General features: G+C 72.8%; 96 protein-coding genes, 1 tRNA gene and 6 pseudogenes. 57 read left to right on the top strand and 46 right to left on the bottom strand.

Going from position 1 to position 110,869, the window contains the following annotated elements; all coding sequences use genetic code 11:
- On the top strand, window positions 1-471 hold a 471-nt coding region (locus tag ACFC02_RS05020), incomplete at its 5' end, for an acetyl-CoA carboxylase biotin carboxyl carrier protein subunit (RefSeq protein ID WP_376352292.1).
- A 60-nt stretch (window positions 472-531) separates the two neighbouring features.
- Here ACFC02_RS05020 and ACFC02_RS05015 read toward each other — a convergent pair.
- Window positions 532-1,791, bottom strand: coding sequence for an MFS transporter (locus ACFC02_RS05015; RefSeq protein WP_376352290.1), 1,260 nt, complete (start codon window positions 1,789-1,791; stop codon window positions 532-534).
- Between the two features lie 56 nt (window positions 1,792-1,847).
- On the opposite strand from ACFC02_RS05015, the gene ACFC02_RS05010 reads away from it, so the two are divergent.
- Entirely contained in the window at window positions 1,848-2,732 is an 885-nt protein-coding gene (locus tag ACFC02_RS05010; protein WP_376352288.1) for a winged helix-turn-helix transcriptional regulator, read from the top strand.
- An 80-nt stretch (window positions 2,733-2,812) separates the two neighbouring features.
- On the top strand, window positions 2,813-3,469 hold the full coding sequence (locus ACFC02_RS05005) for a TOPRIM nucleotidyl transferase/hydrolase domain-containing protein (protein WP_376352286.1): 657 nt from the start codon (window positions 2,813-2,815) through the stop codon (window positions 3,467-3,469).
- A gap of 137 nt (window positions 3,470-3,606) precedes the next feature.
- Here the strand turns inward: ACFC02_RS05005 and ACFC02_RS05000 are convergent, their stop codons facing one another.
- Window positions 3,607-5,058, bottom strand: a complete 1,452-nt coding sequence (locus ACFC02_RS05000; RefSeq protein WP_376352283.1) for an amidase — start codon at window positions 5,056-5,058, stop codon at window positions 3,607-3,609.
- A gap of 128 nt (window positions 5,059-5,186) precedes the next feature.
- Between ACFC02_RS05000 and ACFC02_RS04995 the strand changes: the two genes are divergently transcribed.
- On the top strand, window positions 5,187-5,813 hold the full coding sequence (locus ACFC02_RS04995; RefSeq protein WP_376352280.1) for a TetR/AcrR family transcriptional regulator: 627 nt from the start codon (window positions 5,187-5,189) through the stop codon (window positions 5,811-5,813).
- 24 nt (window positions 5,814-5,837) lie between these two features.
- Here ACFC02_RS04995 and ACFC02_RS04990 read toward each other — a convergent pair whose 3' ends face one another.
- Window positions 5,838-6,191 (bottom strand): hypothetical protein, encoded by a 354-nt coding sequence (locus tag ACFC02_RS04990; RefSeq protein WP_376352278.1) that lies wholly within the window; start codon window positions 6,189-6,191, stop codon window positions 5,838-5,840.
- Between the two features lie 73 nt (window positions 6,192-6,264).
- Here ACFC02_RS04990 and ACFC02_RS04985 point away from each other — a divergent pair, with 73 nt between their 5' ends.
- The gene (locus ACFC02_RS04985; protein WP_376352275.1) at window positions 6,265-6,849 is read left to right on the top strand and encodes a helix-turn-helix domain-containing protein; all 585 of its coding nucleotides are present in this window, start codon (window positions 6,265-6,267) and stop codon (window positions 6,847-6,849) included.
- A 132-nt stretch (window positions 6,850-6,981) separates the two neighbouring features.
- Here ACFC02_RS04985 and ACFC02_RS04980 read toward each other — a convergent pair whose 3' ends face one another.
- On the bottom strand, window positions 6,982-7,263 hold the full coding sequence (locus tag ACFC02_RS04980; RefSeq protein WP_376352272.1) for an Lrp/AsnC family transcriptional regulator: 282 nt from the start codon (window positions 7,261-7,263) through the stop codon (window positions 6,982-6,984).
- On the opposite strand from ACFC02_RS04980, the gene ACFC02_RS04975 reads away from it, so the two are divergent.
- Window positions 7,144-8,376 carry an amidohydrolase family protein gene (locus ACFC02_RS04975; RefSeq protein WP_376352269.1) on the top strand — a complete coding sequence of 411 codons (1,233 nt, stop codon included), beginning with the start codon at window positions 7,144-7,146 and terminating at the stop codon, window positions 8,374-8,376. The two genes, ACFC02_RS04980 and ACFC02_RS04975, sit on opposite strands and share 120 nt — an antisense overlap.
- 72 nt (window positions 8,377-8,448) lie before the next feature.
- Here ACFC02_RS04975 and ACFC02_RS04970 read toward each other — a convergent pair whose 3' ends face one another.
- Window positions 8,449-8,676 (bottom strand): DUF5133 domain-containing protein, encoded by a 228-nt coding sequence (locus tag ACFC02_RS04970; protein ID WP_376352266.1) that lies wholly within the window; start codon window positions 8,674-8,676, stop codon window positions 8,449-8,451.
- A 437-nt stretch (window positions 8,677-9,113) separates the two neighbouring features.
- Between ACFC02_RS04970 and ACFC02_RS04965 the strand changes: the two genes are divergently transcribed.
- From ACFC02_RS04965 to ACFC02_RS04955, 3 genes are all read left to right on the top strand, one after another.
- Complete coding sequence (locus tag ACFC02_RS04965; RefSeq protein WP_376352304.1) at window positions 9,114-10,430, top strand: phosphatase PAP2 family protein; 1,317 nt, start codon at window positions 9,114-9,116, stop codon at window positions 10,428-10,430.
- Window positions 10,431-10,505: 75 nt separating this feature from the next.
- Window positions 10,506-10,579, top strand: a tRNA-Met gene (locus ACFC02_RS04960).
- A 105-nt stretch (window positions 10,580-10,684) separates the two neighbouring features.
- On the top strand, window positions 10,685-11,353 hold the full coding sequence (locus ACFC02_RS04955) for a response regulator (protein ID WP_376352263.1): 669 nt from the start codon (window positions 10,685-10,687) through the stop codon (window positions 11,351-11,353).
- A gap of 9 nt (window positions 11,354-11,362) precedes the next feature.
- Here ACFC02_RS04955 and ACFC02_RS04950 read toward each other — a convergent pair whose 3' ends face one another.
- The 5 genes from ACFC02_RS04950 to ACFC02_RS04930 form a co-directional block, all read right to left on the bottom strand.
- Entirely contained in the window at window positions 11,363-12,586 is a 1,224-nt protein-coding gene (locus ACFC02_RS04950; protein ID WP_376352261.1) for a sensor domain-containing protein, read from the bottom strand.
- A 170-nt stretch (window positions 12,587-12,756) separates the two neighbouring features.
- On the bottom strand, window positions 12,757-14,145 hold the full coding sequence (locus ACFC02_RS04945) for an FtsX-like permease family protein (protein WP_376352258.1): 1,389 nt from the start codon (window positions 14,143-14,145) through the stop codon (window positions 12,757-12,759).
- Window positions 14,145-14,903, bottom strand: a complete 759-nt coding sequence (locus tag ACFC02_RS04940; protein WP_376352255.1) for an ABC transporter ATP-binding protein — start codon at window positions 14,901-14,903, stop codon at window positions 14,145-14,147. Before ACFC02_RS04940 ends, ACFC02_RS04945 begins: the two co-directional genes overlap by 1 nt.
- A gap of 134 nt (window positions 14,904-15,037) precedes the next feature.
- The gene (locus ACFC02_RS04935) at window positions 15,038-15,397 is read right to left on the bottom strand and encodes a hypothetical protein (protein ID WP_376352252.1); all 360 of its coding nucleotides are present in this window, start codon (window positions 15,395-15,397) and stop codon (window positions 15,038-15,040) included.
- A 256-nt stretch (window positions 15,398-15,653) separates the two neighbouring features.
- Window positions 15,654-17,246: an FAD-dependent monooxygenase gene (locus ACFC02_RS04930; protein WP_376352249.1), complete on the bottom strand. Its 1,593-nt coding sequence runs from the start codon at window positions 17,244-17,246 to the stop codon at window positions 15,654-15,656.
- Between the two features lie 6 nt (window positions 17,247-17,252).
- On the opposite strand from ACFC02_RS04930, the pseudogene ACFC02_RS04925 reads away from it, so the two are divergent.
- Together ACFC02_RS04925 and ACFC02_RS04920 are read left to right on the top strand one after the other, a co-directional pair.
- A pseudogene (locus tag ACFC02_RS04925) lies at window positions 17,253-17,665 on the top strand (UbiX family flavin prenyltransferase); the annotation flags it as partial.
- A 377-nt stretch (window positions 17,666-18,042) separates the two neighbouring features.
- The gene (locus tag ACFC02_RS04920; RefSeq protein ID WP_376352246.1) at window positions 18,043-18,480 is read left to right on the top strand and encodes a hypothetical protein; all 438 of its coding nucleotides are present in this window, start codon (window positions 18,043-18,045) and stop codon (window positions 18,478-18,480) included.
- Window positions 18,481-18,544: 64 nt separating this feature from the next.
- Here ACFC02_RS04920 and ACFC02_RS04915 read toward each other — a convergent pair whose 3' ends face one another.
- On the bottom strand, window positions 18,545-19,207 hold the full coding sequence (locus ACFC02_RS04915) for a hypothetical protein (protein ID WP_376352243.1): 663 nt from the start codon (window positions 19,205-19,207) through the stop codon (window positions 18,545-18,547).
- A 355-nt stretch (window positions 19,208-19,562) separates the two neighbouring features.
- Between ACFC02_RS04915 and ACFC02_RS04910 the strand changes: the two genes are divergently transcribed.
- Window positions 19,563-22,157, top strand: a complete 2,595-nt coding sequence (locus tag ACFC02_RS04910; protein ID WP_376352240.1) for an AAA family ATPase — start codon at window positions 19,563-19,565, stop codon at window positions 22,155-22,157.
- A 124-nt stretch (window positions 22,158-22,281) separates the two neighbouring features.
- Here ACFC02_RS04910 and ACFC02_RS04905 read toward each other — a convergent pair whose 3' ends face one another.
- The gene (locus tag ACFC02_RS04905; RefSeq protein ID WP_376352237.1) at window positions 22,282-23,307 is read right to left on the bottom strand and encodes a helix-turn-helix transcriptional regulator; all 1,026 of its coding nucleotides are present in this window, start codon (window positions 23,305-23,307) and stop codon (window positions 22,282-22,284) included.
- Window positions 23,308-23,425: 118 nt separating this feature from the next.
- Here ACFC02_RS04905 and ACFC02_RS04900 point away from each other — a divergent pair, with 118 nt between their 5' ends.
- Window positions 23,426-23,836: a VOC family protein gene (locus ACFC02_RS04900; protein ID WP_376352234.1), complete on the top strand. Its 411-nt coding sequence runs from the start codon at window positions 23,426-23,428 to the stop codon at window positions 23,834-23,836.
- Window positions 23,837-23,849: 13 nt separating this feature from the next.
- Here ACFC02_RS04900 and ACFC02_RS04895 read toward each other — a convergent pair whose 3' ends face one another.
- Window positions 23,850-24,293: a MarR family winged helix-turn-helix transcriptional regulator gene (locus ACFC02_RS04895; protein ID WP_376352231.1), complete on the bottom strand. Its 444-nt coding sequence runs from the start codon at window positions 24,291-24,293 to the stop codon at window positions 23,850-23,852.
- 96 nt (window positions 24,294-24,389) lie between these two features.
- Between ACFC02_RS04895 and ACFC02_RS04890 the strand changes: the two genes are divergently transcribed.
- Window positions 24,390-25,304 carry an alpha/beta hydrolase gene (locus ACFC02_RS04890; RefSeq protein ID WP_376352228.1) on the top strand — a complete coding sequence of 305 codons (915 nt, stop codon included), beginning with the start codon at window positions 24,390-24,392 and terminating at the stop codon, window positions 25,302-25,304.
- Between the two features lie 88 nt (window positions 25,305-25,392).
- Here the strand turns inward: ACFC02_RS04890 and ACFC02_RS04885 are convergent, their stop codons facing one another.
- Window positions 25,393-25,755: a DoxX family protein gene (locus ACFC02_RS04885; RefSeq protein WP_376352226.1), complete on the bottom strand. Its 363-nt coding sequence runs from the start codon at window positions 25,753-25,755 to the stop codon at window positions 25,393-25,395.
- Between the two features lie 174 nt (window positions 25,756-25,929).
- Window positions 25,930-26,418 (bottom strand): annotated as a pseudogene (locus ACFC02_RS04880) (cupin domain-containing protein); the annotation flags it as partial.
- Window positions 26,419-26,498: 80 nt separating this feature from the next.
- Between ACFC02_RS04880 and ACFC02_RS04875 the strand changes: the two are divergent.
- From ACFC02_RS04875 to ACFC02_RS04865, 3 genes and pseudogenes are all read left to right on the top strand, one after another.
- Complete coding sequence (locus ACFC02_RS04875; protein WP_376352224.1) at window positions 26,499-27,350, top strand: LysR family transcriptional regulator; 852 nt, start codon at window positions 26,499-26,501, stop codon at window positions 27,348-27,350.
- A gap of 95 nt (window positions 27,351-27,445) precedes the next feature.
- A pseudogene (locus ACFC02_RS04870) lies at window positions 27,446-27,778 on the top strand (MFS transporter); the annotation flags it as partial.
- Between the two features lie 61 nt (window positions 27,779-27,839).
- Entirely contained in the window at window positions 27,840-28,133 is a 294-nt protein-coding gene (locus tag ACFC02_RS04865) for a hypothetical protein (RefSeq protein WP_376352310.1), read from the top strand.
- A gap of 69 nt (window positions 28,134-28,202) precedes the next feature.
- Here the strand turns inward: ACFC02_RS04865 and ACFC02_RS04860 are convergent, their stop codons facing one another.
- A complete protein-coding gene (locus tag ACFC02_RS04860; RefSeq protein ID WP_376352222.1) occupies window positions 28,203-28,835 on the bottom strand; it encodes an SRPBCC family protein in 633 nt (210 codons plus the stop codon).
- 145 nt (window positions 28,836-28,980) lie between these two features.
- Between ACFC02_RS04860 and ACFC02_RS04855 the strand changes: the two genes are divergently transcribed.
- The 3 genes from ACFC02_RS04855 (at window position 28,981) to ACFC02_RS04845 (ending at window position 30,453) form a co-directional block, all read left to right on the top strand.
- On the top strand, window positions 28,981-29,634 hold the full coding sequence (locus tag ACFC02_RS04855; protein ID WP_376352219.1) for a TetR/AcrR family transcriptional regulator: 654 nt from the start codon (window positions 28,981-28,983) through the stop codon (window positions 29,632-29,634).
- 142 nt (window positions 29,635-29,776) lie between these two features.
- A complete protein-coding gene (locus ACFC02_RS04850; RefSeq protein ID WP_376352217.1) occupies window positions 29,777-30,070 on the top strand; it encodes an ArsR/SmtB family transcription factor in 294 nt (97 codons plus the stop codon).
- Window positions 30,067-30,453, top strand: coding sequence for a VOC family protein (locus tag ACFC02_RS04845; RefSeq protein ID WP_376352214.1), 387 nt, complete (start codon window positions 30,067-30,069; stop codon window positions 30,451-30,453). Before ACFC02_RS04850 ends, ACFC02_RS04845 begins: the two co-directional genes overlap by 4 nt.
- 34 nt (window positions 30,454-30,487) lie before the next feature.
- Here the strand turns inward: ACFC02_RS04845 and ACFC02_RS04840 are convergent, their stop codons facing one another.
- The 7 genes from ACFC02_RS04840 to ACFC02_RS04810 all read right to left on the bottom strand — a co-directional run bounded on the left by ACFC02_RS04840 (window position 30,488) and on the right by ACFC02_RS04810 (window position 38,366).
- Complete coding sequence (locus ACFC02_RS04840; protein WP_376352212.1) at window positions 30,488-31,447, bottom strand: DMT family transporter; 960 nt, start codon at window positions 31,445-31,447, stop codon at window positions 30,488-30,490.
- On the bottom strand, window positions 31,444-32,052 hold the full coding sequence (locus ACFC02_RS04835; protein ID WP_376352209.1) for a TetR/AcrR family transcriptional regulator: 609 nt from the start codon (window positions 32,050-32,052) through the stop codon (window positions 31,444-31,446). The genes ACFC02_RS04840 and ACFC02_RS04835 overlap by 4 nt, the downstream gene beginning before the upstream one ends.
- A gap of 69 nt (window positions 32,053-32,121) precedes the next feature.
- Complete coding sequence (locus ACFC02_RS04830; protein WP_376352206.1) at window positions 32,122-33,522, bottom strand: FAD-dependent oxidoreductase; 1,401 nt, start codon at window positions 33,520-33,522, stop codon at window positions 32,122-32,124.
- Between the two features lie 687 nt (window positions 33,523-34,209).
- Window positions 34,210-35,739: a DUF4157 domain-containing protein gene (locus ACFC02_RS04825; protein ID WP_376352203.1), complete on the bottom strand. Its 1,530-nt coding sequence runs from the start codon at window positions 35,737-35,739 to the stop codon at window positions 34,210-34,212.
- 406 nt (window positions 35,740-36,145) lie between these two features.
- Window positions 36,146-37,588 carry an argininosuccinate synthase gene (gene argG / locus ACFC02_RS04820; protein WP_376352202.1) on the bottom strand — a complete coding sequence of 481 codons (1,443 nt, stop codon included), beginning with the start codon at window positions 37,586-37,588 and terminating at the stop codon, window positions 36,146-36,148.
- A 146-nt stretch (window positions 37,589-37,734) separates the two neighbouring features.
- Window positions 37,735-38,076, bottom strand: coding sequence for a hypothetical protein (locus ACFC02_RS04815; RefSeq protein ID WP_376352201.1), 342 nt, complete (start codon window positions 38,074-38,076; stop codon window positions 37,735-37,737).
- On the bottom strand, window positions 38,013-38,366 hold the full coding sequence (locus ACFC02_RS04810; RefSeq protein ID WP_376352200.1) for a TetR family transcriptional regulator: 354 nt from the start codon (window positions 38,364-38,366) through the stop codon (window positions 38,013-38,015). The genes ACFC02_RS04815 and ACFC02_RS04810 overlap by 64 nt, the downstream gene beginning before the upstream one ends.
- A gap of 88 nt (window positions 38,367-38,454) precedes the next feature.
- Between ACFC02_RS04810 and ACFC02_RS04805 the strand changes: the two genes are divergently transcribed.
- Genes ACFC02_RS04805 through ACFC02_RS04795 form a run of 3 tightly spaced genes read left to right on the top strand, consistent with a single transcriptional unit; the run spans window position 38,455 to window position 42,797 of the window.
- The gene (locus ACFC02_RS04805) at window positions 38,455-39,888 is read left to right on the top strand and encodes a purine-cytosine permease family protein (RefSeq protein ID WP_376352199.1); all 1,434 of its coding nucleotides are present in this window, start codon (window positions 38,455-38,457) and stop codon (window positions 39,886-39,888) included.
- A gap of 27 nt (window positions 39,889-39,915) precedes the next feature.
- Window positions 39,916-41,694, top strand: coding sequence for an amidohydrolase (locus ACFC02_RS04800; RefSeq protein ID WP_376352196.1), 1,779 nt, complete (start codon window positions 39,916-39,918; stop codon window positions 41,692-41,694).
- Window positions 41,691-42,797 (top strand): C45 family autoproteolytic acyltransferase/hydolase, encoded by a 1,107-nt coding sequence (locus tag ACFC02_RS04795; protein ID WP_376352193.1) that lies wholly within the window; start codon window positions 41,691-41,693, stop codon window positions 42,795-42,797. The genes ACFC02_RS04800 and ACFC02_RS04795 overlap by 4 nt, the downstream gene beginning before the upstream one ends.
- Window positions 42,798-43,017: 220 nt before the next feature.
- Here the strand turns inward: ACFC02_RS04795 and ACFC02_RS04790 are convergent, their stop codons facing one another.
- Window positions 43,018-43,662: a S1 family peptidase gene (locus tag ACFC02_RS04790; RefSeq protein WP_376352190.1), complete on the bottom strand. Its 645-nt coding sequence runs from the start codon at window positions 43,660-43,662 to the stop codon at window positions 43,018-43,020.
- On the opposite strand from ACFC02_RS04790, the pseudogene ACFC02_RS04785 reads away from it, so the two are divergent.
- From ACFC02_RS04785 to ACFC02_RS04770, 4 genes and pseudogenes are all read left to right on the top strand, one after another.
- Window positions 43,662-43,958 (top strand): annotated as a pseudogene (locus ACFC02_RS04785) (DUF4232 domain-containing protein); the annotation flags it as partial. The gene ACFC02_RS04790 and the pseudogene ACFC02_RS04785 sit on opposite strands and share 1 nt — an antisense overlap.
- Window positions 43,959-44,364: 406 nt before the next feature.
- On the top strand, window positions 44,365-45,807 hold the full coding sequence (locus ACFC02_RS04780) for a family 2B encapsulin nanocompartment shell protein (protein ID WP_376352187.1): 1,443 nt from the start codon (window positions 44,365-44,367) through the stop codon (window positions 45,805-45,807).
- Window positions 45,808-45,826: 19 nt separating this feature from the next.
- Window positions 45,827-46,882, top strand: coding sequence for a family 2 encapsulin nanocompartment cargo protein terpene cyclase (locus tag ACFC02_RS04775; protein ID WP_376352184.1), 1,056 nt, complete (start codon window positions 45,827-45,829; stop codon window positions 46,880-46,882).
- 49 nt (window positions 46,883-46,931) lie between these two features.
- Window positions 46,932-47,807: a geranyl diphosphate 2-C-methyltransferase gene (locus ACFC02_RS04770; protein ID WP_376352181.1), complete on the top strand. Its 876-nt coding sequence runs from the start codon at window positions 46,932-46,934 to the stop codon at window positions 47,805-47,807.
- A gap of 35 nt (window positions 47,808-47,842) precedes the next feature.
- On the opposite strand, the gene ACFC02_RS04765 is transcribed toward ACFC02_RS04770, so the two are convergent.
- Entirely contained in the window at window positions 47,843-48,205 is a 363-nt protein-coding gene (locus ACFC02_RS04765; RefSeq protein WP_376352178.1) for a hypothetical protein, read from the bottom strand.
- Between the two features lie 100 nt (window positions 48,206-48,305).
- Here ACFC02_RS04765 and sigJ point away from each other — a divergent pair, with 100 nt between their 5' ends.
- Complete coding sequence (gene sigJ / locus ACFC02_RS04760) at window positions 48,306-49,223, top strand: RNA polymerase sigma factor SigJ (protein ID WP_376352175.1); 918 nt, start codon at window positions 48,306-48,308, stop codon at window positions 49,221-49,223.
- 9 nt (window positions 49,224-49,232) lie between these two features.
- Here the strand turns inward: sigJ and ACFC02_RS04755 are convergent, their stop codons facing one another.
- A complete protein-coding gene (locus tag ACFC02_RS04755; RefSeq protein ID WP_376352173.1) occupies window positions 49,233-49,829 on the bottom strand; it encodes an HD domain-containing protein in 597 nt (198 codons plus the stop codon).
- A 376-nt stretch (window positions 49,830-50,205) separates the two neighbouring features.
- On the opposite strand from ACFC02_RS04755, the gene ACFC02_RS04750 reads away from it, so the two are divergent.
- The 8 genes from ACFC02_RS04750 to ACFC02_RS04715 all read left to right on the top strand — a co-directional run bounded on the left by ACFC02_RS04750 (window position 50,206) and on the right by ACFC02_RS04715 (window position 57,340).
- Complete coding sequence (locus tag ACFC02_RS04750; protein ID WP_376352171.1) at window positions 50,206-51,156, top strand: urea transporter; 951 nt, start codon at window positions 50,206-50,208, stop codon at window positions 51,154-51,156.
- Window positions 51,157-51,160: 4 nt separating this feature from the next.
- Window positions 51,161-51,466 (top strand): urease subunit gamma, encoded by a 306-nt coding sequence (locus ACFC02_RS04745; protein WP_360973015.1) that lies wholly within the window; start codon window positions 51,161-51,163, stop codon window positions 51,464-51,466.
- 38 nt (window positions 51,467-51,504) lie between these two features.
- Window positions 51,505-51,945, top strand: coding sequence for an urease subunit beta (locus ACFC02_RS04740; protein WP_376352168.1), 441 nt, complete (start codon window positions 51,505-51,507; stop codon window positions 51,943-51,945).
- Window positions 51,945-53,669: an urease subunit alpha gene (ureC, locus tag ACFC02_RS04735; RefSeq protein WP_360973011.1), complete on the top strand. Its 1,725-nt coding sequence runs from the start codon at window positions 51,945-51,947 to the stop codon at window positions 53,667-53,669. Before ACFC02_RS04740 ends, ureC begins: the two co-directional genes overlap by 1 nt.
- A 107-nt stretch (window positions 53,670-53,776) precedes the next feature.
- Entirely contained in the window at window positions 53,777-54,463 is a 687-nt protein-coding gene (locus tag ACFC02_RS04730; RefSeq protein ID WP_376352301.1) for an urease accessory protein UreF, read from the top strand.
- A 57-nt stretch (window positions 54,464-54,520) separates the two neighbouring features.
- The gene (ureG, locus tag ACFC02_RS04725) at window positions 54,521-55,228 is read left to right on the top strand and encodes an urease accessory protein UreG (protein WP_376352164.1); all 708 of its coding nucleotides are present in this window, start codon (window positions 54,521-54,523) and stop codon (window positions 55,226-55,228) included.
- On the top strand, window positions 55,225-56,166 hold the full coding sequence (locus ACFC02_RS04720) for an urease accessory protein UreD (protein ID WP_376352161.1): 942 nt from the start codon (window positions 55,225-55,227) through the stop codon (window positions 56,164-56,166). Before ureG ends, ACFC02_RS04720 begins: the two co-directional genes overlap by 4 nt.
- Window positions 56,167-56,410: 244 nt before the next feature.
- Complete coding sequence (locus ACFC02_RS04715; RefSeq protein ID WP_376352158.1) at window positions 56,411-57,340, top strand: hypothetical protein; 930 nt, start codon at window positions 56,411-56,413, stop codon at window positions 57,338-57,340.
- Window positions 57,341-57,390: 50 nt separating this feature from the next.
- Here ACFC02_RS04715 and ACFC02_RS04710 read toward each other — a convergent pair whose 3' ends face one another.
- From ACFC02_RS04710 to ACFC02_RS04665, 10 genes are all read right to left on the bottom strand, one after another.
- Window positions 57,391-58,131 (bottom strand): GntR family transcriptional regulator, encoded by a 741-nt coding sequence (locus ACFC02_RS04710; protein WP_376352155.1) that lies wholly within the window; start codon window positions 58,129-58,131, stop codon window positions 57,391-57,393.
- Window positions 58,132-58,279: 148 nt separating this feature from the next.
- The gene (locus ACFC02_RS04705; RefSeq protein WP_376352152.1) at window positions 58,280-59,005 is read right to left on the bottom strand and encodes an aspartate/glutamate racemase family protein; all 726 of its coding nucleotides are present in this window, start codon (window positions 59,003-59,005) and stop codon (window positions 58,280-58,282) included.
- Between the two features lie 33 nt (window positions 59,006-59,038).
- Complete coding sequence (locus ACFC02_RS04700; RefSeq protein WP_376352149.1) at window positions 59,039-60,523, bottom strand: NCS1 family nucleobase:cation symporter-1; 1,485 nt, start codon at window positions 60,521-60,523, stop codon at window positions 59,039-59,041.
- A gap of 323 nt (window positions 60,524-60,846) precedes the next feature.
- Window positions 60,847-61,998 (bottom strand): zinc-binding dehydrogenase, encoded by a 1,152-nt coding sequence (locus ACFC02_RS04695; protein WP_376352146.1) that lies wholly within the window; start codon window positions 61,996-61,998, stop codon window positions 60,847-60,849.
- On the bottom strand, window positions 61,995-62,297 hold the full coding sequence (locus tag ACFC02_RS04690) for a putative quinol monooxygenase (protein ID WP_376352143.1): 303 nt from the start codon (window positions 62,295-62,297) through the stop codon (window positions 61,995-61,997). Before ACFC02_RS04690 ends, ACFC02_RS04695 begins: the two co-directional genes overlap by 4 nt.
- A gap of 7 nt (window positions 62,298-62,304) precedes the next feature.
- Window positions 62,305-62,931, bottom strand: a complete 627-nt coding sequence (locus tag ACFC02_RS04685; protein WP_376352140.1) for a glycerol-3-phosphate responsive antiterminator — start codon at window positions 62,929-62,931, stop codon at window positions 62,305-62,307.
- Between the two features lie 36 nt (window positions 62,932-62,967).
- Entirely contained in the window at window positions 62,968-64,521 is a 1,554-nt protein-coding gene (locus ACFC02_RS04680; protein WP_376352137.1) for an FAD-binding oxidoreductase, read from the bottom strand.
- Entirely contained in the window at window positions 64,518-66,191 is a 1,674-nt protein-coding gene (locus tag ACFC02_RS04675; RefSeq protein ID WP_376352134.1) for an FAD-dependent oxidoreductase, read from the bottom strand. Before ACFC02_RS04675 ends, ACFC02_RS04680 begins: the two co-directional genes overlap by 4 nt.
- A gap of 70 nt (window positions 66,192-66,261) precedes the next feature.
- Window positions 66,262-67,806, bottom strand: coding sequence for an FGGY family carbohydrate kinase (locus ACFC02_RS04670; RefSeq protein ID WP_376352131.1), 1,545 nt, complete (start codon window positions 67,804-67,806; stop codon window positions 66,262-66,264).
- Window positions 67,807-67,922: 116 nt separating this feature from the next.
- A complete protein-coding gene (locus ACFC02_RS04665; protein WP_376352129.1) occupies window positions 67,923-69,407 on the bottom strand; it encodes an MFS transporter in 1,485 nt (494 codons plus the stop codon).
- Between the two features lie 227 nt (window positions 69,408-69,634).
- Here ACFC02_RS04665 and ACFC02_RS04660 point away from each other — a divergent pair, with 227 nt between their 5' ends.
- Both ACFC02_RS04660 and ACFC02_RS04655 read left to right on the top strand, forming a co-directional pair.
- Window positions 69,635-70,324 carry a TetR/AcrR family transcriptional regulator gene (locus tag ACFC02_RS04660; protein WP_376352126.1) on the top strand — a complete coding sequence of 230 codons (690 nt, stop codon included), beginning with the start codon at window positions 69,635-69,637 and terminating at the stop codon, window positions 70,322-70,324.
- Window positions 70,325-70,510: 186 nt separating this feature from the next.
- Window positions 70,511-72,061 carry an MDR family MFS transporter gene (locus tag ACFC02_RS04655; RefSeq protein ID WP_376352123.1) on the top strand — a complete coding sequence of 517 codons (1,551 nt, stop codon included), beginning with the start codon at window positions 70,511-70,513 and terminating at the stop codon, window positions 72,059-72,061.
- A 148-nt stretch (window positions 72,062-72,209) separates the two neighbouring features.
- Here the strand turns inward: ACFC02_RS04655 and ACFC02_RS04650 are convergent, their stop codons facing one another.
- From ACFC02_RS04650 to ACFC02_RS04630, 5 genes are all read right to left on the bottom strand, one after another.
- Window positions 72,210-74,168, bottom strand: coding sequence for a bifunctional metallophosphatase/5'-nucleotidase (locus ACFC02_RS04650; protein WP_376352120.1), 1,959 nt, complete (start codon window positions 74,166-74,168; stop codon window positions 72,210-72,212).
- A gap of 104 nt (window positions 74,169-74,272) precedes the next feature.
- Complete coding sequence (locus ACFC02_RS04645; protein WP_376352117.1) at window positions 74,273-75,607, bottom strand: MFS transporter; 1,335 nt, start codon at window positions 75,605-75,607, stop codon at window positions 74,273-74,275.
- A 379-nt stretch (window positions 75,608-75,986) separates the two neighbouring features.
- A complete protein-coding gene (locus tag ACFC02_RS04640; RefSeq protein ID WP_376352115.1) occupies window positions 75,987-76,403 on the bottom strand; it encodes a hypothetical protein in 417 nt (138 codons plus the stop codon).
- A 263-nt stretch (window positions 76,404-76,666) separates the two neighbouring features.
- Window positions 76,667-78,052 carry an AAA family ATPase gene (locus ACFC02_RS04635; protein ID WP_376352112.1) on the bottom strand — a complete coding sequence of 462 codons (1,386 nt, stop codon included), beginning with the start codon at window positions 78,050-78,052 and terminating at the stop codon, window positions 76,667-76,669.
- 112 nt (window positions 78,053-78,164) lie between these two features.
- Entirely contained in the window at window positions 78,165-78,929 is a 765-nt protein-coding gene (locus ACFC02_RS04630) for a GntR family transcriptional regulator (RefSeq protein WP_376352109.1), read from the bottom strand.
- Window positions 78,930-79,461: 532 nt separating this feature from the next.
- Here ACFC02_RS04630 and ACFC02_RS04625 point away from each other — a divergent pair.
- The 6 genes and pseudogenes from ACFC02_RS04625 (at window position 79,462) to ACFC02_RS04600 (ending at window position 86,685) form a co-directional block, all read left to right on the top strand.
- Window positions 79,462-80,946: a glycoside hydrolase family 3 protein gene (locus ACFC02_RS04625; RefSeq protein ID WP_376352106.1), complete on the top strand. Its 1,485-nt coding sequence runs from the start codon at window positions 79,462-79,464 to the stop codon at window positions 80,944-80,946.
- A gap of 307 nt (window positions 80,947-81,253) precedes the next feature.
- The gene (locus tag ACFC02_RS04620; RefSeq protein ID WP_376352103.1) at window positions 81,254-82,285 is read left to right on the top strand and encodes a phytanoyl-CoA dioxygenase family protein; all 1,032 of its coding nucleotides are present in this window, start codon (window positions 81,254-81,256) and stop codon (window positions 82,283-82,285) included.
- Entirely contained in the window at window positions 82,282-83,613 is a 1,332-nt protein-coding gene (locus tag ACFC02_RS04615; RefSeq protein WP_376352100.1) for a DUF6271 family protein, read from the top strand. The genes ACFC02_RS04620 and ACFC02_RS04615 overlap by 4 nt, the downstream gene beginning before the upstream one ends.
- A pseudogene (locus ACFC02_RS04610) lies at window positions 83,610-84,819 on the top strand (type III PLP-dependent enzyme). The gene ACFC02_RS04615 and the pseudogene ACFC02_RS04610 overlap by 4 nt, the downstream one beginning before the upstream one ends.
- A gap of 1 nt (window position 84,820) precedes the next feature.
- Entirely contained in the window at window positions 84,821-85,354 is a 534-nt protein-coding gene (locus tag ACFC02_RS04605) for a GNAT family N-acetyltransferase (protein WP_376352097.1), read from the top strand.
- On the top strand, window positions 85,351-86,685 hold the full coding sequence (locus ACFC02_RS04600; protein ID WP_376352094.1) for an MFS transporter: 1,335 nt from the start codon (window positions 85,351-85,353) through the stop codon (window positions 86,683-86,685). Before ACFC02_RS04605 ends, ACFC02_RS04600 begins: the two co-directional genes overlap by 4 nt.
- Before the next feature lie 32 nt (window positions 86,686-86,717).
- Here ACFC02_RS04600 and ACFC02_RS04595 read toward each other — a convergent pair whose 3' ends face one another.
- Entirely contained in the window at window positions 86,718-90,680 is a 3,963-nt protein-coding gene (locus ACFC02_RS04595) for a glycoside hydrolase family 2 TIM barrel-domain containing protein (RefSeq protein ID WP_376352092.1), read from the bottom strand.
- Window positions 90,681-91,312: 632 nt separating this feature from the next.
- Between ACFC02_RS04595 and ACFC02_RS04590 the strand changes: the two genes are divergently transcribed.
- The 4 genes from ACFC02_RS04590 (at window position 91,313) to ACFC02_RS04575 (ending at window position 94,876) form a co-directional block, all read left to right on the top strand.
- A complete protein-coding gene (locus ACFC02_RS04590) occupies window positions 91,313-91,822 on the top strand; it encodes a hypothetical protein (protein WP_376352090.1) in 510 nt (169 codons plus the stop codon).
- Window positions 91,823-92,023: 201 nt separating this feature from the next.
- Window positions 92,024-93,040, top strand: coding sequence for a bile acid:sodium symporter family protein (locus ACFC02_RS04585; protein ID WP_376352087.1), 1,017 nt, complete (start codon window positions 92,024-92,026; stop codon window positions 93,038-93,040).
- 184 nt (window positions 93,041-93,224) lie between these two features.
- A complete protein-coding gene (locus ACFC02_RS04580; protein ID WP_376352085.1) occupies window positions 93,225-93,596 on the top strand; it encodes a DUF6355 family natural product biosynthesis protein in 372 nt (123 codons plus the stop codon).
- Window positions 93,597-93,736: 140 nt separating this feature from the next.
- On the top strand, window positions 93,737-94,876 hold the full coding sequence (locus ACFC02_RS04575; protein ID WP_376352082.1) for a Ku protein: 1,140 nt from the start codon (window positions 93,737-93,739) through the stop codon (window positions 94,874-94,876).
- A gap of 61 nt (window positions 94,877-94,937) precedes the next feature.
- Here the strand turns inward: ACFC02_RS04575 and ACFC02_RS04570 are convergent, their stop codons facing one another.
- The 3 genes and pseudogenes from ACFC02_RS04570 to ACFC02_RS04560 all read right to left on the bottom strand — a co-directional run.
- Window positions 94,938-96,380, bottom strand: coding sequence for an oxygenase MpaB family protein (locus ACFC02_RS04570; protein WP_376352298.1), 1,443 nt, complete (start codon window positions 96,378-96,380; stop codon window positions 94,938-94,940).
- A gap of 65 nt (window positions 96,381-96,445) precedes the next feature.
- Entirely contained in the window at window positions 96,446-97,174 is a 729-nt protein-coding gene (gene uppS / locus ACFC02_RS04565) for a polyprenyl diphosphate synthase (RefSeq protein ID WP_376352079.1), read from the bottom strand.
- Between the two features lie 170 nt (window positions 97,175-97,344).
- Window positions 97,345-97,689 (bottom strand): annotated as a pseudogene (locus ACFC02_RS04560) (aminoglycoside phosphotransferase family protein); the annotation flags it as partial.
- 213 nt (window positions 97,690-97,902) lie between these two features.
- Here ACFC02_RS04560 and ACFC02_RS04555 point away from each other — a divergent pair.
- Window positions 97,903-100,989 carry an NPCBM/NEW2 domain-containing protein gene (locus ACFC02_RS04555; protein ID WP_376352076.1) on the top strand — a complete coding sequence of 1,029 codons (3,087 nt, stop codon included), beginning with the start codon at window positions 97,903-97,905 and terminating at the stop codon, window positions 100,987-100,989.
- Window positions 100,990-101,001: 12 nt separating this feature from the next.
- Here the strand turns inward: ACFC02_RS04555 and ACFC02_RS04550 are convergent, their stop codons facing one another.
- Entirely contained in the window at window positions 101,002-102,051 is a 1,050-nt protein-coding gene (locus tag ACFC02_RS04550) for a LacI family DNA-binding transcriptional regulator (RefSeq protein WP_376352073.1), read from the bottom strand.
- Window positions 102,052-102,278: 227 nt separating this feature from the next.
- Here ACFC02_RS04550 and ACFC02_RS04545 point away from each other — a divergent pair, with 227 nt between their 5' ends.
- The 8 genes from ACFC02_RS04545 (at window position 102,279) to ACFC02_RS04510 (ending at window position 110,862) form a co-directional block, all read left to right on the top strand.
- Window positions 102,279-103,577 (top strand): ABC transporter substrate-binding protein, encoded by a 1,299-nt coding sequence (locus ACFC02_RS04545; protein WP_376352070.1) that lies wholly within the window; start codon window positions 102,279-102,281, stop codon window positions 103,575-103,577.
- Window positions 103,574-104,590 (top strand): carbohydrate ABC transporter permease, encoded by a 1,017-nt coding sequence (locus ACFC02_RS04540; protein ID WP_376352068.1) that lies wholly within the window; start codon window positions 103,574-103,576, stop codon window positions 104,588-104,590. The genes ACFC02_RS04545 and ACFC02_RS04540 overlap by 4 nt, the downstream gene beginning before the upstream one ends.
- On the top strand, window positions 104,587-105,462 hold the full coding sequence (locus ACFC02_RS04535; protein WP_376352066.1) for a carbohydrate ABC transporter permease: 876 nt from the start codon (window positions 104,587-104,589) through the stop codon (window positions 105,460-105,462). Before ACFC02_RS04540 ends, ACFC02_RS04535 begins: the two co-directional genes overlap by 4 nt.
- Window positions 105,463-105,569: 107 nt before the next feature.
- Window positions 105,570-107,345, top strand: coding sequence for a beta-galactosidase family protein (locus ACFC02_RS04530; protein WP_376352295.1), 1,776 nt, complete (start codon window positions 105,570-105,572; stop codon window positions 107,343-107,345).
- Between the two features lie 152 nt (window positions 107,346-107,497).
- Entirely contained in the window at window positions 107,498-109,738 is a 2,241-nt protein-coding gene (locus tag ACFC02_RS04525; protein WP_376352063.1) for an RICIN domain-containing protein, read from the top strand.
- Window positions 109,739-109,852: 114 nt separating this feature from the next.
- Window positions 109,853-110,209 (top strand): PRC-barrel domain-containing protein, encoded by a 357-nt coding sequence (locus tag ACFC02_RS04520; protein ID WP_360972944.1) that lies wholly within the window; start codon window positions 109,853-109,855, stop codon window positions 110,207-110,209.
- A gap of 37 nt (window positions 110,210-110,246) precedes the next feature.
- Entirely contained in the window at window positions 110,247-110,474 is a 228-nt protein-coding gene (locus ACFC02_RS04515; protein WP_376352061.1) for a hypothetical protein, read from the top strand.
- 163 nt (window positions 110,475-110,637) lie between these two features.
- Window positions 110,638-110,862: a hypothetical protein gene (locus ACFC02_RS04510; protein WP_376352059.1), complete on the top strand. Its 225-nt coding sequence runs from the start codon at window positions 110,638-110,640 to the stop codon at window positions 110,860-110,862.
- Window positions 110,863-110,869: the final 7 nt, after the last annotated feature.

Genomic DNA, 110,869 nt, shown 5'->3' with positions numbered 1-110,869 from the left:
TCCAGCGACCCGTTCACGGTCCACACCCGCTGGATCGAGACCGAGTTCACCAACGACATCAAACCCTTCACCGCCCCCGCCGACACCGACACCGACGAGGACACCGGCCGCGAGACGGTCGTCGTCGAGGTCGGCGGCAAACGCCTGGAAGTCTCCCTGCCCTCCTCCCTGGGCATGTCCCTGGCCCGCACCGGCCTCGCGGCCGGCGCCAAACCCAAGCGCCGCGCCGCCAAGAAGTCCGGCCCCGTCGCCTCCGGCGACACCCTCGCCTCCCCCATGCAGGGCACCATCGTCAAGATCGCCGTCGAGGAAGGCCAGGAGGTCAAGGAAGGCGACCTCATCGTCGTCCTCGAAGCCATGAAGATGGAACAACCCCTCAACGCCCACAAGAACGGCACCGTCAAGGGCCTCACCGCCGAAGTCGGCGCCTCCCTCACCTCCGGCGCCCCCATCTGCGAGATCAAGGACTGAGGGCCCGTAGAGATCAAGGACTGAGGTCCCGTACGACCCCAGGCACGCGCAGGCGCCTGCTCAGGCCAGTTCGCGCATCCGGCGGACCGGGCTCGCCAGGAGGACCGCCGGGCTGACCGTCGAGAGCACGGCCAGGAGTGCGAGGGAGGCGCGGGTGCCCCACAGGGCGGCAGCGCCTCCCGCGGCCAGGGCGCCGAACGGGATCGCGCCCCAGGAGATGAAGCGGACCGTCGCCATCACGCGCGGCAGCAACTCCGGGGGCGTGGCGGTCTGCCGATAGGTACGGGTCACGATGCTCGTCACCACCACGGCCCCGGCGAAACCGCCGTTGCCCAGGGCGAACAGGCCGAGCGCGCCGGAGTGGCCGGCCAGGGGCAGCAGCGCCGCGAAGCACGGTGAGGCGAGCGCGGCCCAGCGCAGTGCCCGGCCGCTGCCCAGCCGGGCGACGATCCGGGGTGTCAGCGCCGCACCGATCAGGGTGCCGACGCCCTCGGTCGCGATGAGCGCACCGACCAGGGCGGGCGGGGCGCCGAGCGTGTCGACCAGGAAGACCGGGGTGAGCGCCATCAGGCCGCCGCAGACGAAGTTGACGGCGGTCGCGTCCGCCGCGCAGGGGCCGATGACGGGGTGGCGGGTGACGTAGCGCCAGCCCTCGCGGATCATCTCGCCCATGCCCCGGCGCGGCCCCTCCTGCGCGGGGTGCGCGACCTGGGGCAACGTGCCCATGAGCACGGCCGAGACGACGTAGCTCACCGCGTCGACCACGACCGAGGCCGCCGCGCCGAGCACCTGGACCAGCACGCCACCGAGGGAGGGGCCGCCGAGCTGGGTCGCCGCCCTGGTGCCCGAGGTGAGGCTGTTGCGCGCGGTGAGTTCGTCCTTGCTGACCAGGGAGGGCAGGAACGTCGAGTTGCCGACGTCGAAGACGACGGACGCCAGTCCGACCACGAGGGCCACCACGATCAGCTGCGTCAGGCCCAGGACGCCGAGCGCTGCAGCCGCCGGAACGGAGGCGACGGCGACGGCGCGGACCAGGTCCATCGCCACCTGCGTCCCGCGCAGCGGCAGACGGTGCACGAGGACCCCGGCCGGCAGGCCGATCAGCAGCCACGAGGCGAACGAGGCGGCCGTGATCAGGCTGACCTCGAACGCCGAGGCGTGCAGCACCAGGACCGCGAGCAGCGGCAGAGCCACCGACGTCACGGCGTCACCGACCCCGCTCACCGTGGAGGCGCCCCAGTACCGCCAGAAGACCGTCGCGCGTGCCGCACCGTCGTGCCGTTCTTGCTCCTCGTCCCGCTCCTGCGTCACCGTCGTCATGCCTGCCCCCTGCGAGCGAGTGAGTCTCTTTAGGGAACTGACTATACTCATGGATCATGCGATACACAGAGCTGGGCGACCCGGACTGCGCGATCGCGCAGGCGCTGACGGTGGTCGGTGACCCGTGGACGCTGCTGCTCATCCGCGACGTCGCGGGCGGGACCCACCAGTTCGACGCGCTCCGCGACGGGCTCGGCATCAGCCGCAAAGTGCTGGCGGAACGCCTGAAGGGCCTGGTCGCCGACGGGGTCCTGGAAAAGCGCCTCTACAGACCGCACCCTCCGCGCTACGAGTACCACCTGACGCCGGCCGGCCGCGGGCTGCTCCCGGTACTCGTCGCCCTCCAGGACTGGGGTGCCCGCCACGTCATGGGCGACGGCGTCCTCTCGGCCACCAGCACGACCGACTCCGCCGAGACCCGGCGCGTGCACGCCCTGGTGGGCCGCAGTCTGCCCCCACTCGAACTCGCCGGCCCCGGTGGCGTGCCGGTCGACCCGGTCTCCGCGGAGCGGGCCTGGACGGTCCTGTACTGCTTCCCGGGGGCGTACGCACCCGGCGGGCACGACTACCCGCCGGGCTGGGGCGGGATCCCGGGCACCCGCGGATGCACCCTGGAGTCGTGCACGTATCGCGACCGGATGGCGGACTTCGCGGAGCGCGACGCGAGGGTGCACGGAGTCAGCACCCAGCGCCCCGACCAGCTCGCCGCCTTCGCGGAGCACGAGCGGATCGCGTTCCCTCTGCTGTCCGACGCCGACCTCCGGCTGGCCGCGGCACTGCGGCTGCCCACCTTCCGCGCGGCGGGCGTGGACCGGCTCAAGCGACTCACCCTCGTCCTCGACTCCTCCCGCACGGTGCGCGGCGTGCTGTACCCGCTCGACGATCCGGCGGGTTCCGTCGACGACGCCCTGGCGCTCGTGGACTCACTGGCCGGTACGTGACGGTCCCGCCGGGCGCCGGGGAAACACGCGTGCGTGCGGGGTCGCGGCCGTGCCACGATGGCGGCGGGAAGCGAGGTCTCGTGGACGAGTCGGGACGACGGTTCAGTGCGGCGGCAGTCGCATGGGCGGCCGGCGGGGCGGAGGCGGACGCGGCGGCGGCCAGGGCACGGGAACTGGCCGACGGCGTGCGGACGGTCGTGCTCGTCGAGGGGGACAGTGACCGAACGGCGCTGGAGGCACTGGCCGGGCGGTCCGGCCGCGACCTCGGCGCGGAGGGCGTCGCGGTGGTTCCGCTCGGCGGTGCGACGAACATCGGCCGCTTCCTGGACGTGTGCGGCCCTTCGGGCCTCGGCCTGCCGCTGGCCGGTCTCTGCGACATCGGCGAGGAGCGGCATTTCCGGCGCCATCTGGAGCGGGTGGGGCTGGGCACCGGGCTCGGACGCGCCGGACTGGAGGAACTCGGGTTCCACGTGTGCGTGGCCGACCTGGAGGACGAACTGATCCGGGCACTCGGGGCCGACGGGGTGCGGCAGGTCATCGAGGCGCAGGGCGAGACGCGCCCCTTCCGCACCTTCCAGGGCCAGCCCGCCCAGCGGGAACGGCCCGTGGAACACCAACTGAGACGCTTCATGGGCACACACAGCGGCCGCAAGGCGCTGTACGCGCGTGCCCTGGTCGAGCACCTGCCCCCGGAACGCGTCCCCCGGCCGCTGGAACGCCTCCTCACACACGTATGAGCCGGTCCACCGGCCACCGCCGGCCACACCTCGTCACCCGCCCGCCCCACCGGGCCTCGGCCCGCCGCTCGTTCCGCGTCGGGCCGGGCACCTGAGCGTCAACGCACCCGCGGTCCGGGGGAGTTCTGAGGTGGTCCTCAGTCATCCGCCTGATGTCCCGCCCACACCACAGGGGTGCGTTCCCGCCACGGGCTTGCCTGTTCGAGTTGGGCGGCGAGACGGAAGAGACGGTCTTCGCGCCCGTAGCCGGCGGCGAACTGCATGCCGACCGGGAGTCCCGTCCCGGTGTCGGCCGTGACCGGTACGGACATGGCGGGCGTGCCCGCGACATTGAAGACCGTGGTGAACGGGGAGAGGTCGAAGAGGCGGCGCAGCCAGCCGAGGCCGTCCAGTGCCTCGGCGCCCTCGGCATGGGTGCCCAGGGGCACGGGCAGGTCCGGCAGGGTCGGGGTGAGCAGCAGGTCGTAGGCGTCGAAGTACTGTGCCAGGCTCCGGGCGACGCGGTTGCGGACCGCGAGCGCGCTGACGAACTGGGCGCCGCCGACCCGCTGCCCGTAGTGGTAGCTCGCCAGGACGGGCGGTTCGAGGGTCGTGGAGTCGACCGGCCGGCCGAGGGCGGCGGCCAGCTCGTCGACCTGGGCCGTGAGGTTGGCCGTCCACTGACGCGCGCCGGCCAGGACGAACTCCTCCCAGTCGACCCCGAGGCCGGCCTCGGTCTCCTGCACCCGGTGACCGAGGGATTCGAGCAGCCGTACGGTGCGGGAGAGCGCGTCGGTCACGGGCACTGTCGTGCGGTGTCCTCCCCACGCCTGGCCGAGGACACCGATGCGCAGCGAGCCGGGGTGGCGGGTGACTTCCTCCGCGTACGGCCTCGCGGGTTCCTGGGCGAAGTAGGGGTCCCCGGGCTCCGGACCACGGATCTGGTCGAGCAGTGCCGCACTGTCGCGTACGGTGCGGCTGACGCAGCCCTGGACGGCCAGGCCGTTGAAGACCTCGTCGAAGTCGGGGCCCGCGGAGATGCGGCCACGGGTCGGTTTCAGCCCGAAGAGCCCGTTGCAGGCCGCGGGTATGCGGATCGAACCGGCGGCGTCGGTGGCATGTGCCAGCGGGACCACCCCGGCGGCGACGGCCGCGCCCGCGCCCCCGCTGGACCCGCCCGCGCTCCGCTCCGGGTCCCACGGGTTGCGGGTCGCGCCGTACAGCGCCGGTTCCGTCGTGTTGCTGTAGGCCATCTCCGGTGTCGCGGTGCGCCCGAACGTCACGAGGCCGGCCCGGCGCAAGCGCCGCATCAGGAAGGAGTCGGCGCGGGCGACGAGTCCGGCCGCGAGGCGGCTGCCCAGCTCCATGCGCCGGCCGGCCATGGTGACCCCGATGTCCTTGATCAGGAAGGGCACCCCGGCCAGCGGTGCGCTGCCGGGGGCGGGCTCGTCGTCGGTCGGCCAGGTCTCCACGACGGCGTTGATCCGCGGATCGACCGCCCGTGTGGCCTCGCGTGCGGCCGCCTCCAGTTCGGCGGGGGTCACCTCGCCCCGGGCCACGAGATCCGCGAGCCCCACCGCGTCGAACTTCACGTACTCGGTCACTTTCACTGCCACTCCCGGTGGGCCAGACGATACCAAGGAGTCCTGCACGATACCGAGCGGTATCGTACGGAACGGACTGGTACCGTAGCAGGGCACGTCAGGCCCCACAACCGACCGGATTCCACGGAGCAGTCATGCCAGCGACCGCCAGAAGACCGAGCAGGGTGGCGAAACTGCCGCCGCGTGAACGCATCCTCGACGCGGCGGAGGAGCTATTCCAGAGCGAGGGGATCCGGCGGGTGAGCGTGCAGGCGATCGCCGAGAAGGCCGAAACCACCAAGATGGCGATCTACCGGCACTTCGACACGAAGGACGCGCTGGTCGCGGAGTGGCTGCGGATCGTCGCCGCCGACTACCAGGCCGCCTTCGACCGGGCCGAGGCCGAACACCCCGGACGGCCCGCGGAGCAGATCCTGGCCCTGGCCCGCTTCATCGCCGACGGACTGCCGGCGCTCTCGCACCGGGGCTGCCCGTTCATCAACTCCCTCGCCGAGCTGCCCGACCGCGCCCACCCCGCACGGCAGGTGATCGAGCAGCACAAGGCCCGGCAGACCCGCAGGCTGGTCGGCCTGTGCACCGACGCGGGGCTGACCGACCCGGAGCAGGCCGCGGCCGAGATCACCTTCGTCCTCGAAGGCGCGCAGGTCAGCATGCAGAACGGGAGCATCGACCAGGTGGGGGACCGGCTGATGAGGATCGTGGCGGCGGTCGTGGACCAGCACCGCTCCCCCGCCACCACGCCCCGGGCGGCCACCGGCTGACCCCGGCGGCGCAAGGGAGTCGGGTCAGGAATTCCAGGGGCCGACGCGGTCCGGGCGGCGCAGTCGCTCCCCTGCGGTGGGCACGCCGAAGCCCCGGCCGCGTTCGGTGAGACGGCCGGCGACTGCGGCGCGGTGCTCGACGGGCTTGCGGTCGTCGTAGGTGAACCTGGCCCGTACGTCGCCGACTTCCAGGCGCAGGCCGCGGATCCCGGACAGCATGCGGCCGTAGGGCGGCCGGCCGGCCTCGACGGGTGCGTGGTCCCCCTCGGGCTGGAAGTGCGCCAGCCGGTGACGCAGCAGCGCGGCCTTGGCCTCGGTGCCGTGGGGCGGCAGCCTGTGGTCGCGCGGTATCGATGGAACGACCGTATGATACGCCAAACTGACCGCATTGCCCTCATCTGAACGACCGCGCGGTACATTGCACCGGTCCACTGACCGAGGAGGGGACCGGATGCCGGAGACCGATGCGGCCCTGCGCACGCTCGCGCACAACGTCCGGACGGCGCGCACCCGCGCGGGCCTGTCCCTGGACGAGCTGGGGCGGCGCGCCCAGGTCAGCAAGGGCGCCCTCGTGGCGCTGGAGAAGGCGCAGGGAAACCCGAACTTCGCCACCCTGGTGCGGCTGGCCGACACCCTCGGGATCTCCGTCTCCGCCCTGCTGGAGGGCCGGACCGAGAGACGCGTACGCGTCGTGGCCGCCGACGCGCTGACCCCGCTGTGGAGCGGACCGCGAGGCGGCGAGGCGCGGCTCATGCTGACCACCTCGGGACCCGCCCCGGTCGAGGTCTGGCGCTGGCGGCTGGAGCCGGGCGAGGAGTACCCGAGCCATCCTCACCAGGCCGGAGTCGTGGAGACCGTCAGCGTCACCTCCGGCCGGATGACGCTGGTCGTCGACGGCACCGAGCACCCGGTGGAAGCCGGCCAGACCGCCACCTTCGACGGCGACACGTCCCACACCTACCGCGGCGCGGGCACCGGGACCTGCCACCTGATCATGACGGTGCACCTGCCGCCCGGCCCCGGCGGCACGGTCTGACGTCCGCCGCGGCCGTGCTTGGAGTGCCGGAAGAGCCCGAACGGCTGCCCCGGCGCCCCCTCGCACCCCGCAGGGCCGCACATGACCAGATGACCGCATGAGCCCATGACCGGGCAGCGACGGGTCGCGGCCTCAGCAACGGGTGCCCGCGCTCGGCGGCTCGCTCAGGCGATCGCCGTCCACCCGGGTTCCGGCCTGTTTGACGTGGCGCAGGACGGGGCTGATCTCCATCGCCTCGACGCCGGGCAGGGTCCCGAGGCGGTCGCTGGTGAACTCGAAGAGCCCGTCGAGGTCGTGGCAGTGGACGGCGGCGTGGAGGTTGTGCGGTCCGGACACCGCCGCGGCGAACGCCACCTCGGGCATCCGCGCCATCGCCCGTCCGACGGCCTTGACCCTGGCCGGGTGGACGCGCATCCACAGGTTCGCCCGGGCCCGGTACCCCAGGGCCTGCGGTGCGATCTCCGCGTCGATGTAGGCCACACCACCGGAGAGCAGCGCGTGCAGCCGTCGCGACGCGCGGCCCGGGGTGAGGCCGGCCGCGGCCGCGAGGTCGGCGAGGTCGGCGAGGGCAGCCCGGGCGTCAGCGGCCAGGGCCGCGAGCAGTTGCTCGTCCTGGGCGCGCGGCCGCGCGGACTGCTCACGCACCACCGGCTGTTCGGTGAACGGTACGTCGCCGCCCCCGAGGGCCGACTCCTCCTGCGGAGTCAGGGTCCCGGCGAGGGCGGCCCAGTAGTGCCCCCGTCCGCCGATGAACTGACGGAGGATCACCGACATCTGGAGGTCGAGCACGGCGGCGGTGCGGGGAAGCCGGCGGCCGAGCAGATCGTCGCGCTGCTCCTGCGACCGGGAGCGCACCGCGCAGGTGACCTCGGACCCGGCGGCGCCCAGGGCGACCCAGCCGGCCGCTGCGGCGAGCGCCCGCTGGACGACCCGGCCTACGACGAGGTGCTGGCGACCGCCGCCGCGCTGCGAAGGCCGGTCTTCATCCACCCGCAGATCCCGCCGAAGGCGGTCCGCGAGGCGTCCTACAGCGGTTTCGGTCCGGCCCTCGACCTGGGGCTGGCCACCTTCGGCTGGGGCTGGCACGTCGAGGCGGGGGTGGCGGCGCTCCGGCTCGTCCTGCGCGGCACGTTCGACCGCCACCCGGACCTGCAGATCGTCCTGGGTCACCGGGGGGAGCTGCTTCTGTTCTGGCTCGACCGGGCCGACCGGCTCTCCGACCTCGCACCCCGCCTCCAGCGCCGGGTCTGCGAGTACTTCGCGACGAACATCCACGTGGCGACCAGCGGCATCCTGACCCCGCGGCTGCTGCGCCACGCGCTGGACCACACGAGCGCCGACCGCATCGTGCTGTCCGGGGACTACCCGTTCCACCGGATCGAAGCCGCGGCGGTCGCCGACCTCCTGCACACACTGCCCGAGGAGGACCAGCACAAGATCGCCCACGCCAACGCAGAGAAGCTCTACCGCCTCGCACCGGCTCCCTCGGTCAGCGACCTCCAGCGAGCGGGGACACGGCAGCGGTGACGTGAACGCCGCCCGTCGGCGGGGCGCGGCCCACGAGGGTACGGACGCGCCCCTCCCCCGGTCCCTCCCCCCTCAGACGGACAGGAGGGAGTCGTCCTGCGGGCGGGCGCCGGGGAGCTGGTGTCGGGCCGCGACGAGGGCGGCGTCGATGTCACGGGTCCCGGTGGACACGCACAGCGTGTACGCGAGGTCCTCCATACGCCGACGCACCTCCGGACTGCCGTCCTCGGCGTGCAGGATCCGCATCGTGTCGTACTGCTCGAGCAGGTTCCTCAGCACGGTGGGGTGTGCCATGAGCATCGGGATTCTCCCTCGTCGCGGTGATCCACAGGGGTCGTACGACGACCCGTGTGCCCCGGCCCCCCGGCTCCATTCCCCTCCGGCGACAGCACCCCGGGTGGACTCCTGACAGCACCTCTCATGGACTCCTGACAGCGCCCCATCGGGCTGGTCCACCGCCCGCGACGTCGAGGTCCCTCATCAAGCGCGGCAGCGCACGGCCCGGCGGCCTCCGGCAGCGGCGAAACCCGCCCACACCTGCCGTTAGCATGTTCGAACTCGCGGCGATCGCCCCGATCGCCCGGTCTTCACCGCAGAAGCGTACCGACCAGCACGATGAGCGACCTCTTTGTCCGACGTCTACCAAATGGGCCAAACAATTGAAGAACATACCGACACTGATATCCCCGCGGACCGACGGTGACCCCGACTCCGCGGCGTGGCGTCGGCCGCGGGTGATCCTGTGGGCCACGGCGAGTGTGGTGACCCTCGGATTCCTCGTCGCGCTGGAATGCGCCGCGCGCCACTACGGCCTGCGGGGGCCTCTCACCAACCAGGCGCGGGAGGTGATCTTCAATCCCAGTTCGGGCCCGCTGCTGTACGCGGGTCTGGCGCTGCTGATGGTGGTGCTCACCTGGCGGCAGCGGCTCATCGCGGCCGGTACGGCGGTCGGCATCGACCTCGTCTTCCTGCTGGTGCGGTGGGCAGCCGGCGCCCCACTGGAGTTCGGCAACGGCGCCCTGTGGGTGGTCCTCGGCTGTGCGATCCTCGCCGTCACCCGCCGCAGCGGCCGGGAGCGCGCACTGCTGCTGAAGGGCGTCGGGCTGGCCCTGCTGCTGGTGGCCGGGCACAAGACGGGCGACACCTGGCTGCTCATCACGTCGAAGACGCGTCCGCAGGTGCTCGACCAGTACGTGGCGACCGCCGATCACGCGCTGGGCAACCCGTCCTGGCTGGTGGGCCGGCTCGTCGAGGCCAGCGGATCGATCGGCTACCACGGTCTCCACCTCGTGTACGGCCAGCTCCCCCTGGCAGCGGCCATCGTCGGGCTGTACCAACTGCGTCACGTGGCCACCGAGCGCCGTTTCCCGGCCCACCACCTGGTCCGCACCTTCCTGGTCATCGGCTTGCTCGGGCCGGCCATATACATGATCTTCCCGGTGGTCGGACCGGTCTTCGCCTACGGCACCGACGGCGGTCACTGGGCGACGGCCGACCTGTGGCCCGGCACGATGCCGCCGATCGGCGCCCCGCACGCGATGCCGTTCGACGGGATCACCCCGCGCAACTGCATGCCGAGCCTGCACACGGCGTGGGCCACGACGCTCTTCATCCACTCCCGCAAGGGTTCACGGACGATGCGCTACGCCGGTGCGTTCTGGCTGGTGGCCACCCTCACCGCGACGCTGGGCTTCGGCTACCACTACGGCTGCGACCTGGTCGCCGGCGTCGTGTTCGCGCTCACCGTCGAGGCGGCGATGCGCGCGTTCGCCCGCGGCTGGGACCGCTCGGCCGTCCAGCTCATCTCCTACGGCGCCACGGTCTTCACCGCGCTCCTGCTGGCGTACCGCTGGCTCCCCCTGCAGATGGCCGACCTCCCGTGGCTCTACGGGCCGCTCCTGCTCCTGGCGATGGCCTCGGTGGTCCTCTTCTACCTGCGGACCACCAAGCGGTGGGATGCGCAGGAGACGCCGGTGCCGCTCCCGGGACAGCGATCCGCGCCGCCCCGGTCCCCGGAATCCCAGGCCGGCGAACCGCAACCCGAACTAGCGTGAGTCGTGCCGCCCCAGAGCGTGGACTGGACCCGGTTCGCCCTGGGCGGCCCGATGCCGTACAGTTCACCGTGTCGACGCGGGGTGGAGCAGCTCGGTAGCTCGCTGGGCTCATAACCCAGAGGTCGCAGGTTCAAATCCTGTCCCCGCTACGAAAGTGAAGGCCCGGTGTCCACCGGGCCTTCACTGTTGTGCGCGGCCGGGTCTTCTCCGCACACACCGGGCACCGAAGGCGGGACGCGTCCCATAATGGCGTCGTGATCGACAGCCGCCTGCGCGTAGTACTGGCCGAGGACTCCGTCGTGCTCCGCGACGGGATGGTGGAGCTGCTCGGCACCCGTGGATGCGAGGTGGTGGGCACCGCCGGCACCGCGCCCGACCTGCTCGCCGCCGTGTCCGAGCAGCGGCCCGACGTGGCCGTGGTGGACATCCGGATGCCGCCCACCCACACCGACGAGGGCATCCGGGCGGCCGTCGAGATCCGGGCGAGGACGCCCGAAGTCGGCATCCTGGTCTTCTCCCAGCACGTCGAAACCGCCTGGGCCTCCCGGCTCCTCGCGGACGGCGCGGCGGGCATCGGTTACCTGCTGAAGGAACGGGTCGCCCGTACCTCCGAGTTCGTGAGCGCGCTGCACCGGGTGGCCGCCGGGGGCACCGCCCTCGACCCCGAGATCGTCACCCGGCTGATGCGCGGCGGACGGCACCACGGGGTGGGCTCCCTGACGCCACGCGAACGCGAGGTGCTGGAGCTGATGGCGCAGGGCCACTCCAACCGGTCCATCGCCACCGTGCTGATGGTGTCGGAGCGTGCGGTGGAGAAGCATGCCGCCGCCGTCTTCACCAAGTTCGGCCTGCGCGCCTGCGACACCGACAACCGGAGGGTGAAGGCCGTCCTGGCGTATCTCGCGGAGAGCGGCGGGCGCTGAGACCCGCGGTCACAGGCGGGCCGGCAGCTCGGCGGTGACCACGGTGGGACCACCGTGCGGGCTGTCGACCCGCAGGACACCGTCGACCGCTGCGAGCCGCTGGGCCAGCCCGGTCAGACCGGTCCCGCCTCCGGGCGCCGCTCCACCGCGGCCATCGTCGCGTACGGTGAGCCGGACGCGGCCGCCGACCGCGCTCGCCGTGAGTTCGGCCGAGTGGGCGCCGCTGTGCTTGGCGACGTTGGTGAGCAGCTCGGCGGCGCAGAAGTAGACGGCGCTTTCGATCACGCGGTCCGGGCGCTCCCGGAGGTCCACCCGGACCGTGACCGGTACCGGCGAGGTCGCGGTGAGGCCGGGCAGCGCCTCGTCGAGGCCACCGTCCAGTGCCACCGGATGAATGCCCCGGGTGAGCTGGCGCAGTTCCGCGATGGTTTCGTCGGTCTGGCCGCGGGCGCGGTCCACCAGGCCGCGCAGGCGCCCGACATCCGGTCCGGCGGTGGGAGCGAGCGCGTCCCCGGCCAGTGACAAGGTGATGGCGAGGGCGACCAGCCGGGCCTGGGTCCCGTCGTGCAGGTCGCGTTCCAGTCTGCGGAGCCGGTCGGTGTTCTCCGTGAGAAGGGTGGCACGGGCGCTCTCCAGCTCCCTGACGCGCCGCTGGGCCCGGGCCGGGCCGAGCAGCAGCCGGGCCAGCCCCCGGTTTGCGTCGCTCAGCGCCCGGAGCGCGCCGGGCACCGCGGCCAGAAGCACCAGGCCCAGCAGGACGGAGGCGGCCTCCAGCCCGATTCCCGGGCGCGGGCCGGCTTGCAGCAGGCGGCCCCAGAGCGGGAAGCCGGTCAGCCAGAGGGAACCCGCGGGCAGCGCGACGGCCACGGCGAATCCGAGCACGCCGAGCGGCAGCCGGAGCACCAGGTAGAGCAACGTCCGCCAGGCGACCGGGTCGGTCAGCACCACACGGCACCGGGCGACCGCCCCCCGCGGACGAGGCAGTCCACCCGGTGCCTCGACGTACGAGCCGAGCAACCGGCCGACCAGCCTGCGGTGCAGCATGCCGAGCCCTCGTGCGCCGTGCAACGCGGCTGCCACGAACGGCAGGCCCAGCACGGTGAGCAAGAGCAGCGCACCCGCGTAGACGACGGCCAGCGCGTACGCACCCCCCAGCACCGCGAGCGGCAGCCCGGCGACGGCGAAGACCCACTCCCCGCCCCGCACGGACAGGCTTGGCCACCGCTCAGCCATGCCGAAGCCCCTCCGCCCCGGCCGGTCCGCCCGGGGCGGGCGGGCGTGTTCCTGCGACGGGCGACGGCAGGACCACGCGGACGGGGGACGTGCGTGATCTGGTGCCCCGCGCTACGGGCAGGGGTGTACGCGCGCGAGCCGCTTCCCCGTCCGCCGGCGCTCGGCGGCCCTCAGTCACGGCTGTCGCCCACCAGTTCGACGGCCGGGCCTCGTACCGCTCGCACCCCCGTGGCCAGGATGCCCGGCACGGTCAGGACGGCCGCGCCCGCCAGGGTCCACCCGCAGGCGGCCGACGGGACGGACGGCACCGCGGAGCCGGTCAGCGCCGTGCTGAACGCCGCCGCCGCGGCGCCCGCGACCCCGGCACCGAGCAGGATGCCCACCGCCGCGGTCAGCACCGCCTCCACGGCCAGCATGCGCATCAACTGCGGCCGGGTCGCGCCGACCAGCCGCAGCAGCGCGAACTCCCTGCGCCGCTCGGCGGTCACGGCGATCAGGGTGTTGACGGTGGAGACTGCGGCGAAGCACAGCAGCAGGCCCAACTCGGCCTGGCGCAGCCAGGCATCCGTGGCAGAGGTGACACTGGTCGTCGTCGCGGTCATGGCCGTATTCGTGTGCGCCACGTGCCCGGCAGTGCTTGTCATGAGCGACATCGTGCCCGAGAGTCCCACGAGCAGCGCGACCGGCACCACGGCGGACGACAGCCGCCGTGCGTACCCGCGCAGGTTGGCGTCGGCCAGCCACCCGGCTCCGGGTGCCAGCACGCGCACCGGTGCGCCCAGCACCGCCGCGAGGACGCGCCCCGCGAGCGGGCCGGCCAGGGCGACCGCGATCAGGAGCACCAGGGAAGCGAGCAGCGCCGCCTGCCCGGCCTTGTCCACCTGGTCCGCCGGACGGGTCGCGGCCAGTCGCAGCAGCAGGCCGCCGGCTGCCGCCGTGGCGACTGCGGCGAGCAGGCGCGGTACGCCGGTCCGCGCGTGCTCGGTCGAGTCAGCGGCGAGGGCGGCTGCGGGCGCCATCCGGGACACCCGCCGGACCGCCACGGCCGAGGCCACCAGGCCCACGGCGAGTGCCGCAACCGACGCCGCCAGCGCCGGTAGCGGAGTCCACGGCACCCGCACGTCCGGGGGCGCCATTCCCCGGTGCTGCAGCTCCGCGAGGAAACGACGGGCCGTGACCGTACCGGCGCACCAGCCCGGCACGGTCACCAGCAGCGTGGTCGCCACGACCTGGCCACGCACCAGCCGCCGGGTCTGGCGGGGTGTTGCCGCGACGGTGCGCAGCAGGGCCAGTTCGCGGTGCTGCCGGCGCAGAGCGAAGCCCAGCGCGTTGACCACGACGAAGAACGCGACGAGTACCGCGATCTCGCCGAAGGCACCGGCGATCACCTTCAGGCCCGGTCCCTCGGTCGGCCGCCGGGCAGCGGCCGGCGCCACGAGGTCGGCGGCCAGCAGCGAGCCGAAGAGCGTGACGGTGGCGACGGCGAGGAAGAGCGCGGTCGACAGGCCCACGAAGGCCGCCGGCCGCCGGCGCATCTGACCGAGGGCGATCGAGGCCATCACGGGCGACCGCCGAGCCGGCCCAGGCGCTCGGCGACCCGGTCGACGGTGGGCCGGTCCAGTTCGTCCACCACCAGGCCGTCCGCGAGCAGGAGGACCCGGTCCGCGTACGCGGCGGCGACGGGGTCGTGGGTGACCATCACGCAGGTCTGTCCGTCACGGTCCACACCGGCGCGCAGCAGGGCGAGGATCTCGTGGCCGGTGGCCCGGTCCAGGGCGCCGGTCGGCTCGTCGGCGAAGAGCACATGGGGCCGGGAGAGGAGGGCGCGGGCGATCGCGACCCGCTGCTGCTGGCCGCCGGACAACTGCCCGGGCCGGTGCCCCTCGCGCCCGGTCAGCCCGACCCGGGCGATCGCGTCCCGCACCCGGCTCCGGTCGGGCCGCTCACCTGCCAGCCGCCCCGGGAGCTCGACGTTCTGCGCGACCGTCATCGCCGGCATCAGGTTGAACGACTGGAACACGAACCCGACCCGGCTGCGCCGCAGTTCGGCGAGCCGCCGCTCGGGGAGCCGGGACACCTCCGTGCCGCCCCACCACACGGCTCCCCGGGTGGGACGGTCCATTCCAGCAAGGCAGTGCAGCAGCGTGGTCTTGCCGGACCCCGAGGGACCCATCACCGCCGTGTACGTCCCGGCCGCGAGGGTCAGCGACACCCCGCGCAACGCCCGCACGACGGCCGTTCCTCTCCCGTGGTCGCGGTGCAGGTCCTCGGCACGGGCGGCGACCGCCGGCCCGATGTCCGTCTCCGTATGAGCCATGCCCTCATCCTCGGCGGGCGGAACACGGCGGTCGATCGTGCGGTCCCCCGGATCCGGGGTTCGGGAAACCGCACCCCGGGCCCGGGGGACCACGCCGCGGGCCCGCCTGCGGCGCGAGGGCCGGTCCTACGGCGTCATGGACGGTCGGTGCCCGCCGCCGTTCGCGGACCGTCCTGCGGGAGGCGGGAGGCGATCGTCCCGTCCCTCCCGCAACCCGCGCGGGCTCCCTCCGGCCCGGGCTGCTCGCCGGTGGGCCGTTTGCCGCCCAGTGCCTTGCGCACCTGTGCCTTGCTCAGCCCGACCGCACGTGTGATGACTCGTGGGTCGATGCCGCGGGCGTGGGCGCCACGCATGGCCCAGTTGCGCAGGGCGACGTCCAGCCGCGTGCGTCGGCCGGCCAGGAGGCGTTGTATCAGTCGGGCGAGGCAGAGAAGGATGTGACCCTGCCACAGCTCGATGCGGTTCTGCGGTCCGGGGGCGGCGGGTGCGGCCAAGTGGAATCCCTTCCATCGACAAGAACACATGTCGACGGTGAGGGGACACTTGGCGTTGCTGCAAGAGCGCGGACCGGCCGTGGCCGGCGTGGCCGGAGGTGAACCGGTCGGCGTGGAACGGCACATGAGGCGGGGTAAGCGGCCACGTGGCCCGGGCGTGCCGGCCGGAACACGACGTGCCCAGCCGTGCGGCCGGAACTCGGGCAGCTGTCAGCGGGCGGTTCGCGCCCTTCGGCGTGCCCTCGTGTGACAGGAATCAGCTCACCGGCCGCTGCCCGGCCGCGGTTGCCGGTGTGCCGGCCCATCGGTGCAAGGTCTCTTCGAGGGTGGGGCCCGCGGGGGTGTCAGGGGTGTCGCAGGCCCAGGCCACCACACCGTCCGGCCGTACCAGCATCGCGGCCGGCGTCGCGTGGTCGCCGGTGTCGGTCACGACGCCCACGCGCCCCGTCCAGTCCTCGGCGAGGCGTGCGAACCTGCCGTCCGGTGTGCGGTCGAGCAGCAGGAACCCTCCGCCGTGGCCGTGGTCGGCCAGACGGGAGCCGTCCCGCAGCCACACGTCGGGGACGAACCGCCCGACCAACGGGTGGTCACCGGGCAGGTGGACGCGCTGGGTGACGCCGGAGATCCGTTTGACCGTGTGGGTCGCGCCCGCCTGGGTGCCCAGCAGGTCCGCGACGACCTTCCGGAGGGCGGCCGACTTGGCGTCCCCGCGCATGACCCCGGTCTGGGCCCGCGTCCAGTCCAGCACCCGGGCGCCGAGGGGGCGCCGCTCGGTGTCGTAGGTGTCGAGCAGCCCTTCGGGCGCCCACCCGGCGGTCACGGCGCCGAGCTTCCAGCCGAGGTTCATCGCGTCGCCGACCCCGAGGTTGAGCCCCTGGCCGCCGAACGGCGAGTGCACGTGCGCGGCGTCGCCGGCCAGGAGCACGCGCCCCGACCGATAGGTCGCGGCCTGGCGGGCGTTGTCGGTCCAACGGGTCGCGGTGCCGTGCAGCGCGGTGAGGGTGACGTCGGTGCCCGAGACCCGGCGCAGGCTGGCCTGCATCTCCTGGAGGGTGACGGGCGCCGCACGGTCGGCGGGAGTGACCTCGAACTCGACGGTGACCACTCGCCCCGGCTGCGGCCCGCAGCGGTAGGCCCCCTGGGTCGACCACGTCCATCCGTCGGCGAGTTTCTCCGGGTCGGCGATGTCGGCGACCGCGACGCGCCCTGTCAGTTCGGGCTCGGTGCCGGGGAAGGCGAAGCCCGCGAGGCGGCGTACGGTGCTGCGGCCGCCGTCGCACCCGACCAGCCAGCCCGTGCGCATCGTGCCGGCGGTGGTGTCGACCAGTACGCCGTCGCCGGTGTCTTCGAGCGCGGTGGCCTCCACCCCGCGCCGCAGCGGTACGCCGAGCCGTGTGACGTGATCGGTCAGGATCGACTCCAGCTCACGCTGGGGCACCATCCTCGCGCCGGCGACGGCGGTGTGCGCGGCGAGGTCGGGATCGGACCAGTCGACGAGGCCGGCGTCGAGGACGAGGCCGGCGAAATGCCCGGTGAACCGCGGCACACCCGCCCTGCGACCGTCCTCCGGCTGCCGGTCGGCGCGCGGGCGGGCCAGCGGGCCCACCCGTTCGAGGAACTCTCGCTGCGCCTGTTCGGCGGCGGGCAGCAGGCCGCGGCGGTCGAGAGCCTCGGCCGTCGGCACGTTGATCCCGCCCGCCTTCATCGCCGGGTCCGGCTCGGCCCGTCGTTCGATTATCTGCACCCGCGCTCCGCAGAGCGCCAGTTCCGCGGCGAGCACGAGCCCCACCGGCCCGGCACCCACCACGGTCACGTCCATGTCCTGGCTCACATTCCTGTTCACGAACATCGTTCTATGCACGAACGTCGTTCGTGTCAACTCGACGACGATCCGGCCGGCGCGGTCGGCGCCGGTCCGCGCACCGGGGCGATCCTCGGGATCCGGCTGCTGGAGGCGCTGCGTGCGCTGGCCGGGCTGGAGACACACCTCATCCTCAGCCGGTGGCCCGCACCACGATCGAGCTGGAGACGGACCGCACGGTACGGGACGTGCGCGACCTCGCCGATGTCGTGCACCGTCCGGGGGACCAGGCCGCCGCCGTGTCGTCGGGCTCGTTCCGGACCGATGCCATGGTCGTCGTTCCGTGCAGCATGAGGACGCTCACCGGCTTCCGGGCCGGGTACGCGGACGGACTCGTCGGCCGGCCCGCCGACGACGCCCTCAAGGAACGCCGCCCGCTCGTCCTGGCGCCCCACGGGACCCCGCTGCATAGAAGCGGTCGAACAGCTCGTCGATGATCGCCCGCAACCTCTTGGCCGTGTCCTGCGCGCTCCACGCGTCGTGCGCTCGCATGCCCAGCTCCATGCTCTGAGCTACGCCGCAATGGCCGTCAACTGCCTCTGGAGGCAGGGGCGTTGCTCTGCCGTTCCTGCGCCGTCGAGGCCCTGCGCCCGGCCGGACCTCCCGTGTCGTCGAGCACGCTCGGACGAAGACCGCCCGCCGCGCCCGATTCGCGCCGCGGAGCGGCTGTACGGGGGAAAAGGCTGACGTCACAGCGTGCCACGTGATCGTCCGGGGCCTGCCGTCGCCATCCTTGCCACGGAAAGTCAGGACGCGGCACCAGGGACGACGAAAGGTCGGTCGAATGAAGCTCACGAGGCGATGTGCCACGATCAGCATCGCCGCGGCGGCAGCGGTGCTTTTCAGCAGCGCCGGTGCCCAGGCGCAGGGCGACGGAGGACTTCTCTCGCTTCTGGGCGGCAGGTCGCTCATCGAAGCCTGCTCCCCGAAGGGGCAGCTCCGGGTGGGAGACGACTGCCTCGCCGCACGGAACAACAACAATAACAATAACAACAACGGAGCTGGAGCGAACAACAACAATAACAACAACAACGGCGACGGCAATGTGAACAACAATAACAATAACAATGCCGGCACCCAGGCCCAGGGTGACAGAGGACTCCTCTCGATTCTGAGCGGCATCTCACTCATTCAGGTCTGCTACCCGATGGGGCAGGTCGGACAGGGGAACACCTTCACCGGAACCCAGAACGTCAACTGTAGCCAGAACGCGGGATCGTAAGCCTGGCGGAGCCGCACAAACGCAAGTCCGGCCGGGTGCCACCACCCGGTCGGACCGCTGAAGTTCAGCCGTTGTTGTTGTTATTGTTGTTGTTCCCGCCTCCGCCGTTGTTGTTGTTATTGTTGTTGTTGTTCCCGCCTCCGCCGTTGTTGTTGTTATTGTTGTTGTTGTTCCCGCCTCCGCCGTTGTTGTTGTTATTGTTGTTGTTCGCGCCTCCGCCGCCGTTGTTGTTATTGTTGTTGTTGTTCGCGCCCCTCCCTCCGTTGTTGTTGTTATTGTTGTTGTTGTTGTTTCCGCCTCCGCCGTTGTTGTTGTTATTGTTGTTGTTCCCGCCCCTGCCTCCGTTGTTGTTGTTGTTGTTATTGTTGTTGTTCCCGCCCCTGCCTCCGTTGTTGTTGTTGTTGTTGTTGTTCGCCCGCCTGCCGCCGTTGTTGTTGTTATTGTTGTTGTTGTTGTTGTTGTTGTTCGCCCGCCTGCCGCCGTTGTTGTTGTTGTTGTTGTTGTTGTTGTTGTTCGCCCGCCTGCCTCCGTTGTTGTTGTTATTGTTGTTGTTGTTCGCCCGCTGGCCATTTCCACGTCCGTGGTTACCGTTGTCGTACGGCACCGACGCGTGAGTACCTGTGGGCTCCGGGGAGGCGAAGGCGGCGGAAGGGGCCAGAGCGCCACCCGCGGCAATGGCTGCCGAGACGGTCAGCACGGCCGTACGCTTTGCGATGCGCTTGATCATGACGTTTTTCTCCGGTGAGTGCGATTGATTTCTGCCGGTCGGCCAGAATGTTTCGAATACGGAAAGTCTTTTCCGTATTGGTTCCAGCGGCGCGCGGCGGCCGACTCGCCGGGCGGCCCGGTACACGCTGGGCACACCCCGGTTCGATGCGCAATCCGCGAGGCCCGGGTTCTGGAACTCTTCCGTCAGCCTTCCACGCGCTGAACGGTGTCGCATCGGGTGGACGCCCCATGTTCCGCCCGGGCACACCCCACCTTTCGCCCCGCCGGTCCGTGGCTCCACCCGACCGGTCGGTGTGCCGTCCCCGGTCTGGATCTTTTGCGCGGCTCCGGCCCCGGGGGCAGACTGGCTGGTAATGGACCTGTTAGAGCGAGAGGCTGTGCTCCAGGACCTCGCCGGTCACCTGCAGGCGGCCGTAACCGGCCCTGGCGGCTTTGCCCTTGTGCGCGGCGAGGCCGGCATCGGCAAGTCCACCGTCGTGCACCGGCTGGCCCGGTCGGCGGATCCCCGCGTCAGGGTCCTGGTCGGCGCCTGCGACCTGCTGGCCACGCCCCGTCCCCTGGGCCCGTTGATGGACTTCGCTCCGCGCCTGGGGCGGCCCGTGCGCACCGCCCTGACCGGAGCGCTGGCCGGGACCTGCCGGTCCGACGAGGTCTTCGACCACCTCCTCGCCGACCTGAGCGGCTGCCCCAGCCTGCTGGTCGTGGAGGACATCCACTGGGCCGACGAGGCCACGATGGACCTGCTGCGCTACCTGGCCCGGCGCCTGCCGGGCGTCCCCGCGCTCGTGGTGGCCACCTACCGCGACGACGAGATCGGTCGAACCCCTCACCTGACCGCGCTGCTGGGCACCCTGGCCCGCTATCCGTGGGTGTACCGGCACGACCTGGCCCCACTGAGCCGCCGGGCCGTGGCCCGGCTCGCCGCGGGACACACCGTGGACGCCGAGCAGTTGTACCGCGTCTCCGGGGGCAACCCGTTCCTCGTCGCCGAGATCCTGGCCGCGCCCACCGAGACGATCCCGGCCACCGTGCGCGAGGCCGTCGCCGGTCGTCTCGTGGGCCTGTCGGCCCCGACACGCACGGTCGTCGACGTGTTGGCCGTCCTGGGGCACCGTGTGTCGCTGCCGCTGCTGACCGGCATCCTTCCCGGCGCGGAGAAGGGGCTCGAGGAGGCCGTGACCTGCGGCATCGTGCGCACCGAGGGACAGATCACCGAGTTCCGCCATGAACTCACCCGGCTGGCCGTGCTGGAGGCCGTACCCGCCGCCCGCCGGCTGCACGTGCACCGGCAGGTGCTGGCGGCCATGCGCTCGGGCGCCACCGCCGCGGACGACCTGGCGCTGCTGGCCGATCACGCCGAGGCCGCGCGGGATCCGGCCGCCGTGCTGGAGTACGCGCCCGCCGCCGCCGCGCGTGCCGCCGCGCTGGGCGCCCACCGGGAAGCAGCCGCCCAGTACGCCCGCGCCCTGCGCTACGCCGACGGTCTGCCGCCTGATCGACGAGCCTCCTTGCTGGAGGGACATTCACGGGCCTGTCTCCTCTCCAGCCAGCTGGACGACGGGGTCGCTTCTCGCCGCACGGCGGTGCGGCTGCGCCACGGGCTCGGCGACCGGCTGCGCGAAGGGGAGGACCTGCGCTGGCTGTCGAACTGGCTGTGGCCGGCCGGGCAGGCCGTCGAGGCCAGGCGGATCGGCCGGGACGCGGTGCGGGTGCTCGAAGGGCTGCCCCCGAGCCGGGAGCTGGCCTGCGCCTACCTGAACCTGTGTCAGCTGGCCTGCTACGGGCACGCTCCGGTGCCCGTGGCCGCCTCGTACGCCGAGAAGGCGATCGCGCTGGGGGAGCGCTTCGGCGACGCGGGCACGGTCGTCCAGGCGCGTTTCCACGCTGCGGCGGCACGGGTGCTGGGCGAGGGGGACGACTGGGAGGAGTGCGAGCGGGCCGTGTCGGACGCGATCGCGCAGGAGCTGCCGGTGGACGCGGCCCAGTCGGCGGTCGTGATGTCCTGGTTCACCGCACTGCGGCGTGATGTCGCCCGGAACAGCGAAGCGGTGAGCCGGGCGGAGGCCTACTGCCTCGACCGCGAGCTGCCGACCTACCTGCTGTGCACGCATGCCTGGGCCGGATGGGGACTGCTGAACCAGGGCTCCTGGCCTGAGGCCGCCGGTGCCGCGCAGAAGGTGCTGTGCCATCCCGGCTCCCCGCCGGTGGCCCGGGCGGTGGCGCTGGCCGTGCTGGCCCTCGTGCGGGCCCGCCGGGGCAGGGGTCAGGTGTGGCCGCTGCTGGAGCAGGCGGCGGGCCTGGTCGACTCGGACTGCCTGCTGGACACGGGTCTGGAGTGGGAGGCCCGGGTGGAGGCGGCCTGGCTGGCCGGTGACCACGAGCGGGTGCAGGCCGAGGCACGCCGCGGCCTGGCCGCACTGGAGGAGCGCGACCACCCTTGGCTGTCCGGCCCGCTGGCCTGCTGGATCCGCCGCGCGGGGGGAACGCCGCCGCCGGTCCCGGCGGCGGAACCCTACGCGCTGGAGCTGGCCGGTGACGTGGCCGGCGCCGCGGAGCGCTGGGACGGACTCGGCTGCCCGTACGACGCCGCGCTGGCCCGGTTGTCCGGCGGCGACGCTCCCGCACTGCACCAGGCCCTGGCGGCCTTCGAGGTACTCGGCGCCCGGCCGGCCGTGGCGCGCACCCGCGCCCTGATGCGCGCCCGCGGTGTCCGCCCGGTCCGCCGTGGCCCGCGGGCGGCCACCCGGGCCAATCCCTACGGGCTGACCAACCGTGAGCTGGACGTCCTGAAGCTGCTGAACGAGGGCCTGTCGGACGCCGAGATCGCCGCCCGCCTCTACATCACCCCCAAGACGGCCGGACATCACGTGGGCGCGGTCCTGAACAAACTCGGTGTCCACACCCGCCACGAGGCCGCCCGCAAGCTGCACCACTCCGAGCGCCGGTAGGAGGCCGACCGGGGTCGGTCCGGCAGGACAGTGGACATCCCGGCGACGGAACCTCGGCCCTCCCCTCCCCCGGTCGCCGCCGGCGTCGGGCCCGTCCCTCCGCCTGCCGACCGGCACCGTGGCTTCAGGTGCGGCGGGCACCGGCCGCCAGGCGGTCGGCGAGCGCGGTGACTAGGTCGCGCAGTTCGTCCGGGCGTTCGATGACGAACGGCCGGTCGAGTGCGGCCAGCACCCCGGGCAGCCAGTCCAGCCGTTCCGCCCGCAATTCGACACGGAACCAGCGGGCGGCCGCCGGGTCCGCGTCCGTCGCCGGCTCCTGCTCCTGCTCCTGCTCCTGCTCCTGCTCCTGCTCCTGCTCCTGCACTGTGGCGATGTGGGCGGGGAGCCGGGCGCGGATCTCCTCGATCGTCCCGTGGACGCGCAAGGTCACCTCGTGCCGGTATACCGCGGTGGCGAAACCGGTCAGGACACGCCGTGCCGGGTCGGCGCCGTCGGGCGCCTCGAACGATCCGGGCAGGATCCGCGCGTCGGTGATGCCGTCGAGGCGGAAGGTCCGGTCCTCCCCGATGCCGGGATCGGCACCGGTGACGTACCAGCGTCCCGAGTGGGCCACGAGCCCGTACGGGTGCAGCGTGCGCTCGCTGCGCCGGCCCCGGCGGTCGGTGTACCTGATCGAGAGGGGCCGGCGGTGGCGAACCGCGTCGGCGACGGCCAGCAGGACCGCGGCGTCGGGCGCGGCGAAGTCGCCGGGCGGTGCCGTGAAGGCGAGGGATTCCAGCACCGCGTCGAGGCGGCGGGCGAGGCGCTCGGGCAGCACCCGCCGGATCTTCGCCGCCGCAGTCTCACTGGCGGTCGCGGTCGTCACCGCCGGTCCGGACCGGCGGGCGACGGCCAGGCCGAGCGACACGGCGAGCGCCTCGTCGTCGCTGAGCATGAGCGGGGGCAGGCGGTAGCCGGGCGCGAGGCGGTAACCGCCGTAGCGGCCGCGCACCGCCTCGACCGGCACATCCAGGTCGATCAGGTGGTCGACGTACCGGCGCACGGTGCGCGGGTCGACGCCGAGCCGGTCGGCTAGTTCGGTCATGGTCCGGGTGCCGCCCGACTGCAGCAGTTCCAGAAGGGTGAGCACACGGCCGGTGGGTCGGGACATGAGGCGGAGTCTACGGACAATACTGGACCGATTCTGTCCTCTATCTGTTCTACCTTCGACTACGTCACCGACCACCGGTCGCTCAGGACGGGCTTCCGGTCATGCAAGGGAGAACACCATGGACTTCGTCTCGGTTCGCATCATCAGCGGCGACGTCGCCGCCCTCGTCGCCTTCTACGAGAAGGCCACCGGAACTGCGGCGGTCTGGTCCACCGAGGACTTCGCCGAACTCAAGACCCCCACGGCGACCCTCGCCGTCGCCGGCACCCGGACCGTCCCGCTCTTCGCGCCGGGCTCCGCCCGCCCGGCCGACAACCACAGCGTGATCATCGAGTTCCTGGTCGACGACGTCGACCAGGTGCACCGGAACCTGACCGGCCTCGTCAGCGACTTCGTCGCCGGCCCCACCACCATGCCCTGGGGGAACCGGTCGCTGCTGCTGCGGGACCCGGACGGCAACCTCGTCAACTTCTTCACGCCGGTCACCCCGGAAGCCGTCGCGAAGTTCAGGCGGGGGCGCCGGGCGTAGCGGCGCCCCCGGATCAGCCTGTCGGCATGCCGATCCGGTCGCGTTCGAGCGCGGAACGAAGCTCCGAGAGCGCCTGGGCCACGAGGGCCGTGCGGGCGCTTCCGAAGGTGTCCCGGACCAGTTCGGCCAGCCGCTCGGTGAAGGTTCGCTGCGCCGCCTCGACCAGCCCCGCGCCGTCGTCGGTCAGGGCCAGCAGCGATGAGCGGCGGTCCGCCGGGTTCGGCTGCCGGACGACCCAGCCCCGTTTCTCCAGGCGGTCGACGCTCTTGCTGGTCGCCCCGATGCCGATGGCGAACACGGTGGCGAGGTCGGCCACCCGGCACCCCGGGTGGTCCCGGATGTGGCGCAGGAACTCGTACTGCGAGGTGACGATGCCGTGCTGCTCGCGGAGCCGGTCGTTCAGGGCGTTGTAGAGCCGCGTCTCACAGCGGACGAGGTCGTCGAAGAAGCCCGCCATGCCGTCAGGGTCATCGCATCGATCAGAACCGTCAACAGATTTATATGCCATGGCATATAGTGTAGTGGCATCTACTGGCAGACGGAGGCTATGACGATGAGCAAGGAACAGCGGGCGAAGATCGACGCGATGGTGCGGCGGCTCCGGCCACAGGGCCCCCGGTCGATCGAGGAGATCCGGGCCGGGTTCAGCGCGCTGATGGCCGAGATGATCGTGCCGCCCGGGATCCGCACCACCGCCGCGACACTCGGCGAGCGGCCCGCGCTCCTCGTCGAGCCGGTCACCGGCGCGCGCCCCGGGACGATCCTGTACTTCCACGGCGGCAGCTACGTGTCGGGGTCTCCCGAGACGGCGCTGTCACTGACCGGAAACCTCGTGGCCAGGACCGGCTTCAGTGCCCTCTCGCTGGACTACCGGCTCGCTCCCGAGCACCCGTTCCCGGCGGCGATCGAGGACGCGTTGAGCGCCTACCGCGCGCTCCTCGACAGCGGTGCGGAACCGGGGGCGATCGCGTTCGCGGGCGACTCCGCCGGGGGAGGACTCACCGTGACCACCTGCCTCGCCGCCCGCGACGCGGGGCTGCCCCTGCCCGCCGCGATCGTGGCGTTCTCCCCCGGGCTCGACGCCACCCGGACGGGAGAGAGCATGCGCACCAAAGCGGGCGTCGATCCGTTCCTCACACGTGAGGGCCTGCGGCCGACCGAAGACATGTATCTCGCCGGGCGGGACCCGCACCACCCGCTGCTCAGCCCGGCCGTCCTCGCCGACCTGACCGGTTTCCCGCCCATGCTGTTGCAGGCCGGCACCAACGAGATACTCCTGGACGACTCCACGCGCACGGCCGCGCGGGCCATGGCGGCCGGAGTGGACGTCGTCCTGGACGTCACGGCCGACGTGCCCCACGTGTTCCAGGCCTTCGCCGGTGTCCTCGACGAGGCCGACGAGGCCTTGGACCGCGCCGCCCTCTTCCTCGGCCAGCGCCTTGGCACCCCGGACGCGGCGGCCCGGTAGAACCGGCCCAGGGCCCGGGGGGGCAACCGCGAACCCGACCGCGACCGGACGTCAGTGGACGTCGCCGGCCCTGACGAGGGAACAGATGTCACAGCCATGTCGTCGCCGGCCAGACCGTCACGGCCGCGCCGGACAGGAGCGTGAGGTTGAGGGCGATACGGCGGTCTCCTCGGCTCAGGTGGACCCTCACCGCCCCGATCTGCAGGGCCGTGAACCCCACGGCCGCGGCCAGAGCCAGCCAGGGTGCGATCCCGGTCAGCGGAGGCAGGACCAGTCCGCACGCGCCGAGCATTTCGGTCAGCCCGAGGGCTCTGACGGCCGGCATCGGCATGCTGTCGACCCAGGCCATCATCGGCCGGAGCCGGTCGCGGCTCCGCAGGACTTTCAGGGTGCCCCCGTAGAGATAGAAGAGGGCCAGCAGGCCGGCGAGGACCCAATATGCGGCGTTCATGGTTCCGTTCGTTGCCGTCGGTTGCGGGGGAACACGTGGGTATCAGGGCCGAGCACACACGTGTCACGGGTTCGGAAGGCTTCGGCCGTGCTGGTCCCCGTCGGCGGCAGGCCCGTTGTGTCCTTCCGCCCGGGGGCGCCCTTCCGCCCGGCGGCGCCCTTCCGGCCGGGGCATGAAGTCGGTGGCGGGCTCGGTGGCGTAGCGGCTCATCGTCCGGATGCTCGCCTGCGGGGTCGGTGGCGCGCCGCCGGCGAACATGTCCTGCAGATCGCGGAAGTACTGCACGTAGAGGTCCGGCGTGAAGGTGCTGAGCATGACGGCCGGCCGGTCGGTGGTGTTGGCGAAGGTGTGCGGCGCTCCGGGCGGGACCATCACGAGGGTGCCCGCGCTCGCGTCGTGCTCCTCGTCCCCGACGGTGAAGCGGACCGTGCCGGAGATGACGTAGAAACCCTCGTCGTGCTGGGCGTGGCGGTGCTGCGGCGGGCCGGGGGTGTGCGGGGCGAGGACCGACTCGGCGATCCCGAGGCGGTGACCGGTGTTGCTGCCGTCCTCCAGGATCCGCATGCGTGTGGTGCCGAGGGAGATCGTCTCGCCGTCGTCCGGGCCGACCACCGACACGGCGGGGTCGGTGGTGGGCCGGCTGGTGCTCGGTGTGTGGGTCATGTTCCGATTCCACTGCCGGGGGCGCGGGCCTGTCCAAGACCCGTTCCAGAACCTCGATACCGAACGGGTATCGTCGCACCATGGAGCTACGTACGCTGCGTTACTTCGTGGCGGTCGCCGAGGAACTCCACTTCGGCCGGGCGGCCGCCCGACTGCACATGAGCCAGCCTCCGCTGAGCCGGGCGATCAAGCGTCTGGAGGCCGAAACCGGCGCCGCACTGTTCGAGCGTTCGTCAGCCGGAGTCGCGCTCACCGCGGTGGGAGCGGTTCTGCTGGAAGAGGCGCGTGCGCTGCTGGAGCAGGCCGACCGGGCGGCGGTGCGCGTGGCCGCGGCGGCCGGTGCCGCCACCGTCACGATCGGCATCCTGGGCGACAGCACCGACCCGGCGGCGGCGCGGCTGGCCGACACGTACCGCCGACGCCACCCGGACGTCGAGGTCCGGGTCCGTGACACCGATCTGACCGACCCCACCTGCGGGTTGCACGCCGGTCTCGTCGATGTCGCCCTGACCCGGGGGCCGTTCGACGGGACCGGCCTGAGCGTGCGGGAGTTGCGTGCCGATCCGGTGGGCGCACTGCTGCGCGCCGACGATCCGCTGGCCCGCCGTGGCAGCCTGGAGCCGGCCGAACTGGCGGACCGCCGCTGGTTCCTGTTCCCCGAGGGCACCGACCCGCTCTGGCAGTCGTACTGGAACGGGGACGGACGCCGCGAGGGACCCGTGGTGCGCACCGTCCAGGAATGCCGGCAGGCGGTCCTGTGGAACGGCACGGTCGGCATGACCCCTGTCGGACACGAGGTGCCGGAGGGGTTGGCCGTGGTGCCGCTGGCGGGCATGGCGCCGAGTCCGGTGGTGGTCGCATGGAGCGAGGGCGACGTGAACCCGTTGGTCCGTTCGTTCGTGCGGCTCGCGATCGCCGCCTACCGGGGCTGAGGTCCGCGCGCAGGGGCGGCGCCCGGCCTGGGGCCGGCCGTGGGGAAGGCTCTTGTAGGGGGTGAGGACCCCGCCATCATGTTTACGTGAACATCATGGAGGCGGGCGGGGATGCGCGAAGGGTGCCCGCGGGTCTTGCCGCGCTCGGGCTCGGGGGTTTCGGGATCGGCCTGACCGAGTTCGTGATCGCGGGCCTGCTCCCCCAGGTGAGCCGTGACCTGGGTGTGTCCGCCGCCGTGGCCGGGTGGCTCGTCTCGGGGTACGCCCTGAGCATGGCGGTGGGGGCGATCGTGCTGACCGCCGCCACCACCCGTGTGCACCGCAAGACCGTCCTCGTCGCCCTGATGGCCCTGTTCGTCGCCGGCAACCCGCTGACCGCCGTGGCCCCCGCCTACGCCGCGGCGCTGCTCGGCCGCGTCATCGCCGCCCCGTGCCACGGCTCCTTCTTCGGCATCGGCTCGCTCGTCGCCCGCCGCCGGTGTGCCCGGCATGATCACCCGTGTCACCGACGCCGCCGGCGGCACCCCGCTCGCCGCCGCCAACGTGTCGGCCTCCAACGTCGGCAACGCCCTGGGTGCCTGGCCGGGCGGGCTCGTGATCAGTTCCGGCCTGGGCTACACCGCGCCGCTGTACGCGGGCGCCGCGGTCGTCTCGCTCCGGCCGGCGGTGATGGTGGTCACCGCGCGCACCGGGTGCGCCGCGGGACCCGCGCCGGCCGGCTCCCGCCAAGAGGCCGGCGGTGTACCGCGGGAAGCCGAACGGCAGGCCGGCGGGCGGCGGTAGCCGCTGCCCGGCGGCGGTGGCGGTAGGCCGTTGCGCGGAGCAGCGGCCGGGGACGAGGGGCCGGGCGGTTCAGTGCGCCTCGCGGTGCGCGCGGGCCTCGGCCGCCGTCCGCAGGTCGCTCAGCCACGCTTCGAGGCCCTGCCGGAGGATCTCGGTCGCGGCGGGGACGTTCGCGTCGACCTGGGGACCGGTGTGGGTCTCCTCGGTGCTCACCCGGACACCACCCCTGACCTTCGTGAAGTTCCATACGTGGACGCCGTCGATGTGCAGGCCCTCACCGTCCGCGGGGCCGGTCCAGCGGACGCAGGAGCCGTGCCTGAGCTGGCGGACGGTCGACGTGATGTCCAGACGGGTGGCGGGGGTCGCGGGGTTGGGAGGCACCGGGGTGGTCCAGTGGAACGCCGAGCCCGTCCTCAGCGGGCCGTGGTCGAGGCGTTCCGCGCTCGTGACGGGGGCCTGCCAGGTCGGCCAGCGCTCCACGTCGGTCTGCAGTTTCCAGATGGTGCGCAGCGGGGCGTGGATCACGGTCTCGGTGCGGTAACGGATCCGGGCCCGGGGATCGACGCCCTCTCCGCGGCAGGTGAGGGAGTGGGCGGCGCGGGGGGTGGCCCCGGCGGGCGCGGCGGCGCCGAGGAGGCCGGCGACCAGCGGGAGGGTGAGCAGGACGGCGGGGACAGCGGTGCCGCGCAGACGGGAGGACATGACACAACCCCTTGTGAGCTAGAAGCTTGAACTTTCGTTAGAGGTTATAACCACCTGGAGCGGGCGGTCAACCGGTTGCGTGATAGCTTCTAACCAGCACTTGAGGCCGTAGCCCGAGAACGGCGGAGGAGGCGGGAGCCGGGCCATGACGACGCCGGACGCACAGAACCCGCGGGAGCGCTACCGCGCCCAGGTCCGTACGGAGATCAAGGGACACGCCTGGGAGCAGATCGCCACGGCGGGGGCGTCCGCACTCTCCCTCAACGCGATCGCCAAGCGGATGGGCATGAGCGGTCCCGCGCTCTACCGCTACTTCGCCAGCCGCGACGACCTGATCACCGAACTCGTCCGGGAGGCGTACCGCAGCCTGGCCGACACGCTCGCCACCGCCTCGGCCGCCGGAGCCGACCCGGCCGGGCTGGCGCACGCGCTGCGCGACTGGGCCCTGACGGACCCGCAGCGGTACCTCCTCATCTACGGCACCCCCGTGCCCGGTTACCACGCCCCCGCGGACATCACCGGCATCTCCGAGCGGATCATGACGCTGCTGCTCGACGCCTGGGCGGGGCAGACCCCGTACAGTGTGGCGACGCCGTTCGACGCCCACCTCGCGGACCACCGGGAGTGGGCCGGTGCCCACCCCGGGCCACCCCTCGTTCTCCACCGGGCCCTGACGTTCTGGACCCGGCTGCACGGTGTCCTGTCCCTGGAACTGGCCGGCCACTTCACCGGCATGGGCTTCGACCCCGCCCTGCTCTTCGCGGCCGAAGTGGACGACCTGCTGGCACCCGGGTCCTGACCCCTGCCCTGCCCCCCGACGGCCCCGTCCCCGGCGACTGAGCACCGCCCGCGCGCAGGAGCGTCCGGCCGCGAAGCCGCGGCACGCCGCCGCCCGTGAGGGGCGATTGTCAGGCAAGCGGCGACTTGCCTATGGTGGGGTCGTGCCGGAAGATGTCTTCAAGGCGCTGGCCGACCCCACCCGCCGGCGCATCCTCGATGAGCTGGCGGAGCGGGACGGACAGTCCCTGTTCGAGATATGTGCGCGCCTGACCACCAGACACGGCCTGGGCCTGTCCCGCCAGGCGGTCAGCCAGCACCTCGCCGTCCTGGAAGCCGCGGGCCTGGTCCGGGTGCGCCGCGAGGGCCGCTACAAGTTCCACGACCTGAACACCGCACCGCTTGAGCACATCGTGACCCGATGGCTCAGGCCCGATGCGCCGGAGAACACCCCATGAAGATCCACCTGTCCAGCGTCTTCGTCGACGACCAGGACAAAGCCCTGCGCTTCTACACCGAGGTCCTGGGCTTCGCGAAGAAGACCGAGGTCCCGCTCGGCGAGCACCGGTGGCTGACCGTGGTGTCGCCGGAGGACCCCGACGGCACCGAACTGGTGCTGGAACCCGACCGCCACCCCGCCGTGAAGCCGTATCAGACGGCGCTGGTCGCGGACGGCATCCCGCTCACATCCTTCGCCGTCGACGACGTGCACGCGGAGTTCCGCCGGCTGCGCGGACTCGGGGTGCGTTTCACCCAGGAGCCGGTGGAGATGGGCCCGGTGGTCACCGCCGTACTGGACGACACGTGCGGCAACCTGATCCAGATCGCCCAGTACAAGTGACGTCGGCCCGGCAGGGCGGCGCGGCGGGGCCTGCTCAGGGGGCGGCCTGCCGGGCGGGGCGGGGCCCACGGGCGAGGCGGGGCGGCGTGGTGAGTACAGCGAGGCAGGCTACGACCGCGGCGACGCCGGCCCAGCCCGGCAGAGGCAGGCGTTCACCGACGACCACGACGGCCAGGACCGCCGCCACGGCCGGTTCCAGCAGCGAGAGCGTGGTCGCCGTGCTCGCGGGAACATGCGCCAGGCCCCAGCCGAACAGCACGTAGCCGGTGAACATGGGCACCAGCGCCATGTACGCGCCGACAGCCGCGTTGGACGACGAGTCGAGGAGCGGCGCCCCGGTGGCCGTCAGCACCGGCAGGAGCAGCAGTCCGCCCAGGCCGAAGACGGTGCCCATGGCCGCGCCGGCCGAGACACCGCCGCCGATCAGGCGGTGGGCCGCCCAGGAGTACAGGGCGTAGGTGAGGCCGGCCACCAGCCCCAGCCCCACCCCCAGCACGGTCGTCCCCGTGGAGTGACCGCCGGGCCCGGCGTGTCCCCCGGCCGCCTCGGCCACGCACAGCAGGGCCGTCCCGGACAGACCCAGGGCGGCGCCGGCCGTCCAGCGGCGCGTCAGCCTGCGCCCGTCCACGACCCGCTCGATCAGTGCCGAGGCGAGCGGTGCCGAACCGATCGAGACCACCGTCCCCGCCGCGACCCCCGCCAGGTGCATCGAGGTGTAGAAGGCCTGCGGATAGGCCGCCACCGCCAGGGCGCCGAGCAGCACCACACCGCCCCGGGCCCGCAACCGGGGCGCCTCCCGGGCGATGCGCGGCGCGGCCACGAGTGCCTGGAGCAGACCGCCCAGCCCCATGGCCACCGCCCCGATCGCGAGGGGCCCCACGTCCGGGGCGAAGGTCGCGACCGTACCGGTCGTCCCCCACAGCGCCGACGCCACGAGTACGCACACCGATCCCGTGCGCACCGAGCCGGCCGCGGGTCCTGCGGACCGGGTCACAGCCCGCCCACCAGGTCCGCGGCCATCGCGCGGGCGCGCTCCAGGGGCGCACCCGCGCCCTCCAGGCCGGCGCGTGCCATCGCGCCCTCCAGCAGGAACGCCAGGTGCTCCGCCGTCGCGCGGGCCTCCTCGGGCCGCCCCGGCAGCAGTTCCCCGACGTGCCCGGCGAGCAGGGCCTCGACCTCCTCCTTGTGCCGGCGTACGACGGCCCGGCCCTCGTCCCCCGCCGGCAGTTCGGCAGCCGCGTTCAGCAGGCCGCAGCCGCGGAACCCGCGCTCGTAGGCGAACGCGGCGTGATCGGCGTAGGCGTCGAAGACGGCCAGCACGCCGGCGCGTGCGTCCTCGGCCCGCTCCAGTCGCCGCCGGTACAGGCCGAGCCATTCCTCGTGCCGGGCGTCCAGGTAGGCCCGGACCAGATCGGCCTTGGAGGAGAAGTTGTTGTACAGGCTCATCTTGGCCACACCCGCCTCGGCGGTGATCGTGTCGATCCCCGTCGCCGACACGCCGTCCGCGTAGAAGCGGCGCGCCGCGGCGGCGAGCAGCTTCTCCCGCGCGGTTCCCCGCCGCGTCGCGGGCTGCGGGGCCGCAGCACCGGATTCACTCATCGCACTCCCCTGTCTCACTAGGTAGGTCAGTCTACCTAGTGAGGAGCGGGATGTGCGAAGTGACGTGGGCTACGGCAGGGCCGCCTCCCACTCCGCCTCGGTCAGCGGGGGGCCGGGAAGGTGCTTCTTCTTCGGGCCCAGGAGCATGGGCAGGAGCATGTCGGGTGCGAACAGACGGGTGGCCGGCTTCTCCAGGCTCATGACATCCAGCAGGGCGCCCAGGGCACGCGGGCTGCGGGCTCCCGTGGCCACCGCGCGGTCGACGTAGCGCGCGAGGAGCCGCTGCGGAAGGCTCGGCGGGGTGTCGGTGGCGTCCGGGTAGAAGGCGTCCTGTCCGACCGCGAGGTTCCAGGCGGCCGAGACGGGGCGGGCGGCGGCACGCTGGAGGAGACGCCCGCTGCCCGGGGTGGTCATGCCGGTCGTCCGCAGCAGGTCGCGGACGGCGACGGCGCTCTGTGCGGCGACGGTCAGTCCGTGTCCGTAGACGGGGTTGTACCCGGCGACCGCGTCCCCGAGGACGAGGAACCCGTCGGGCCAGCGCCTGATCTTCTCGTAGTGGCGGCGCTGGTTGGCGGTGCCGCGTGTCACGGTGACGCCGCCGACAGCATCGGCGTTCTCGATGAGCGCGCCGATGACCGGGTCCGCCAGGCGCCTGGCGAACTCCGCGAAGGCACCGGGGTCGCCCGTCGGTTCCCCGCCGCGAGTTCCGGCGAGGGTGACGATCCAGCGGCCGCCCTCGACGGGCAGGACGATGCCTCCCCGCCCCGGCGCCCTCGACGGGTTGGCCTGCACGTTGACGAGCGGGAACCCGGTGGCCGCGGTGGTACCGGGAGCCCGGTAGACGCGGGTCGCGTAGGTGATGCCGGCGTCGACCCTGCGCTCGGTGACGCGCGGGAGTCCGAGGGCTCGGAGCCAGTGGGGGGTGCGCGAGCCGCGCCCCGAGGCATCGACGACGAGGTCGGCGGTCAGGATGCGTTCGCCGGTGTCGTCTCGGACGCGGAGGCCGGTGACGCGGCGGGCGTCGCCTTCCAGCCCGAGGGCGGTGGTCCCCTGCCGGAGCGCTGTCCGCGGGTGGGCGAGGACACGGTCGCGCAGGACGGCGTCGAGCAGGTCACGGGAGCTGGCGAGGTTGCGGTGGTGGGTGGCGAGGAAGCGGCGGAACCAGACCTCGTTGGGGGCCCGCGAGACCATGTCGCCCATGATGCGGACGAGGCGACCGCCCCGCGCCACGACGTCGTCGACGACACCGGGCAGCAGCGCGTCGAAGGCGAGCACCCCGCCGCTCCACACCAGGTGCGCGTGCCGGGCCTGCGGCACACCGCGGCGCGGCGCCGCACCGGCGGGCAGGACGTCCCGTTCGACGATCGTGACGTCGGCGGACCCGGCCAGCGCCGCCGCGGTGAACAGCCCCGCGGCGCTCGCGCCGATCACCAGGGCCGTGGGCCGGCGGGTGGGTGTCCGGTCGGGCATGGCGTCGAGGCTCCCCGGTCTCAGGCACTGCCGCCGCGCGGCCGCGGCGCGGGGCGAGCTGATCTTCACGGCTCGCCGGCGGGCCGTCAACTGTGCCGTTTCGGCCGGGCAGTGGGACGCCGGCGGTGCGACCGGTGTGTCGGAGGGCTACGGACCGGCGGTCGATCGGAGGGCTAAGGACCGGCGGTCGATCGGAGGCCAACGGGTCGGGGACCGGCCGGAATTCGACGATCCGGGCAGTCGGCCAGGGCCGGCCCGGTCCGTCGGAGCACGACGAACCGACGGGCTGGCCGAAAGCCAACGGACCGGAGATCAGCGGGAAATCGACAGTCCGGGCAGTCAGGCTGGGCCGGTCAGGAGGAGTGTGGCGATCCGGTGGCCGCTCGTGGCCCGGCGGAACGACCGGTCGGCTGGGGCCCCACGGCCCCCGCGGTCGGCCGGGCTCCCCCGGTCCGGCCGGTCCGGCCGGTCCGCCGGAGTCCCCGCGATCCGTTCCGGCAGCCGGAGGCCCCTGGCCCGGCCGACCCCGCCAGAAGCCCACGGTCCGTTCCGCCGGCTGCAGCCCCCTGGCCCGGCCGACCCCGCCGGAAGCCCGCGGTCCGTCCCCGCAGCCGGTGACCCGCGAGCCGTGCTGTAGGCCGGAGACGGGTGGTTCCTGCTGTCGGCCGTGAGTCGGAGGTTTGGTGCTCAGCCGGAGTCCGACGCGTATTCCGACGCCGAATCCGCCGGGTCGTGGGTGAAGTCACCGTGGGCCATCTCGCCGTCGACCACCCAGTCGGACGTCAGTGTGGCGCCGACCCCCTGCGCTCTGCGGCGGATCTCGTCGACCACGGCGGTCTCCCCGCGCATCCACGGCGGCATGGACCAGTTGGGGAAGAACTGACCGTGGGCCCCGGCGGCGACCACCTCGTAGCCGAGCGGCCTGCCGATGTGCTCGTTGACCGCCTCGAACGCCCACTGGCATGCGACACAGGCCAGCTTGACGCCGCCCATGTGCACCGTCCTGGGCGCGTTCGGGTCGCCGGGGTCCTTCTTCCAGGCCGCGACCTGCTGGCCCAGGAGCGTCATCTCGCCGTGCTGGGCGGGCACGCCTTTCTTGACCGGCCTGGTGACCTCGAACCAGGTGAGGGGCTTGTGCAACGCCTCGCGGATGGCGCCCAGTTCGATGGACTCGGGGTGGGCCGTCTCGTACGAACCGGAGTCCAGGGCGCGGAGCTTGCTGCGGTCCTGCCGTTCCCGCTGCCGATCGTGCGACGACGAGCCCCACCCGTGGTGGCCGGCCCGCGGGGCGCTGCCGTCGGCGAACCCCCTGACCTCCGCGTCGATCTTCTGGCGCTGTTCCTCGGTGACCACCCGCTTGCCGGTGTTGCCGGCGATACCGAGGGTGCCGTCGGGCAGCAGATTGACGGCGAGATGCGGGGTGAACTTGTTCTTGGCCTTCGGGTCCGAGGTGAGGATGACGCGCTCGGCGGTGCGCGCGACGCGGTCCAGCATGCGCAGCGCGGCGTCCCGGTCGGACTCGGCGGGGGCCTCGGTCTGGTGGAAGGCGGGAGCCCGCTGGACGGCGGGTGCGGCCGGCGCGTGCTGCCGGCCGTGGTCACCGCCCTCCTGCGTCACCGCCCGCTGCACGGCGGGGGCCGGGGCGGCCAGGGCGCGGTGGGCGTTGGCCTCCGCCTCGCGTTCGAACCGGTCGCTGGGGTCGCTCACCCGCAGGCCGTCGCCGTGGTCGGTGCCGGCGACCGGTCCGCTCCGCTGCTGGACCACGTGCGTCAGCTCGTGCGCCAGCGTGTGCCGGTCGGAGCCGCCCTCGCCCACGACCACGTGACTGCCGGACGTGTACGCGCGAGCGCCCACCTCGGCGGCCGAACGCCGTGCGGCCTGATCGGTGTGCATGCGCACGTCCGAGAAGTCCGCGCCGAGCCGGGCCTCCATCTCCGCCCGCAGCACCGGCTCCAGGGGCGTGCCGGGCGTGCGCAGCACGTCGTGCACGGTGGAGCGTTGGACCGGCGTCGCCTCGTCCTGCGCCGTATCGTGTCCGCAGCCCGGACCGTGACTGTGGCGTTCGAGGTCGAGCATCCGGGCCACGGCCGTGTTGCCCGCCGTGCGTTGCAGGTGGAGCAGGGAGGCGGCCTGCGAGCTGGTGGGAGCAGGCGCACGGCTCCCCGCGGGCTTGGCGCCCGGCTCTCGTTCCGAGTTCTCCTGCGGACGCGCACGCATGACGGTCAGTCCACCCCTCCGGTAGTCCTCCCTCCATGGGACGGGCCGCCGGGTGGCCGGGGCAAGGAACTTTCGGGCAGAGCAGGGGGCAGGGTGCGCGGTCGCGCTCGTCCCGGTCGCGACCCGGGCAGGCCGGGACGACGACCGGGCCGGCCCCGGGGGCCGGGCGAGCGCGACGGCGGCGCTGCCGAGGTTTCCGGTCGCGCCGCCGAACAGCAGCGTCTGCCGGGGTTCGAGCCCGGCCACCTTGCACTGCGACTGGCCGTGAGCACACCTGCGTGACGGCCGCTCGGCACGCGTGTGTGAGCGTCGGCCCCTCGGCGGGCGTGTGCGTACGTGACTCCGGGTACGGACCGGCCCGGCGCCACCCAAGCGGTACCGGGCCTGCCCTGCGGAGCGCTGCGGGTCAGTCCGTGCCGGACTCCATCGCGGCACGGTCCAGCATCTCGTCGTCGGAGCCCTCGCCGCGGGAGGCGATGGCCTCGGCCCCGCCCTCGGGCATGCTGCCGATCAGACCGGTCGCGGCGGCCTGGGCGGCGCCGATGGCCGGTGTGCCCGCGCCGATGAGGCCGATCGCGGCGTACTGCTCCAGCTTGGCGCGGGAGTCGGCGATGTCCAGGTTGCGCATGGTGAGCTGGCCGATCCGGTCGACCGGGCCGAAGGCCGAGTCCTCGGTGCGCTCCATGGACAGCTTGTCCGGGTGGTAGCTGAACGCGGGGCCGGTGGTGTCCAGGATCGAGTAGTCCTCGCCGCGCCGCAGCCGCAGGGTCACCTCGCCGGTGACGGCCGCGCCGACCCAGCGCTGCAGCGACTCGCGGACCATCAGGGCCTGCGGGTCCAGCCAGCGGCCCTCGTACATGAGCCGGCCCAGGCGCCGTCCCTCGGTGTGGTACTGGGCGAGGGTGTCCTCGTTGTGGATGGCGTTGACCAGGCGTTCGTAAGCGGCGTGCAGCAGGGCCATGCCGGGGGCCTCGTAGATGCCGCGGCTCTTGGCCTCGATGATGCGGTTCTCGATCTGGTCCGACATGCCCATGCCGTGCCGGCCGCCGATGGCGTTGGCCTCCATCACCAGGTCGACCGCGGAGGCGAACTCCTTGCCGTTGACCGTCACCGGGCGGCCCTGGTCGAAGCCGATCGTCACGTCCTCGGTGGGGATCTCGACCTCGGGGTCCCAGAACCGCACACCCATGATCGGCTCGACGGTCTCCACCCCGGTGTCCAGGTGTTCCAGCGTCTTGGCCTCGTGGGTGGCGCCCCAGATGTTGGCGTCGGTGGAGTACGCCTTCTCCGTGCTGTCGCGGTAGGGCAGGTCGTGGGCGAGGAGCCACTCCGACATCTCCTTGCGACCGCCCAGCTCGGTCACGAAGTGCGCGTCCAGCCAGGGCTTGTAGATCCTCAGCTGCGGGTTGGCGAGCAGGCCGTAGCGGTAGAACCGCTCGATGTCGTTGCCCTTGAAGGTCGAGCCGTCGCCCCAGATCTGGACGTCGTCCTCCAGCATCGCCCGGACCAGCAGGGTGCCGGTGACGGCACGGCCGAGCGGCGTGGTGTTGAAGTAGGCGCGCCCGCCCGAGCGGATGTGGAACGCCCCGCAGGTGAGCGCGGCCAGGCCCTCCTCGACCAGCGCCGCGCGGCAGTCGACCAGGCGCGCGATCTCGGCGCCGTAGGTCTTCGCGCGGTCGGGCACCGAGGCGATGTCGGGCTCGTCGTACTGGCCGATGTCGGCGGTGTACGTGCACGGGACGGCGCCCTTGTCGCGCATCCACGCGACGGCGACCGAGGTGTCGAGGCCGCCGGAGAAGGCGATGCCGACACGCTCGCCGGCCGGAAGGGAGGTGAGGACCTTGGACATGGGAAGAGTATGCACCCTCACGCATGGTCATGCAAAACCCTTCGCGCCGGCCGGGGCGCGTGAGGTCGCGCGCGGACCGGGGACGCACCGGCAAAGCCCTGCCGGGCCGGCCCGGAACCGGAGCGCGCCGGCCGGGTCCCGGCAGGTCAGGCACGGGCGCGGAGCGTGCCGGGGGCCAGGCCCAGCAGGCGTTCGGCCACGGCGATCACCATGTCGTCGAGGGCCGGATGCGCGACCTGCTCGTCGTCGTTGGCGTACGCGCCGAGGCCGTCGACCGTGACGAGGATGTGCAGCGCCGCCCCGAGCGCGTCGTCGACCTCGAAGTCCCCCGCGCGGGCGCCCTCTTCGATGAGGTCCGCGAGGGCGCCGCGCGTGACGGACTCCTGTGCGGCCACGGCCGAGCGCAGCCCGGCACCGAACCGGCTCAGGTGGCGGGCGTTGAGCCACAGCCTGCCGAGGTCGCGGTACTCGCCGTCGGTGAGCCGCACGAGGAAGCGGGCCAGCCGCTCGACGGGGGCAGCGCCCGTTCGCCCTCCGGCAGGAGTGCGGCGCGCTCACCGGTCGCGGCATGGGTGAACGCCTCGCTCACGAGGTCGCCCGCCGCCGGGAAGTAGTGGCCGACGAGTCCGGGGCGCACGCCCAGCTCGTCGGCGACGCGCCGCAGGGTGACGCGTTCGAGCGCCTCCTCCAGCGCGATCCGCGCGGCGGTCCGCACGATCTCCGCGCGGCGCTCGCCGGGCTGCTTGCGGATCCTTGCCGGCCGAGGTCTTGACGTCATGGGAGACACGTTATTGGATGTGCGACCAATACACAGTTGGCCACGCGCCCAATAAGTGGGACGCGGTCCGCGGACCCGAGAGGCCTCGATGACGACGACGAACCCCACTTCCTCCCCCGGCCCCCTGGAGGGGCAGGGACCCGAGCGCGCGGGGCACATGGAGACCCGGGGCATCGACCAGGTACCCGCGGACGAACGCAGCGGGCGGCCACGCCAGTTGTTCGCGGTCTGGGCGGCACCGAACGTCAGTTACCTGAGCTTCGTCGTCGGGGCCACCCTGGTCCTGACGGGGCTCACGCTCCCGCAGGTCTTCGGCGTGATCCTCGTCGGGAACCTGCTGTGGATCTGTACCGGCATCGTCGCGGCCAGCGGTCCGGCGGCCGGCACGAGCGGGTCGGTCATCTCGCGCGCCATGTACGGCGTGGTGGGCAACAAGGTCGTGCTGGTCCTGACCGGTTGGCTCATCGCCGCGGCCTACCTGGCCCTGAACTGGTCCGCCGCGTCCGTCGCGGGCATCGGCCTGGCGGGCAGGACCGGCCTGCCGGACAACCCGTCCGTCGACGCGGCCGTCATCTGTCTGATCGCCGGCGGCACCCTGCTGATCGCGATCTTCGGGTACGCGACGATCGTCCGTCTCTACACCGCGCTGAGCGTGGTGCTGACCGTCGTCTTCGTCGTCGTGACGGGGTACGTGCTCGCGCACGCGGACTGGTCGTACGCCCCGGCCGCCCCGCTCGGGGGCACCGCGCTCGCCGCCACCCTGGGCGCCGGTTTCACGATCATCGCCTCCACGCCGCTGTCGTACAGCAACAGTCCGGACCTCGCCCGCTACCTCCCCCGGGACAGCAGCCCGGCCGCCATCGCCGGATGGACCGCCTTCGGTGCGTACCTGCCGAGCGTCGTGTTCACCGGCGTCGGCGCGCTCGCCGCGACCAGCCTCGACATGAGCGACCCGGAAGGCGCGTTGGAGAGCATCCTGCCGGGCTGGTTCATCCCCGTGTTCGTCATCGCGGTCGTCGTCAACACGATGACGAACAACGGCATGACCGCCTACAGCGCGAGCCTGTCCATCCAGTCGGTCGGCGTCCGCCTCGCCCGGATCCCCGCGGTGCTGATCATCGGCGTCCTCGGCACCGCCATGACGCTGTACGCGATCCTCGTCTTCGACTTCCTGACCAGTGTCAACACCATGCTGCAGCTGGTGGTCGTGGTGACGGGCCCGGCGATGGCGGTGGCAGTGACCGACCTCGTCATGCGCCGCAACCGCTACAACGGCGCCGCCCTGCTCGGGCAGGAGCGCGGCGGCCCGTTCTGGTACCGGCGCGGCGTCCACTGGGCGGGCGTCCTCGCGCTGGCCGTCGGCGGCCTGGTGTCCGCGATGTGGGTGAACACAACCTTCTGGACCGGTCCGATCGCCCGCGTCACGGAGTCCGTGGACCTGTCGATCCCGTCCGGCATGATCACGGCCGCCGCCGTCTACTGGGGGACGGCCCGCGCCCTCCGGACCATCCCGCGCGCCTGACCGGCGCCTCACCTCCTGGAGGAACCAGTGCACTGCGACGTCATCCTGCTCGCCCGGCACGTCGTGGCGGACCTGGCCGAGGAACCGGCGCAGGACACGGCCGACGAACCGGCCGACGAAGCGGTCGACGGTCCGCCCGGCGGACCGGCCGCCGTACCCATCGGCACCTCGGCCGGCGCACCGGCCGAGGCCGCCGTCGGGCCCCGCGGGCCGGCCGGCCCGGGGGGCGACGCGCTCGCCGTCGGGGTCGCGATCAGCGACGGCCGAGTCGTCGCCGTGGGCGACGCGTCCGCCCTCGCTCCCCTGCGCGGCCCCCGCACCGCCGTCCACGAGTTCCCGGGCGCCACGATCCTGCCCGGCCTGGTGGACGCGCACGCCCACCCCGTGTGGGGGTCGATCTCGATCGGCAGCGGCGTGGACCTGTCCGGCGCGGCCACCCTGGACGAGGTGTGCGCCCGTCTCGCCGAGGCCGCGCGGGGACGGACGACCGACGAGTGGATCACCGGCTACGACCTCGATGTGAACGTGTTCGACGGACCCCCCACCGGCCGGCTGTTCGAGAAATGCCTCCCCGGCCGGCCGATCTCGCTGATGACGCGCGACGCGCACGCGCTCGTCGTCAGTCCCCGCGCCGCCGGGATCGCCGGACTGACCGGCCGGGAGACGTTCACCGACGCCTCCTGCGTCGAGGCCGGCCCGGACGGTCTGCCGACCGGACACGTCGTCGAACTCCAGGCCATGGACCTGGTCTTGGCGCACTACCCCGACGTACCGCTGGACACCGCCGCCGGATACGTGCGCCACCAGCTCGCGCTCCTCGCGCGCGGCGGCCTCACCGGTCTGCACGCGCTCGACTTCTCCGAGCCCTCCGAAGCGGTGTACCGGCACATCGAGGAACACGGGGAGCTGCCCCTGCGCATCCGCTGCTCCCCGCTGGTGCCGGCCGACTCGCCCCCGGACGAGTGGCAGCGCGTCGCCGGCCTCCAGGGGCTGCGGGGGCGGCGCTGGCACGTCGAGGGCGCCAAGTTCATGCTGGACGGGACGGCGGACAACGGCACCGCGTGGTTCGACCGCCCGGACAGCCACGGTGAGAACCGCGAGCCGCTGTGGCGCGACGTCGAGGCCTACCGCGCCGCCGTGCGCTTCTTCGCCGAGCGGGGCATCCCGACCGCCACGCACGCCATCGGCGACCGGGCCGTACGGTTCGCCCTCGACGTCATCGAGGAGGCCGGGCCGGTGGCCCGCGCCCCGCACCGTGTCGAGCACGTCGAGTCCATCCCCGACGACCTGCTGGACCGGTTCGCGCGGCTCGGCGTGGTGGCCGGTCTCCAGCCCGTGCACGGCACCCGGCACACGCGCGCGGACGGCACCGACAACTGGTCGCGGCGCATCGGCCCCGACCGCGTCGCGCGCGGCTGGCGCACCCGCGACCTCCTGGACCACGGCGCCGTCGTCGCGCTCGGCTCGGACTGGCCCATCGGTCCCGGCGACCCGCGCGTCGGGCTCGCCGACTGCCAGTTGCGCCGCCCGGTGGAGGAACCGGACACCGCGCCGGTGCAGCCCGGCCAGGCCCTCTCCGCCCGCGAGGCCTACGCCGGCATGACCGCCGCGGCGGCGTACGCGGCCGGTGCCCGCGCCGAACTCGGGCGGATCGCACCGGGCTACCTCGCCGACCTCACCGTCTTCGCCGACGACCCGCTGGGCCTCCCCCCGGAGGCGCAGCCCGCCAACGCCGTCCTCGCGACGGTCGTCGGCGGCGCCGTGCAGCCGCACACGCCCGCCTCCCCCACGAAAGGACGCTCGTGACCACGACGTCGATCCCCCGCCCCGCACACCGCCGCCACGTGAAGGCCGTCGCCGCCGGCCCGCACGAGCGCGGTGCCGCCCGCGGCGAGCAGTTGCGCGGCACCCTTCCCGCCACGATCGACGTGTACGACCGGCTCTTCGCCCTCGGGGGCATCACTCCGGCCGGCGTGCGCGCGGACGCCGAACGCACCCTCGACGCGATCGGCGCCTTCCGGCCGGGAGCCCGGGCCGAGATCGAGGGCATCGCGCGGGGGGCCCATGTCGAGCCGTGGCGTGTCGCCGCCCTCAACGCGCGCACCGAGATCCTGGCCCGCAGCAGCACGGTGCCGCCCGGCGAGTGCACCACGGTCGTGCGCCGCGTCGCGGGCGGGGGCGGTCGGGAGCCACGTACGTTCGGTGTGCAGACGTGGGACTGGCACGTGGAACTGAGCGCGCTGTGGCACACGGTGGAGGTGCGGGGCGGCAGGCACGACGTCGTCGGTCTCACCGAGGACGGCATCCTCGGCAAGATCGGTGTCAACAGCGCCGGTCTCGCCCTGCACTTCAACATCCTCGGGCACGTCCGCGACCGCGTCGGCGGGGTCCCCGTGCACGTGCTCGCGGCGGTCGTCCTGGAAGAGGCGGGCAGTGTCGCGGAGGCCGTCGAGATCGTGCGGGGAGCGCCACTCGCCTCGTCCGGGTCGTTCGCGCTCTTCGACGAGGCGGACGCCGTCCTGCTCGACCTGAGCCCCGTCGGTGTGTTCTGCGTGGAACCCGAGGACGGTACGTTCCTGCGCACGAATCACTTCCTCACCCCGGTGCCCGCGGGCGGCGAGAAGACGTGGCTCTACCAGCCCGACTCGGGTGAGCGCCGCGACTTCGTGCGCGCGCGTCTCGCCCGCCGGGGGGCGCCGGACACGCCCGACGACCTCGCGGGCTTCCTCGTGACGGGGGACGGCGAGCCGCCGGTGACCTGCCTGCCGGACCTGGCCGAGCCGCTCGGCCGGCGCTGGGCGAGTCTGGCGACGGTCGCCCTGGAACCGGCGGCGCGCACCGCCCGGATCCTCGACGGCACCCCCGCCGACATCGGCTCGCGGGACTGGCGGGTGCTCGTCGCGGGCTGATTCGCGCCCCCTGCGGGGCGGGGCTGCCACGACCTCGCGGCGGCGCACGCGTCACAAGTGCACGCCCGGCGGGTGCGCTACGGAGATGCGCGACGGCCACACCGGGGCAGGCGCTTCCCCGTACGGCGTCCCCGCGATCGCGCGGACTGCGCCCACCGTGCGGGAGACCCCCGGCCGGCCCTTTCGCGCGGACCGGCCGGGGGCGGCGGTGTGGGCTGGATCAGGGGATGGTGGCGCCCTCCGCGGCGAGCGCCGCGGTCACCGGCTGGAAGGACGTCTCTCCGCCAAAGGTGCAGTCGCCGCTGCCGCCCGAGGTGAGTCCGATCGCCGTGTCACCGTCGAAGAGGGAGCCGCCCCTGTCACCGGGTGCGGCGCACACGTCGGTGTCGATGAGGCCCGAGACCGACCCCGCCTGGTAGTTCACGGTGGCGTCCAGCCCGGTGACCGTCCCGCCGTGGACGCCCGTGGTGCTGCCGCTGCGCTGGACGCTCGCCGACGTAGGCGTCGGCCGCCTGAGTGATCTGCTGGACGCCGCCGTCGTAGAGGTCGACGGCGCTGGGGGGTCGGCGCCTCCGTCCCCGTACTGGACCAGCGCGTAGTCGGTGCCGGGGAAGTGCGAGTCGAAGGTCTGGCCGATCTCCTGGCCGCCCTGGGTGCCGGACCAGTTCCAGGAGTCGTTGCCGCAGTGGCCGGCGGTCAGGAAGTAGGGGGCGCCGCTCACCGACACGTCGAACCCGAGGGAACAGCGCACACCGCTGCCCCAGATGGCGTCGCCGCCCGCGGCGAGCGGTGTGAACGGTGCGGCCGCCCGCCGTACGACGACCGTGTCGCCGAGGGCGCGGGTCACGCGGGCGGCACGACGCACCGGTCGACGGGGTCAGGATCCTGCACGGCGGCTCGTCGATCGCCACCGGTACGGGTGCCGACGCCGCGCCCCGGCCCCTGGTGCTGGAGCCCGGCCGGAGCGCGCACGCCGAACTGGTCTGGCGCAACACCACCGGACTGGGGAGCGATCCCGTCGACGTTCCCTACGTGCGGGTGGTGGCGAAGCCCGGCGCCGCCGCGGTGACGGTCACCCCCGAGCTGGACCTGGGCACGACGGGGAAACTCGGCGTCGGCGCCTGGCAGAAGGACGACGACTCGGCCCCCGGCACGAGGTGAGGCATCCGGTCGGCAGGGGTGTGGCACAGCCCTCGGCGCGAAGGGAGACACCCCACCCGTGAGCCGGCGCACGCGTCGGGACGGGGTGCCGACACGTGTGCGGAGGCGGCAGCCGGTGCGGATGGCGAGCCGGCGGCCGGTGCTCATGCGGAGCCGGGAGCCGGTGTGTGTTCCGCGGCGCGGCACACGGGGCACGTGAGGCAGTGACCCGGCGTGCGAAGGCGTGATCGTGCGCCGCTCCGCCTCCACGGCGAGGTTTGCGCATCCCTGGCGCGAGCGCGCCCTCTTCACGCCGTACCGCAGGCCGCGCTCGGCTGTTTGGCTGGTTCTGCGCACGGCCGTCCCGTTGACCGCCCCGTTCACCACCGGTCGCCGCGCTCACCTCTCGTCACCTTACGGAGGGAATGTGTCAGTACCGGACAGCGTCACCGGTCCCGCCCCCGAGGAACCCGCCACCCAAGACCCCGCGGACAGCGCCCTCACCAGCCTCGGCACGCGCGCCGCACGCCAACTGGCGACCACCACCAAGACCGAACCGCAGATGCAGGCCATCACGTCCCGGTGGCTGCTGAAAATGCTGCCCTGGGTGGACGTCAAGGGCGGCACCTACCGGGTCAACCGGCGCCTGCACCTGCGGGTCGGCCGCGGGCGGGTCCAGTTCGAGCACAACGGCGCCGACGACGTCCGGGTGATCCCCCGGACCCTGACGGAGCTCCCGGCCCTGCGCGGCTACGACGACCTCGACGTCCTCGGGGAGATCGCCGGGCGCTTCCGGGTGCGGGAAGTGCGGGCGGGACAGGTGCTGGTCGAGGCCGGCCGCCCCGTCACGGAGACCTACCTCGTCGTGCACGGCCGCTTCACCCGGTTCGCCGTCGGCAAGTACGGTGAGGAGGAGATCATCGGCGTCGTCACCGACGGCGACCAGATGGGGGACGAGGCGATCGGCCGGACCGACCCGCGCTGGCTGTCCTCCGTACGGGCCGAGACGGCGGGCGTGCTGCTGGTCCTGCCCTGGGAGACGGTCCGGGAGTTCACGGACCGGGTGCCGTCCCTCGCCGAGCACCTGGCCGCCCACGCGGAGCGCCGGCGGCTGCCGATGAACCGCAAGGGCGAGGCGGACGTACCGGTCCAGGCCGGCCACACCGGAGAGCCCACCCTGCCCGGCGGGTTCGTCGACTACGACCTGGCGCCCCGCGAGTACGAGCTGTCGCTGACGCAGGCGGTGCTGCGGGTGCACACCCGGATCGCCGACCTCTACAACGACCCGATGGACCAGACCCAGCAGCAGCTCCGGCTCACCGTGGAGGAGATCCGTGAGCGACAGGAGTGGGAACTGGTCAACAACCGGGAGTTCGGGCTGCTGCACAACGCCGACCACGGTCAGCGCATCAGTACGTTCACCGGACCGCCGACCCCCGACGACATGGACGAACTGCTCTCGATGCGCCGCAAGACACGGCTGTTCGTCGCCCATCCGAAGGCGATCGCCGCGTTCTTCCGGCAGTGCAACAAGCGCGGTCTGGTGCCGGGTTCGGCGGACGTGGACGGCCACCAGGTCCCTGCCTGGCGCGGAGTGCCGATCTTCCCGTGCGGCAAGATCCCGATCAGCGACACGCACACCACGAGCATCCTCGCGCTGCGCACCGGCGAGGCCGACCAGGGGGTCGTGGGGCTCTACCAGACCGGGATCCCCGAGGAGTTCCAGCCCGGCCTGAACGTGCGGTTCATGGGCATCGACAAGGCCGCCATCGTCAACTACCTCGTCACCGCCTACTACTCGCTGGCCGTCCTCGTGCCCGACGCGGCCGGAGTCCTGGAGAACGTCCAGATCGGCAGGACAGCCGACTGACCGGGTGGAGCACATCATCATGAGCACGTCCGCGCGCGCCGCCGCGTTCCCCCTGCCCGGCCCGCCGAACCCCGCCGGCAGCCTGCGGGCCCGGCGGGGCGGGGCCGTTCCCGGGCTGAAACACCGGCCCGCCGCACCCGCCGATCCGGAGAAGGCCGCGGAGATCGACCGCAGGCTGGAGGCCTGGGCCCGCGGCCTCGACCTGTTCCCGCCGCGGTGGACGGGCGACTTCGCCCAGTTCCAGTTCGGCCGGGCCGTGGTCCTGCAACATCCCGGCGCGGCCGACCTGGAGCGGCTCACCGCCGCCGGGAAGCTGCTGCTGGCCGAGAACATCGTCGACAGCTGCTACTGCGAGGAGGACGAGGGCAGGGGCGGCGCACGGCGCGGCCTCGGCGGCCGGCTGATCACGGCCCAGTCGGCCCTCGACCCCTTCCACAGCACCCCCCGTATGGAGGAGGAGTGGCGCCACGGAGTGCAGGCCGACGGCCCGCTGCGCTCCTACCACTGGGCCATGAAGGACTACGCGGCCCTCGCCACCCCCAGCCAGGCGGACCGGCTCGTGCACGACATCGCCCGGTTGCACCTGGGCTATCTCGCCGAGGCGTCCTGGGCCGAGACACACCACCGGCCGCGGATCTGGGAGTACCTGGTCATGCGGCAGTTCAACAACTTCCGCCCCTGCCTGTCCATCGTCGACGCCGTCGACGGCTACGAACTGCCCGAAGCCGTCTACGCCCGCCCCGAGATCCAGCGGATCACGGCCCTCGCCTGCAACGCCACGACCATCGTCAACGACCTGTACTCCTTCACCAAGGAACTGGCCAGCGATCCCGAGCACCTGAACCTCCCTCAGGTGGTCGCCGCCAACGACCGGTGCGGACTGAAGGCCGCGTACCTCAGGAGCGTCGACATCCACAACGAGATCATGGACGCGTTCGAGCAGGAGTCCGCCGCGGTGTCCTCGCTCTCGCCCCTGGTCGAACGGTATGTCCGCGGCCTGTCCGACTGGGTGTCGGGCAACCACGAGTGGCATGCCACCAACAGCCACCGCTACCACCTGCCGAACTACTGGTGAGCCGCGCCACCCGGTCCGGCCGTCCAGAGCACCGCAGCAAGGAGTCACGTTGACCATCGTCCAGCCCAGCACCACGTCCGCCCCGCTGCCGGCCCAGTCCCGGTACCAGAGCCGCGTCGCGGACTACTGGAACACCGAGGAGAACCCGGTCAACCTGGAACTCGGAAGGATCGACGACCTCTACCACCACCACTACGGCATCGGGGAGGCCGACCGGACGGTCCTGGACGAACCCGACCCGGACCTGCGCCGCGAGCGGATCACCGGGGAACTGCACCGCCTGGAGCACGCGCAGGCCGAACTCCTCGCCTCCCACCTCGGCGCGCTCTCCCCCACCGACCGGGTCTTCGACGCCGGGTGCGGGCGCGGCGGCGGCAGTGTGGTGGCGCACCTGCGGTACGGCTGCCACGCAGACGGCGTCACGATCTCCGCCAAGCAGGCCGACTTCGCCAACGAGCAGGCACGCAAGCGCGGCATCGACGGCAAGGTCCGCTACCACCACCGCAACATGCTCGACACCGGCCTCGCCTCCGGCGCGTACGGGGCGTCCTGGAACAACGAGTCCACCATGTACGTGGAGCTGGACCTGCTGTTCGCCGAGCACGCCCGGCTGCTGCGCCGGGGCGGACGCTACGCCGTGATCACCGGCTGCTACAACGACGCCTACGGGCGCGCCTCGCGTGAGGTGTCCCTCATCAACGCGCACTACATCTGCGACATCCACCCCCGCTCCGCCTACTTCCGCGCCATGGCCCGCAACCGGCTGGTCCCCGTGCACGTCGAGGACCTCACCCAGGCGGCGCTTCCCTACTGGGAGCTGCGCGGTGAGGCCGACCACCTGGCCACGGGCATCGAGGAGACCTTCGTGACCGCCTACCGCAACGGCAGTTTCCAGTACCTGCTCATCGTGGCCGACCGGGTGTGAGGTGACCGCCGAGGGCCTTCGACCGCCGAGGGCCTTCAGCGGCGTGCCAGCGCCAGCAGGCTCAGCCCGAACATCAGCACGCCCAGCGGGAGATGGACCGCCGGTATGTGAGCGATGCCGAGCACGACCTGGACCGAGGCGAGGACGAGGAAGCCGGACGCGTGCCAGACGGGCCGGGGCGAGCCGCCGCCCGGCTTCCACGCCAGCACCGCCGCGAGCACGTACAGCATCGACGCCCCGTACATGACGCGGGCGCCGACGCTGTGCAGCGTCTCTCCGTAGGACGAGGTGAGCAGCAGTCCCGCGGAGACCGCTTGCAGGAAGATGGTCAGGGTCTGCAGGGTGATCGCCATGCGCAGGAACGGGAAGCGCTGCTGTGTCGTCGCCCGGGTCGCCATGCCATGTCCTCTTTTCCGCCCGTGGGCAGTGGATCGGTAGGGTCTCACCAGCCCGACGACGCGGGCCTGCGAAAGGTAAGGCGAGGGGGCGGTCGGCAGCATGGTGGCGGTGGGGGCGGGCATCGACGGGACGGCCGGTGAGCGGCGGCAACTGATCAATGTCGCTTACCGGTTGCTCGGTTCACTGGCCGAGTCCGAGGACGCGGTGCAGGAGGCGTACGCGCGCTGGTACGCGCTGCCGCGCAGCCGGCGGGAGGAGATCGTGTCCCCCGGCGCCTGGCTGACGAAGGTGACCGGCCGTATCTGTCTGGACGTGCTCGGTTCGGCGCGGGCCAGGCGGGAGCGCTATGTGGGCGCCTGGTTGCCCGAGCCGCTGCCGGACCGCGCGGAGTGGGATCGCGGCCACGGCAGCGACCCGGCCGACCAGATGGTCCTGGACGAATCGGTGAGCATGGCGTTCCTCGTCGTCCTGGAGTCGATGACACCCGCAGAGCGGGTGGCGTTCGTCCTGCACGACGTCTTCCGCTACCCCTTCGCCGAGATCGCCGACGTCCTCGGCCGGACCCCCGCGGCCTGCAAGCAGCTCGCGGCCTCCGCCCGGCGGCGCGCGCGTCTCGCGCGGGACCCGGAGGCGGCGGCCGGGCAGGCCGACACCGTACGGCACGTCAAGGAGGCATGGCAGGCCAAGGACATCGCGGCCCTCGTCGACCTCCTCGACCCGGCCGCCGTGATGACCGCCGACGGCGGCGGCATGGCCGGCGCCGCCCTGCGCCCGATCGAGGGCGGGACGCGCATCGCCCAGTACATGGTCGCCATCGCCGACAGGGCTGCGGGGCTCGAACTCCTGGAGCGCACGGTCAACGGCACGCCGGGTCTGGTGGCCCGGCGCGCCGGCACCGTCATGACGGTGGCCTCGTTCGAGGTGACCGACGGCCGCGTCACCCGGATCTGGGCGGTCCGCAACCCGGAGAAACTGCGCCCGTGGGGCCAGGCCGAGGAGGCCCGAGTCCGGCGCTGAACACGGCCCCTATACGACACGGTGGCCGTAGCGTGCGGCCAGTGACGTGACGTCGGGTTCGCCGAACTCCGCGCGCAGGGCGTCGAAGGCGTGGACCTTCTTTGCCCCGAAGCGGGCGACGTAGCGGGCGTAGGAGGGCGCCGTCAGGAACTTCGGCGGGGTGCTCTTGCTGTGGAACTTGTCGGCGTACATGACCACTCTCTCCTCGGCAGTCTCCGCGAGATAGTCCCCGGGCGGCAGCGGGAGCCGTTGGGAGCGGATGTCGTGCTCGGTGAGGCCGACGCCCGTGTGGTGGGAGCAGAAACGGCCGAGCCGCTCGGGAAGCCCTTCGCCGCGCAGGATCTCGTGCCCGAGCACGCCGTGGCGGATGTAGTCGCCGCCGTCGAGGTTCCCGTCGGCGTCGTAGAGGTGGTAGACGCCGATGTCGTGGAGCAGGGCGCCGGCCCGGACCAGCTCGCCGTCCCACTCCAGCGGTGCCGTCGCGAGGAGTTGGGCACTGAGGTGCCACACGATCTCGCAGTGCGTGTACACGAGGTCGAACGCTTCCCGGGTGGGCGCGTACTTCTCGTGGAGCGCACGGATCTCTTCGATGCCGGGAAGGGTCATGCCGCGAGCCTGGTCTCCTGAGTCGGGTGTGCGCCGGTGGGCGCGCGCAAGTGTGGCACAGGGGCGTCACCGGGCTCCGGCGGCGGGGGCTCCCCCGGCCGCGACACCCCCCACGCTTTGGTCGATTTTTCACCCTGAAAATCCCAAGGGCGTGCCAAGGCTTTGAATTCAAGATCAAGGTTTTCGTATTCTCGGAGACCACGCCGACCTCACTCATCAGCGGTGATGCCGTTGCGTGACCCGTTGGTCACATGACGCTGGTGAGCCTTTCCGGCCAGGGCCAGGCGTAGCCTTCAACAAGTTGTTGATCACGCAGCATCTCGCCGTGCATCAGCGGTAGTCGGTGCCTTGAGGTGTTCCCGGACAAGGAGAAGGCATGCCTGCAGAAGGGCGGGTGGTGCAGCCCAGCTGGGTTCCCGCCGATCTGGGACGTATACCGCTGCGCGGCATCGCACAGGTCGCCCTCAGCCCGAGCCCCTGGACCGGACTGCTGTTCGCCGTGGCCCTGTTCGCGGGGAGCTGGCGGGTCGGGGTCTACGGAGTGCTCGGCGCGGCTGCCTCCACCGGCGCCGCGGCAGTCCTCGATGCCGACCGCGACGGTCTGGCCAAAGGGCTCGAAGGGTACTGCGGCTGCCTGACCGCCATCGCCGTCGTCGTCCGGCTCGGCGCCTCGTGGCGGACCGCGGTGCTCGCGGTCCTGGCCGCCGCGGTCTGCGCGGTGGCGTCCGCGGCGGCCGTCCGCCTGCTGGGCCGCCTCCAACTCCCGGCGCTGACGGCCCCCTTCTGCCTGGTCGCCGGAGTGCTGGCCATCGCCCTGCCCACCGCTCCCGCGGCCCCCGCGCCGCCGATCGCCGCGGACGGGTTCACCACCCTGTCGGCCGCGGAACTCGGCCGGGCCTTCTGCAACGACTTCGCCCAGGTCTTCCTCCTGGACAAGTGGTACGCCGGCCTGATCCTCCTCGCCGGCCTGCTCGTCGCGTCCCGTACCGCCGCGCTCGCGGCGGCCTGCGGCAGCGTCGTCGCCGTCCTGGCGGCCTGCGCCATGGGGCTGCCCGCCGACCGGATCAGCGACGGACTCTACGGCTACAACGCGGTGCTCGTCGCGATCGCGCTGGGCGCCACCTTCCTGGCCCCCACCGTCTGGACCGCCGGGTACGCCACGCTCGCCGCCGTGGCCTCGGTCCCGTTCACCGCCGCCTGGCAGGCCTTCGCCCAGCCGTCCGGCGGGTCCCCCTTCACCTGGCCGTTCGTCGTGACGACCTGGCTCTTCCTCGCGGCCGTTCCAGCCCTGGACCGGCCCGGCATCTCGTTCGAGAAAGCGAAGTGACGCCATGAACCTCGCACCGCGCGAAATCGACAAACTCCACGTCTACGTGGTGGCGGACCTGGCCCGGCGCCGCAGGGCCCGGGGCACCAAGCTCAACTACAGCGAAGCGGCGGCGCTGATCACCGAGGCGGTCCTGGAGGCGGCCCGCGACGGGCACACCGTCGCCGAGTGCATGGAGCTGGGCCGCAAGGTCGTCACCGCCGACGACGTCATGCCCGGGGTGCGCGACATGCTCACCGTCCTCCAGGTCGAGACGGCCTTCGTGGACGGGACCAAGCTGGTCACCTGCCACGACCCCATCAGCGCCTGACGCCCGCCTGATTCACCGCCTGGAAAGAGGAGACAACGATGTCGGGTGGAGCCCACTACCTCTACGGGGACGATCCCGTGGAGATCAACGCCGGCCGGGCGGCGGTCGCGCTGACCGTCGCCAACACCGGTGACCGTGCCGTCCAGATCGGCTCCCACTACCACTTCTTCGAGGTCAACCGCGCGCTGCTGTTCGACCGCGAGGCGGCGTACGGCATGCACCTGGACATCCCGTCCGGCACCGCCGTGCGCTTCGAGCCCGGTGACACCCGCGAGGTGGAGCTGGTCGCCTTCGGCGGCACCCGCCGTCTCGTCGGCTTCGCCGGACTCGTCAACGGCGGTCTGAACACCGACGACACCCGGCGCTCCGCCGTGCGCCGCGCCGGGGAACTGGGATTCGCCACCACCTCGGCCACCGCCGGGGCCACCACCGCCGCCGCCGGCGACGCCGACACCGAGAACGAGGGGGCCGACCGCTGATGGCGATCATCCCGCGCAAGCAGTACACGGACCTGTTCGGCCCCACCGTGGGCGACCGGTTCCACCTCGCCGACACCAACCTGGTGGTCGAGGTCGAGTACGACCACAACGCCGGTTCGTACGGCGACGAGGCCGTCTACGGCGGCGGCAAGGCCATCCGCGACGGCATGGCCCAGGACCCGGCCGCGCTCAACCGCGAGGGCGCGCTCGACCTGGTGATCACCAACGTCGTGGTCCTCGACCCGGTGCTGGGTGTCGTCAAGGGCGACATCGGGGTCCGCGACGGGCTGATCGTCGGCGTCGGCAAGGCCGGCAACCCGCACGTGCAGAACGGTGTCGACCCCAAGCTGGTCATCGGCCCGGGCACCGAGGTGATCTCCGGTGAGCACCTGATCGCCACCGCCGGCGGCGTCGACACGCACATCCACTTCATCTCGCCGCAGCAGGCCCAGGAGGGCCTGTCCAACGGCATCACCACCTTCTTCGGCGGCGGCACCGGGCCCACCGACGGCAGCAACGGCACCACCTGCACCCCCGGCCCGTGGAACATCCACCGCATGCTGGAGGCCGTCGAGGACCTGCCGGTCAACGTGGGCCTGCTCGGCAAGGGCAACGGCAGCCTGCCCGAGGCGCTGCGCGAGCAGGTCGAGGCGGGCGTGGCCGGTCTGAAGGTGCACGAGGACTGGGGCGCCACCCCCGCCACCATCGACAACGCGCTGAGCGTCGCCGACGAGTACGACGTGCAGATGGCCATCCACACCGACACCCTCAACGAGGGCGGGTTCTTCGAGGACACCCTGTCCGCGATCGACGGCCGGACGATCCACACCTTCCACACCGAGGGCGCGGGCGGCGGTCACGCCCCCGACATCATGCGGGTCGCGGGCGAGCCGAACGTGCTGCCCTCCTCCACCAACCCCACCCTGCCGTACACCATCAACTCGGTGGACGAACTGCTCGACATGGTGATGGTCTGCCACCACCTGTCCCGCGACATCCCCGAGGACGTCTCGTTCGCCGACAGCCGGGTGCGCGCGGAGACCATCGCGGCCGAGACGGTGATGCACGACCTGGGCGTCATCAGCATCTTCTCCTCCGACTCCCAGGCCATGGGCCGGGTCGGCGAGTCCTTCTCGCGTGCCTTCCAGACCGCGCACCACTGCAAGGAGGTGCGGGGCGCGCTGGCCGAGGACAGCTCCCGCAACGACAACGCGCGCGTGCTGCGGTACCTGGCCAAGCTCACCATCAACCCCGCGATCGCGGTGGGCGCCTCCGACGTGATCGGCTCGCTGGAGCCCGGCAAGCTCGCGGACATCGTGCTCTGGCCGATCAACTCCTTCGCCGCGAAGCCCAAGCTGATCATCAAGGGCGGCATGGTGAACTGGGCGCTGATGGGCGACCCCAACGCCTCCCTGCCGACGCCCCAGCCGGTCTACTACCGGCCGATGTTCGGCAGCATGGGCCGGGCCCGGCAGCGTACCTCGGTCACCTTCATGTCGCAGGCGTCCATCGCCGCCGGCGTCCCGGGCGAGCTGGGCCTCGGCCGGCGCATCGAGCCGGTGCAGCGCTGCCGGACCGTCGGCAAGCAGCACATGGTCCGCAACGACGCGCTGCCGCGCATCGAGGTGGACCCGGAGACCTACAAGGTCACCGTCGACGGCGAGCCCGCCACCATCGAGCCGGCCGAGCGCCTCCCGCTCAACCAGCTCTTCTACATCGTCTGACCCACCCCCAGGACGGACCGCAGGGCGCCCCGCGTGCCCTGCGGCCCCCACGGCCGGCCCGAGGGGCGGCCATCCGGCAGGAACGGAAACCCGGCGTGAACGACCCGATGCCGATCCCGGCGCTGCTGACCGGGCTCCAGCTCACCGACTCGGCCTTCCCCAGCGGCTACTACACCCTCTCCCACGGCCTGGAGGGCTTCCAGCAGGCCCGTGCCGTCACCCCGCGCACCCTGCCCGCCCTCCTGGACGACCTGCTGCGCCACAGCGCGGGGCCGGCCGACGCCACCGCCCTCGCCCTGACCCACCGCGCGGTGAGCGCGGGCGACTGGGACGAGGTGGTGGCCGTGGAACGGCGGCTGCACGCCACCAAGCTGGGCCGTGAGGCGCGGCAGGCGGCCGTGCGCACCGGACGGCAACTGCTCGACCTGGCGGGCGAGGTCTACGGCACGGAGCCCATCGAGCGGTACCGGACGCTGTACCGGGACGGCGCGGTGCGCGGCTGCCAGCCGGTCGTCGCCGGTGTCGTCCACGCGGGCAACGGCCTCACCGCACGGCAGGCCGTCACCTGCGAGCTGTTCGCCTTCGCGGCCAGCTTCGTCGGGGCCGCCCTGCGGCTGCGGCTCACCGACCACCGGCGGGCACAGGTCGTCCTGCACGGCGCCGCCGCCGTGATCGAGGAGACCGTTCAGGCCGCGCTGCACCGGGAACTGGCCGACATCGGCGGATGCGTTCCCGTGGCCGACGTCATGGCGGGCCGCCACGAGCGCGCCGAGGCCCGGCTGTTCGCCAGCTGAGGCGCGGCACCCACCCCCCACCGAGAACCACACGTCTGACAAGGAGCACGGATCCCCATGCACGACCCCACCCAGGTCAAAGGCTCCCACCACCACGACCACGACGAGTTCGTCCGGCGCCCCAAGGACGGCGTGCTGCGGGTCGGCGTCGCCGGGCCGGTCGGCTCGGGCAAGACCGCGCTGATCGAAGCACTCGTCCCGGTGCTCATCGAGCGCGGCCGCACCCCCGCCGTGATCACCAACGACATCTACACCTCCGAGGACGCCGCGCACGTGCGGCGCACCCTGGACGGCATCCTCGCCGCCGACCGCATCGTCGGCGTGGAGACGGGGGCCTGCCCGCACACCGCGGTCCGGGACGACCCGACGATGAACCAGGCCGCGGCCGACGAGATCCTGGAGCGTTTCCCCGAGGTGGACACGCTGCTCTTCGAAAGCGGTGGCGACAACCTGACGCTCACCTTCAGCCCCGCACTCGTCGACCTGTTCCTGTTCGTCCTGGACACCGCCGAGGGCGACAAGATGCCCCGCAAGCGCGGTCCCGGCATCACCGAGTGCGAGCTGCTCGTCATCAACAAGGTCGACATCGCCCAGTACGTACGGTGCGACCTGGCGCAGATGGAGTCGGACGCCCACACCGTCCGGGAGGGCCGGCCGGTGGTGCTCACCAACTGCCTCACCGGTCAGGGCCTGGACACCATCGCCGACTTCGTGCTGGCGCACGAGGCCGCCCAGCCGGTCGGCACTCCGGCGGCGTCCGCATGACGCAGGCGCCCGCGCGGCTGGACCCCGCACACTACGAACCCCGGCGGGTGCCGGCCCGGATGCTCGAACTGACCGGCATCCCGGACACCCTGGCCGCCGGGCGCCCCGGCAAGGTCGGCCTGCTCGAACTGCGCTACGCCCGTGTCGGCGAGCGCACCGAACTCGTGGACCGCTACCAGAAGTCGCCGCTGCAGATCATGCGGCCGCTGTACGTGGACCCGGAACGGCCGGACATGCCGTTCACCTACCTGATGTCCACCGGCGGCGGCATCGTCCAGGCCGACCGCAACCGCATCGACATCGACTGCGGTCCCGGCACCGCCGTGCACCTGACGACGCAGGCGGCCACGAAGCTGCACCGGGTGGAGTTCGACCACGCCACGCAGGTCGTCCGCCTCACCGCCGGAGCCGACAGCTACGTCGAGTACCTGCCCGACCCGCTGATCCCCTACCGGGACGCCCGCTTCTACCAGCAGACCCGCGTGAGTGCCGACCCCACGGCCACCGTGCTGCTGGGCGAGACGATCGCCGCCGGCCGGCTGGCCCGCGGTGAACGGCACGCCTACCGCCTGCTGTTCAGCGATCTGGAGATCACGCGCCCCGACGGCGACCTGCTGGTGCTGGACACCGTACGCCTGGACCCGCACGAGTCCGGTTCGGTGACCGGCCCGGCGGTCTTCGGCGGCCACGACCTGATGGCGACGCTGTTCGCGCTCACGCCGCTCGCCCCCGCCGCCGCGGTCGCCGACGCGCTGCACGAGGCGTTGAGCACGGCCGGCGTGGTCTTCGGCGTGAGTGTGCTGCCCGACGACTGCGGGGCGTGGGTGCGCATCATGGGCAGCGACTCTCCGAAGGTGGCCCGGGCCCTGCGCACCGCCTGGGACGCGGTGCGCCGCCTGCTCATCGGCGTCCCCGCCCCCGACCTGCGCAAGACCTGATGCGCAGGACCTGATGCGCAGGACCTGATGCGCAGGACCTGACGGTCAGGACCTGACGGGCCCGCTCCGTTTCCCCGCGGCGCGGCGCCCGGGTCTTTGGGAGTCTTGTCGCCGACGGTCGGGTCCGGCCCGAAGAGGCCTGCGGACGACGGGACGGACGGCGCGGCGGGAACGGTCGCGGACCACCCGCGCGGCAGGGGTCTTCCGGATGCGGGAGGGCCCCGGGCGGTGGAGCCTGGGGATCATGAGGCGCGAGGAGCGGCGCGGCGGCACGGGGCACGAGGTGGACTCGGCCCTCGACGGCCTCTACACCGTGCCGCCGGCCGACTTCGTCGCCCGCCGTGAGGAGCTGGCGGGTGCGGCCAGGGCCGACGGACGCGCCGAGGACGCCCGACGGATCCACGCCGCGCGGCGCCCCACCCTGGCGGCCTGGGCGGCCAACCTGCTGCTGCGCTCCCGCCCGGCGGAGAGCGGGCAGTTCCTGGAGCTGGGGCAGGCGCTGCGCGAGGCCTACCGCAGCCTGGACGCCGACGGACTGCGGGAGTTGTCCGCCCGGCGCCAACGCGTCGTCGCCGCCCTGTCCCGGCAGGGGGCGCGGCTCGCCCGGGACGCGGGGCACCCGCTGTCCGACGCGGTGCGCCAGGAGCTGGAGTCCACCCTGCGCGCCGTGCTCAGCGACCCGGAGGCCGCCGGCCAGTGGGCCGCCGGCCGGCTGCACAGCGCGCTCACCCCGCCCTCGGCGTTCCCCGGCGACAGCGGTCCGGCCTCCGGGGCGGCCCCGACGGCGCGTCGGCCGGCCGCCACGGCCGCTCCGGCCGGGCCTCAGGAGAAGGACGGCCCGGCCGAGCGGCACCGGGTACGGGAGGCGCGACTCGCGGCGGCCAGGGAGGCGGCCGAGGTGGCCGGACAGCGGCTGCGCGCTCTGCGGGCGGAACACGCCGAGGCCGACGCACGGGCCCGGCGGGCGGGTGATTCGTGCGGCGAGGCCCGGAAGCGGTTGTCCGCGGCCGAGGAGGAGGTGCGCCGGGCCCGGGAAGGGCTGCGGCGGGCCGAGCGGGAGCGGGAGGAGGCCGAGGAGCGGCTGCGGGCGGCCGCCGACGCGGTCGGCGTGGCGGAGCGGGAGGCGCGCAAGGCCGAGCAGGAGGCGGACCGGGCGGCGGCGGGCGGCCGGTAGCGGTCCCCGTCGCGGTGTGCCGCGCCGTCCCGGCCGGCCGACGGGTTCGGTCAGTCCTGGTGGCGGTCCTGTCCGGGGGCCTCGTCGCGGTCCTGTCCGGGGGCCTCGTCGCGGTCCTGTCCGTGGGCCTCGTCGCGGTCCTGTCCGTGGGCCTGGTTGCGGTGGCCCAGGGCCGCGCTGCGGCCGGTCGCCAGGTGTTTCAGGACGAGTGCTTCGACCCGCTGGACGTCGCGTTCCGCGATGGCCTGGTAGAGGGTCTCGTGTTCCAGTGCCACGCCCAGCAGGTCGTCGTGCTGGCCCCGGAACCACCGCATGCGGCTGCTGAGGACACGGTCGAGTTCGTTGAGCAGTTCGTTGGCGGCCAGGGTGGTGACGGTCTGGTGGAAGTCGGCCGCGGCCCGGCGGGCCCGTACGGCGTCGCCGGCGCGGGCCGCTGCCAGTTCGGCGTCCAGGTCCGCGCGCAGTCGCTGGAGCCCGGCGCGTGTGTGCCGGTGCGCGGCGAGCCGGAAGGACAGGGTCTCCAGGGCCGAACGGACCTCGTCGAGATCGGCGACGTCGCTCGCGGTGAACTCCCGCACCACCGCCCAGGTCCTCGGCCGCGGTGTCACCAGCCCTTCGGACACCAGTGTCTTCAGCGCCTCGCGCACCGGCAGCCGGCTGACGCCCAGCGCCTCGGCCAGTTCGCGCTCGACCAGACGGCTGCCGGGTTTCCGTACGCCGTCGAGGATCTCGTCGCGCAGCTGCCGCGTCACGCGCTCGGACTCGGGCACGTAGTCCTCTGCCACCGCCATCGTCGTCCTTCGTCTCCCGTCCCGTTCCGGCACCGTCCGTGCCGGCTCCCCTCCCGTTCCGGCACCGTCCGCGTCCGTGCTGCTCAGCGGCCGGGGGCCCGTCAGGATACCCCGTGGCCAGGACGGGGCCCCCGGCGGGCGGGCCAGGTCAGGCGGTCCGCGGGGGCCAGTTGGCGATGTGCTTGGGCCGCGGCGGCGCATAGGTGCGCACCTTGGAGGTGGACAGGCCGAGGCGGACCAGGGACTCGGCGATCGTCACGGCTGCGCTCACTCCGTCGACGACCGGGACCCCGGTGCGTTGCGCGACCTGTCCGGCCAGGCCGGCCATGCCGCCGCAGCCCAGGCAGATGACCTCTGCACGGTCGTCGGCCACCGCGCGCACGGCTTGTTCGGCGATGGCGTCCGCGGCGGCCCGCTCGTCCTGTTCCAGGGCGAGCACGGGGAGCCCGGTGGCGCGGACGGAGGCGCATCTGGCACTCAGACCGGCCACCTCCAGCCGTTCCTCGATCAAGGGGACCGTACGGTCGAGGGTGGTGACGACGGAGTAGCTGCGGCCCAGGAACCGGGCCGTGCTGGCCGCCGCCTCGGTGATGTCGACGACGGGGACGTCGAGCAGCTCCTGGAGTCCCTCGCGTCCGTGCTCGCCGTACCCGGCCTGGATCACGGCGTCGTACGGGCCGGGGTGGGCGCGGACCGTCTCCATCACGGCGACGGCGGCGAGGTAGCTCTCGTAGTTGCCCTCGACGGACTCCGCGCCGAAGGAGGGGGTCAGCGGGACGATCTCCGTACCCGGTGAGGCGGCGCCGGCCGCCTGCTTGCCGATCGCGTCGGTGATGGACCGGGTGGTGTTGACGTTGACGACGAGGATGCGCATGGGAGCGGGGTTTCTTCCTTCTGCTCGGGCGGGCTATTCCGCGGCGACGGCGATGGCCTCGCCGTCCAGGTCACGGACGGGCGTGGCACGGTCGGCGAGGGCCGTGTACAGCACGGCGCCGAGGGCGGCACCGACGAACCAGGAGAATCCGGCCGCGGAGTGGAAGAGCGGCACCAGGGCGACGGTGACGGCGACCGCGGCGCTCGGGACGAACGCGGCGATGGCGCGCGGGTTGTAGCCGCGGCGGTAGTGGTAGTCGGCGTCCGGGTCCTCGGTGTACAGGGCGGGCACGTTCACGCGGGACTTCCGCAGCATCCAGTAGTCCGCCATGATCACGCCGAAGAGGGGGCCGAGCAGGGCACCGAGGCCGCCGAGGAAGTAGTTCACGGCGACCGGGTTGTTGTACAGGTTCCACGGTGTGATGACCAGGCCGAGGCCCGCGCTCACCAGGCCGGCCCTGCGGAAGTCGAGCCGCCGGGGGAACAGGTTGACCAAGGCGTAGATCGGCGCCACGAAGTTGGCCAGCAGGTTCACGGCGACGGTCAGCGCGATCAGCGCCAGTGAGGCGACGGCCAGCAGGAACATGTTCGGGATGGTCCTGACGATGTCCGTGGGGCTGGTGATGACGCGTCCGTCGAGCTTGAACTGGGCTCCGCTGAGGACCGCCACGATGCAGGCGAAGAAGAGCATGTTCACCGGGATGCCGACGACGTTGCCGCGGACGATCGAGCCGCGGCTGCGCGCGGAGCGGGTGAAGTCGCAGAAGTTGAGCACGAACGTCCCGTAGATCACCACCCACAGGGCGGCGGCCTGCAGGACCTGGAGCCACATGGCGCCGCCGGTGAGCGGCCCTCCGTCGTCGAGGGAGACGGAGCCGCCCGCTCGGACGAACATCCACACCGCCAGGGCGCACATGGTGAGCAGTGTGGTGGGCGCGGCGAAGGCCATGTAGCGGCGGATCATCTGCATGCCGTAGCTCACGATGAGCACTTGCAGGCCCCACAGCGCCAGGAACGTGATCCAGCCCAGACTCGACTGGCCCAGCAGGGAGTTGGTGTCCAGGCGGCTCAGTCCCGGGAACATGGCGACCAGGAGGGTACTCAGGACGGCCGAGGCGAGGTAGGTCTGGATACCAAACCAGGCGATGGCCACGAGGCCGCGCACGGCGGCCGGTATCTTCGCGCCCTTGACGCCGAAGGCGATCCGGCTCATGACGGGGAAGGGGACGCCCGTCTTGTGTCCCATGAAGCCGGAGAGGGTCAGCAGGAGGAAGAGCAGGACCGAGGCGAGCGCGAAGGCGGCCAGGATGCCCCACACGTTGAGCCCGAGGGCGAACAGGCCGATGGCGAAAGCGTAGTTGCCGAGACTGTGCACGTCATTGGCCCAGAGGGTGAAGACGTTGTAGGCGCCCCAGCGGCGCCCTTCCCGTTTCGTCGGGGCGAGGTCGTAGGTGTAGAGGGCGGAGCTGGTGGCGGTGGCGTCGATCTCCACGGACGACCGGTCTTCCAGGGCAGTCATGCAGGACTCCTGGGCTTCAGGGGGAGGGAGTACGGGATTTCCACAAACCGGAAGAGCGCTTCCGTTGGCCCAGAACGTAATGAGCACGGAAGAGCACCGTCAAGAGTTGTGCGGGAAAATGGAATACCATTTTTCTGATCGCTCTGACCTGCCCCCCTCCGGCCGGGACTTCCCCGCCGACCGCGACTCCGCCCTGGACGTCGGCCGGCTGCCGACGGCACCGGCCCGCCTCCCCCGGCGAGGGGGAGACGGGCCGGTGGGATGCCGCGTCCGTCCGTGCGGGCCGGTGAAGGGCCGTGTCCGGTGTGCGGTGTCCGGTGTCCTCACGCCCGCCCGGCCGCCGAGAGCAGGCCGGAGGTGTCGACGACCTGGCGCACCGCGCGGCCCGAGGCGAGTTCCTCCAGGGCCGTGTTGATGTCGCCGAGGGCGAGGGTGCGGGTGTGCAGTTCCTCCACCGGCATCAGGCCGGCGCGCCACAGGCCGAGGAAGCGCGGGATGTCGCGGCGCGGCACGGCGTCGCCCATGTAGGAGCCGACGATGCTCTTGCCCTCGCCCGCGAACGTCAGCGCGGGGACCTCCAGGACCCGGCCGGGCGCCGGGAGGCCGACCGGGACGACCGTGCCGCCGCGGCCCACCGTGTCCAGGCACGCGGCCATCACCCGCGGGCTGCCGACCGCCTCGATCGCCACCTCCGCTCCCCCGCCGGTCAGGTCGCGCACGGCCTCCACCGCCTCGTCCGGGGCGAAGGCGTGGGTGGCGCCGAGCCGCAGGGCCAGCTCGCGCTTGGCCGGCACCGGGTCGACGGCGACGATCGGGCTCGCGCCCGCGGCGCGGGCCCCGAGCACGGCGGACAGGCCGACCCCGCCGAGCCCGTACACGACGGCGGACCGGCCGGGCCCCAGGCGTGCGGTGTTGATGGCGGCGCCGGCGCCCGTGAGCACGGCGCAGCCGAACAGGGAGGCGACGGCGAACGGCACGTCGGAGGGGATCGGCACCACCGACTCCTGGGCCACGACGGCGTGTTCGGCGAAGGCCGAGATGCCCAGGTGGTGGTGGACCGGGGCGCCGGAGGCGTCCGTGAGCAGGGACGGGCCGTGCAGCAGGGCGCCGGAACCGTTGGCGGCGGCGGCCCGGTCGCACAGCGCGGGGCGGCCCTCGTTGCAGCGCGGGCAGTAGCCGCAGCTCGGTACGAAGACGAGCGCGACGTGGTCGCCGGGGGCGAGGCGGTCGACGCCGGGGCCGGTCTCCTCGACCACGCCGACCGCCTCGTGGCCCAGCGCCATGGGCAGCGGCCGTACCCGGTCGCCGTTGACGACGGACAGGTCGGAGTGGCAGAGCGAGGCGGCGGCCGTGCGCACCCTCACCTCGCCCTCGCGCGGGGCGCCGAGGCGCAGTTCCTCGATCTCGACGGGGCGCGTGCGGTCGTAGGGGCGGCTGCGGGAGATCTCGCGGAGGACGGCGGCGCGGGTCTTCACGCGGTCACCTCCGCGCGGGGTGCGCAGCGCAGGACGTCGCGGCTCTCCAGGAGCGGGACGACCTGTGCCAGGACGATGTCCTGGAAGTGGGCGGTGCGGCAGTGGGCGGCGAAGTCCGCCTCGGCGGCGTACTCCTCGTACAGGGCGAGGGCGCGGGGGTCCTCGGTGCCCTGGTGGACGCGGTAGCCGAGGCAGCCGGGTTCGGCGCGGGAGGCGGCGCCCATCTGGTCCAGAAGGCTCAGCACGGTGTCCTGGCGGCCGGGCAGGCAGCGGTAGCGGGCGATGACGGTGAAGCTCACGGTGGGACTACTCCTGGGGTGCGGGAGGGAGGTGGTCGCGGCGCAGGTGCCACAGGCGGGGGTCGGAGGTGGCGGCGGCGACGGAGCCGAGGGAGAGGGCCAGGGCCACGTCCTCGGGGGTCTCGACGAAGCCGGCGGCGACGGACGGCGACAGCGCGCGCCGGGCCTCCTGGCTCATCCGGCCGGTGATCGGCGCGGGCATGATCTCGACGAGGTCGGGTCCGCCGTGCGCGACGGCGTCCAGGCTGCGGCGCAGGTTGGACCGGTCGGTGACGAAGACCTTCATCATGGTCAGCAGCCCGAGGGGGCGGCTCTTCTCGATGAGGTTGAGGCGGGTGCTGACCACGCCGTGCGCGCCGAGTTCCTTGAGGAACTCCAGTGCGCCGCGGTCCTGTGCGAGGCCGGGGCTGCTGTCCACGTTGACGAAGACGATCCGTCCGGCCCGGCCCAACACGCCCACGACCTTGGGGAGTTCGCCGACCGGGAAGGAGGCGAGGATGCACACCCTGACGGGGGCGGTCAGGAAGTCCCGCAGGGATCTGCCGCCCACCACGGACGCGACGACGGGAACGTCGGCGAAGGCGTGGGCGAGGCGGGGGTCGAGGGCGGCGCTGGGCCGGGGGGCGGACTTCATGGCGGTGGCCTGACTCCTGGGAGGGGTACGTGCGGGTCAGGACAGGGGCGACGTACCGAAGCGGCTGGGAAGGCCCAGCTTGCCAGGGTTGAGGATGCCCACCGGGTCCAGGGCGGCCTTGAGGGCGGTGAACGTGGCGAAGCCCGCGCCGAGGGAGTCCGCCACGTAGGGGCCGCGCAGCAGTCCGCAGCCGTGGTGGTGGCTGAGGGCGGCGCGGTGCTCGACGAGGACGGCGTTGGCGGCGTCCCACACCGCGCGGTACCAGGTGCGGCGGTCCTCGACAGCCACCTCGCCGCGCAGCGAGAAGTAGACGCAGGCGCCATCGGTGTAGGCGTGGGACTGGTGGGCGGAGGCGGCCAGGGTGCCGGGGACCGCTTCGACGGCGGCGACGACCTCGTCGTAGATGACGGGCAGGTCGGTCCAGGAGGCGGCCATCTCCAGGGTGTCGGCGACGAAACCGGGGCCCGGGGTGAAGCCGTCGGAGGACTTGCCGACCAGCATCCGCTCGTCGAGCCAGCGGTCGAAGACGGCCTGGGAGTCGAGTTCGGGGCCGCGGGCGGAGCAGATCGCGGCGGTGATGTCCATCGCGGCGTCGACGACTGCAGGGTCGCCCTCGTCGGCGATGAGCAGCAGGTTGGTGTCCGGGTGGCCGAAGTGGGTGCCGGACTCCAGCTTGTCGTACAGCCGCAGCACGGCCGGGCTCGCGCCGCGCTGCATGATCTCGCGGCAGGCGTCCAGGCCCTCGGCGAAGGTGTCGAAGCCGTAGGCGAGGGCGCGGGCGTACTCGGGCAGCGGGTGGACGCGCAGGCGGGCGGAGACGATGACGCCGAGGGTGCCCTCGGAGCCGATGAACAGCTGGCGCAGGTCGGGGCCGACGGCGGCGCGGGCGTAGTCGCCGTAGGTGGCGCGGGAGCCGTCGGCGTGCACGACGTCGACACCGACGACCATGTCCTCGATCTTGCCGTAGCGGGTGGAGAGCTGGCCCGCGCCGCGGCAGGCGATCCAGCCGCCGACGGTGGACAGGGCGAACGCGGACGGCCAGTGGCCGGTGGTGACGCCGTGCTCCTCCTGGAGCTGCTTCTCGAAGAGGTCGCCGAACATGCCGGCCTGGACGTCGACGACGTTCGAGGTGGCGTCGAAACCGGTGATCCGGTCCAGGCCGCACAGGTCGAGGACGACACCGCCGAAGACGGGCAGCGCGGCGCCGGTGACGTTGGAGCGTCCGGCGGAGGGGGTGACGGGGATGCCGGCGTCGTGGCAGATGCGCAGGACGGCGGCGACCTGGTCGGCGTCGGCGGCCTCGACGATCACCGCCTCGGGGGTGGCGGGGCGGCCCTCGGTCTCGCCGATCATGGACCCGGCCCACCAGTCGCGGGTGCGGGCGACCACTTCGGCGCGTTCGGTGTGGACGGCGTGTGCGGCGCCGCGCAGCGCCTCGACGACGCTGTCCGGGACCTCGACCGGGTCGTTCTGCAGGGCGGCCGGGCCGTCGCCGGCCGGTGTGTTCCGGGCCCACTTGGCGGGGCTGGGGGCGCCGGCCGTGTAGTTGCCGCGGTTGAACGGGTGGGTGATGGTCTGACGGCTGATCATGCTGCTGCCCCTTCGAGGAGGACGGACCGTTCGTGGGAGACGGAGGAGAGGTAGTCGGCGACGGAGCGCTCGACCTGGGCGTCGGTGAGACCGAGTTCGGCGCCGAGGATCTCGCCGACGGCCCGGGCCGCGCCGGTGGAGGCGTCGCGGGCGAAGAGCCGGGCGCGGGTGCGCCGGGAGAGGACGTCGTCGACGGAGCGGGCCAGTTCGGCGCGGGCGGCGTAGACGACCTCGGCGCGGGTGTAGGGCAGTCCGGTGACGACCGGTTCGGCGAGGGTGGGGTCCTGCTGGATGAGGTCGCCGACGAAGCGGGCCTCGGTGCCGTACCGCTCGCCGAGGTGGGCGGCGAGTCCGCCGGAGGCGGCGACGGCCTCTGCGTCGTAGCCGGCGCCGCCGAGCAGCGGCAGGTGGGTGGTGCGGCTGCGGGCGCTGCGGCCGAGGACGGTCATCACCTTGTCGATGACGAGTTCGCCCATGTGGCGGCTGGTGGTGAGCTTTCCGCCGGTGACGGTGACCAGGCCGGTGCGGCCGACGGTGATGTGGTGGTCGCGCCGCATGTCGAGGGTGGCACCCTCCTTGCCGCCGACCAGCGGGCGCAGTCCGCCGATGGAGCCGACCACGTCGTCGGGGGTGAGCTTGCCCTCGAAGGCGGTGTTGGCCCCCTCCAGCAGGAACTCCATCTCCCGGCGGGTGCAGTGCACGTCGTCCGGGGAGCCCCGGTAGTCCTCGTCGGTGGTGCCGAGGACGACGGTGTCGCCCCAGCGGGTGCAGGTGGCACGGCGGGCGCGGCCCGGGATCGGCACGGTGACCGTGCAGTTGATGCGCACCTTGTCCCAGGGCACGACGATGTGGACGCCCTTGGCGGGCCGTACCTGCGGGGTGTGGCCGGGGTCGGCCTCGGCGTCGAGTTCGTCGCTCCACACGCCGGTGGCGTTGACGACGGCGTGTGCCCGTATGTCGAAGGTGTCGCCGTCGGCCGACACCTTCGCCCCGGTGACCTTGGCGCCCCGCATGAGCAGGCCGTCGGCGCGGACGCCGTTGAGGACGGTGGCGCCGAGCGCGGCGGCGGTGCGGGCGACGGTCAGCACCAGGCGGGCGTCGTCGGTGCGGGCGTCGAAGTAGAGCAGGCCGCCCTTGAGGTTCTCGGCGCGCAGGGTGGGGGCCTGGGCGAGGACCTCGGGCACGGTGAGCCGCTGGTGCAGCTTGCCGATGCGCCAGCCGCCCACCAGGTCGTACGTCCACAGCAGGCCCTCGAAGCCCTTGGCGAGGCGGGCGTCGAACACGCCCTCCTTCTCCAGGACCGGGAAGAGGAACGGCAGCCGGTGGACCAGGTGGGGGGCGTTCTTGCGGAAGCGGTGGCGTTCGAGGAGGGAGTGGCGGACCAGGTTGACGTTGCCCTGCTCGATGTAGCGCAGACCGCCGTGGACCATCTTCGAGGACTTCGACGAGGTGCCGGAGGCGAAGTCGTCCTTCTCGATCAGGGCGGTGCGCAGTCCCCGGGAGACGGCGTCGAGGGCGGCGTAGGCGCCGGTGATGCCACCGCCGACGACGAGGACGTCGTAGGTGTCGTCGGCCAGCCGGCGCCTGGCCGACGCGCGGTCGAGCAGCAGCGGGGCTCGACGGGTCGCCGCGGCCGAGCGCCGCGGTTTCCGGGCGGGCATGGTGATCACAACATCAACTCCTGGGTGGTTCGGTGCGCGGGCCGGCGGCGGCCGGCGCGTGACGGGCGCGTGAGTGCCGTCAGTGGGGGGTGGGGCCGGGTGTGTCGAGGTGGTGGTCGAGTACGGACCGCCAGTCGGCGCGCAGCGCGGCGCGGTCCGCGCCACCGAGGGCCGGTTCGAAGGTCCGGCCGCGGGGCTGGGCCTCGACGACCTCCTCCAGGCAGGTCCACAGGCCCTGGGCGACGCCGGCCAGGTAGGCGGTGCCGCGCAGGCTGGCGGTGGCCGAGTCGGCGACGCGTTCGACGGCCAGGCCGGTCAGGTCGGCCTGGGTCTGCATCAAGGGGTCGCTGCCGGAGACGCCGCCGCCCACGCGCAGCCGGCTGAGCGGGGCGCCGAGGGTGCCGGCGACGCCGTCGACGAGGTCGCAGACGGAGTGGGCGATGCCGTCGAGGACGGCGCGGGCCAGGTCGGCGCGGGTGGTGGCCAGGGTCAGGCCGGTCAGCGCCGCGGTGGCACCCGGCCGCCACCGGGGCGTGCGGACGCCGGCGAAGGCGGGCACGAAACGCGGTCCCGTGCCCGGCCGGCCCGTGGCGTTTGCGGCGGCCTCACCCAGTTCACCGGGTGAGGCGAACAGGCGCAGGTCCTCGCAGAGCCAGCGCAGGGCGGAGCCGACCGTGGAGGTGTAGGCCTCCAGGCTGTAGTGGGTGGTGTCGCCCTGGCGGCGGCCCGGCTGGGCGACGACTCCGGCGATGCCGGGGCGGGGCAGCGCGGGCACGGGGCCGGTGGCCGCGTCGACGAAGGCCCCGGTGCCGAACATGCCCATGCCCTGTCCGGCGGCCAGGCCGCCCAGGGCCACGAGCGCGGCGTGCTGGTCGCCCATCGAGGCGGCCACCGGCACCCGGACGCCCAGCACGGACGGGTCGCTCGCGCCGAACTCAGCATCGTCGGCGAGCAGTCGGGGCAGCAGGTCGAGGGGGAAGCCGAGCGCGTCGATCCACTCCTCGTCCCAGGCGTGCTCGGTGAGCAGGTAGCCGCCGGTGGAAGCGGCGTTGGTCGGCGTGGTGGCGTGCACGGACCCGCCGGTGAGGTGCCACATCAGCCAGGTGTCCACGGTTCCGAACCGCAGGCGCCCGGCGCGGTGCGCGGCGGCCACCTCGCGGTGGCCGGCGATCTGGCGGGCGGCCCACAGGAACGGGGACCGCGAGCCCACCGGGCGCCCTTGACGGCGCATCAGCTGATCGTCCCAGCCGGCCGCTCGGACGGCGAGTTCGGCGGCGTGGCGGCGGTCCTGCCACACGACGGCGGGCAGCAGCGGCAGGCCGGTGGCGCTGTCCCACAGCACGGCCGTGGCCCGCTGGGTGCTGAGGGCGACGGCGGTGACGGTGATGCCGTCGCGGTGGGCGAGGCCGAGGGCCTGGCGGGCCACGTCGAGGGTGGCGCCCCAGATCTCCATCGGGTCCTGTTCGACCAGGAGGTCGCCGGGGTGGTCGACCTCGATGGCCCGGTAGCGGACGTGGCGGGCGGCTCCGTCCTCCAGGACGAGTCCGGCCCGGGTGCCGGTGGTGCCCTCGTCGAGGGCCAGCACGGCGCGGCCCGTGGACACGCGGTGCGGTGACGTCTGCATCTGTGCGGCTCTTTCCTCGTGCTGGGTGCGGGCCCGCCGCGCCGTGGCGGTGGGGCTGTCCGGCCGTCCTGCCGGGCCCGCCGCGCCTGGCGGTGGGTGTCCGGCGTCCTGCCGGGTCAGCTGGTGGTGGCGGTGGTCTCGGGGGCCGCCGCGGGGGCGGCGGGACCGGTCACGTCCGTGCCCGCGTCCTGGGCGGACCCGCCGGTCTTGATCGGGTCCCACTTGATCATCAGACAGGTGATCAGGCCGAGCAACGGCACCACGGACAGCACGAGGAAGGTGTGTCCGAGGCCCAGTGAGTCCTTGATCTGCGGGAAGACGTACAGTCCGACGACGCTGCCGAAGCTGCCGACCATGCCGGTGACGCCGGTGCCCAGGGCCCGTACGTCGCTGCTGTAGGAGAGGGCGGCGATCGACTTGCCGTTGGCGCCGGGACCCGCCGAGTGGCACAGGATGAAGAGCACCGGCAGGAGGAACGCCACGGCCGTGGGCACCTTGTTGAACGTCAGGCCCATCAGGACGAGCGCCACGAACACCCCGGCGAAGCCGGCGGCCGAGCTGAGCCTGAGGCCGAGCCTGCGGCCGCACCAGGCGGAGGCCAGGCCGCCGGCGATGCCGAAGGCGTTGAAGACCATCGACCCCACCGTGGCCTTCTCGAAGCTCTCGCCGAAGATCGTCAGGCTGATGAGGGGCAGGTACCAGCCGACGGCGAAGTACTGCATGGACTGGCCGAGCGAGATCACCGACGACAGCACGGTCCGGGGCAGGTAGGCACCCTTGAAGAGGACGCCCACCTGGCGCAGCCCGGCGTCGGAGCCCTGCCCGGCGTACGACGCGTTCCCGGCGTCGGAGCGCTGCCCGCCTGGGTGCGGAAAGACGGCGGGGGTGCCGGCGACGGCGTGCAGGCCGTAGATGCGGTCGAGGCTGCGCACGGCGTCCTCCAGCCGGCCCTTGCCGGCCAGCCACGCCGGGCTCTCGGAGAGCATGAGGGCCTGCGCGACGAGCAGGGCGAGGGCGACCGCACCGGCCGAGCCGACGGACCAGCGCCAGATGTCCGAGCCGACGTCGAGGTGGAAGAAGACGAGGGCGAGCACGAGGTTGCCGGTGCTCGCGACGTACCAGACGGCCTGCCACAGGTTGAGGCGGCCACTGAGTCTCCTCGGGGTGTACTCGGCGAGCAGGGCCATCGCGACGGCGAAGTCGATGCCGTAGGCGACGCCGACGAGGACCCGGCCGAGCCAGACGGTGGTGAAGCCGCCGGCGAACGCCGCCAGCAGGGCTCCGGCCAGGGCGAACACCTTCGCCAGCAGGAGCGGGGGGACGCGTCCGACACGGGTGGCGAGCCAGCCGCCGAGCGGGTTGAAGACGATCGCCAGCGCCGGCGCGGTGGCGGTGAGCACCGACACCTGAGTGCTGCTCAGTTGCATCTGCGCCGTCATCGGCCCGAGTCCCGCGCTCAGCGCCGCATTGGAGTAGGCGTCGAGGAAGAGTCCGCCGAAGACCAGGTACCAGATGACCCTCGCCCGGCCGGAGATCCTTCCCAGCCCGTCGATGAGAGCCACGACGTCGGCGACGCCGTCGACGCCCGGACGTTGTGCCATGAGTCCGCCTTAGGGGAAGACCCGCCGGCAGCACGCGGCACACGAAAAGCAGGCACGACGACGCCACCGACAGGTGGTCTTTGTCTGTGCCTGCCCAAGCTCCGCGGAAAGTCCGGCGGAAGCAGAGATGACGTTAAGGACAAGCCGTGGCGGCGTCAAGGGTGCGCGACGTACGGGTCCATGCAGCTGGGGCGCCGCATTTTGCATGCTCTGCACTTTTGCATAACATGCACATTGTGACGGAGGAAGAGACCGCTCGGGGCGGGCTGCGGGAACGGAAGAAGCGGGCGACACGCACCGCTCTCACCGAGGCCGCGGTGCGCCTGGCCGCCGAGCACGGGGTGGACAAGGTCACCGTGGAAGCCATCAGCGCCGCGGCGGGCGTCTCGGTGCGTACGTTCTTCAACTACTTCGAGTCCCGGGACGACGCCTTCCTGCTCCTCGACGCGGACGCCGCCGCCCGGGTCCGGCACGCCGTGCTCGCCGCACCGGCCGGCCTCTCCCCGCTGGAGGCGGTCCGCGACGGCGTGGCGGCCGAACTGGTGGGGGTCGAGCAGCAGCACGAGCTGTGGACCCTGCAGGCCGACGTGCTGCACGCCGCGCCGCACCTCCTCGTCCGCAGCCTCGGCGCCCACATGGCGGACGAGACCCGGCTGGCCGAGGCCATCGCCGAACGCCTGACCGCCGACCCCGGCGGCTCCTCCGGCCGGCCCTCCCCGGACACCGGGGAGCCGCCCCGGACGGTCGGCCTCTATCCGCGTCTGGTGGCCGCCATCGCGAGCACCGCCGTGCGGGTCAGCGTCGAGCACTGGTGCTCACGCCAGGAGGAGGCCGCGTTCGCGGACGTCTTCCGCGAGGTCTTCGAACTGCTCGCCGCGGGACTGCCGACGCCACCCGGGCCCGGGACCCTTTCGTAGCCGTCTCCGCGGCCCGCGTCCCGCCCCGCCCCCTCACCCCTGCCGGACTGCCGCCACACCACCGCCTCACTGCCCCCACCACTTTCTCCGTGCCGCCGCGCGGATCACCCGTCCACCACGTTCACCTGTGTCGAAAGAGCTGTCGTGACCTCACTACAGGCGCCTGAAGAGGCGTCTCCCACCGCCATGACCAACCGTCAGATACTCCAGGCCATGTCCGGCCTGATGGCCGGCATGTTCGTGGCGATCCTGGCGGGCACCGTGGTCTCCAACGCCCTGCCCACGATCATCGCCGACCTCGGCGCCAGCCAGTCCGCGTACACCTGGGTCGTCACCGCCGAACTGCTGTCGATGACGGCGACGGTGCCGCTGTGGGGCAAGCTGTCGGACCTGTACAACAAGAAGCTGCTGCTCCAGCTGTCGCTGAGCATGTTCGTCGTGGGATCGCTGCTGGCCGGCTTCTCCCACGGCGTGGGCCTGCTGATCTTCAGCCGGGTGGTCCAGGGCATCGGCGCGGGCGGCCTGACCGCACTGGCCCAGGTCGTCATGGCCTCCGTCATCCCGCCGCGCAGGCTGGGCAAGTACGCCGGCATGTTCGGCGCCGTCTTCGCGGTCGGCACGGTGGCCGGACCGCTGGTCGGCGGTGTCCTGGTCGACACGTCCTGGCTGGGCTGGCGCTGGTGCTTCTTCATCGGGGTGCCGTTCGCGCTGCTGGCCATCGCGCTGCTCCAGCGCACGCTGAGCCTGCCCACCGTCCGGCGCGAGGTGAAGATCGACTTCCTGGGCGCCTTCCTCATCGTGGGCGGCGTCTGCGCCCTGCTCATCTGGGTCTCCCTCGCGGGCAACCAGTTCGACTGGGCCTCCTGGCAGACGGCCGCCCTCACGGGCGGCGGACTGCTGCTGCTCGTCGCCGCCGTCCTCGTCGAGGCGCGCACCGCCGAGCCGGTGATCCCGCTGAGCATCTTCCGCAACAGGACGGTGACGCTCACGACGGTCGCGAGCCTCTTCGTCGGTGTCGCCATGTTCGGCGGTACGGTCTTCCTCTCGCAGTACTTCCAGGTGTCGCTCGGCAAGTCCCCGACCGTCGCCGGCCTGATGAGCCTGCCCATGATCCTCGGCCTGCTGGTCTCCTCGACCGTGGCGGGCCAGGTCATCAGCAAGACCGGCAAGTGGAAGCGGTACCTGGTGGCGGGCGCGGTCACGATGACCGTCGGGCTTGCCCTGCTGTCCACCATCGACGCCGACACCTCCTTCGCCCTGCTCAGCCTCTACATGGCGGTGCTGGGGATCGGCGTCGGCATGCTGATGCAGAACCTGGTGCTGGCCGCACAGAACGACGTGCCGGCCGCCGAGCTCGGCGCCGCCACCTCCGTGCTGTCCTTCTTCCGCAGCATGGGCGGCACGGTCGGTACCAGCGTCCTCGGCGCGATCCTCGCGCACCGGGTCACCACGGAGCTGGCCAAGGGCCTGAAGGCGGCCGGTGTCACGCCCGCCGCCGGCGGGCACCAGGGCGGCACGAGCGGGGTGCCCGACATGAAGTCCCTGCCGGGCCCGATGCGTTCCATCGTCGAGCACGCCTACGGCGTCGCCACCGCCGACCTGTTCCTCGTCGCCGCGCCCTGCGCGCTGCTGGCGCTGATCACCGTCGTCTTCCTCAAGGAGAAGCCGCTGAAGACCACCAGCGGCATGGAGCGCCTCGCCGAGGAGTCCGACGCCGCCGCCGCGCCGGTCGCCTGATCCGCGGACCGTATGACGCAGGGGGCAGTGCGCCCGGCACTGCCCCCTGTGTCATGCGGTCTGCGTCATGCGGTCCTGGTGGGGCCTGCGTCATGCGGTCCCGGTGGTGGCGCGCCGCACGCTCCGGAGCACGGGAGGCGGCCGCTCCTCAGCACGGGATGCGGAACCCGCGCCCCGCGTTTCCCGCGCGGGCGAGCTGCGCTGCCTCGGTGCGCGAGCCGGCCGCCGTCCCCTGGGCGCCGAGGGCCGCGCGAGGCACGCTGACCTCACCGAGGCGGGCCGCGGGGGCGGCGGCGTTGCGGACCGTCACCCGGTCACGGGCGGCCGGAGCGATCACCTTGTGCCGCCGGACGAACGCCACGAAGCTCTCGAAGTCGCGCACGTGCCGGACCGGGTCCCGAAATCCCGCGAACGCGGTGAACCCGTCGGCGCCCAGCAGGGTGTACGCGGTCGCCGCCAGCCGGTAACGGCGGGAGAGGTCCAGGCGGCGGCCGTCGACGAGGACGTCGGCCGGGTCGACGCGGTCCCCGGCGGCGCCGGTGGCGTCGAAGGCGTAGCGCACGTTGCGCGACACGGCCAGCGGCGCGAACCGCAGGCTGCCGTCGGCCGCGTGGGTCCACTGCTGCTCCAGAGCGTCGTGGAGCTGACGGCCGGTGACGGTCACCGTCAGGACCGGGTCGCCGTAGCCGAGGGCGTTCCAGGCCTGCCCGAAGGTGATGGTCCCGCCGGATGCGGTGTCGTGCGGGAGGTCGTGGTTGATGACGCTCTGGCCGACCTGCGGTGCCGTGACGATCAGGGCGAGTTCGGCGGGGGTGTTCGGGTGGTCGTTGCCGTCGTTCATCGGGCCGAGCGGCTGCCGGCCGGCCCACAGCGCCCAGTCGGCCGCCAGGTCGCCCATGGTGCTCTCGCCGCTGTCGTCGCGCACCCGGGTGAAGGAGGCGGTCTGCCTGCCGATGGGGGTGCGGGCGCGCCGGGCGGCGTAGCCCTCCCAGTAGTCGGCCACCTGCTGCAGCTCGCGATCCGGGGCGACGTCGCGGGTGTTGGGGTGGTTGGTGGTGGTCGTCAGGGCGCGGACGACCTTGCCGGTGCGCGGGTCGAGGCGGAGGTTGATCTCGTTGACCAACTGGCCGTGGCAGCCCGCCTCGACGAACGGCCGGGGCACTCCTTGCGGGTCCGGGACCATCATCGCGAAACGGCAGTGCCAGTGGCCGGTGACGATGGCGTCGATGTCCGGGGAGACCTTGAGCGCCAGGTCGTAGGCGGGGCCCGAGGGGTTGCTGCCGGTGGTGAAGTCGCTGCCGGCGACCGCCCCGTCGTGCATGCTCAGCACGATCGCGTTGACGCCGCGCGCCTTGAGTTCGGCAGCACGGCGGTTGGCGGTGGTGACCTCGTCCAGCGAGGAGAGTGCGGGCTGGTAGGAGGTGGACCCGGTGTCGGTGCCCACGGCGGTCAGGTGGATGAAGCCGATCGGCAGTCTGCGCCCCTCCCCGGCGTCCACCCACTCGATGTTGTACGGCGGCAGTACGGTGCGGCCGGTGCGCGACCACACCATGTTGGCGCTGTAGTAGCGGAAGTCGGCGCCGCGGAACCGCCGGCCGGTGGAGTCGGGGAAGGCGTCGTCCTCGCCGACGCGCGGGAAGGGGACGCCGTTCTCCATGTGCGCGGTCAGGAAGGCCGGGGACTTGTCGAACTCGTGGTTGCCCGCGGTCGCGAAGTCCAGGCCGAGCCGGTTGAGGGCTTCGACGGTCGGCTCGTCGGCCAGGCTCTCGGCATCGAACTCCCAGCCGGAGAAGAGGTCTCCGGGCGCGAAGAAGAGGGAGTTGCGGCGGCCGTCCCGCAACCGCTTCAGGTGCGCGGCGAGGTAGCCGACCCCGCCCACGGTGTACGTCCTGCCGCCGGCTCCGGTGATGACGGCGGTGCTGCCAGGCGCCGCCTGCAAGTAACCGTGCAGATCGGTGATGTTGAGCAGTTGTACGTCCACCAGGTCGTGCGCGGTGCCCGCGTCCCGGGCGTCGTCACTGGCGTGGGCGGGCGTCCCGACCGCGGCGGCGGTGACGGCTCCGCCGGCCGCGGTGAGGAACGTGCGCCGTCCGAACTCTCGTGCCATCTCGCCCTCCGGTTCGTGTGAACGACCCAGGAGTCAAGCGGCCGTTCGGGGCGGCAGGGCCACGGCGGGACGGATCCCGCGTGAACAGTCGGGGGACGCCGCCGCTACGTCCGTGTCCTGGTCCCCGCCCATCTGCGCACCTGGACGCCCCAGACCACGGCCGCGGCGAGGGCGATCGCCACGACGGCCGTGGACATCCCGGCCTGCACGCCGTCGCGGACGGTGAGCGTCCCGGCCACCAGCGCGCCGAGCGGGACGCCCAGGCCGGAGGAGAGCATCCGGCGGGTGGTGTTGACACGGCCCTGCAGTTCGGCCGGTGTCACTTCCTGGGAGTAGGTCATCGTGTTCACCAGGACCACGAGGTACGCCGATCCCCACGCGGCCAGCGCGAGGAGGGCGATCCGCCAGTCGGAGGTGCGGACGACGACCAGGCCGAGCACGGCCCCGACCGGCAGGACCCCGAGCAGCAGGGGGAAGGCCGCGAAGCGGCGCCGCAGCCGGGGCAGCAGCACGGACCCGCCGATGCCTCCGGCGCTCCACGCCATGTAGAGCAGCCCGATCCGCCCGTCGGAACCGTGGACGCCCAGCACCCGGTCGGCGAACACGGCGAGCTGTCCGACGATCGCCCCGCCGGAGAACGACTGGAGGGTGCCGACCAGGGTCATCACGCGCAGTGTGGGGTGCCGGAGCAGGAAGCGGAGCCCCTCGCGGACGGACTCCCCGAACGCCGGGCGGTGCCCCGCCGGTGCGCCGGGGCGTCCGGCGGTGCGCGCGACGGCCCTGATGAGCAGCGCGGACACGGCGAAGGACAGGGCGTCCAGGGCCAGGGTGCCGGCGGGCCTGAAGAGCAGGATCAGGCCGCCCGCCAGCGCGTTGCCCGCGATCCGTACGACGGTCTCGGCGCCGTAGAGGGCGCTGTTGGCCCCGGCCAGGTTGTCCTTGCCGACGATGTCGGGGACGAATCCGTACACGCCCGCGTCGAAGAAGAGCCCGAGCGCTGCCGAGGCGAGGGCGACGGCGACGAGGTGCCCGCCCGTCAGCACGCCCAGGGCCGAGGCGAGCGGGACGGAGGCGAGGCAGGCCGCGTTGAGCCAGTCGGTGGCGATCATCAGGCGCCGCCGGTCCATCCGGTCGGCGACGGCACCGGCGATCAGCCCGAAGACCACGTAGGGCAGGGTGCCGGCCGCCGCGACCAGGGAGACCATCAGGGGCGAGCGGGTCTCCTGGAAGGTCAGGACGGGCAGCGCCACCGCGGTCACGGCGGAGCCGAGTCCGGATGCCGCCCGCGACATCCAGAACCAGCGGAAGCCGGGGAGGCGGCGCAACGGGATGGGCGGGTCCTTCGGTTCGCTGTCACCGATTTCCTTGTCCGCGCCGGGTGCCGGAGTTCCGTCCGGGACAGATGCTCCGGGTGGTCGCTGCGGTGAGGTGGACGTCATGGCGGGCTCCCAACAGGGGTGGGCCGCGGCCGGGCGCGGCGCAGGGGTGGTCGTCCGGCGGCGCTGTGGAGGGCGGCACCGGCTGGAGAAACAGCGAAACCCCACCGGGCTGTCGCCGGTGGGGTGTTGTGCGGGTGTCCGATCGTGGCCGCCCGTCCGTGCGAGGGGGGCCGGTTGCTGCCGCGGATGCCGGAGGGCCGAGGAACACGCTCAGGAGGGCGGTGGTTCGTCGGACGCGAGGGGCGGAGAAGTCCGCGGCGGCTCGGTCGGGCCGAGACCGGGGGCCGTCGAGTGCGGCCCCGGGAATCGGATGGACCATATCAGGGCGTGCCGGTGGCGGGTCAAGGGGCGGTGCGGGGATGGGGGGACGCGGGAGCGGTCAGGGGTGCCTGTAGTACTTGCAGGCCAGGTCCTCGATGCCCTTGTGGTCGAGGCAGACCTTGACGCGGGTGGCGCCGCCGGAGGCGTCCGCCACGACGGAGAAGGCGAACTTCGCGGACGCGTTGCACACGGACGGGCGGTAGCCGTCGGCCGCGAGGGGCTTCGTGCCGCTGTACGTCGTCAGCCAGGTCGTCCGACAGGACGTCGAGCTCACGGACTTGTGTTCGCCGGAGATGCTGACCGACCGGTTGTGCCAGGTCAGCGTGCCTTTGGTGTAGGTGTTGCCGTAGGGGACGTCGAAATGGCTGGTGGGGTCCGCGGCCTTGGTCCGGGCTCCGGCGGCTCCGGCCTGGCCGAGAAGCGTGGCGGCGGTGAGCACCAGCGTGCCGAGACCTGCCGCGAGCTGCTTGCGCATCATGTGCTCCACAGGGGGTGTCGGAGGCCTTGGCACCGGATCGGATGCGGCGCGGCCTTGGCCTCGTGGGGGGCTGACGCCTCGAGTATGACGGAGGGCCCGGGTGGTCCGTGGCGATGCCGTATTACGTCAACTGGCCGAAGGAGCCTGCCGGCCGGGAGGGAGCGCTGTTCGCCCTGGCGGCCGGACGGCAGCCCGGGACGCCGCGCGCACGGGGCGCGGCGGTGTCCCGGACGGTCCGGACAGCCGGTGGCCGCGCCCGGTCAGGTGGCGGCGCGCAGCCGTTGCTCCCTTGGGCGCGGCGTGAGCATCGGCCGGGGCAGGCCGACGGGGACGGGACCGACGTGGTTGCCGGGCGGGGCCGCGAGGCAGTGGGCCGTGTACAGGCGGACGGCGTCGTGCAGGCGGTAGCGGGCCCGTCCCGTACCGTCGGTTCCGCTGACGTGGGTGACCTGCCGGTGCAGCAGTTCGTCGAGGAGGTCCGCCGCGTGTACTTCCGACGGCGTGACGCGGGCCGTCACCTCCTCGGTGCCGAAGTCGCCCCGCAGCGCCGCGAGTCGGTTCAGGGCGGCCGTGATCTGCGGCGGGAGCCCTTGGTAGTGGGCGGCGACGCTGTCCTGCAGCGACAGGTCGCCGACACGCAGGACGCGCAGGCGTTGTTCCTCGTCGGCCAGGCGGTGCGCCAGGTCGCGCAGGGACCGGTGGGGGCGGGTGGTGAGCCACAGCCCGGCGATGTGCAGGGCCAGCGGCAGCCGCGCGCAGGCTTCCACGACGTCGGTGGCCGCCGAGCGTTCCGCCCGGGTGCGGGCGCCGCCGACGAGGTCGTCCAGCAGCCGGTGGGCGTCGGGCCGGTCGAGCGCACCGATCCGGTACGGCAACTGCCCGGGTAGCGCCGGCAGTTCGCGCCGGGCGGCGACGAGCACCGCGCTGCGCACGTCGTCGACGAGCAGGGGGCGCACCTGTGCTTCGGTGTCGGCGTTGTCGAGGACGACGAGGACTCGTCGTCTGCTGAGCAGGTCGCGCAGCCGGGCACCGGCTTCTTCGGGCCCGTCCGGGTCGGAGGCGGCGCCGAGGGAGCGCAGGATGCGGCCGACGAGCCGCTCGGGCGTGAGCGGGGCGGAGGCCGTGGGGTGCAGGTCCACGAAGATCTGGCCGTCGGGGAAGCGTTCGCGCACGGTGTGGGCGGCACGCAGGATCAGCGAGGTCTTCCCGGCGCCGGGCGGGCCCACCACCACCGCGAGCCGTTGGTGGCCGGGACGGTGTTCCTGCGCGCGGAGGTGGGCGCCCATCTGGTCCAGGAGCGTCCGACGGCCGGCGAGGCGGGGGCGGGGGGACGCCGGGAGTTCGGCGGAGACGGAGACGGAGACGGAGGCCGAGGCGGGAAGGGCCGTGGGCCGTGGTCCCGGGCGGTGTCCGCTGCGGGGGGTGCGCAACAGGCGCCCGACGTCGCCGGGTTGCAGGCCGAGGGCCTGGGCGAGCAGCCGCAGTGACTGGGTGCGGGGCCGGGCGGTGTGGCCGGTCTCCAGGTTGCGGATGGCCCGTACGCTCAGTCCGGACCGGCGGGCCAGGTCCTCCTGGGTGAGGCAGGCGGCTTCCCGCGCGTGGACCAGGGTCTGCGCGAGGGCCTCCAGTGCGGTGGTGTCGGTCACGTCATGCCCATCTCGTCGTGCTTGTCATGACATCCCTGGATCGATGTGGCGGGGCTGTGCGTCGGGGACGGTGGCGGGAGTGGGGGGACGTGGGTCCGGCGCGGCGGGTGGTTCACCGCCGGGGACGTGTCAGGGGCACCGTGAAGGTGTGGCGGGAGCCGGGGTGGACGGAGCGGGTCCACTCCAGCGGGAGCCCGTCGTCGTCGTGGGAGTGGCGGCTGAGCAGCAGCATGGGGAGCCCCACGTCGGTGGCGAGGAGTTCGGCCTCGCGCGGGGTGGCGACGGCGGTCTCGATGGTCTCCTCGGCCTCGGCGGGGCGCACGCCGTGGTCCTTGGCGAGCGCGGTGTACAGGGAGCCGTGGGCGGCCAGGGAGCGGTGCAGGTCCGGGAAGCGGTGGGCCGGCAGGTGGGTCGTCTCGATCGCCGTGGGCACGCCGTCGGCCAGCCGCAGCCGTTCCAGGCGCAGTACGCGCTCGCCGGGGCCGAGCCCGAGCAGGCGGGTGAGCCGGGCGTCCGGATCCCTTTCGCCGATGTCCAGGATCCGCGTGGCGGGTCTGAGGCCCTGGGCGCGCAACTCCTCGGTGCAGGAGGTGAGTCGGAGAGTACGTCGGAGTTTGGGACGGGCCACGAACGTGCCTTTCCCGTGTACGCGGTCGAGCCGGCCCTCACTGGCGAGTTCCTGGAGGGCCAGCCGGACGGTGGTACGCGAGGTGTCGAACCGGAGGGCGAGTAATCGCTCGGCGGGCATGCGGGAGCCGGGCACCAGCGCCTCCGTCAGTTCCAGAACGTGCTGCTTGACGCGGTAGTACTTGGGCACCCGCGCGCCGCGGCCCGTGGCGGGCCGCTCGTGTCGGGCGCTGCTGACAACGATGGTCAAGGCCTGCCTTCCCGGCCGTCTCACCGGCCTCCCGTTATAGCCCTCAACTCGCCATTGGTCCAGTCCAGATGAGGCGGCGGCGCTCCCGCGACGCGCCTGTGACACACCCGCGCGGGGCTTCGGCCGCGAGGACGCCCACCGCGGCGCGCACTGCCGCGAGGGGCAGCGCCGGAAGGCAGCCGGGGCGCACGGCCGCACCGGCCGGGGCGGCCGCCTTGACGTCGGGCAAAAGTCTAGGCCAAGCTCCCCGGTGAAGGTCTACACCAATCGGTGCCGGATCCCGGGTTCGCGGCGCGCGGCGAGCCGGTGGGCCGGCACCGGGGGCGTATGCCGGCCCATCACCTGAAGGAGGGGGACTGCCGCGCGTCCGCGACGAAGCCGTGCGCGCACGGCCCCCGGTGCACACCGGGCGGCTGCCGGCGACCGGGCCGCGCCTCGTCCGGGGCTCCGCACCCGGCCCTTCACCTCACCCCGCAAGGCAAGGCTGTGCGCGCGGTCCGAGCGACGGCGCCGCGAAAGGATGACGCCCCCGATGACCATGAGTGCCACCGGCAACGAGTCCCTCGCCCGCGACGCCCTCGCGGTGCTGCAACCGGGATTCGCCGGCACCACCGCGCCCGAGTGGGTGCACCGCCGAATCGGCGAAGGGCTGGCCGCCGTCGCCCTGTTCGGCCGCAACGTCGCCTCTTTCGAGCAGGTCGCCGAGCTGACGGCCCGGTTGCGCGCGGAGCAGGACGACCTCCTGGTCGCGATCGACGAGGAGAGCGGGGACGTGACCCGGCTGGACGTCCGCACGGGTTCCGCCTTCCCCGGCAGCCACGCGCTCGGGGCCGTCGACGACCCGGACCTCACCCGGCGCGTCGCCCGCGAGCTGGGCCGCCGCCTCGCCGAGTGCGGTGTCAACCTCAACTGGGCGCCGTCCGCCGACGTCAACGCCGACCCCGGGAACCCGGTCATCGGCGTGCGGGCCTTCGGCGCGGACACCGACCTCGTGGCCCGGCACACGGCCGCCTACGTCGAGGGCATGCAGGCCGCCGGTGTCGCCGCCTGCACCAAGCACTTCCCCGGCCACGGCGACACCAACGTCGACTCGCACCACGCGATACCGCGCATCGACGTCGACGAGGACACGCTGTACAAGCGGGAACTGGTCCCCTTCCGGGCGGCCATCGAGGCCGGTACGCGTGCGGTGATGAGCGCCCACATCCTGGTCCCCGCACTGGATCCGGAGCGGCCGGGAACCCTCTCGCGGCGCATCCTCACCGAGCTGCTGCGCGGCGAACTGGGCTACGAGGGCCTGATCGTGACCGACGGCATCGAGATGCAGGCGATCTCGCGGACGTACGGTCTGGAGCACGGGGTCGTGCTGGCCATCGAGGCGGGCGCCGACGCCATCTGCGTCGGCGGCGGGCTGTGCGACGAGGGCACGGTGCTGAAGATGCGCGACGCCCTGGTGGCCGCCGTCCGCTCCGGCGAACTCCCCGAGGAGCGGCTGGCGGACGCCGCCGCCCGGGTGCGGAGCCTGGCCCGGTGGGCGGCCCGCGCGCGCCGGGACGCGGACGTCCCGGCCGACCCGGAGGTGGGCCTCGTCGCCGCCCGCCGCGCCCTGGCCGTCACCGGCACGGGGACGGCACGCCCCGTCGACGCGCCCGTCTACGTCGCCACGTTCAACCCGGCGCCGAACATCGCCGTCGGGCACGAGACCCCCTGGGGCGTCGGCGCCGCGCTGGAGCGGCTGCTGCCGGGCACCACGACCGGCACCTTCACCGGCCCGGACGCGGGTAGCGCGGCCCTGGCGGCGGCGGACGGGCGCCGGATCGTCGCGGTGGTGCGCGACGAGCACCGCCACGCGTGGATGGGCGCGGGCCTGGACGTGCTGCTCGCCGCCCGGCCGGACACGATCGTGGTCGAGATGGGCGTGCCCCAGTCCCCCGCCCGCGGCGCCGTGCACATCGCCACGCACGGAGCGGCCCGCGTGTGCGGGGTGGCCGCCGCGGAGCGCATCCTCGCGGGCTGACGAGAAAGCCGGGCGCCGCGGGCACGCGGGCCGCGGACGACGGACCCGGGGTTGGCCATCGAGCGCCCCGGCAGCCCGGCGCGAAGGGCGGTACGGACCTCCGTACCGCCCTTCGCCATGCCCGCCGACTCAGGCCGTACACACGCAACGACCGGCATTTCGGCGGCACTTGCGGGCAGCTTCGGCAGACTCGCGTTGACAGCACAAGTGGTCTAGTCCAACTTGAGAGGGCCTCAGTTCGATCACCGCGCAGAGCTGGGCCCCGGCCGCTCGGCCCCTGAAGAACCACACGCCCTGGAGAGATTCCATGCCGGCATCCACCCCCTATCTGCACCGCGCTCCCTCGGCCCGCCCCTACTTCAGTTCGGACGGCGAGACGTACCTCGCCTCCACGCCGCTTCGGGACATCGAGAAGTCCCGGCCGCGGCGGGTGCTCTCCGAGGAGGACTTCGCCTTCTGGCAGACCTACGGGTACGTCGTCGTGCGCGACGCCGTCTCACCGGGCGCGGCGAAGAGCCTGCTGGAGTTCGCCTGGGAGTTCCAGGGCCTGGACCCCGACCGCCCCGACACCTGGTACCAGGAGCGCGAGTTCCGTTCGGACCTGGACCGCGACCTGCACGTGTACGGCTTCGTCGAGGCGTACCACCACCAGCTCCTGTGGGACAACCGGCAGACGCAGCGCGTCTACGACGCCTTCGTCGACGTCTGGGACTGCGAGGAGCTGTGGGTCACCCTCGACCGGCTCAACCTCAACCCGCCCAACCGGGGCAACCGTTCGCGTTCCCTGATCGCGCCCACCGACGAGGGCTTCGACATCGAGCTGCACTGGGACGTCGACACCACGCTCGGTGTGCTGCCGCAGCGGGTGCAGGGCATCCTCGCGCTCAACGACACCGACCCCGCCCTCGGCGGCTTCCAGTGCGCGCCCGAACTGTTCAAGCGGTTCGAGGAGTGGCGGATCGGCCAGCCGCGCGACCGGGACCCGATCCGTCCGGCGGTCGACCGCACCGAGTTCCCGGTGGTGCGGCCCGACCTCCGCGCCGGCGACCTGCTCATCTTCAACGGGCTGCTCGCCCACGGCGTGGCGCCCAACGTCTCCGAGCAGGGGGTGCGTGCCGCGCAGTACCTGTCCATGATGCCCGCGCTGGAGGAGCACGAGGAACTGCGGCGCTCACGCGTGGAGTCGTGGCGCACCCTGAGCACGCCCGACTGGAACCCGACGCTGCTGGGGGACGCCGAGCGGCCCGAGGCCGACCGGTACGGGCCCGCCACCCTCGACGCGCTGGGCCGCAGGCTGCTCGGACTGGACTCCTGGAGCGGACGCGAGGGCGCCGCGTGACCCGGACGGCCGCACCCGAGCGCATCTGCCTGGCGCTGCCCACGAACCGGGCGTGCCAGGCCACCCTGAGGGCCGTCGCCGACGAGGCCGCCTACGCGGTGCGCCGCTTCGGGGTCGAGGTCCACCTGCTCGTCCTGGACTCCAGCGACGCGCGGACCCGCGCCGAGCACGCGCGGGTCATGGCCGCGCTCCCCGCCGTGCCGGGCGTGGTCGCGCACCACCTCGACGAGGAGCGGCAGCGTGCCTTCCTGCGGCGCGCGATCGGACGGGCCGCTCTCGCCGAGCCCGACCGGCTGCTGTCCCTGATGCTGCCGGCCGAGGTCTCCTACGGGGCCTGCACCAACCGCGCCTTCCTGATCGCCGCCGCCCTCGGCTGCCGCTCGGTGCACCGCAGGGACTCCGACAGCGCCTACCAGATGCTGGACGGTGCTCCCGTCTTCCCCGTCCACCACGAGGTGCCCGCGCTCGGCCGGCCCGCCGCGCAGGTGTCGGACGACGTGACCGAGACCCTCCTGGACCCGGCTCACGCCGGGCGTCCCGTGTCGATGGCCGGTGCCTCCTTCATCGGTGAACTGTCCGTGGACATCGGGGAGATGGCCGAGCTGGACGAGGCCGTGTACCAGGAGGTCGTGAGCCTGTGGGCGCCCGGGCACTGGTCCGGGGAACGCAAGCGGGAGCTGGTCGAGGAGTCCTTCCGCGGGGCCGGGACCGCCCCGTTCACCGCGGACCGCTCGACGCTGGCCCTCGTCGACCCCATGCGGGTGGACATGTGCAACATCAGCTTCAGCCGCGAGGTGTACGAACGGGTGCCGCTGCCCCCGGCGACCAGCACCATCGGCAGCGACTACTTCCTCATCCACCTGGTGCACGACGCGACCCTGCCGGGCGTGCTCCACAACCGGCACATCGAGAACTTCTACACGCCGGAACGGCGCACGGACGAGGGCTTCCACGACTACCAGAGACGGTTCGTGAAGTTCCTCCTGTCCATGCTCTACTTCCACGACGTCTACGACCGGATGGCCGCCGCCGGCCCGTCCCTCCTGGACGCCGACCAGCACGTCCGGGCGGACGTCGTCGCCGCTCATCTGCGCGCGAGCACCGGCTCGGACCGGGCGGAGAACCGGTGGCGCCTGGACCGTGTCGACACCGCCTACCGCAAACTCGGCGGCCGCTACGAGACGTTCGCCCAGTCACTGGAGGCGGACCGCGAGCGGCTGCTGGACGAGGCCGAGCGCGACATCGAGGAGTTCGCCCTGCTGACCGACTCGTGGGCGGCGCTGGTGCGCGCGGCCCGCGGCGACACGATCGGGAGTACGAGCGGGTGAGTACGGACGTACCGGCGCGGCTGGCCCGCGCACTGGCCGCCGCGGACACGGACCGCCTCGTCTACGATCTGGCCGGCATCAGGGACCAGTACCGCGCCCTGCTGGACGAACTACCCGGTGTCCGCGTCCGGTTCGCGATGAAGGCGTGCCCGGTCGACGAGGTGCTGCGGTGCCTGGTGGACGAGGGCGCCGGCTTCGACGCGGCGAGCCCCGCCGAGATCACGCAGGCCCTGGCCGCGGGCGCCCCGGCGGAGCGGATCCACTACGGCAACACCGTGAAGTCCGACGCGGGCATCGCCGAGGCCCACCGCCTGGGCGTACGCACCTTCGCCACCGACAGCGAGCAGGACGTGGCGGCCGTCGCCGCGCACGCGCCCGGCTCGCGCGTCTTCTGCCGCCTCGCCACCAGCGGGGAGGGCGCGTTGTGGGGGCTGAGCCGGAAGTTCGGCTGCTCCGGCGAGGACGCCGTCCGGGTGCTGGAGGCGGCGCGCGCCGCCGGGCTGGTCCCCGCGGGCCTGTCCGTGCACGTCGGTTCGCAGCAGATGACCTCCGAGGCCTGGCGGGACGCGTTCGACTCGCTCGCCGAGGTGATCGCGGCGCTCGCCGGGCGGGGCATCGCGCCGGACCACGTCAACCTCGGGGGCGGACTGCCCGCCCAGGGCTATCTGGACCGGCACGGCCGTGAACTCGTCCCCCCGCTGGACAAGATGTTCGCCGTCATCCGGGACGGCATGGACCAGTTGCGGCAGGTCGGCTCCCGGCCCCTCGATTTCGTCATGGAACCCGGCCGCCACCTGGTGGCCGACCACGGCGCCGTCCGCGCGCACGTGTACCGCCTGACCACGCGACGGCAGCCCGGCGGCGACCTGGCGCGCTGGCTGTACCTCAGCTGCGGCAAGTTCAACGGGCTCTACGAGATGGACCAGCTCTGCCACCGGCTGGTCTTCCCCGGTCACGACGGCCCCCGGGTGCCGGCCGTCGGTGGCGGGCCCGACCTGTGACAGCGACGACGCCTACGGCGCGCAGGGCCACCGCACGCCGGTGCCCGAGGACCTGGCCTCGGGCGATCCGGTCTGGATCCTGTCCGCCGGCGCCTACGCCACCAGTTACATGACCCAGGGGTTCAACGGGTTCAGCCCGCTGCCCTGTGCCTGGACGCGGCCGGCGCCGGACGCCGCGGCCGACTCCGTGAAAGGGGCGGGCTGACGTGGGACACCCGCCGCGCATACGCGCCGTCGCCGACACCGACTGGCCCGCCGTCGCCGCCCTGGAGGCGGCCGCGTACGCCGGGACGGACCTCACCGAGGGGCAGGCCGCGCTGGAGTCCCGGGGCAGGGTCTCCCCCGAGACGTGTTTCGTCCTCGACCTGGGCGACCGGATCGCGGGCTACGTCCTCGCCCTGCCCTACCCGGACTCCGCCTTCCCTGACCTGAGCGCGCCGGAGCAGGCCGCCCACCGCACCCGCAACCTCCATCTGCACGACCTGGTCGTCGGCGAACGAGTCCGCGGCCGGGGCCTCGGCGGCCGGCTCGTGGACCACCTCACGGCCGTCGCGGCGCAGCGGGGCTACGAGCGGATGTCACTGGTCGCGGTCGCGGGCCTGGAGGGCTTCTGGCGCCGGCAGGGCTACCGGCCCCGCCCTGACGTCGAGGTCCCGCCCGGCTACGGCCCCGATGCACTGTACATGTCAACCAGGCTGCCCGCGGGCAGACCCTCGAACAGGAAGATGGCGGGCCGATGACGGCGCACCCCGTCCGTGACGAGTCGAACCGCGCCAAGTGGGCCGTCGCGGCGCTGTTCTGCTTCCTCGGCTTCCAGTACGCCACCTGGACCTCCCGGCTCCCGGCCCTCAAGAGCAGGCTGGACCTGTCCGAACAGGAGCTGGGGCTGCTGCTGATGGCCTGCGGGGTGGGGGCCGCGGTCTCCTTCCCGCTCGTCTCCCACCTCATGCGGAGGCTGGGCTCACGGCGGCTGTCCCTGCTCTCGGGCCTGTGCCTGGCGCTGCTCCTCGCGGCCCTGTCGAAGGCGCCCGACTACCCGGTGGCCCTGCTGATCATCTGCTGCGACGGTGTGGCCGTCGGCGCGCTGAACGTGGCCATGAACGCCCAGGGAGCAGCGCTGGAGAAACGCTACCGGCGCACCGTGATGTCCCAGCTGCACGCGACGTTCAGCGCGGGTCTGCTGGGTGCCGCGCTGCTGGCCTCCGGGGTCAACCTCGTGACCGGCGCCGTCACGGCGCACTTCGCCGTGGCCGTCGTCCTGCTACTGCTGTTGCTCGCCTACGCCCGCCGGGGCCTGCTCGACGAGGCCGGGCAGAGCCCGCCGGACGAGCCTGAGACGCCGTCCGGGGACAAGGACGGGGACAAGTCCGGGGACAAGGACGCCCGCCGCCGCAGGGGCCTGACCCTGCCCGGGCGCGCGACCCTGTGGATGGGCTGCGCCATGGTGTTCGGCACCATCACCGAGGGCGCCATGAACGACTGGTCCGCCCTCTACATGAAGGAGATCGCCAAGGCGTCGGCGAGCGTCGCGCCCATGGGCATCGCCGTCGTCTCGGTCATGATGCTGCTGGCCCGCGTCTTCGCCGACCGCTGGCGCAGCCGCTGGGGCGACGGACGTGTCGTCCGCGTCGGCAGCGCCGTGGCGGGCGTCGGACTTGCACTGGCCCTGGCGGCCGGGGGCGTCGTGCCGACACTGCTCGGGTTCGCCTGTGTGGGCCTGGGTGCCGCCGCCGTCACCCCGTGCGTCTACGTGGCCGCCGCGGCCCGCGGTTCCGACGCGCTGGCGCTGGTGGCCGCCATGGGAACCACCGGTCTCCTGATCGGGCCCGCCCTGATCGGCTTCATCGCGGGCTGGACCGGTCTCGTGCCGGGCATGGCCGCGGTGGCGGTATCTGCCCTGATCGTCTCCCTGGCCGCCACCCGCATCCGGTGGAGCACCCTCGCGGGGGCGGGCGAGGAGCCGCCGGGCGCCGCGCCGCACCCGGCGGCCCCGGACCGCCCCGCCGACGCGCTGGACCCGGCGGCCCGGGAAGAGCCGGCCGGCGCGGAACACCCGGCAACCGCGGAGTAGCGGCCGACGTCCGTCCCGGGCCGCGCGGCGTGTCACTCCTGGAACGTCCCCGCGGTCGGGCGGCGGGTGGCCGCGGTCGCCCCCCGCACGGCGGTGAGCGGACGCAGCCGGTAGGTGTAGCTGTAGTCGCGGTCGGCGAGGAGTTTGTACTCGTCGTGGGTGTGCGCACCCCAGCTGTTGTCCCCGCCCACGCCCATCTGACGGTGGTTCAGCCGCAGGACGACCTCCTCGCGGGCGGTGAGCTGGTAGTCGTGGCGCGCGCCGACCGACAGGTCCTCCGGGGTGAAGTGCGAGGCGTTGAACTCCAGCAGCGGCTCCCCCGAGGCGAGCAGGCCGTGGCCGTCGCCGTCGGTGAGCGCGACCCAGCGGACGTCGGTCTTGTTGCCGTTCTCCTGCGGCCGGATGTAGGAGGTCCACTGGCCCGAGACGGTGCCGGAGTACAGGCCGACGTCGGTGCCGTCGTTGCGGTCCCAGTGGTTCTCCTCCGGTCCCCGCCCGTAGTAGTGCAGGTGCTCCAGGCGGCCCGGCAGGAACAGCAGCGTGCCGATCTCGGGGACGTAGGGCAGGCTCGCCGCACCCGGGTGCAGGGTGTTGTCCACTTTGATCTCGGCGTTGCCGAACACCGTGTAGGTGGTGGTGTACGCCGACTCGACGGTGGTGGGCAGGGTGCCGCTGACCCTGATCTCGACGGCCCGGTCGCGCAGGGCCCGTACGCTGACGTCCTGCACCGTGCGGCGGCTGCCGGCGTCGCGCCAGGTCTGGTTGCGGGTGTGCTGGCCGTTGCCCCGGTCGTTGTCGGTGGGGGCGCGCCAGAAGTTCGGCGCCGGCCCCGAGGTGATCAGCCGGCGGCCCGCGGCCTCGTACGACGTGATGACCCCGCTGCGCTTGTCGACGGTGACGGCGAAGCCCCTGCCGGTGACGGTGACGGTCGTGTCGCCCTCGTGGTGGCGCAGGGCCGGGACGCTCTCCAGCGGTGCCGGGGTGAGGGCGGGGCCGCTCGCGTCGAGCGGGAGCTGTTGCCTGGCCACCTCGAAGCCGGCCTCGGCCCACGGTGTGGACTCCTTGGTGGTGAAGGAGAGTTCGAGGAAGTACTCGGTTCCCGGTGCCGGGTGGGCGGGCAGCCGCAGGGGCACGGTGATGTCCTTCCGGGAGAGCGGCCCCACGTCCGTCTGGTCCCGGGTGAGCCTGCCGCGGCGCACCACCTCGCCGTCCGCCATCAGCGACCAACTCCCGTCGAACTCGGAGAGGTCGGTGAACAGGTACTCGTTGGTCAGCGTGATCGCCCCGGAGGCGGAGACCGCTGCTGCGCCCGAGGCCGGTGCCGCGTTGATCGCCTGGTAGACGCGCTTGATCTCGGCGGCCTTGCCGGTGTGGCCGCGGTCGGCGGTGACGATGCCGTCGGCCTGGAAGTTGCCGTCGTTGGGGTTGTCGCCCCAGTCGCCGCCGTAGGCGAGGAACGTCCGCTCCTGAGGCCGCTCGCGCCCGACGGCGGCGGTGGCGGCGTCGAACCACAGCCGCACACCCTCGTCGCCCGGGCCGCGGCCGTCGGAGGCGAGTTCGGCGGCGGTCAGCGCGCGGGCGTGCACACGCGCCCGGCGGATGGTGCCGCTGAACTGCCGCGTCGAGTTGTCGACGTCACCGCCGAGGGCCAGCGGCGCCGTGTTGCTGCTGGGCCGCACCGTCGTGGTCCGGGTCGCCTTGACCGCACCGTCGACGTGGAGCGTGAGGGTGCCCGCCTCGGCGTCGAAGACACCCGCGACGTGGTGCTCGGTCCCGGTCCAGTCGGCGGGCAGCGCCCAGCTGGCGGTGACCCACTGCCCGGCCCCGTAGATGAAGAACTCCAGGTTGCCGTTGGTCTGCTTCAGTGCGTACTGGGTGTCGCCCTTGGCCACGAGGGGCTGGTGGTAGCCGGTCACGCGCGGGGTGATCCACGCCTGAAGGGTGAAGGATCCCGTGAGGTCGAGGCTGTCGTCGCGGGGGAAGACGGTGGTGCCGGAGACACCCTTGGCGCGTTCGAAGCCGGCGCTGGGGTCGATCACTTCGCCGGTGAGCGCGCGGGGGCCGGTCTCGGTGAGCGAAATGCGGGCGGGGGCCGGCCAGTTCAGCGACTGGTCGACGAAGTCCCAGATCCAGCCGCCTTGCAGGACGTCGTGGCGGCGGACGATGTCCCAGTACTTCTTGAAGTTGCCGTTCGAGTTCCCCATCGCGTGGCAGTACTCGATCATGACGTACGGCCGGGTGTCACCGGTGTCCTTCGCGCGGGCCTCGACCCGGGCGGGGCTCTCGTACATCGCGGAGCGGATGTCGCTGATGCCGGGGCGGTCGTCGCCCTCGTACTGGATGACCCGGGTGGTGTCGTAGGAGCGGATCCAGTCGTGCATGGCGACGAAGGTGCTGCCGCCGCCCGCCTCGTTGCCGAGCGACCAGATGACGACACTGGCGTGGTTCTTGTCCCGGTGGACCATGTTCTGGGCGCGGGCCACGCAGGCCCGGGTCCAGTCGGCGTGGTCGCCCGGGTACTGGCCGCGGATGCCGTGCGTCTCCAGGTTGGTCTCGCCGACCAGGTACAGGCCGTACTCGTCGGCCAGCTCCAGCCACTGCGGGTTGTTGGGGTAGTGGGAGGTGCGGACGCTGTTCATGTTCATCCGCTTGATGATCTCGATGTCCTCGATCATGTCCGCGCGGGTGAGCGCCGTGCCGCGGGCGGGGTGCATCTCGTGCCGGTTGGTGCCGCGGAAGGAGACGGGCTTGCCGTTGATCCGCATCAGTCCGTCCTTGAGCGCGAACTCGCGCAGTCCCACCCGGTGCGAGAGGGTCTCGATCACCTTTCCGGCCGGGTCGCGCAGGCGCAGTACGGCGGTGTAGAGCTCGGGGTGTTCGGCCGACCACAGCCGGGGGTCGGGGACGGCCCTGGCGGCCCGTACCGTCACGTCCTGGCCCGCGGGGACGGAGCCGAGGTCCGCGCTCTGCTCCAGGGGGCGCGGCCAGACGGCGTGTCCGCGCCGGTCGTAGAGCTGCGTCTCGACGGTGTACCGGCCGGCGCCCGCGCCGCCGTAGGCCCGCACGCTCGCGGTCACCGACAGGTCGGCCGCCGTGCAGTCGTCGCGCAGCGGCGTCTCCAGCTTGAAGTCGCGCAGGTGGACTTCGGGGGTGGAGTAGAGGTAGACCGAGCGGAAGATCCCGCTCAGCCGGATCATGTCCTGGTCCTCCATCCAGTCCCCGTCGGAGTAGCGGTAGACCTCCACCGCGATCTGGTTGCGGCCCGGCTGGAGGTACGGCGTGATGTCGTACTCGGCGGGCGTGTACGAGTCCTCGTGGTAGCCCGCCAGTTTGCCGTTGATCCACACGTAGTGGGCCGACTTGACTCCCTCGAAGTGCAGGAACGTGCGCCGTCCCGTCCAGGTGCGCGGCACGGTGAAGGTACGGCGGTACTGGCCCACGGGGTTGTAGCGGGTCGGGGCGGCCGGCGGCTGCGGTTCCTCGCCGAGGCCGTTGGGACCCCAGTACGGGTAGGTGATGTTGACGTAGACCGGGAAGTCGTGGCCGTGCATCTGCCACACGGACGGGACGGGGATGGTGTCCCAGGAGGAGTCGTCCAGGTCGGTGCGGTAGAAGGTGTCGTCACGTGTGTCGGGGCGGTCGGACCAGGAGAACCGCCACCTGCCGTCGAGGCTCAGCCGGTACGGGGAACGGGTGCGGTCGGCCGCCAGGGCCTGGGCGGTGTCCGCGTACGGCATGAGCGTGGTGTGCGGCGGCTCGGTCCCCAACCGGAAGACGTCGATGTGACCGTTCCACTCGGTGCCCGTGGCCGTGACGCCCGGTGCGGGGGGCGCGCCGGGGGCGGGGGCCGTCGCGTACGCGGGCGACGGCAGTGACGCCGAGGAGACGGCGAGCGCACCGAGGACGGCCGCTCCCGACTCCAGGAGACGGCGGCGGCTGACGACCGCCCCGGCGGGGCGGTCCGTGCCGGGCACGTTCGGGTGCTGCATGACCATGGCCTTCCTCGAGACGGACAGGGGGCCACCGCGGAAATGGCGGGGCGTCAGCCGCTGTCCGATGCTGTTGGTAAACCGAACACGAGCTTTCGTTGGACGTCGCGTCGACGACAGGAGCAATGTCGGTATGTCGAACGGAAGTTGATGCCGGAACAGATCACTGCTGCTGGTGACAGAGGTGGCGGTGGAACCAGGCACACCCTAGGACCCGCGCGCAACCGAGGCAATGATCCTGTCGGACTGTGTTTGTTCTTGGTGAACGGGCGGCGCGACCCCGGGCCGGACCCGCGCGGCGTCAACATCACGCAAGGACAATTCACCCGCGGCGGTGAGGGATGCGCGCAACCGCGGCGGGTCTTCCGGCCTGTTCCGGGTCCGCGCCCCGGCCGCCCCGGAGCCACCTACGTCGCGGACGTCACCCGAAGGACACCGGCCCCCGGTGCGGGCGGCTGCGGGTCCGGTACGAGCCGCGGTTCCCTCGCACGTGCCGGTGAAACCGGCGGCGCCACATTGACCGAGACGGACACGCCGCCGCTGTTCACCCTCGGGGGGTTGGGATTTCCTTCCCGTGGCCCGCCATTCCCCGGAATGTCCCGCCCGCGCGAACCACCCAAGGACAGGGAACCATCACCATGCGCATCCGCAAGAACCTGGCCCTCGTGGCCGGCCCGATGCTGGGCAGCAGCCTGCTCCTCCTCTCCCCGGCGGGCAGCGCCGCCGCGGCCCCGGCGACCACCGCCCTCACCCCGGCCGAGCACACCTCGGCCCGGCCCGCGACCGGACTGGAGTGCGGACGCAACTGGCCGCACCACCAGTTCCGCAGGGGCGGCGTGACCGGGGCGTACACCGCCTTCCACCTGTGCTGGGACAACCGGCACAACGCCCGGATCGACTACTCCTCCTCCTACGTCAAGGACACCCGCACCGACCGTCACAAGGCCTACGTCTACGTGCACTACCAGAAGGTCATCGAGCGGCACTGGTCCTGGAAGTGGTCGGGCCCCGAAGCCGGGGCCGGCCCCCAGCGGGGCAAGGTCAGTCACTTCCAGTGGGGCAACTCCTCCGTGCGCAACGTGGCGGTGGCGGTCTGCGCCGGGACCAGGGCCCCCTGGCAGTCCGGCCACCACTGCAAGCTGGTCTGAGCCCGGCGGCGGCCGGGCGACAGCCGCCGGAACCCGGCGACAGCCGAGCTGCGGGTGGAGCGGACGGTGGTCCGCGCCACCCGCTCACGTGCGCACGCGTGCGGCCGCCGCGGCCGTTGCGGCCGTCACGGAGACGTCCCCGGTGTCCGCATACCGAGACGGCTTTGCCGCATAGCGATACATGGCATTTACATGCATCTTATGCGCAGCTCAGAGACCCCGACCGCAGCCACCGGCACCGCCGCGAGCGCGGCCGGCCCCACCCCCGCGGACCGCGCCGCCCGCCGGGCCGTCACCGTCTTCCCGGTCCTCGTCATCGCCGCCGGCGTCGCCGGGCTCCTGCTCCCCGGCGCCTTCGCCGGTTACGGCCCCGACGTGCCCTACCTCCTCGGCGTGATCATGTTCTGCATGGGTCTGACCATGTCCCTGGAGGACTTCAAGGGCGTGGCGCGCAGGCCGTGGGTGGTCCTGCTGGGCCTCGTCGCCCACTACGTGATCATGCCGGGACTCGGCTGGCTCATCGCGCACGTGCTGCACCTGTCCCCCGCGCTCGCGGCGGGCGTCATCCTCGTGGGCTGCGCGCCCAGCGGCACGTCCTCCAACGTGGTCACCTACCTCGCCCGCGGCGACGTGGCCCTGTCGGTCTCCGTGGCGACCGTCTCGACCGTCCTCGCACCGCTGCTGACCCCGCCGCTGACGCTGCTGCTCGCGGGCCAGTACCTGCCCGTCGACGCCGGGTCGATGGTCACGGACATCCTCAAGACCGTACTGCTGCCCGTCATCGCCGGGGTCGTCGTGCGCCTGGTCGCGGGGCGGTACATAGGCCGGGTGCTCGGCGCGATGCCGTGGCTGTCCTCGCTCGCCATCGCCGCGATCGTCGCCGTGGTCGTCGCGGGCAGCGCGGACGCCCTGAAGTCCGCGGCCCTCACCGTCTTCCTCGCGGTCGTGCTCCACAACGGCTGCGGGCTGGCCCTCGGGTACGGCTGCGGACGGCTCACCCGGCTCGGCCGCCCCGCATCCCGGGCGATGGCCTTCGAGGTCGGCATGCAGAACTCCGGACTCGCCGCCTCCCTCGCCACCGCGCACTTCAGCCCGCTGGCCGCGCTGCCCGCCGCGGTCTTCTCCGTGTGGCACAACATCTCCGGCGCGCTCGTCGCCGCGTGGATGGCACGGCGCACGACCCGGCAGACGCAGGAGGCGCACGCCACCGGCGCGTGACCCTCCCGCGTCGCCTCGCGTGCCTCGCGCGCCCCGGGGCGCCACGTGACGGTGTCCGGACCCGGTCGTTGGACCGGCCGGACACCAGAACAGAGCAGCAGCCGGTGGCCGGGCCGCCCGCGCGAGTGAGCGGGCACGGGACACGGGGCCCGTCCGGCCTGCCGCGCTGCCGAGAGGACCTCCGTTGACGTCACGTGACCCCTCCCCCACGCCCAGGCCCCGCCGCCGTTCCCGGCTGATCGGCCTGGCCGTCCACGCGGCCGCCTGTCTGCTCGCCTGCACGGTCACCGCACCGGCCCAGGCGGCCACCGCACCGGCCGGCCACCGCCTGCACAACTGCGGCTGGAACGAGGCGGCCCAGGGTGAGCACGCCTACTACGAGCACTGCGCCACCGACACCGACGTGTGGATCCAGGTCACGCGCCTGTTCCGGGGCAAGTACCACCGGTGCGTCGGTCCCGGCCGCACCAACCTGGACGCCGACGCGACGGGCGCCTGGTACGACAGCACCTACCGGGGCGGGCTGTGCTCCCACCCCGGGGACACCGGTCCCTGACCCGCGGTTCGCCGCCACGCCCGGCACGGCCCGCACGCTCGACGCGCGCGGCGGGCGTGGCGGTGCCACCGTGGAGCACGAGCGGGGCCGCGCGGGACGCGTCCGGCGGTCCGGTGGCAGGCGCGGGACGGGAGTGCGGCATGGCTCGGGCGATCTGGACAGGCGTGATCACGTTCGGGCTGGTCACGGTGCCGGTCGGGCTGTTCACCGCGACCGAGGACCACACCGTCCACTTCCACCAGTTGCAGCGCGGCACCTCCGACCGGATCCGCAACCGGCGCGTCAACGAACGCACCGGCGAGGAGGTCGGCAGCGACGACATCGTCAAGGGCTTCGAAGCCGGTGAGGGAGAGTACGTCGTCGTCGAGCCGGACGAACTGGACGACATCGCGCCGGGCCGCTCCCGGACCATCGACATCAGTGACTTCGTCGGTCTCGATGAGATCGAGCCGGTGTACTTCGCCCGCACCTACTACCTCGCTCCGCGCGGCAAGGAGTACCTGAAGGTCTACGAGCTGCTGCGGACCGCACTGGAGAAGGCGAACAAGGCCGGCATCGCCACCTTCGTCATGCGCAGCAAGCAGTACCTGACCGCCGTGCGCGCGGAGGACAAGGTCCTGGTGCTGCAGACCCTGCACTGGGCCGACGAGGTCCGCGACCCGGAGAAGGAGTTGCCGGAACTGCCCTCCGGCCGGGCCGGGCGGGGCAGGGAACTCGACATGGCGGTCCAGCTGGTGGGCGCTCTGACCAGCCCCTGGGACCCGGCCCGCTACCACGACACCTACCAGGAGAAGGTCCGCGAGCTGGTCCGGGCGAAGGCGGAGGGCCAGGAGATCACTCCGGCCGCGGAGCCACCCCAGGCGACCAACGTGGTCGACCTGATGGACGTGCTGCGGGGCAGTGTGGAACGGGCCCGCTCCGGATCCCGGTCAGGGCCCGAGTCCTCGCCCAGGACCGGGGACAAGTCCGCGCCGGGGACCCGGGGCAAGTCCTCGCCGGGCGCCGGGGACAAGTCCGCGTCGCGGGCCGGAGGCAAGCCCGCGTCGCGGGAGCCTGTGTCGCGAACGGGGAACAAGTCCGCCTCGGGCTCCGCGTCCAGGTCGGCGCCCGGCTCGGGGTCCAGGCCCCGGGGCAAGGACGAACTGCACCGGCTGAGCAAGGCCGAGCTGTACCGGCGGGCCGCCGACGAGGGCCTTCCCGGCCGGTCGAAGATGAGCCGCGACCAGCTCGTCGACGCCCTGTCCGGCGGCGGGCGGCGGAAGAAGAAGGCTGCCGCCTGATCCCAGGCCCGCTCCCGCCCTCCCTCTCCCGCCCCCTGCGAGCCGCCGCCGGACCTTCCTCTCAGGAATCGGCCAGCAGGGAGTCGTAGGCACGCGAACGCCTGCGGCCCGCCATGAAGGAGAGGAAGTCCTGCACGAACGCACCGCGCGAGTACGTCGCCTCGCCGTCGGACACCTCGCGCCGGAAGGCGGTGCGGAACAGCGCCCGGTACTCGTCCGCGTCGATGCTCTGGTTGCCGTCGGCGTCGGTGACGTCGAAGAGGACCTCGGCGACCCGGATGAGCGCGGGTCCGGCGAGGGCGGGCACGGCGGCGGCGTACTCCTCCTTGCTGACGCGCCCGTCGCCGTCGGTGTCCAGGGCGGACTGCAACTCCCGCCACCAGGCCGCGTACGCGTCGTAGAGCCTGGTCTCCTGCGGTTCGTCCAGGTCGAGGCGGCCTGCCACCTCACGGGCCATCGCGGCGAGGTCGGGCCAGTCGAGATAGCCGTCCCCCGTCTGGTCGAGTACGGCGTCGAAGAACTCCTCGGCACCGCGCCGGGACCCGGTGGGCGGGGGCGGAGCGGGCTGCGCGGGCACGGGGGCGACCAGCCGGATCAGGGCACCGGCCCGCTTGACCCCGTCGCGCACCGCCGCGACCGTCCGGGCCCGGGGGTCGTCGCTGTCCGGGGTGAGGGAGAGCAGTTCCGCGAGCCCGTCCGCGCGGAGCCAGCCGTCGGGCAGGAAACGTGCCAGGCCGACGGCCAGGTAGGCGCCCTGGGTGAGGGTCTGGGCGCCCGGGATCTCGGGCAGGCCCGCCCGGCGGCGGAACGCTTCGGGCAGCGAGGCCACGGTGATGGTGCCGATGACCGGCCCGGCGAGGGCCCGGCCGGCCGCCCAGACGGTGGGCAGAGCGTCCAGGAGCGGTGGTGCGGGCAGGTGGTCGAAGAGCTTGTACAGGATGATGCGCAGCGCTTCCGTGTTCTCCAGTTCCTCCTCCACCACACGGTCGTAGTACTGCCAGAACTCGTGCAGCGTGGGCGGCAGTTCGCCGGCCTCGTCGCCGAGGGCCGCCAGGAAGCCCTGGTACTCGGCGTACAGGCGCTCCATGGTGGTCTGTTCCAGCGGCTGGCCGCTGAGCCTGCACATGGTGACGGTGCTCTCGAACAGGGTCGCCGCCACCCACGCACGGACACGGGGGTCCATGGCGTCGTAGGGCCGGTCACGGGCGTCGGTGCCGCTGAGCCGCGCGTGCATCCGGTTCAGCCGGGCCGCCTCCCGTAGCCGCACCTGCTCGTCGGCGCCGAACATGCGCTGCAGGCTGCGGAAGGTGTTCCACAGGCGCCGCCAGGGATGGGCCACGAACACGGAGTTGTCGATCAGGGCGGCGCCGATCTGCGGGTGGGCGGCCTCCAGCACGGTCGCCCGGATCATGGCAAGGGCCCAGCGCGGGTCGTCGAAGAACTGGTGGAACTGCGAGCCGGGACCGAAGAGCGGCGGTGTGCCGGCGTCCTGGCCCTGCCGCACGGGGCCGTCCTCGCCGGTAGGCGTCCTGGGGCCGGGGCTGTCCGGGGGGCGGGGGGTGGCATCGGTCACGGTGGGGGTTCTCCGTTCGCGTTCGGGGTGATGCCGCCGAAGCGGCGCTCGCGCTGCTGGTAGCTGCGCAGGCACTCCAGGAAGTGCGTCGCGCGGAAGTCCGGCCAGAGCACCTGCGGGAAGATCCACTCGGCGTAGGCGACCTGCCACAGCATGAAGTTGGAGATGCGCTGCTCACCGGAGGTGCGGATGACGAGATCGACGTCGGGGGTGTCGGGGAAGGGCAGGTGCTCGGCGAACTCCCGCTCGTCCACGTCCTCGGCCGCCACCCCGCTGCGGATGAGTGACCGCGCCGCCGCGACGATGTCGCCGCGCCCGCCGTGGTCGAACGCCACGGTCAGCGTCATGCCCCGGTTGGCACCGGTCAGCGTCGTCAGGTCGTCGAAGTCCCGGGCCAGGGACGGCGGGATCCGGGAGTCGGCCGCGCCGAGGAACCGGCAGCGGATGCCGCGCGCGAGCAGCAGCGGCGCGTGCTTGCGCACGACGCGCCGTACGAGGTGCATGAGGAAGTCGACCTCGGTGTCCGGGCGCCGCCAGTTCTCCGTGGAGAAGGCGTACAGGCTGAGCCACTCCACCCCGGCGGACCGGGCCGCCTCGATGACCTCGATCACCGTCGTCTCGGCCGCGCGGTGCCCCGACGTGCGCGGCAGCGACCTGCGCGCCGCCCAGCGGCCGTTGCCGTCCATCACGCAGGCGACGTGCCGCGGCACGCCTCTCGTCGTCACGCGCGCACCTTCCCCCGCACGGCTTCCCCCCTGTCGTGGGGCTCCGGCGGTCCGGCCGGCCCCTCGTCCGACAGGCAGCAGGGTGGCCGACGGCGGGCATGGACACGCGGAACTCCGCGCGCATTCACCCGTTCGGGGGGCGCTTAGGCTGCGGGGCGCGCCCGCGAGTGTGCCGGTGACGACGTGCCGGCCTGCCCCAGGAGCATCGCGAAGCGCTGGTCGTCGCGCTCGTGCAGCAGGACGGCACCGCGTCCGCCCCACGCGGTGAACGCGTCCGGTTCATGGACGTTGCCGGGATGCGGAAACGACACCTTGAGCACGGCGGGCTGCCCGCCGGGCCGCCGCACGGGCACGACCACCCCGACTCCCCCGTGCAGGACCGTGCCGTCCGGCTCGCACCCCCAGCGCCGCAGCAACGCCTCGACGATCTCGGGCAGTTCCGCGGTCCAGGCCGCTCCGGTCGGCCCCTCGCGCTCGACGGTCCCCCGTGCGAACGCCTCTGGAATTCCGATCATCCCGGCACCCTGCCGGCCGCCCCCGCCGATGCCGGAAACCGGCAACCGACGTGCGGGGCGCCGACCTTGCGCCGGGTCGGCCCGCACCCTGGTCAGCGGGACGACCGTGCGCTATACCTTCTTCGCGTGATTGTTTCTGCTTGTTTGAGCTCGCTATCAAGCACGTTCAATCATCGTTTCCAGGCATCCGCCGACGTGTGCGAAGGGATCGACATGACCGCTCCACCCCGCAGACGCAAGGCCCACCGTTCCCCGGGGACAGCCCTGGCGGCCGCGGCCGTGCTCGCGGTGCTCGCGACCACGGCCGGACCGGCGCTGCCGGCCCGGGCCGCCGCGTCCGCGTCGACCGGGACACCGACCGTCATCGGCGCGGTCACCGGCTTCTCCCACTCCGGTGCCACGTACACCTTCACGGCGGGCACCGCCAAGGCCCGGGTCGCGTTCGTCTCCGCCGACACCTTCCGCATCGAGGTGGCCCCCGACGGCACGTTCACCGACCCCGTCGGCACCGACATCGTGCTGCCGCAGGGCAAGGCTCCGGCCACCCGCTGGCGTGACCGCGGCGACCGCTACGAGCTGTCCACGGACAAGGTGACCCTGCGCGCGTACAAGTCGCCGCTGCGGTTCGCCCTGTACCGCGCCGACGGCACCCGCCTGTGGGAGGAGAGCCGCGGCATCAGCTGGGACGGCACCGCCACCACCCAGACGCTGGCGCGCGGCGCGGACGAGCAGTTCTACGGCACGGGCGAGCAGAACGGCAGCGGCAACACCTCGCACCGCGGCAAGACGCTCAAGGTCGGCGTCGACTACAACTGGAACGAGGGCGGCCACCCCAACTCGGTGCCCTTCTACCTGTCCTCGGCGGGCTACGGCGTCTACCGCAACACCTACGCGCCCGGCACCTACGCCTTCACCGACCCGGTCACCACGACCGAGCAGGAGAACCGGTTCGACGCCTACTACTTCGCCGGTGACTCCGCGAAGGACGTCATCGGCCAGTACACCGCGCTGACCGGCCGCCCGATGCTCCCGCCGGTCTACGGACTGGAGGTCGGCGACTCCGACTGCTACCTGCACAACGCCAACCGCGGCGAGCGCCACACCCTGGACGCGCTCAAGGTCGCCGACGGCTACGTCAAGAACGACATGCCGCTGGGCTGGATGCTCGTCAACGACGGCTACGGCTGCGGCTACGAGGACCTGGCCGAGACCGCCGAGGGCCTCAACTCCCGCAAGATGCAGATGGGCCTGTGGACCGAGAACGGCCTGGACAAACTGGCCGACCAGGTCAAGGCGGGCCAGCGGGTGGCCAAGCTGGACGTGGCCTGGGTGGGCGACGGCTACAAGTTCGCCCTGGACGGCTGCAAGGCGGCGTACCAGGGCATCGAGGACAACAGCGACGCGCGCGGCTTCACCTGGGCGCCGGAGAGCTGGTCGGGCGCACAGCGCTGCGGTGTGCAGTGGAGCGGCGACCAGTCGGGCAGCTGGGACTACATCCGCTGGCAGATACCGACGTACGCCGGCGCCACCATGTCCGGGCTCGCCTACACCTCCGGCGACATCGACGGCATCTTCGGCGGCAGCGCCAAGACCTACACCCGTGACCTGGAGTGGAAGTCGTTCCTGCCGGCCGTGATGACCATGGACGGCTGGGCCGCCAAGGACAAGCAGCCCTACCAGTACGGGGAGCCGTACACCAGCATCAACCGCAAGTACCTCAAGCTCAAGGAATCCCTGCTGCCGTACATGTACACGTACGCGGCCGAGGCGAACCGCACCGGTGTCGGCGCCGTCCGGCCGCTGGCCCTGGAGTACCCGGGCGACGCGAAGGCGGCGAGCGATGCCGCCAAGTACGAGTTCCTGACCGGCGAGGACTTCCTGGTCGCGCCGGTCTACAGCGACACCACGGTCCGTGACGGCATCTACCTGCCCAAGGGCGACTGGGTGGACTACTGGACGGGCCGGACCTACCACGGGCCCACCACGGTCGACGGCTACCAGGCACCCCTGGACACCCTGCCGCTGTTCGTGAAGGCGGGCGCGGCGATCCCGATGTGGCCGGGCGTCAACTCCTACCAGGACCGCACGGCCGACTCGCCGCTCGCCTGGGACGTCTACCCGCAGGGCCGCAGCACCTTCACCCTGTACGAGGACGACGGAGTGACCCGGCAGCACCGCAACGGCAAGTACGCCGAGCAGCCGGTGACCGTGACCGCGCCGCGCAGCGGTGCCGGAGCGGTGCGCATCGAGGCCGGCGCCGAGCGGGGCGACTTCGCGGGCAAGCAGAAGAGCCGCCCGTACGCGTTCACCGTGCACACGGGTTCGGCCCCGCACCAGGTCCGCCTGGACGGCCGCGGCCTGCCCCGCCTCACCTCGAAGGCCGCCTTCGACGCCGCCGGTCAGGGCTGGTGGTACGACCCCTCCGACCGGGCCGGCGTCGTCCACGTCAAGACCCGCTCGCTGAGCACCGCCCACGGCTTCCGGATCGACCTGGACGGGGCGAGCGCGGTCGGCGGCAACGTGGCCGGTGCCGCGGGCACCGTCTCGGTGACCGCGCCGGACGAGATCGGCGCCGGTGTGTCCGGCAAGGTCACGGTGGACTTCACCGCGGGCCGCACCGGCAGCTCGGCGACCCGGCTCTCGCTGAGCGCCCCCGAGGGCTGGACCGTCTCGCCCGCCCGCGACGTCGGCCGGGCCGGGCCCGGTGAGCGGGTGAGCGCGGAGTTCACCGTGACCGCTCCCACGGGCGCCCAGGCGGGCGAGGCCGTACTGACCGGCAGCGCCCGTTACCGGGCGGCCGGGGAGGACCACGTCGCCACGCAGCCCACCGCCCTGCGCACCATGCCCGCCCCGCCCGAGGGCGACAGCTGGGCCGGTGACCTGCCCTGGCTGAACTCCACCAACGGCTACGGGCCGGCCGAACGCAACCTCAGCAACGGGGAGTCGGCGGCCGGCGACGGGCATCCGCTCACACTGAACGGGACCACCTACGCCAAGGGCATCGGGGTGCACGCGGACTCCGACATCGAGTTCTGGCTCGGCGGCCAGTGCTCGTCGCTCACCGCGACCGCGGGCATCGACGACGAGATCAACGGCTACGGCGGCGTCTCCTTCTCGGTCGTCGCCGACGGCAAGAAGGTGTGGTCCTCGCCCACGGTCAGCGGCAAGTCCGACCCGCTGCCGGTGGACGTGCCCCTGGCCGGAGCGCGCCACGTCCACCTGGTCGTCACCGACACGGACGGCACGAAGTCCGGCGACCACGGCGACTGGGCCGACGCGAAGTTCCACTGCGCCGGCTGACCGGCCGCGTCCCTACGGTGCCCCGGCCCCACCGGCCGGGGCACCGTGCTGTGCGGTGCTGGCCCGGACGATCAACTGCGGTTCCACCGAGGCCGGTTCCGGCACCGCCCCGGGATCGGCGATGTGCCGCAGCAGGTGGGCCACCGCGAGCGTGCCCATCTGGCTGAACGGCTGGGCGACGGTGGTCAGGGACGGCGAGCAGTACTCGGCCAGTTCGATGTCGTCGACGCCGACCACCGAGATGTCCTCGGGCACCCGGCGGCCCAGCTCGTGCAGCGCCCTGATCGCGCCGAAGGCCATCTCGTCGCTGGCGACGAACACGGCCGTGGCGTCCGGGATGCGGCCCAGGATCAGCCCGTTGCGGTAGCCGGAGGCCGGCGACCAGTCACCCTCCAGGGGCGGGGGCACCGGCCGGCCGGCCTCCCGGAGCGTACTGCGCCAACCCTCGCGCCGGGCCGCGGCCTCCAGCCATTCCTCGGGTCCCGCGATGTGCCAGACGGTGTCGTGGCCGAGGTCCAGCAGGTGGCGCGTGGCCAGCCGGGCGGCGAGGCCCTGGTCGATGGCGACGACCTCGGTGGCGTCGGTGCGCGATCCGTCGATGGTGATGGTGGGCGTGGCCCGGGTGAGCTGCTCGATCCGGGGGCTGCTGTGGTTCAGCGGCACCGACAGGATGACGCCCTCGACGCCCTGGTCGGCCAGCCGGGACAGGGCGGCCTCGATGGCGGAGGTGTCCAGCGAGGTGGTGGTGGCGGTGCTCACCGCGTACCCGGCGGCCTGGGCGGCGTGCTCGATGCCCGAGGTGACGGCGGCCCGTGAGTAGAAGTTCGTCTGCAGCGTGACCACGCCGATGGTGCGGCTGCGTCCCGAGGAGAGCATCCGGGCGGCGTTGTTGCGCCGGTAGCCGAGCTGTTCCACCGCGGACAGGACCTTGGCGCGGGTCTTCTCCTGCACGTTGGGGTGGCCGGACAGCACCCGGGAGACGGTCTGCGCCGACACCCCGGCGACCCGGGCCACATCCGCCATGCCCGGCGGCCGCTCCCCGCCGTCACTGTGCTTCGCCATGGCTTCCTTCCTCGTACCGGGAGTCGATGATATCGCCCACACGCGCCGCCATCTGCCCTTTTTGCTGTCCGGCGGCCTGGCGGAGGCCACCTATTGGCATCGATAACATTCTCTGCCATAGTTTCCGCCATCAGCGCGCCGTCCCACCGCCGGGCCCCTGCCCTCCGCGGTGTGCGCGGCCCCGCGGAGGCAACTCCTCCGCTCCACCCAGCCCTTCAGGAGGAGCCGTGAAGCGATCCATTGTCCGTATTGCCGGGGTAGCGGGAGCCCTGGGACTCGCCCTCACCGCCACGGCATGCGGCAGCTCCGACTCCGGCTCCTCCTCCGCCTCCGGCAAGGGATCGATCACATTCTGGGGCTGGGCACCCGGCTACGCCGACGCCGTCGCCGCGTTCAACAAGAGCCACCCGGACCTGAAGGTCACCTACCAGGCCGTCCAGCCGGGCGCCAAGGGCGGCTACCAGAAGATGCTCAACGCGGTGAAGGCGGGCAACGCCCCCTGTCTGGCCCAGGTCGGCTACGAGACCCTGCCGAGCTTCGCGGCGCAGGGCGCCCTCAAGGACGTGGGCAAGTACGCCTCCGCCGACCAGGGCGACTACCAGCCGGCGGCCTGGAAGTCGGTGACCCTGGGCGGCGGTGTCTACGGCGCGCCCGTGGACACCGGTCCGATGGCGCTCGTCTACAACAAGAAGGTCTTCGACTCGCTCGGCCTGAAGCCCCCGGCCACCTGGGACGAGTACCGGGCCGACGCCGAGAAGATCCACGCCTCGAACCCGCACCGCCACATCTCCTCGCCCTACCTGGACTACGACTACGCGGGCCTGGCCTGGCAGACCGGCGCCGGCTGGTTCGGCGTCAAGGGCGACGCCTGGCAGGTCACCATGGCCTCCGCGGCGAACAGGAAGGTCGCCGACTACTGGCAGGGCCTCGCCGACGACGGCCTGATCAGCGGCGCCCCGATGTACGACCAGGCCTGGTACACCGGCATCGGCGACGGCGACATCGCCACCGTCGTCGGCGCGGTGTGGCAGGCCGGGGTCATCAAGGGCGGCGCGAAGGGCGGCTCCGGTCAGTGGGCGGTGGCACCGCTGCCGCAGTGGACCGCGGGCGCCGCCCAGGCGGGCAACGCGGGCGGCTCCGCGACGGCCGTCCTCAAGGGCTGCGACAACGCCGAGGGTGCCTGGGAGTTCGCGCACTGGCTCGGCACCGACCGCGCCGCCTTCGGCACGCTCGTCGAGAAGGCCGCGCTGTACCCGGCCGCGAAGAAGCTTCTCGACCTGCCCCAGCTGAAGGGCGGCGACCCGTACTTCGGCGGCCAGAAGATCTACGACGTGTTCGCCGCCGCCGCTCCCCAGGTCAACTCCTCCTGGACGTGGGGGCCGTTGATGACCAAGACCGCCGCCGACCTCGACGACGGCCTCGGCAAGGCCTGGGCGGGCAAGGGCACCATCGCCGGCGCACTGCACACCGCGCAGGACCAGACCGTGGGCGAGATGAAGAAGCAGGGCCTGAAGGTCGCCGAGTGAACGAGTCCGTGATCGACGCGGCCGGCACCATTGCGGCCGCCCGCCCCGGCCGGCCCGCCGCGGACGCCGGCGGCCCCGGCCCCGCGCCCGCCTCCGTCCCGGCGTCCACACCCGCCCCCGCCCCGGCGTACCGCGCGCGCCGCCTGCGGCCCCTGCTCTTCTGCGCGCCCTTCCTCGTCCTGTTCGCGGCGATGTACGTCGCGCCCATCGGCTACGCGGCGGTCGGCAGCCTCTTCACCGTCCACCGCTCCGGCCTCGGCCTCACCGCGCCGACCAGGGTCTTCGACCCGCTGGGCAACTACAGCCGGGCGTTCGGCGACCACGCGTTCCTGTCCTCGCTCGGCCGGGTGGCGCTGTTCGGCCTGGTCCAGGTCCCGGTGATGCTCGGGGTGGCCCTGGCACTGGCCCTGCTGATCGACTCCCGTTCCGCGCGCGGCAAGAGCTTCTTCCGGCTCTCCAGCTTCCTGCCCTACGCCATCCCCGGCGTGAGCGCCGCGCTGGTCTGGTCGTTCATGTACTCGGCGCAGTCCAGCCCGATCAACCGGCTGCTGCACCCGATCGGTGTCTCGATCCCGTTCTTCCACAGCGAGGTGGTGCTGTGGTCGGTGGCCAACATCGTCACCTGGAGCTGGGCCGGATACAACATGATCATCATCTACGCGGCGCTCCAGTCGATCCCGGCCGAGGTGCTGGAGGCGGCCCGGATGGACGGGGCGTCGGCCCCGCGGATCGCCTGGAGCATCAAGATCCCGGCGGTGCGCGGCGCGCTGGTGCTCACCGCGGTGTTCTCCGTCATCGGCTCCGCGCAGCTCTACAACGAGCCGACCGTGCTCCAGCCGGTCTCCGACGGCTCGGTGTCCTCGACGTTCACTCCGATCATGTCCGCGCAGAGCGCGGTCGCGGCGGGCAACTACCCGTACGCCGCGGCCCAGTCCGTCCTCCTCGCCCTCCTGGTGGGTGTCGTGTCCTTCGTGTTCTTCAAGCTGACCCACCGCGGGGAGGAGCAGGCATGAGCGCGCTGAGCACACGGCCCGCCCTGGTCCGCTCGCGCCGTGAGAGCCGTCCGGCGAGCCGGGCCACGGTCGTCGCGCTGCTGGGCCTGTCGGCCTTCTACTTCCTCTTCCCGCTGTGGTGGCTGCTGGTGTCGGCGACCAAGCCGTTCGGCGAGCAGTTCTCCGGCAGCGGCCTGTGGTTCCACGGCTTCGGCCTGTTCGGCAACATCGCCCGGCTCAGCGGCCAGGACGGCGGGATCTTCTGGCGCTGGATGCTCAACAGCGTGCTGTACTGCGGTGTCGGCGCCGTCCTCGGCACCGCCTTCTCGGCGCTGGCCGGCTACGCGCTCGCCAAGTACGACTTCCCCGGTCGCGGCGCGGTGTTCGGCGCGGTGCTGGCCGCCGTGCTGGTGCCCAAGGTGCTGTTCACGCTGCCGCTGTACCTGATGTTCTCCGGGGTGCACCTGATCGACAACCCGCTGGCGGTGCTGCTGCCGAGCGTGGTCAGTCCGTTCGGGGTCTACCTCTCGCGGGTGTTCGCCGCGCAGACCGTGCCCGACGAGGTCCTGGAGGCCGGACGGCTGGACGGCGCGGGCGAGTTCCGCATCTTCCGTACGATCGGGGTGCGGATGATGCTGCCCGCGCTGGTGACGATCTTCCTGTTCCAGTTCGTGGAGATCTGGAACAACTACCTGCTGCCCGCGATGGTGCTCGGCGACGACCGGCTGCAGCCCGTCACGGTCGGCCTGGTCGGCTGGAACGCGAGCCATGTCGCCGTTCCTCCCCCGCTGGTCGTCATCGGCTCCCTGGTGTCCGTCGTCCCGCTTCTGATCGCCTTCCTCGCGCTCCAGCGGTTCTGGCGCGCGGGCATGACCGCCGGAGCCGTCAAGTGACCCCTTCCGCACCGCAGACCGCTACCGCCCCCGCCACCGCTACCGCCCCCGCCACCGCGGCCGCCACCGCCGCCCCCGGCACGGCGGCCGCCGCCCGCCCGGCCGTCCTGGCCTTCGCCGACGGCACCCTGCTGCGCGCCGGCCGCCCGCACCGCGTCCTGGCCGGTTCCCTGCACTACTTCCGGGTCCGTCCCGAACAGTGGGCCGACCGGCTCGAAAGGCTGGCGGCACTCGGTCTGAACACCGTGGACACCTACGTGCCCTGGAACTTCCACGAGCGCACCGCGGGCGACGTCCGCTTCGACGGCGAGCGGGACCTGCCGCGCTTCGTGGCGCTGGCACAGGACGCGGGACTGGACGTCATCGTGCGCCCGGGGCCGTACATCTGCGCCGAATGGGACAACGGCGGGCTGCCCGCCTGGCTGACCGGCACGCCCGGCATGCGCCTGCGTACCTCCTACGGGCCGTTCCTGGACGCGGTCGGACGCTGGTTCGACGAGCTGGTCCCGCGCGTCGCCGCGCTCCAGGCGGGCCGGGGCGGGCCGGTCGTGGCGGTGCAGATCGAGAACGAGTACGGCAGCTACGGCGACGACCAGCACTACGTCCGCTGGGTGCGCGACGCGCTGGTGGAGCGGGGTGTCACCGAGCTGCTGTACACGGCCGACGGGCCGACCGCGCTGATGCAGGACGGCGGCAGCCTGCCCGGGCACCTCGCGGCGGCCACGTTCGGTTCCCGTCCGGCCGAGGCGGCGGCGCTGCTGCGCGCCCGCCGGCCGGACGAGCCGTTCCTGTGCGCCGAGTTCTGGAACGGCTGGTTCGACCACTGGGGCGAGCCGCACCACGTGCGGTCCGCCGGCAGCGCGGCCGAGGACGTGGGCGGGATCCTCGAAGCGGGCGGTTCGGTCAGCCTGTACATGGCGCACGGCGGCACCAACTTCGGGCTGTGGGCCGGTGCCAACCACGACGGTGAACGCCTCCAGCCGACCGTCACCAGCTACGACTCGGACGCGCCGATCGCCGAACACGGCGCGCTCACCGAGAAGTTCCACGCGCTGCGCAAGCGGCTGACACCGTTCACCGGGCCCGGCCGCGAGGTCCCCGAGCCGCCCGCCGATCCGCCACTGCTCGCGCCCCGCACGCTGGAGGTCACCCGGGGGTCGGCCCTGCTGCCCGCGCTGCGGTCGGTGGGCGAGCCGGTCCACGCTCCGCTGCCGCTGAGCTTCGAGGAGCTGGGGCAGTCATCCGGCCTGGTGCTGTACACCGCCGAGCCGCTGCTGCCGCCGGGCCGCCAGGAGCTGACCGTCACGGGGCTGCACGACCGCGCCCAGGTGTTCGTCGACGGCGTCCCCGTGGCCGTACTGGACCGCGAGACCGCCTCGTTCACCGTGCCGGGCGCCGGGGCGCGGGTGCGCCTGGAACTGCTGGTGGAGAACCAGGGCCGGATCAACTACGGCCCGCTGCTCGGGCAGGGCAAGGGCATCCTGGGCGGCGTCCGCGTCGACCGGCGGCTGGTCCACGGCTGGACCATGCGCCGGCTGCCGCTGGACACCTGGACGCGGCAGGACGTCGAGCGTGCCGCGGCGGCGGCGCCGCGCGAGGACCGGGCGGGTTTCGCCACCGCCCGGCTGACGGTGACCGAGCCCGCCGACACCTTCCTCGCCCTGCCCGGCTTCGGCAAGGGCTTCGTCTGGGTGGGCGACACGCTGCTGGGCCGCTACTGGGAGAGGGGACCGCAGACCACGCTCTACCTGCCCGGCCCGCTGCTGCGTGCGGGCGGGAACACCCTCACCGTCCTGGAGCTGGAACGGTTCGGCGACCACCTCGCCCTCACCGACCGCCCGGACCTCGGAGCGGCGCAGGAGTACGTCGAGACGTTCGACTGACCGCCGTGGCGCCACGGCCGCGCACCGGGCCGGGCGTACGGGCACGGGGGCCGAGGACCGGACCGGTCCGGACACCGGTCCGCCGTCACGCACAGGAACCACACCCAGGGGCCGCGCAGCCGGCGCGGCCCCGCCCCGAGCAAGGAGGACCTGTGTCACCTCACCGCAAGAGACTGGCCGCGGGGCTCGTCGCCGCGCTCCTCGCCACGGCGACGGCCCTGACCGGCGGCAGCGCCCTGGCCGCCCCCGCGACACCGGCGCCCGGCGCCGCCGACCCCGCCTACACCGTCACCGTCGGCGCGAAGGGCTCCTGGCCCCACCCGGACGACACCCCGGCCGCCCCCTACATCGACAAGGACGGCACCTTCCACTTCCAGCAGGCCCACTCGCTGTACGGCGCGAACGACAGCCGCGCGTGGACCTTCTTCACCGGCAAGGACTTCGACTCCGCCACCCGCGACGGCGCGCTGAGCGACGCGGTGAACCCGGCCGACTCCCGCGACCGCAACGGCGACACCACCTGGCGCTGCAACACGAGCCCCACCGGCGTGGAGTCGAGCTACGCCCCCGCCGGGTCGCACTACGCCCAGAAGAACTACTGCGACCTGGCGGGTGTGTGGGTCGACCCGGACACGGGCGACTGGTACGGCCTGGTCCACAACGAGTTCACCCCGCAGCCCTTCGGGGACGGCCTGCACTACGACGCGATCGACTACGCCGTCTCCAGGGACCGGGGCAGGACGTGGACGATCGAGAACCACGTCCTCACCTCCCCGTACAGCACGAAGCGCGGCGACACGGCGGCCTTCCCGCAGCAGACGTTCGACTACGGCGACGGTGACCCGCGCCTGTTCGTGGACACCGCCTCCGGCTACTTCTACGTCTTCTACGGTTCCCGGATCGTGGACAAGGGCGGCAGCTGGAAGGCCTTCCACGCGCACGTGGCCCGGGCCCCCATCGCCGCGAAGATGGCGCCGGACTCCTGGCGGAAGTGGTACGACGGCGCCTGGTCGCAGCCCGGGGTGGGCGGCCGGGAGAGCAACATGGTGCCTGCCGACACCGCGCACCCCACGGGCTACACCCCCGCCGCCGAGGAGTACGACCCGGCGAACAGCGGGACGGCGAGCCGGCAGGTGGCGGCGGGCACGATGCCCCCGACCTCGCCCCTGTTCGTCATGGACATCACCTACGACGCCTACCTGGGGCTGTACATCGGCGAACCCCAGGGCGTGGACCAGAGCGGCAAGGCACCGCAGCAGTTCTACGCCACCGACGACCTGGCCACGCAGAAGTGGCGGCTGATCGGCGACACCGGCACGCACACCAACGCGTCCTGGTACCGCTGGTTCCTGGACACGGCGAACAGGACCAGTTCGGGCGTCGTCGGCAGGTCGTTCCGCTCCTACTGCTCCTTCGGCTGCTCGGACGACTCCTCCGGCGAGTACGTCGACGTCACCATCGGCTCCTCGGCGCCCGCCCGGCCTCTCGACCCCAGCCGCACCTACCGCGTCTCCAGCGGCGGCAACCGGGTCCTCGCCCAGGTCCGCGGCGCCTCCGCCACGACCTCCCAGGCGCACCCGGACGGCTCGGCCCTGCAGTCGTGGATCTTCACCGGCAACGGTGACGGCTCCTACCGCGTCACCAACGCGGCCACCGGCGGCCTGCTCGGCGTGGACTCCTCCACCACCGCCCAGCGCGCCTGGGGTACCCGGCCCACCGTCACCGCGGCGGGGCCCGGCGGCGCCACCGTGGGCCAGCAGTGGTGGGTGATCCCGGCCACCTCGGCGGGCGGCACACCCGACGGCACGTACCGGCTGGTCAACCGCTACAGCGGCCTGGTGATCGGCCTGTCCGGCGACTCCGCTCGGGCCGCCGAGACCACACCGGCCCGGTTCTGGAACGCCACCGGCGCCGGGCCGGTCGGCGGCACGCGCACCGCGGCCGAGCAGACGCTGACGCTCACGCCCACCGGCGCGGCGCCCGTGCTCGACGGCACCCACGCCCTCACCAACGCGGGCCGGGCCCTGGAGGTTCCCGGTCGCACCACCGCCGCCGGGGCGCGGCTCACCGCCGGGACGGCGAACGGCGGCGCCCACCAGAGGTGGCGGTTCGCGCGGCAGGACGACGGCTCGTACGAGATCGTCAACACCGCCTCGGGACTGTGCGCGGACGTCGACGGCGGTTCCACCGCGGCCGGCGCCCAGGTGATCCAGTGGCCGTGCACCGGCGGCGAGAACCAGCACTGGACGCTCAGGCGCCTGACGAACGGAGCGTTCACCGTGACCTCGGTGCACAGCGGACTGCTCCTGACCGCCGCGTCGGCGGACCGGGGCGCCGCCGTGACCCAGCGCCCCGGCACCGGCTCGCCGCCCCAGCGGTGGCGGATCAGCTGACACCGCGGGCCGGGGCGTCCCCCGCCCCGGCCACCGGCGTGTTTACTCCCCGGCGCCCGGGTCACTCATCCGTACTACGGCAAGGGAGCGGCGGGAAAGCGGCAGGGAGCAGACATGATTCGTTCGGCGGACCTCCGTGAGTGGCGCAACCGCGACGTGGTCGACCAGGAGGGCCACAAGATCGGCGCGCTGGAGGCGGTCTACGTGGACACCGGCACCGACGAGCCGTCCATGGTGACCGTCCGCGCGGGGCTGCCCACCCGGCAGCGCCTGCTGTTCGTACCGGTCGACGGCGCGGTCGTGGGGCCCGACTACCTCAAGGTCGCCCAGCCCAAGGGTCTGGTCAAGAAGGCGCCCTCCATCGGCACGGACGACGTCCTGCCCGCCGAGCAGGAGGCCGCTGTCTTCCAGCACTACGACCTGCCCTACGTTCCCGGCGCCGGCGGGGAGCGGCGCCTCGCACGCCGCTGACCGTCCGGACCGGCGCCCCGCGTCCGAGGAGGAGCAGATGGCCATCGACACCGTCGAGCGGTTCCTGGCCGCCCTCGACCCGCACCACCGCGAACACGTCCAGGGCCTGCCGCGCGCGGAGCAGGAGAGCCTGGCCGCCACCTGGGAGGACGAGCTGCGGCAGGACACCGACCTCGACACCCTCAGCGAACTCTCGCCCGCCGCCGCCGAGAGCGAGGCGGCGGCACGGGTCGCGCGCAGGGTCCTCGACCGGCCGTACCGGTGAGGGCAGGCGCACGCCCTCGCCCCGCGGGGGGCCTAGGGCGTGTTTCGAAAGTCCCTCCCCCAGCCTTCGGCCGGGAGGTGCCCCCAGCCCCGTGACGCCTGGCACGCGCACTCGCCCTCCGGACGGACGGCGCTGCTTTCGAAACACGCCCTAGAGTGCCACCATGCCGAAATCCCGCAAGGTACGTGAAGAGGACGCCTGGGAGGGTGTCGTGGTGGACAGGACCCGACGGGCGACCGACGGCTCCGGCCTCTACCACTACGTCGAGGTCCGCCTGTCGGCGGGCGGCACCGGGAAGTTCCGCGTCGACAAGGCACTGTGGGAGTCGGTCGGCCCCGGCGACCGCCTGGTGAAGGCGGCGGGCGCCGCCGCCCCGGTCAAGGCCTGAGCGGGGC

The sequence above is a fragment of the Streptomyces sp. NPDC056160 genome (assembly GCF_042268205.1).
In the GTDB taxonomy this organism is placed as follows: Bacteria; Actinomycetota; Actinomycetes; order Streptomycetales; family Streptomycetaceae; genus Streptomyces.
The sequence above is the reverse complement of the archived record's forward strand: the minus strand, read 5'-3'. Positions and strand labels throughout refer to the sequence as shown.

Coding starts and splice junctions, on each gene's coding strand:
- ACFC02_RS05015 (WP_376352290.1), bottom strand. CDS start 1,791: ATGACGACGGTGACGCAGGAGCGGGACGAGGAGCAAGAACGGCACGAC.
- ACFC02_RS05010 (WP_376352288.1), top strand. CDS start 1,848: ATGCGATACACAGAGCTGGGCGACCCGGACTGCGCGATCGCGCAGGCG.
- ACFC02_RS04995 (WP_376352280.1), top strand. CDS start 5,187: ATGCCAGCGACCGCCAGAAGACCGAGCAGGGTGGCGAAACTGCCGCCG.
- ACFC02_RS04985 (WP_376352275.1), top strand. CDS start 6,265: ATGCCGGAGACCGATGCGGCCCTGCGCACGCTCGCGCACAACGTCCGG.
- ACFC02_RS04980 (WP_376352272.1), bottom strand. CDS start 7,263: ATGCGCGTCCACCCGGCCAGGGTCAAGGCCGTCGGACGGGCGATGGCG.
- ACFC02_RS04970 (WP_376352266.1), bottom strand. CDS start 8,676: ATGCTCATGGCACACCCCACCGTGCTGAGGAACCTGCTCGAGCAGTAC.
- ACFC02_RS04950 (WP_376352261.1), bottom strand. CDS start 12,586: ATGGCTGAGCGGTGGCCAAGCCTGTCCGTGCGGGGCGGGGAGTGGGTC.
- ACFC02_RS04945 (WP_376352258.1), bottom strand. CDS start 14,145: ATGGCCTCGATCGCCCTCGGTCAGATGCGCCGGCGGCCGGCGGCCTTC.
- ACFC02_RS04940 (WP_376352255.1), bottom strand. CDS start 14,903: ATGGCTCATACGGAGACGGACATCGGGCCGGCGGTCGCCGCCCGTGCC.
- ACFC02_RS04930 (WP_376352249.1), bottom strand. CDS start 17,246: ATGTTCGTGAACAGGAATGTGAGCCAGGACATGGACGTGACCGTGGTG.
- ACFC02_RS04920 (WP_376352246.1), top strand. CDS start 18,043: ATGAAGCTCACGAGGCGATGTGCCACGATCAGCATCGCCGCGGCGGCA.
- ACFC02_RS04915 (WP_376352243.1), bottom strand. CDS start 19,207: ATGATCAAGCGCATCGCAAAGCGTACGGCCGTGCTGACCGTCTCGGCA.
- ACFC02_RS04910 (WP_376352240.1), top strand. CDS start 19,563: ATGGACCTGTTAGAGCGAGAGGCTGTGCTCCAGGACCTCGCCGGTCAC.
- ACFC02_RS04905 (WP_376352237.1), bottom strand. CDS start 23,307: ATGTCCCGACCCACCGGCCGTGTGCTCACCCTTCTGGAACTGCTGCAG.
- ACFC02_RS04900 (WP_376352234.1), top strand. CDS start 23,426: ATGGACTTCGTCTCGGTTCGCATCATCAGCGGCGACGTCGCCGCCCTC.
- ACFC02_RS04895 (WP_376352231.1), bottom strand. CDS start 24,293: ATGGCGGGCTTCTTCGACGACCTCGTCCGCTGTGAGACGCGGCTCTAC.
- ACFC02_RS04890 (WP_376352228.1), top strand. CDS start 24,390: ATGAGCAAGGAACAGCGGGCGAAGATCGACGCGATGGTGCGGCGGCTC.
- ACFC02_RS04885 (WP_376352226.1), bottom strand. CDS start 25,755: ATGAACGCCGCATATTGGGTCCTCGCCGGCCTGCTGGCCCTCTTCTAT.
- ACFC02_RS04875 (WP_376352224.1), top strand. CDS start 26,499: ATGGAGCTACGTACGCTGCGTTACTTCGTGGCGGTCGCCGAGGAACTC.
- ACFC02_RS04865 (WP_376352310.1), top strand. CDS start 27,840: ATGATCACCCGTGTCACCGACGCCGCCGGCGGCACCCCGCTCGCCGCC.
- ACFC02_RS04860 (WP_376352222.1), bottom strand. CDS start 28,835: ATGTCCTCCCGTCTGCGCGGCACCGCTGTCCCCGCCGTCCTGCTCACC.
- ACFC02_RS04855 (WP_376352219.1), top strand. CDS start 28,981: ATGACGACGCCGGACGCACAGAACCCGCGGGAGCGCTACCGCGCCCAG.
- ACFC02_RS04845 (WP_376352214.1), top strand. CDS start 30,067: ATGAAGATCCACCTGTCCAGCGTCTTCGTCGACGACCAGGACAAAGCC.
- ACFC02_RS04835 (WP_376352209.1), bottom strand. CDS start 32,052: ATGAGTGAATCCGGTGCTGCGGCCCCGCAGCCCGCGACGCGGCGGGGA.
- ACFC02_RS04830 (WP_376352206.1), bottom strand. CDS start 33,522: ATGCCCGACCGGACACCCACCCGCCGGCCCACGGCCCTGGTGATCGGC.
- ACFC02_RS04825 (WP_376352203.1), bottom strand. CDS start 35,739: ATGCGTGCGCGTCCGCAGGAGAACTCGGAACGAGAGCCGGGCGCCAAG.
- argG (WP_376352202.1), bottom strand. CDS start 37,588: ATGTCCAAGGTCCTCACCTCCCTTCCGGCCGGCGAGCGTGTCGGCATC.
- ACFC02_RS04810 (WP_376352200.1), bottom strand. CDS start 38,366: ATGACGTCAAGACCTCGGCCGGCAAGGATCCGCAAGCAGCCCGGCGAG.
- ACFC02_RS04805 (WP_376352199.1), top strand. CDS start 38,455: ATGACGACGACGAACCCCACTTCCTCCCCCGGCCCCCTGGAGGGGCAG.
- ACFC02_RS04775 (WP_376352184.1), top strand. CDS start 45,827: ATGAGCACGTCCGCGCGCGCCGCCGCGTTCCCCCTGCCCGGCCCGCCG.
- ACFC02_RS04765 (WP_376352178.1), bottom strand. CDS start 48,205: ATGGCGACCCGGGCGACGACACAGCAGCGCTTCCCGTTCCTGCGCATG.
- sigJ (WP_376352175.1), top strand. CDS start 48,306: ATGGTGGCGGTGGGGGCGGGCATCGACGGGACGGCCGGTGAGCGGCGG.
- ACFC02_RS04755 (WP_376352173.1), bottom strand. CDS start 49,829: ATGACCCTTCCCGGCATCGAAGAGATCCGTGCGCTCCACGAGAAGTAC.
- ACFC02_RS04750 (WP_376352171.1), top strand. CDS start 50,206: ATGCCTGCAGAAGGGCGGGTGGTGCAGCCCAGCTGGGTTCCCGCCGAT.
- ACFC02_RS04745 (WP_360973015.1), top strand. CDS start 51,161: ATGAACCTCGCACCGCGCGAAATCGACAAACTCCACGTCTACGTGGTG.
- ACFC02_RS04740 (WP_376352168.1), top strand. CDS start 51,505: ATGTCGGGTGGAGCCCACTACCTCTACGGGGACGATCCCGTGGAGATC.
- ureC (WP_360973011.1), top strand. CDS start 51,945: ATGGCGATCATCCCGCGCAAGCAGTACACGGACCTGTTCGGCCCCACC.
- ACFC02_RS04730 (WP_376352301.1), top strand. CDS start 53,777: ATGCCGATCCCGGCGCTGCTGACCGGGCTCCAGCTCACCGACTCGGCC.
- ureG (WP_376352164.1), top strand. CDS start 54,521: ATGCACGACCCCACCCAGGTCAAAGGCTCCCACCACCACGACCACGAC.
- ACFC02_RS04720 (WP_376352161.1), top strand. CDS start 55,225: ATGACGCAGGCGCCCGCGCGGCTGGACCCCGCACACTACGAACCCCGG.
- ACFC02_RS04715 (WP_376352158.1), top strand. CDS start 56,411: ATGAGGCGCGAGGAGCGGCGCGGCGGCACGGGGCACGAGGTGGACTCG.
- ACFC02_RS04710 (WP_376352155.1), bottom strand. CDS start 58,131: ATGGCGGTGGCAGAGGACTACGTGCCCGAGTCCGAGCGCGTGACGCGG.
- ACFC02_RS04705 (WP_376352152.1), bottom strand. CDS start 59,005: ATGCGCATCCTCGTCGTCAACGTCAACACCACCCGGTCCATCACCGAC.
- ACFC02_RS04700 (WP_376352149.1), bottom strand. CDS start 60,523: ATGACTGCCCTGGAAGACCGGTCGTCCGTGGAGATCGACGCCACCGCC.
- ACFC02_RS04685 (WP_376352140.1), bottom strand. CDS start 62,931: ATGAAGTCCGCCCCCCGGCCCAGCGCCGCCCTCGACCCCCGCCTCGCC.
- ACFC02_RS04680 (WP_376352137.1), bottom strand. CDS start 64,521: ATGATCAGCCGTCAGACCATCACCCACCCGTTCAACCGCGGCAACTAC.
- ACFC02_RS04670 (WP_376352131.1), bottom strand. CDS start 67,806: ATGCAGACGTCACCGCACCGCGTGTCCACGGGCCGCGCCGTGCTGGCC.
- ACFC02_RS04665 (WP_376352129.1), bottom strand. CDS start 69,407: ATGGCACAACGTCCGGGCGTCGACGGCGTCGCCGACGTCGTGGCTCTC.
- ACFC02_RS04660 (WP_376352126.1), top strand. CDS start 69,635: ATGCACATTGTGACGGAGGAAGAGACCGCTCGGGGCGGGCTGCGGGAA.
- ACFC02_RS04655 (WP_376352123.1), top strand. CDS start 70,511: ATGACCAACCGTCAGATACTCCAGGCCATGTCCGGCCTGATGGCCGGC.
- ACFC02_RS04650 (WP_376352120.1), bottom strand. CDS start 74,168: ATGGCACGAGAGTTCGGACGGCGCACGTTCCTCACCGCGGCCGGCGGA.
- ACFC02_RS04645 (WP_376352117.1), bottom strand. CDS start 75,607: ATGACGTCCACCTCACCGCAGCGACCACCCGGAGCATCTGTCCCGGAC.
- ACFC02_RS04640 (WP_376352115.1), bottom strand. CDS start 76,403: ATGCGCAAGCAGCTCGCGGCAGGTCTCGGCACGCTGGTGCTCACCGCC.
- ACFC02_RS04625 (WP_376352106.1), top strand. CDS start 79,462: ATGACCATGAGTGCCACCGGCAACGAGTCCCTCGCCCGCGACGCCCTC.
- ACFC02_RS04620 (WP_376352103.1), top strand. CDS start 81,254: ATGCCGGCATCCACCCCCTATCTGCACCGCGCTCCCTCGGCCCGCCCC.
- ACFC02_RS04600 (WP_376352094.1), top strand. CDS start 85,351: ATGACGGCGCACCCCGTCCGTGACGAGTCGAACCGCGCCAAGTGGGCC.
- ACFC02_RS04595 (WP_376352092.1), bottom strand. CDS start 90,680: ATGGTCATGCAGCACCCGAACGTGCCCGGCACGGACCGCCCCGCCGGG.
- ACFC02_RS04590 (WP_376352090.1), top strand. CDS start 91,313: ATGCGCATCCGCAAGAACCTGGCCCTCGTGGCCGGCCCGATGCTGGGC.
- ACFC02_RS04585 (WP_376352087.1), top strand. CDS start 92,024: ATGCGCAGCTCAGAGACCCCGACCGCAGCCACCGGCACCGCCGCGAGC.
- ACFC02_RS04575 (WP_376352082.1), top strand. CDS start 93,737: ATGGCTCGGGCGATCTGGACAGGCGTGATCACGTTCGGGCTGGTCACG.
- ACFC02_RS04555 (WP_376352076.1), top strand. CDS start 97,903: ATGACCGCTCCACCCCGCAGACGCAAGGCCCACCGTTCCCCGGGGACA.
- ACFC02_RS04550 (WP_376352073.1), bottom strand. CDS start 102,051: ATGGCGAAGCACAGTGACGGCGGGGAGCGGCCGCCGGGCATGGCGGAT.
- ACFC02_RS04535 (WP_376352066.1), top strand. CDS start 104,587: ATGAGCGCGCTGAGCACACGGCCCGCCCTGGTCCGCTCGCGCCGTGAG.
- ACFC02_RS04520 (WP_360972944.1), top strand. CDS start 109,853: ATGATTCGTTCGGCGGACCTCCGTGAGTGGCGCAACCGCGACGTGGTC.
- ACFC02_RS04515 (WP_376352061.1), top strand. CDS start 110,247: ATGGCCATCGACACCGTCGAGCGGTTCCTGGCCGCCCTCGACCCGCAC.
- ACFC02_RS04510 (WP_376352059.1), top strand. CDS start 110,638: ATGCCGAAATCCCGCAAGGTACGTGAAGAGGACGCCTGGGAGGGTGTC.